This window comes from Paenibacillus sp. J22R56 (genome assembly GCF_056269375.1).
In genome coordinates, this window is the sequence record NZ_JBWDNV010000001.1 from 230,687 (window position 1) to 346,029 (window position 115,343).

A 115,343-nucleotide genomic window follows, 5' to 3' on the forward strand; every position below is an offset into this window, starting at 1 on the left:
TATCCAAGCAAAGGAGGTGACCGCTGCCGTGAACAGAACGCTGCTCATCAATATAAGCGGCCATTCTTGCTGCATTCTCAAGACGGCTATGAATATCGTTGCTGTGAAGAATGACAATTGGTCTGTTAGAGAATGTCATGCTGACCTCCTTTTTCTCCCTGAAATAATCTTTCCATTACCCGCCAATTTGAGACATCCGCCGGTCAGTTGGCGTATGGGTTAACGCCTCATCCGCCAGCTTAGCCGCCATTTCATGATTCTCAGGCTTAAGATCCATCGCTCTATAGAAAATGTTCCGCATAGCTTCCGGATCACCAAGTGCATCCTTCACATTCAGTTCATCCACCCAGTAGAGGCATGGCTTCATGGAACCGTCTGCCGTCAAGCGAAGCCGGTTACAGCTTTTGCAGAAATGATCACTGACAGGATGAATAAGTCCAAACGACCCTCGGCCACCTTCCATGTGCCAGTCATCTGATGGGCCATTACCTTTTATATTCAATCGTCTTGTAATCGTATATCCTTCACGCTCTGCCGTCTCCAGGACATGCGATAGAGGCAGATAGTGGTTACGCCAATTATCGTCAGCGTGGCCAATCGGCATATATTCAATAAACCTGACATGCATCGGCTGCTCGTATGCAAGCTTCAGGAATGCTGCAATTTCGTCCTCATTAATCCCCTTAAGAAGCACGCAGTTCAGCTTAATAGGCGAAAGTCCTGCCTTGCCGGCTGCTTCTATTCCCTCAATAACCCGTTTCAGATCACCTCTACGGGCAATAAACTTAAATCGTGTTGGATCTAAAGTATCCAGACTAATATTTACCCGGTTCAAACCTGCATCCTTCAAAGCCTCGGCATATTTGCCTAGCAGCATGCCATTGGTCGTCAAAGCAATATCATCGATACCCGGAATCGCCTTCAACCTGCGGATCAAGCCGTCCAGGCCCGGGCGTACAAGTGGTTCTCCGCCTGTAATACGAAGCTTGGAGATGCCTAGTTCCGCCGCTGTCTGCACAACCTCAACAATATGGTCATAACTCAGCAGATTACTGGCGTCCTCGAACTCCATTCCTTCCTCTGGCATGCAATACAAACAACGCAAATTGCATCTATCCGTAACCGAAATACGCAAGTAATCGTGTTCTCTCCCGAAACGGTCCATCAATGGGGGCATGCCTCTCACTCCTTTTCTCTTCTATTAGAATAACATTTTTCACATGATTATGGTATGCTAATACGGTGTTTACCCTTAACTAATGAGAGGTTATCTGCCATGACATATACTTGGACTATTCAACTATTCGCCGGACTCTCGGACCGTTTCGGAAGTCCCATTATCCATATCGAGACGGACACACCCTCGGTGACGGTTAGCGAGCTAAAGCAGCTGCTTGCAGCGAAGTTCCCGGAACAAGCCGATCTCGTACGTATTTCCTTTGTCGCATGTAACCAAACTTATGCTTCTGATGATACGATCATTCAAGCATCGGACGAGCTTGCAGTCCTGCCACCAGTATCTGGAGGCGAGCCTGAAGAGAATGAAGATACACCAGACTGTACATCCGCTGACGGCCGCTACGTCATTACGAAGCATCGCCTGACTTCAGATGAAGTGCTGGCTAAAGTAATCGTACCTGAGCATGGTGCGGCAATTGCTTTCGTCGGAACGACGCGGGAGTGGACGCAGGGACAACGTACGATTCGACTGGAGTATGAAGCCTATGCTCCAATGGCCGTACGTACGATGGAGCAAATTGGCGAAGAGCTGGCTCAGCGCTGGCCAGGCACGTTAACCGCGATTTCACACCGGATTGGTGTAGTTGATATCGCAGAGACAAGTGTTGTCATCGCGGTTTCCTCCCCACATCGGGATGCCTGTTATGATGCTAGTCGTTACGCTATTGAGAGACTAAAGCAAATCGTCCCGATTTGGAAAAAAGAAATTTGGGAAGATGGCTCCGAATGGAAAGGGCATCAGCAAGGAAGCCCTTGGAATCCGATTCAGTCATTATCCAATTAATGGATTATATTACATCATTCGCAGCCAAATGGTGCTGAGAGTATAGGACAATAGTCATGAATTCACTTCCCTCTTATTGCCATACTAATCATTCATTGTTACTATTACTTCATACATACCGTTCATAAATAACTATAGAGGTGCAACGATGAGGGTGCATATATCGGATTTAAAAAAGGGAGATATTTTGCTCAAGGACACCTTTAACGGATACGGCCTGCATGTTTTATCCAAAGGCACAATCCTGGAGCAAAAAGATATTGCCAAGCTGTTTCAACATCAAGTTGACTATGTTGACGTTGAGAACCGGACAACTACAGAGCAAGCTGTTCATCGCACATTAGAAACCTCAGTTCATCCCAAATGGCTGCCCAATGTGCGGCCTGATTATGAGAATGCAGTCAAAGGCTTCGAGGAATTATTCCTAAAAGCAAACACCGGTGGAATCCTCAAGCAAGACGAGGTTGCAGCTGCCTTCCAGCCTCTCCTGAAAAATTTCCAAATGGAACGCGATGTCGTTTCCATGCTTCTGCTCTTAAATACAGCAGATGATTATACCTATCAACACTCCGTTCAAGTGGGCATGTTGTCCTACTACTTGGCTTCATGGCTTGGCTACAGCGAATTGGAAGCGCTTGAAATCTCGAAAGCCGGGTATCTCCACGATATTGGCAAAAGTAAAATTCCAGACAGCATACTGAATAAGCCTGCTTCCTTAACCGATGAAGAATTTGAAGAGGTAAAGAAACATACGCTTTATGGCCATGACATTATACTTAACTCTTTCGAAAATCAATCGCCTTACCTTGCGATTAGCGCTCTTCAGCATCATGAACGTAATGACGGAAGCGGTTATCCACATGGCCTTACTGGTGAGCAGATTCATCCTGTCGCCAAAATTACAGCCGTCGTAGATATTTACAGTGCCATGATCTCGGAGCGTGTCTACAAGAAGAAACGTGACTTGTTCTACGTTCTGAAAGAACTGCACAAGATGAGCTTTAATGAGCTTGATGCCCATACAACACATACCTTTATTAAACATATGATTCCAAACTTTATAGGTAAAAAAGCAGTACTTGAATCTGGCGAAGTTGGTACAATCGTGATGACACATCCAACCGAGTTTTTCCGTCCGCTTATCCAGATCGGCGACCGCTTTATTGATCTTACAGTTGATCGTCAGTATGAGATCAAAGAAATTATCTTCTAATCTTCCGGCTAATAAAACAACAAAAATCCCGTCCTGTTGGACGGGATTTTTTGTTTGCCACCAAATATCGATTAACCGATCGAGCCTTCCATCTCAAACTTGATGAGACGGTTCATCTCAACCGCATATTCCATCGGAAGCTCTTTCGTGAATGGCTCGATGAAGCCCATTACGATCATTTGTGTTGCTTCAGCTTCGGAAAGGCCGCGGCTCATCAGGTAGAACAGTTGATCCTCGGATACTTTCGATACTGTTGCTTCATGCTCAAGTGTAATATTGTCGTTCATGATCTCGTTGTAAGGAATCGTATCGGATGTCGACTCGTTATCGAGGATGAGCGTATCACATTTGATGTTTGATTTCGCGCCTTCGGAGTTACGTCCAAACGATGCGAGACCACGGTACGTTACTTTACCGCCGTGTTTACTGATCGATTTCGATACGATTGTCGAAGTCGTGTCAGGAGCCAGGTGAAGCATTTTCGCGCCTGCATCCTGGTGTTGGCCTTTGCCTGCAACAGCGATGGACAATACCATACCTTTTGCGCCACGGCCTTTCAGGATTACTGCAGGGTATTTCATTGTCAGCTTGGAACCGATGTTACCGTCAACCCATTCCATTGTTGCGTTTTCTTCTGCAACCGCACGTTTTGTAACGAGGTTGTAGATGTTTGGCGCCCAGTTCTGGATTGTTGTATAACGGCAGCGAGCGTTCTTCTTAACGAGAATCTCTACTACTGCGCTATGCAGCGAGTTCGTGCTGTAGATCGGAGCTGTACAGCCTTCTACGTAGTGTACGAAGCTGTCTTCGTCAGCGATGATCAACGTACGTTCGAATTGACCCATGTTCTCGGAGTTGATACGGAAGTAAGCTTGCAGCGGAACTTCACATTTCACACCTTTTGGAACATAGATAAAGCTGCCGCCGGACCATACCGCACTGTTCAAAGCTGCGAATTTATTGTCCGTACGTGGAATGATTGTGCTGAAGTATTCTTTTACAAGGTCTGGATATTCACGAAGCGCTGTATCCATATCGGTGAAGATAACACCTTGCTTCTCCAGATCTTCTTGCATGCTGTGATAAACAACTTCGGACTCATATTGAGCCGATACGCCTGCAAGGAACTTTTGCTCCGCTTCAGGAATACCTAGTTTATCGAAAGTTTCTTTGATTTCCTGCGGTACTTCTTCCCATGTTTTACCTTGTTTCTCAGATGGCTTAACATAGTATTGGATGTCGTTGAAATCCAGATCATCCATGTCGCCGCCCCAGTTAGGCATTGGCATTTTGTTGAACTGCTCAAGCGATTTCAGACGGAATTCGAGCATCCATTGCGGTTCGCCCTTCATCTCGGAAATCGTACGTACGATTTCTTCAGTCAGACCTTTACCGGATTGGAAAACGGCTTTATGCTCATCACGGAAACCATATTTATAATCTTCCATTTCAGGCATTGTTCCTGCCATGGTGTTCACACTCCTTATTTACTCGTATTATACGTGCTGCTGTTCGATCCCTTTGCGCAAAGCGTTCCACGCCAGCGTCGCGCATTTGATCCGTGCAGGAAACTTGTTAACGCCAGACAAAGCTTCGATATCTTCGTTCTCATCAAACTCAACAGATTCACCCTTCATAAGTCCGGAGAATCGTTCAGCCAGATTAAGCGCCTCATCGTAAGTCTTGCCTTTAACAGCTTCTGTCATCATAGATGCAGAGCTAAGGCTGATGGAGCAGCCTTCTCCGCTGAATTTCGCATCGATTACTTTGCCATCCTCAACTTGAAGCTGAAGCGAAATGCGGTCGCCGCAAGTCGGATTATTCAAGTTGATTGTTACAGATTCAGCGTCCAAGGTTCCGCGGTTGCGTGGATTTTTATAATGATCCATGATGACTCGACGATATAAATCATCCAATTGCATGACCGAAGAACTCCTTTGTCCGGATGAGGCCTTCCACTAAGCGGTCGACTTCTTCCTCGTTATTGTATAGATAAAAGCTTGCTCTAGCTGTGGACGAAACATTCAGCCAGCGCATAAGCGGCTGGCAGCAATGATGACCTGCGCGTATTGCAATGCCATAAGAATCAAGTACGGTTGAAACATCATGTGGATGAATGTCGCCTAGATTAAAGGTAACAAGTCCAACACGATTGGCTTTAGGCCCGTAAATCGTAATATCATCAAGCTGCGACAGCTTCTCGTAAGCATATGCTGCCATGTGCTTCTCATGCTTGTCGATTTCGTCCATACCAATCTGTTCCAGGAAGTCAATCGCTGCCCCTAAACCTACAGCACCTGCAATAATCGGTGTGCCGCCTTCAAAACGGTAAGGAGCGTCCTTCCAAGTTGATTCATATAAATCAACGAAATCGATCATTTCGCCGCCAAATTCGATCGGCTCCATGTTCGCAAGAAGTGATTTTTTGCCGTACAAAGCACCGATACCTGTTGGACCGCACATTTTATGACCGGATAAACCGTAGAAATCGCAATCCAGATCCTGTACGTCAATTTTCATATGCGGAGTACTTTGTGCGCCGTCAACAACCATAACTGCACCGTTACGATGAGCGATAGCTGTAACTTCCTTGATCGGATTTACAACGCCAAGCACGTTCGATACATAAGTCATTGAGACGACTTTTGTATTAGACGTGATGGTTTGCTCGACATCAGCAAGTGAAATCGTGCCGTCTTGCTGCAGTGGAATGTACTTCAGCGTCGCACCGGTCGCTTTGGCTGCTTGCTGCCAAGGAATAAGGTTGGCATGATGCTCCATCGGCGTAATGACGATTTCATCGCCTTCCTTACATACACTGCGAGCATAGCTCGATGCGACTAGGTTAAGCGCCGTCGTTGTACCTCGTGTGAACACGATCTCTTCCGCCGACTTCGCATTTATAAACTTGGCTACCTTCTCCCGTGCACCCTCATAAGCGTCTGTCGCTCGCGATCCAAGCGTATGAACGCCGCGGTGCACATTCGAGTGATCCAGTTCGTAATAACGACTAACCGCATCAATGACGGAACGCGGCTTCTGGGAAGACGCCGCGCTGTCGAGGTACACGAGCGGATGCCCGTTTACCTTCTGATGCAGTATCGGGAATTGCTCCCGTACCGCTTCTATATTCATCCTTCAAGCTTCCTTTCGAGCAAACGCTGAAGCTGCTCGCGTACCGCATCAATCGGAATCTCCGATACGACAGGCGCCAAGAATCCATAAATAATTAAACGTTCAGCGTCTTGCTTGCTGATACCACGGGACATCAGGTAGTATACCTGCTCCGGGTTTACTTGGCCTACGCTTGCTGCGTGGCCTGCTTTAACATCATCTTCGTCGATCAATAGAATCGGGTTAGCGTCACCACGAGCTTTCGGGCTAAGCATCAGAACTTTTTCTGTTTGCACGCCGTTTGCTTTCGTTGCGCCCTTCTCGATTTTCGTGATGCCGTTAATGATAGCTGTAGCACTTTCTCTCATTACAGCGCGAGTAACCATGTTGCTTTCCGAGCTGCGGCCAAAGTGTACCGCTTGCGTCGTAAGGCTCATCTTTTGCTCTTTGCTGCCGATGCTGATTACTTTCGCGTCCGAATTCGAGCCGTTGCCTTTAAGGACAGACACCGTATCAGATACTGTAAAGCCATCGTTCAGATCACCGATTACCCATTCCATTTGACCGTCATTCTCAATAACTGCACGACGTAGCGTCATATCTACGCCATTGTCAGCCATATGATGAATAGAGCCAAAACGAACATGTGCACCAGACTTCACGAACACTTCAACAGCCGAATGATGAACAAATGGAGCATCAATCGTGCCTGGCTCGGATACTACATAGTCCACGTAAGTAACGGAGCTGTTGCTTTCCGCGACAATTAGAATATGTGGAGCAAACGCTGCGTCCGCTTTGTTGTTGAACAGCACAGCTTGCAGCGGAAGCTCAACTTCAACATTCTTCGGTACGTATACGAATACGCCGCCATTCCAAAGTGCTGCATGCATCGCAGTCAGCTTGTTATCGCCCTTCGATACAGCTTGGAACAAATATGGTTTAACGAGATCGGCATGCTCTTTGCATGCTGTCTCCAAATCTGTGAAAATAACGCCCTTCGCTGCAAGTTCTGCCGACAATTGCTTCAGAACTGCGCTTGAGTTGTGCTGAACGATAACGTTCTCCGTACCTTCAGCAACCAGCTCACGTACTACTTCCGGCAGTTCAGCAACTGAACCTACTGCTTTGCCTTGCTCATAAGCGCCAACTGCTGTCAAATTCCAGCGGTCAATACGCATTTTCTCCGGTTTTGGCCATTCAAGTGTGCCAGCCAGCTCAGCCGCTTCACCGCGAAGATCGACGAGCCATTGCGGTTCGCCTTTGCTCTTAGCAAGCGCTTCGGCCGATTGGCGGTCCGTCGGAGTCGTTAATTGTGTACTCATCCCGTTATGCTCCCTTCTCCGCCGATTAAGCTTGACCTACTGTTTCGTCAACAATACCAAGTTCTTCTTTAACCCAATCATAACCTTCGTTCTCAAGGCGCTCAGCAAGCTCAGGACCGCCCGATTTAACAATGCGGCCTTGCATCATAACGTGTACGAAGTCTGGCGTGATGTAGTTCAGCAAACGTTGGTAGTGAGTGATAATCAAGAATCCACGGTCTTCCGAACGCATAGCGTTAACGCCGTTAGATACGATTTTCAGTGCGTCGATGTCAAGACCGGAGTCAATTTCGTCAAGAACAACGATTTTCGGCTCGATCATAGCCATTTGCAAAATTTCGTTACGTTTTTTCTCGCCGCCGGAGAAGCCTTCATTCAGGTAACGGTGAGCGAACTCAGGGTTCATCTCAAGTTCCTTCATTTTCTTTTCCATTTGACGGATGAATTTGATCAGCGAGATTTCGCTGCCTTCTTCACGACGAGCGTTAATCGCGCTGCGAAGGAAGTCGGAGTTTGTTACACCAGGAATTTCGCTAGGATATTGCATAGCAAGGAACAGGCCAGCGCGTGCTCTCTCGTCAACGCTCATCTCCAGCAGGTCTTCGCCGTCAATTGTAGCGGAGCCTTCAGTTACTTCATATTTCGGGTGACCCATCAATGCGGATGCAAGAGTACTTTTACCAGTACCGTTAGGACCCATGATTGCGTGGATTTCTCCGCCTTTGATTTCAAGGTTAATACCTTTCAAAATTTCTTTTCCTTCGATCTCTGCTTTCAGGCCATCGATGACAAAATGTGTTGCCATAATATAGTTATCCCTCCAAGGTTGGTAATCGGTTTTTAGGCTCATCCCTATAAATAAATTTCCAAATGGGAATATTATAGAGTGATTCTCAATGATTCTCAATAATTATTTTATTATAAGTTTTGTTATAAATCAATGCGGGAACGCCTCGAGACTGGAATTCTATTCACTTTGACGTATTTCTTCCTATTAATGCTTGTTTGATTAGCGCTGCCTGATGATTAAATTGTTCATCGGTCAAAACCGGCTTCATAACTGGCTTAGGCATTCCCTCTTCCAGTTCTACCCAAGACTTGCAGCCGTTATAAGTAGACTTCATCGGTAATTCGATAGGTTCTTCCAAACGGTATACCCGAAGCAGCAGCAGATGCAACGGCTTCGTACGCTTCCATTTGAGCCGCTCCTCTGCAAATGTATCCGTCCAAATGTGATACTCTCGAATCCGGTCCAGCGTCTCCTGATCCGTAATCTCGATATCCTCTACCGCCTCTGCATAAGAGCTCAGCTTGATCGACGCCATGTCAGGTGTCCACCCCTCCATCGTTCCTGGGATCTGGCCCTGATAATCTGCTTTAAGCAAATGCTCCTTCTGGTGCTCGTAAGCCGGCATGAGGTAGAAGCCCGGGCTTACCAATTGAAAGTCCCGTGTCTCCTCAATAATTCCACCTTTACGCATAACAAGCATAAGATGCCCTTCCTGCAGCGCTTTTACCGTTACGGCCCATTCCTTTAATGCGACCGGGTAGTTAGCCTCCATGATAATAATCAACCCCCTACAAAGAATTGTGAAACAATTCTTTCTTCGTAAACAACTGCTTAACGATACTTGTCCTTTGTCACGTTACATTATATCATTTGAAGGTATTCCAAGGCGAAATAATATCCGCTATACTATGTTGAGGAGTTTACTTGGCATTGTTATGCCATTTTATAATATGAAATCGGAGGTGGACGAACCATGTCTGCTTATCATCCATTAACTGAACAAGAAGCGATTGCGATCGCTGGCAGCATTGAAGGATTTTTCCCTGCAGGGGCTGCTTTAAACTGCCGTGAAATCGGCGACGGTAACTTGAATCTTGTCTTCCATATTACTGATGCTGCGAGCGGGAAGAGCCTTATTATGAAGCAAGCTCTCCCTTATGCAAAGGTTGTTGGCGAATCATGGCCTCTATCCCTTGACCGCGCACGAATCGAAAGCGAATCGCTGATCCTTCAGAACAAGCTCGCTCCTGGACTTGTACCTGCTGTATACAAATACGATCCAGAGCTTGCCCTTACAATTATGGAAGATCTAAGCGATCACCTGATTATGCGCCAAGGCCTGATTAATGGCATTCGTTATCCGAAATTCGCTGAAGATATTTCGACCTTTATGGCGAATACACTGTTCTTTACTTCGGATCTTGGCTTGAACCAGCAGGAGAAAAAGCTGCGCGTCAAAGAGTTCATTAATCCGGATTTGTGCAAAATAACGGAAGACCTTATTTTCGACGATCCTTATACGGTCTCCGCTAACAATAATATTGAACCGGCGATTGAAGATGCTGCAGCTGCATTGCGTGAGGACAAAGCGCTTCATCTCGAAGTAGCCCTGCTCCGCGAGAAGTTCCTGACAAGTGCACAAGCGTTACTTCATGGTGACCTTCATACAGGAAGCGTGTTTGCCACACCGGAATCGACAAAAGTCATTGACCCGGAGTTTGCTTATTACGGCCCTATCGGCTTTGATATCGGCGCGGTTATTGCTAACCTGCTGCTGAATTACGCTGGACAAGGCCATTGGACTAAAAACGAGAATGAGCTTGCTGATTTCCGCGGTTATCTGGTTGAGTCCGTTCGCGACACCTGGACCAAGTTCGACCAGAAATTCCGTGCATTATGGAATGAGCATGGTGTTGACCGCATCGCTAACACGACGCCTGGTTATCAGGATCTGTACATGAGCCGCCTGCTTCAAGATGCAATCGGTTATGCCGGTTGTAAAATTGTTCGCCGTGTCGTAGGACTGGCACATGTCGCTGACATTGCTACCATTCCAGATTCGGCTGCACGCGAACGCGCACAGCGTTTGGCGCTTGAGATTGGTACATCCCTTATTCATTTGAACCGCCGTGCGACTTCCATTGAACAAGCAATCGACGTTATTCTGACTGCTGAAGCGAAGCATTAATAATAAGCAATACTGAGCGAAGAGAGGATTTACAAGATGACTACAACAAGCTACACAGGCCTGCAATCCGTCATTTGGCATGACGATAAGCTTGATCTGCTCGACCAACGGCTGCTGCCGGAAGAAATCGTTTATTTGCCGCTCGAGACGTCGGAGGATGTCTGGGAAGCTATTCGCCACCTGAAAGTAAGAGGTGCTCCGGCGATTGGTATTGCAGCAGCGTACGGCGTAGTGCTCGGAAGCCGCTCGGCTGAATCTGCTGAGGAATGGCTGACAGCTGTTCATAAAGCTGCAGAATATCTTGCGACCTCCCGCCCTACAGCAGTTAATCTGTTCTGGGCACTTGACCGGATGAAAGCTCGCGCTGAGGCCATTGCTGCTGAAGGCTTGACGCTGGAAGGCACGAAGCAAGCACTTATTACAGAAGCCATTGCCATTCAAAGTGAAGATGAAGAGACCAATCGTATGATTGGCGAGCATGCCCTTTCTCTGTTCCAGGATGACATCGGAGTCCTCACTCATTGCAACGCTGGCGGCCTTGCTACAGCCAAATACGGTACAGCACTTGCCCCATTCTATCTTGCTAAAGAACGTGGCATGAACATTCGTGTATTTGCAGACGAGACTCGTCCTGTTCTGCAAGGCGCAAGACTTACTGCTTTTGAGCTCCATCAAGCTGGTATAGATGTCACACTAATTTGTGATAACATGGCCGGTCATGTCATGTCCAAAGGCTGGGTTAATGCCGTTATCGTCGGCACGGACCGCGTTGCGGCGAACGGTGATGTTGCTAATAAGATCGGCACTTACAGCGTTGCTGTATTGGCAAAAGCTCATGGCATTCCGTTTTATGTAGCCTGCCCGCTCTCTACCATCGATCTTAATACGCCTACAGGCTCTGAAATTCCGATCGAGGAACGTAATGCGGAAGAAATTACTGAAGGCTTCGGTAAACGTACTGCTCCGCAAGGCGTGAAGGTATACAATCCGGCATTTGATATTACGCCAAATGAGTACGTTACGGCTATTATTACGGAAAAGGGCATTATTGAGGCGCCTTTTGATGTGAATTTGAAGAAACTGTTTGAATAACATTACAAACAATATATAAATCAATTAGAGGCAGTCTCCTGCTTAAACGCCGGAGGCTGCCTCTTTGTTATGCACTCGAGTGCTATATCATCAAGCGGAGCGCATCTGCGCCATTCATACCAACAACGATGCCTAGCGTTTCCGCGGTAGTTGTTACGGATTCTAGAGGCGCCGCAAGCAGTTCCTCTAATGTTTTCACCCCAACTGCTCTACCAGCAATAATCTCTCTATCCTTCAGTCGGTCATTAAGAAGCCCTACATCCAAGGCACCGCACATAATATACCCTCTATCCGTGGATATAGAAAGCAGCGTCGTTTTCGGCAGCTTAACTTCAACGCCAAGCGCAATAACCCCGTCCCCAAGAGGCACAGGAACCATTCTCATCATTTTAGGACACCTCCTTCACTTCAAGGCCATGACAGGTCAGTTCGAACCGCAACAACATTATATGCAAAACCTTCTCAGCAGTGTTGGTCAGACGCTGATTTTAGGACTACATAGACGCCTGATTTGATGTTATATTTATTAAGGTATTATTAACTATTTAGTCCGGAGGAACTATGAACCCAACACAATCGGCCCGCACAAACTCATATGTATTCCAGGTTGAATTACTCATTGAAAGCGGTAACAATGGTGAGGCTTTGGAGAAGCTTATTAATGCGCTAAACCAAGGGGCAATTACTGACTATCGCATATTAAACGGCATCCAACTGGGGCAGCTCATTGATCAGCGTAAATCGGAATTGCCAGACAGACAGACAGTCCCTATAGCTCCACCTGCGAAGCCGAATACCTCAGCCTCTAACAGCGGATTCGATTCTATCCGGGCTTTTATGAAAAGTAATAAATTAATACGGTTGATCGTCAATAAAGGGCTTGGTATAAAGCTCAGCATCCCCTGCCGAATTCTTAATGTTGATGAGGATGGGAATCTAATAACGGTCTACCATGTAGATGAGAAGCAAGTGTATACGTTTAGAATGAATGAAATTGAAGACTTTCAGGACTAATGGAAACAGAAAACAACCCCCTTACGGATTTCCGTACGGGGGTTGTTCTGTATAATCTTATCATTATTGAATAAAGGCCGCTCCAAGCATTTGTTCGATAGCCGCGCTAGACACAGGAGGACTCCAGAAATAGCCTTGCATTTCGTCACAGCGGTGTTTTCTCAGAAACTCCATCTGTTCTTCATTCTCAACACCTTCGGCGATAACTTGAATGTTCAAGTTATGCGCCATAGCGATTATGGCCGCTACAATCTCCGCATCGCTTGGGTCCTGCTGAATATCTCTTACGAACGAGCGGTCGATCTTCAGGCGATCGATCGGGAAGTTCTTTAAATAATGGAATGAGCTGTACCCCGTACCGAAATCATCAACACTAATGCCAACGCCCATATCTGTAAGCTCAAGCAGGCAGCGAGATACATGTCCCGTATCCATTGTCATTGATTCGGTAATTTCCAAATCGAGATACTCCGGTTTTAATCCTGTTTTCTCCAGCACCGAGGCTACCTTACTTGATAGATCCTGCTGAACAAACTGACGTATCGACAGATTAACCGATACCGGCATCGGCGGAAGCCCTGCATCCTGCCAAGCTTTATTCTGGCGGCAAGCTTCCTCAAGCACCCAATCACCAATCTGTATGATCATGCCGCTTTCCTCAGCGATCGGAATAAACTCACCTGGTGCAATCATTCCTTTAACAGGATGTCTCCACCTTACAAGTGCCTCTACTCCAACCATCATTCCGGATACCAGATCATATTGCGGCTGATAATGGAGAATAAACTCACTGCGTTGAATAGCCCGATACATCTCATGCTGAAGTGTCAAACGTTCGAACGATGAGTTGCTCCAGCTTTCGGAGTACATCATACAGTCATTCTTGCCGCTTTCCTTCACCTTCACCAGTGCAATATCGGCTTTCTTCAAGAGCATGTATCCATCATCCTCTTGGATCATGCTTGTTACCGCTCCAAGGCTCGCTGTTATATGTAAAGGGAAGCCCTTTAATTCAAATGGTTCATCAATCGCATGCAACAGACTACGTGCCAATTCGTGAAGCTCGGATTCCGACTCAACATTTTGGAACAGTAAGGCGAACTCATCACCTTCCATACGCGCCATAATACCTTGGTCTCCCAGTGCAGAGGTCAGCCGCTCCGCAACCTGCATAAGCAGCATATCACCAAATTCACGTCCAAAAGAGGCATTTACCAGCTTAAAGCGATCTAAATCCAAATAACATAAACCTATCATTAGATCCTGCTCTCTGGCGAGTGCAAGACTTTCATTTAATCGAATATGGAATAATGTCCGGTTCGGAAGTCCTGTCATATCGTCATAATAAGCCATATACCGAATCCGCTCTATATTACGCTTCCGGTCGCTTAAATCTTGACTGACAATGATCGTTCCAATGACTTCGTCTTCCTTCAACATCGGTGCACTAATCATCTGCAGCTCGAGCGGAAAACCGGAGCGATGTGTAATATTAATGTTGCGCTGCTCAGACTTCCCTTGAAGGGCTTGTTCCATCATCTCCTGCAAGCTGTTCCGGCTTCCCGGCTCAACTAAAGGAGCAAGAGCTGTCCCAAGCAGTTCTGATCGTGAATACCCTAGCGTATTGCTTGAGGCAATATTCATTTCCATAATGACGCCATCCCGATCAAGTATTGCAAGCGGAACAGCTTCTGATTGCAGCAATGTCTCTACAATTGGCGTATGGAAGTTCCGAAACCCAATCATTCGACGGTCCTTAACATAAAAGAAGATCGTTATTGCCAATGCCAAAACGGCAATTATTGAAGCCGTCCATTCCAACACGGGGTCGGCATTCCTATATAAGGCAGCTGTAAGGAACAGCGCCGCGGCAATTGATATCGTAAGAGCGGCTGTCCGCAGCATGGCAAATGACTGCGAAATTCGAAGCCGTCTATTAGGCGAGCCGTCCATCCGTTTCGTCACGCACCAACTTCCTTCCTCTTGTCAGGTCAAGCGAGTGTTAGCACCATTATAAACGAAATGATCTTTGCGGTATAGAAATATTTACTAAAACGATAAGAACTGTTTGTAGAAATTAGGCGAGTTATGTCGAAAAGTAAGGTAATTCGCCAGTTTCATTCTGATTCCTATAGCATTTCAGACCTATAATTATCAATAATCTGACACTAGACATCTCATTCTAAAGCAGGACCAAACAGCCAGATCATTATCACACCACTTCAATTTAACCCCCTCCAAGCTAGGTTGGATTTGCTCCAATATAACAGTCCCAGAGGACAAGCCGACAAATATTTCGTTGGATTTACTACAGTCTTTTTGAATCAAAGTGATTTATTCTCGCCTATTCAAGCGCGATTATGCTGTATGAAATCCAATATAGAGGATGGCATTTGATTAATGACCCGAAATCCCTGTATGAAATCCAATCTGGCGAGTTGAGTTGATAGTTAGCGTTGAAGGTTGTACTACTGTTAGACAAAGAAAAGCCTCCTTCACAGCTTGTTAAGTGGTGAAGGAGGCTCTTTATTACCTTATAGTGAGCTATTTGTTTTATGCATTCTTCCGTGCACGCAGTGCTGCCGCTGCAATATAACCCCAGCCAACTAGGAAGGCTACGCCGCCAAGTGGTGTGATTGCTCCAAGGACTGAAATGTCGCTGAGTGCCAGCGCGTATAAGCTGCCGCTGAATAATACGATACCAATGAGAAGAAGACGGGCTCCAACTCTTACAAGCTTCGTATCGCCAATCCGGTCAGCAAGCAGAGCGACAAGCATTAAGGCTAATGCGTGATACATATGATAACGAACACCGGTCTCGTACACTTCCAGCATATCCTCTGACAAAGTATCCTTCAGACCGTGGGCACCAAAGGCACCTAGAGCAACCGCCAAAGCAGCGCCAATAGCACCGTATGCAAAATATTTATGAGACATCTTATTTTCATCCCTTTCATGTTTGTGTATAATCTTACAAGTAAATCCACTTATTCCAAAGGAGTCGATCTTTCTTGGAGGAACCACGTAATCCTATACAGCCGGACCAGGATACGAATGCAGCCGAAAATCCTGAACAGACTTATGATAACCCTTACGCATCCAGGCCTTCGTTCAAGTCACCACCACCAAGAGAGAACCAACCTCTGAAACAATCAGGCTTAGGTATAGCATCTTTCATCTTGGCGCTTGTGACGGTACTCCTAGTTGTTGGTGCTTTCATCAGCGCGGCTGTCTTCGCCAGCAACGTCTCGGATGATCCACAAACCTTCCTGAATGAACTAGAAAACATCAATGGCGAGGCTCTTCCATCTAACATTGTGCCTATTCTTATTGCAGGCTTCTGTATGCTCGCGTCTGTCGGTGTTGCTATTATTGGTCTTATCCTTGGGATCATTGGCGCAGCTTCGAAGACTCGGCGTAAAACATTCGCGATTATCGGAATTGTGTTAAACGGTCTAGTCGTGCTCGTAACTGTCGGCCTAGTTATTATAGGTCTTGTCTCCGCTGCTGCGCAATCGACAATTTAGCAACAAATACAAAGAAGAGGCCGTCTCACAGGGACGGCCTCTTCTTTGTATTTGTTGCTCCTATACGAGCTGGTTCGAAACGCTTTTATTAATGGCTGCTATCTTGTTTTCATAACCTTCAATTTTGATCTGCTGAGCAGAAATTTGTTGGACGACACTAACGAGTGTTGTGAGTGAACGGATAGCTGTCTTCCCATCATAGCTGCGAAGCGCATACAGCAAGTCACTCCACTCGGCAGATTTCTGCTTGTTCAGTTGGCTGATCGCCGACTTTGCCGTTGACACTTGCTGCTCCTGTGTATTAATCGCATCAAGCTGAGTGCGCAGCCGTTTCATTTTGTCGCTTGCGGATGATTTCGCTGAGCTAAGTGTACTTTGAGCCGTTCGTATTTCCTCTTTGGCACCTTTCACCGATATTTCAAGCAGATCAACTTTCAGCTGTACAGCCGCTGTCAGCTCCTTAATCCCATATTTCCTTGCTGCCTTTAATTCAGCTTGAGCAACTGCATACTTATCAAACAAGGGCTGGTAATACTGCTTCAGCTGCGTGACCTTCCGGTCCAGTGCTTCCAGCTTCGACTTGTCAATTAACTTGATCTTCTGCCGGACCTCAGACTCCTTGTCGTCATTTGTCTTGCTCGTAGCCTTGAGCCTCGTATCGCGATCCCCTATTGCGTTTTGCTGCTGGATAAAGCTTTGGTAAAGCGACTGCAGCTTGGCCGAGTCACTAGACGATAATGCCGCCTTTGTCTTGTCGAACTGCTTCTGCGCTGTTGCGGACAACGTGTTCACTGCTGCTTCTGTAACAGCAGCCGGCAGCAGAGCAGACAACAATAAGGTAAGAAACATAACTGCCGTCAACATTCGAGATTTCATACGAATAAATCCTCCTTGTTTATTGGTCACAGCGGATGCAGATAAACGCAAAAAAGCACCCTTCAAACCAAGCCAATAGGCTGGTTCGAAGGGTGCTTCCCTTACGATCATTGCGCGTTGCCGCATATGTTCTTTCACTATACGGTCAGCTCTAGGATGGTGTCAAGTGCTGACATTATTTTACCGAAATAGACGTTCGGCTATAACCTTCCTTCGTCTTGTATACTTCAAGACTTGCAGGGAAAGCCTGCTTTAATTCCTGCACGTGAGAGATAACGCCAATCATACGGCCTGAACGCTGCAGATCTACTAGTGCCTCGATCGCTTTGTTCAGAGAGTCTTCATCAAGGGAACCAAAGCCTTCATCAATGAACATCATTTCAATGGAGACACCGCCTTGATACGATTGAATAACATCCGTCATCCCTAGCGCCAGGCAAAGCGAAGCATTAAATTTCTCGCCGCCAGACATTGTCTTCACATCACGATTCTGCCCCGTATAAGCATCGTAAACATCAAGACCAAGACCACTCTGCTTTCCGCGTGTCTCCAGCCGGTCGCTTCGTTGCAGAACGAACTGTCCGCCAGACAGATGACGGAGCCGAGCATTCGCCGCATGCAAAATCTGCTCCAAATATTCAATAAGGATATAACGTTCGAATGAGATTTTGAGTGCATTGTCACCTTTAAGCATTTGGTACAAATCAAGCACCTGCGCAAGCTTCGCCTCGAGCTCCTTCACTCTTACAGACGCTTGATCAATGGATGTCTTCAGTCTTTCGGCATCATCGGCGAAACGTGCCGCGATCTGCAAAGCATTACCTGCTGCTTCAATACGTCGTTTCATGTCCGTTATCTCGGCGTTCAGGAGCTCGATATCTGCCTGCTCTTTGCCGGCAAGCTCCAGTTCGAGCTCGTCAATCCGCTTCCTCACAGCTGCGACAGCCGTTTTGTAAGCTTCGATCTGAGCTTTAAGCGTCCGGCTCTCCGGCTCCGGCATATGCGCCTCCTGGAAGCTTGTCATAGAATCAAACTCCGCTTTGACTAGTTCTTCTTCCAGACGTTTCACCGCAAGCGCCATGTTGTTTTTTGCATCAATCAGCTGCAGCTCAGTTTGCTCCGCATGTGCCTGCTCCTCTGCGAACTTGGCGCGCATTCGAAGCAATTGGTCCTGCGCATCCTTCCAAGCTGCGGCAAGAGATTCCGCTAAGAAACGCTGCTCCTTCAGCCGGAGTTCCATTAGCTTTGGTGAACGAAGGGACTCTGGAATACGCTCAAGCTCTTTCGACAGTGCCGACTGCTTAGCACCTTTCTCTACCGCAATCTGTTGCTGCTCCGCCTGCAGCTGATCCTTCGCCTGGTGCAGCCGATCAAGCTGCTGCTCCAGCTCTTCTGCCTTCAGCTTCAGCTGCTTGGATTGCTCTGCTTGCTTCTGCAGACGTTCCGCTTCCTCATTCAGCTGCTTCCAGCGCTGCCTCAAGGAAGTCTGCTGCTCTGCTAGTCCAGATGCTTCGGCGCCATACTCCGCCAGCTCTGCCGCACTGCCTTCCCAGCTCGAACGTGCAGAAGCAGCCTGAAGCTTGGCTTCGTTCAACTCACGTTCAACCTGCGTGAGCTGCTCTTTCGCCAGTTGAAGCTGCTCCCGTGAAGGCACAGCTTCCGCTGTAACAACTTTACCTGGATGCTCCTCACTTCCGCATACCGGACATGGCTGACCGTCATGAAGATGGGCGGCCAACAGGCTTGCCTGCCCTTCAATCCAGATCCGCTCTAACTGATCATGCTCATCACGTTTATGAGTAAGAGATTGGGTCCTCTCTTCAATAAGGGTAGAGTAAACAGCAAGTTCCTTCTCCAATTCAATCAGCTTGGAAATATACTTGCCTGTCTGCAGCACCTGACTCCGCTGCTCGATAATAGCGGGCAGCAGCTCGGCATCGCTCTCGAAGGCTTTGACCTGCGCCGCAAGCGCCTGCTTTGCTTCCTTCGCTTCGGCGATTTGTGCCTCTGCAGCTGCAAGCTTCGTGGCTCCGCTCTTCTCCGCAGCAGCGAGCTGCTCCACCGCTACGCGCTGCGCCTCCAGCGTCTGCACGGCTGGCGCCAGCTCCGCCAGCCTGTGCAGCTCGCGCTCTGCTGCCTGCCGATCCTCACCGCGTTCCTCCTCGCGGCGATACCGCTCCTCAGCTGCCGCAAGCGCCTCCTTCGCGGCATCCGCCGCCTTGCGCCGCATATCGCGTGCCTGCTGCTTCGCTGCAGCATCCCGCTCCGCTCGGCTTGCCTGCTCCGCATACGGCACAAGCAGCGCCGCGCGTTCCGCGAGCAAAAGCCGCCGCTCGCGCTCCGCATACTCGCTGCGCTGCGCCGCTAGCTGCTCCTGCTTCGCCTTCTCGCCAGCCAGCTCGGCGAACCGCGCCTGAAGCGCCAGCTCCCCGCGCAGCGCCAGCTCCTGCTCATCAAGCATCCGCTGCAGCTCTTTTTTCCCCGCTTCACCTTCCGTCATAAGCTGGCTATAGTAGTTGATCTCCTGCTCCAAAGCTTCCGACAGCTGCGCAGCACTATACAGCTCTTGAGCAAGAGTCTGCGCAAGCGTACTGCCTTCTCTTCTTGGAATATTGTCCGCTGCCTGCTTCATGAAATGATCAACGCTGATCTTTGCTTCCTTCAGAGAATCGCCAAGCTCCCGGTTCTGCTGCTGAAATCGCGTCTCGAGCCGTTGATACAGCTCCGTCCGGAAGATACGTCGCAAAATCTCTTCTTTGTTATCCGTATCCGATGTAAGCAGCTTACGGAATTCGCCTTGCGGCAGCATGACGATCTGATTAAACTGCTCCTTCGAGAGGCCAATAATCGTCTCAAGCTTGGAGTTCACATCCCCAACCGTAAACCGGTCAACGACTGGAACCACCTCGCCGTCTGTCAATTCATATAGCTCCGCTTTACCGCCTGTTTCGCTCTTATTCGTGCCTTTCCGGTGAGGAAGCTGACGGAAAATCCGATAGGTCCGGCGTCCAACCGCAAAATCCAATTCTACCGCTGTATGCTTCTCATCGTCAGCGAAATGACTACGCAGCATACGCGGCTCCGAGCGGTCTTCACCACTTGCCGTGCCGTAAAGCGCAAAACAAATCGCATCAAAAATCGTCGTTTTACCCGCTCCGGTGCTGCCGGAAATAACAAACAGCCGATGCTGGCCAAGTTCGCCAAAATCAACGATCTCTGCGTCCCGGTATGGACCAAAGGCCGTCATCGTAATTTTGAGAGGTCTCATCGTACTTCACCCTCCTCTCGAAGCAATCCACCAAACGCATCTGCAAACAGCTTTTTCTTTGGCTCATCCAGCGGTACACCTTTCACTTCCAGATAAAATGATTCAAATAAGCTGACCGGATCCGCTTCACTTCTGCGTGCAGCCTCCTCCGGTGTATCCCCTGCATCGCTTGTTCCGCGGAGAGCCGTTACTCTACGCTCCACATGCAGCGCATTTGGATAAACCGCCCGAACCTTTTCCATCGGGAAAAGCACGGGGTTATCATTCAGCAGCGTAACGAATACGTAATCATCACATACCGGATGAGCTTCAATCTCTTCAATTGGGCCCGTAATCCGCCGCATATCACGCAAAGGCTTCAGCTCACGCTTTTCAACAGCGACATTCCCGTCTCCATCTATGTTCACGACCAAATAACCTTTGTTGTGATGCTCCTCGGATATGGAGTATTTCAGAGGCGAACCGGCGTATCTGATTTTTTCACTGCCGACAAAATGCGCCTGATGTAAATGCCCCAGCGCGGTATAATGGAAGGGCTCGAAATACGCAGCCCGAACATGCTCGGCACCACCAATCGCTAGAGGGCGTTCCGAATCACTAGTATTAGGCTCAGCAGCACCAGTCGCCGTCACGAAAGCATGTCCGACTAAAATATGTCTTGCCGCCGGATCCATTTGCCCGGTAATGCGGCTCGTAATCGCTAGCATCGCCTCATCATGTGTCCGGATGCTCTCGTCATTAAAAGCATGACGCACCTGTGCAGGATCGGCATAAGGCACAAGATGCACATGCACCTCGCCGTCCGCATCCTTCAGCACAACAGGCTTATGCTCCTCCCGCAGCCTTCCGGCAATATGAAGCCCACGGCTCTCCATCATCGCGGTCCCGAAGTCGATCCGATCCGGGCTGTCATGATTACCGGAGATAGCAAGCACTGGCGTATCCAGCTCAACTACGATTTGTTCCAGCAATTCATCCAGCAGATCAACCGCTTCCGTTGGCGGAACAGCCCTGTCGTACAGGTCGCCAGCAATAATGACCGCATCCGGCCGTTCTTCCTCAATTGCACGTACAAATTGCTCCAGCACATAACGCTGGTCTTCAGTCATATATACACCCTGCACAAGCTTGCCTAAATGCCAGTCTGCAGTATGAAAAAATTTCACTCTATGAACATCCCTTTCCATCCTACTGTACCTAGATACCGTAACCGTACATATATTCGCGTTTCGACGGCATTTTCCTTCCTGCAAATATTTCCCCTATGCCCGAACAATGGTACATTAGTAGACGGACTTCATAGATTACGATGCAGGAGGAACATATGCAAACAGAGCCAGAAGCAAGACATAAGCGGTCTTTATTCAGCAACCATACGCTGCTGCTGGCCGTCGTATTTGGCGGATTTCTTATATTTGGATTTTCGGAAAATATTAAAGGCCCCGCTATACCACGTATGCAGGCTGATTTCTCACTAAATGAAGCGCAGATCGGTATGCTGCTCGCCTTAAATTCACTAGGTTATTTGATTGCCTGCAGCTTCACCGGTTCGTTAGTCAAAAAAATCGGCATTAAGCTGACGACTCTTCTCGCTTTTGGCTCCATGGTCATATCGGGCTTCTGCCTGTATTTCTCTGCTACCTATTCAACAATGGTGTTGTCTTATTTCTTCATGTATATCGGCAACGGTCTGCTGGAGATTGCACTAGCCATTCTGGCAGCCCAAATCTTCACCCGCAATACTGGAACAATGATGAACCTTGCTCATTTCTTCTATGGATTAAGCTCAATGGTAGCGCCAATTATGGCCGCTAATCTGATGGGGGTCCAATTCCTTGGCTCGGAGCTTGGCTGGCGCGGGATGTATTGCCTGATGCTGTCACTGACCTTACTGCCGATGATTCCAACGATCTTCGCCAAATCACCAAAGCAAGAAGAAAAACACGGGGAACGTCTATCGCTGAAGCAATATATACGGGACAAAGCAGCATGGCTGCTCGTTGGTGTCCTCTCTCTTGGCGTTATATCTGAGCTGTCAATTGGAAGCTGGCTCGTTAACTTTTTGGAGAAGACCTATGGTTGGAGCAGTGATGCATCAGCTGGGATGCTATCCGCCTTCTTCTTCTGCTTCATGCTGGCGAGGCTTATGCTAGGTCCCGTTACAGATAAAATCGGGTATACGATGTCTCTTATCCTATTGTCAGCTTTCTCTGGACTATGCTCTATAGCAGCCGTTATCGCGGGAGAACCAGGCGCCTTCCTATTTGCCGCAGCTGGCATAGGTATCGCGCCAATCTATCCGACGGTTATGGCGCTAATCGCCAGACGGTATTCGAAAGAAACGGATACCGCCATTACGTTTACGGTAACGCTAATGGGAGTTGCTACAGTTGCGGGGAACTACTTAATTGGTCTTATTACTGAGCTGTTCAAGGATGGGTTCGCCGATTCGGAACAACCGAAAGCCGGCTTAATTGCTGGTCTTCAAGCGGGATATTACTTTATCGGGGTATGTGCCCTGCTCTGCTCAATCATGTCTATTGTGCTGTACCGTCATTTGAAAAAAAACGGTGCATTGTTGTAACGCTCCGGTTGTTTCGGATGATTGCTGCTACGGTTGTTTCATGCTGATGGTTCCTTGTAGTTTATTCCTCCGCTGACACGGAAAAGCTAAAAACCTCGATAATAACAAACAGAACAACAGCCCCTCGTAACCAACGTAGTTACAACTCAAACATAAGTCAACAACCGCTCTTTTAGGCTTCTTGAACCCAGAATTAATATATTGACAAATAATTATTTATATGTTATAATATAATATTTTACTATTTACATATGCTTGTGATGTCTATAAAATGGTCACATGACCTCGGCCGGGTCCCTTCATTTTGTACGAGGAGTGTGACCATTATGCTTATTCAGCAAGGAATTGCTATGCTTTCGATAAGTACCCCTGTAATGGGAAAAATGGATACTGTTCATCCCGTCCTTTTATGGGACGATCAGTCCGTTGTCCTGCTGGACACCGGTTACCCCGCTCAGCTTGAGCAGCTTCAAGCTGCTATAGATACCGCGGGAGCGGATCGGAGCAAGCTTTCTCATATGATTATTACCCATCAGGACATCGATCATATCGGAAATTTACCGGAATTAGTTGAACAGACCTCATCTAAGCCCGAAGTTATGGCGCACCCACTTGAGAAACCATATATACAAGGAGATAAAAGACTCATCAAGTTTTCCGATGAAGCGATCGCGAGTATTGACCTTATGCCGGATTCGGTGCCTGAATCATTCCGTAACGGACTAAAGAGACTAATGCTACACCCGCCAAAAGCGAACGTCGACCGTGATCTCGCTCACGGCCAGTATCTTTCGTTATGCGGGGGCATCACGGTTATTGAAACGCCGGGTCATACACCTGGACATATCAGCCTTTACCATGAGCCATCCCGGACCTTAATTGCCGGGGATGCTCTGATCAACAAGGATGGCGAGCTGTTTGGAGCTGATCCTGCAACAACACTGGATCCAGAAACGGCACAAGCATCTATCACAAAGCTGCTCGACTTCGATATTGAGGCCATTATTTGTTATCATGGCGGGTTATTTAATACGAGGGTTATGGAACGGCTTGCTGAGCTTGCCTCCTATAAATAACAACACAAAAAGGCGGAGCAGAAATTCCTGCTCCGCCTTTTTCCTTTTTTCGAAAGGAAACCATCTCGGGGATGGAGAATATTTCCCAATCTATTTTCAGAAAGAATATTCTCTTTCTACCTTACAGATACGCACTTTGTAGCTCTCATACCAAGCTTGCTTACCTTTTTCCTGGGCAACCAGATGATCTTCGTTTTGCTTCCAGCTGCGAATCGCTTCAAGACTCTCCCAATACGAAACAGTTATACCAGAGCCTGCAGCATCACGAACACTTTCCGCATCAATAAATCCAGGCTGCTTCCGGGCCAGTTCATCCATTCGATCAGCCATTTCGGAATATCCGTGATCACCTTCATTCCGTTGGCTTGTAAAGATGACAGCATAGTAAGTTGTTGGTTTCATAACGAATCTCTCCTCATCTTGTAAAGGGGTTAAACATTCATGAATCGCTTCCTAATTGGGCAATACGGACATTTTGATTACAACAAATTCTATAGAGATTATAAAACAGACTTCTACGGGATAGAAGCTTGTTTATTTCAAGAAGAGCAGGATATTACCAATCTAGTCCAAGAATCCCACAAGACTGATTACCGGATCGGCATTCATTTTCCACTTCGGGCTGGTCTATTAAATCTAAGGGATGCTCTATTTCTTGCACAGGATGAAACCGTCCGATCTCATGCTTATTCGATTGTTGAACAAGAATTGGATTATATCACTTCACGTATGAAGCCGGAGTATATTCTTTTTCACTACCCGAAGCCGGTTCTTCTTGATGATCGAGTTGATTGGACAAGCTGGCGGTATGATGACCGGATGGAATATGAGTATGAAAGTGAGTATTCCTTCGAGGCGTTTAAGCAGCGCAGTGATGTTTTGTTCGAATGGCTTTCTTGTAAGAGTGCGGAGTATGGTTTTACACCTGTTCTGGAGTTTGATGCTTTGAACAAATATGTCTATGAACAAGACTATTTGCTGCAGAAGTTGGAGCAATACAGCGAGATTAAGCTATGTCTAGATACGGCGAGGCTTTATCTCCAGAATCAGATTGATCCTTATTTCAATGCACTGACAGTACTTGAGCAATATGCCAAGTATGCCGCAACAATTCATCTCTCCAATGTGCAGATGGTTGATGGAAGCATTACGCAGAGCCGGATGCCTGTCCTGCCCGACCAGCAGCCAAGTGAAGGCTGGGCACCAATTGAACAATACCTGCGAACTGTCTGCAAACAAAACCAGAACATTAGAATCATGTTCGAACATCGTTCGGAACAGGTCAGCGATGAACAGCTTGAGCAATGCTACCTCTGGGTGGCGCAGATTATAGAAGATGCTGATTCTATTCTAATGAAGGACATTAACAAAGGGAAAGATTCCTGATCGGAACCTTTCCCTTTGTTTGCTTATTTTTTCGTAAAAGTAAGTTCAATTTCATCTTGGCTGCTAATGCCTAAATACGTTAGTCTAGTCGGGATATCAGTGCCATGCTGCAAAGTAAGATTTGCTTTACGCATTCGCTCAACAAAGGAAGACAAGCTGTTGATGTCATGCTTCGCCGCCTCTTCCTGCCCTAATACTTCTACAGCAACGGCCGCTGGCTCCCCTTGTAGACGAACCTGGTTATAAGCATCTAACTCCTCGACCGAATAGCGGCCTTTCACCAAGATGGAAACATAGCAATTTTGCACCTGACCAAACAAGCCTGCTTCTTCCATAATCCATGTTCCTTTTGGAAGGACACCAATGATTTCTTGATGCGGATGATCTGCCGGAACAGGGAATACCGTTAAAATCCGATTCTTATCGTACAAAACCTCGGCATATTCGCTTTGATGCCTTGGATCGCCATCTCTGTAACCATCCCCTGGATGGAAAAAGGTCAGCTGGTTGACGCTATCACCCGCCGTTACCGGGAAAGATACCAGCCAACGAATTTGCTCATTATCAAACTCCTTAACCCGCTCCCATATTCCACCGGATGCAAAATCCTTCGTCACGTAAACATAGGAATGAAGAGCGATTTCTTCACCGGTATCAATCTTCACCATTTGTTTATGGACTTCAGAAGGCTCTTGGCGCTGCAATGCCCGCTGGCGGGCCGCTTCCGGCGCCGGATAACAGAAGAAGCCTGCATATTCCGTACGAGGCATATCCTCACCTAGTGGAAAATCACCAAATTGCACATAATCATGCAGCACGTTACGGTCAGCCGGCGCATCATGCGGCCATACGCGGGAATGTGCTCCTACCCATGCGCCTTTCAAATAGAACAATGATCTTTCATTCCACAGATAGTCGAGAAGTTCCGCAAGCTGCTGCTTTAAACCGCTATCGCTAGTTAGCTCCCACGCACAAGTGAACGCCTGAACCCAATGCCAGAACCATGGCAAAGCACCGTACTCCGGCATGCCTTGTGTGGTTACCCTCTCTATCGTTTTCCGTAGGGAATTGATGCCATCCTCAAGCAGCTCCCGATCTTCGTAAAGCTGCCCGAATATGATTTTGGCCGCCGTGTATTTCGCCTCATGATGATTAAACATTTGCAGCGGTTTCCTGAAAAAGCCTCCCAGATAAATATGCCGCAGCGCTGTCTCGAACGCTTCTCTTAATTCCGCACTTAATTCACTCTCGTAACGGTTGTAGAGATAAGCCATTAGGCTCCCCATCAGCTCAACAGGAAGCTCATGCGGACGCGCCTGCTCAGGCGAAGGATTCAAATTCAGCGGAAAATGGCCGTACAAAGGCTGGTCCGGATCATTTTGCTGAAGCTGAAGCACTTTGGTGAGTACGCTTTCTGCTTTCTTTTTCGCATCATTAGGGTCATGAAGGATTGCTGGTGATTCTACTGCCGCAGCAAATAAATAAGACGCATAATAATAGTTATCCCGGATATCGTTATGAAACCATAACCCGCTGCCCAGCAAAGGCTGGTCCTGCGCTTTCAGAGCGACCGCCTGCACAATCTCCGTTTGGCGCTGCTGTTGTCCATTCATAAGAATGCTCCTCTCTATCGATCCCACTAAGTTCATTTGAGTTTATTTTAGTTCATATAATAGAAATAATCATTATGTATTTTGTATATGAACCTATTTAAACCTATTGAATAGGGTATACCTAATAGAAGGGCGATCTGTATGGACGTGACAAAAGGACAAGCGTTAAAATAATAGCAATACCTATAGAACGGATGAACGATAAATGAACCATTTACGCCGATATGAGAGTATTATGGAGGTTCTGCTCACGCAGAAGGAAGTGACTGTTGCCGAGCTTAGCGAGCGACTTAACGTAACCGGTAAAACAATCCGCGAGGATTTGACGAAGCTGGAGGAGCAAGGTTTGGTGAAACGAGTTCATGGCGGTGCGGTGCTGGCCAACAGTGATCAGTTCGGCATCCTTCCAGTGAAGGAACCTCTCGTGAAGCATTCCGATGAGAAGACCGACATAGCCGAGACGGCTATGAAGTTCATTAAGAGTAACGACATTATCGCTCTGGACGGCGGCAGTACAACACTTGAGATCGCGAAGCGGTTGGATTCCATTCCAGTGACGGTCATTACAAACGATGTGTACATTATCAGTGAACTGGCTGCAAAAGAAAACGTTCGGCTCGTCGTCCCCGGCGGCTATCGCGTACGTAATGTGCTTGCTGGTCCAGAAGCAGTCGCTTACGTCCGCAGCCTGAACATCAACAAAGCGTTTATTTCCGCCACCGGCGTTCATCTCGAATATGGCTTGTCCGTCTACACCGGTGACCTGATCGACTTCAAGCAAGCACTAATGGCTACCGCCCGCGAATGCTACGGCGTCGCCGACCATCACAAGTTCGGCCACAGCGCGCTGCGTACATTCGCCCAGCTGTCCGAGCTGACTGCGCTGATCACTGACAAAGGGCTAACAGAAGAAACCACTGCTGCCTTTCGTGCGGCGGGAGTTCGAGTGGAGAATTGATTTACGTATGCGATTAAGAGGAAAAATCGACTTATCTCCCCCTTAATTTCCCTCAAAATAGAGCAGCCCGTCATCAGATAGATGACGGGCTGACCCTTTTGTTGCTACTTGGAAGCTGCTACTTAGCAGCTGGCTGCAACGGCAGCCCTTTACTCTCGCGCATCAGTTGGAAGTACACATCAGGCCGGACGAACACAACGTCCTTATTGTCTTTATAGTAATTCATGGCATTGACGAAATTCTGATAGTTGACCTGCCAAGGGTTGGCTTGGATCGAGACGAATGACGGAGACTTGCCGTCCCAGCGCTTCAAGCCGTCTGCAACTCCGTCCGTAAGATCGCTCTCCGCACTGCCGTATGCAATATTAAGTTCTTGGCCGGGCAGCGAATTGCCATACACCCCGATCGCACCGGTTCCGAACTGGGAAGTGAAACCAAGCAAGTCAGGAGCATCCTTAGCCAATCGTTCAGCCACCTCAGGCTTAATCTCCCCTTTCACATAGTTCCATATCGTCAGAACGTTTAGACCCGTCTGCTTCATATACTCGTTTGTTCGTTTGAAGAACTTATCTAAGCCCTCTTCCTTCTCCCAGAAGTTCGGATACGTATACCCAACACCCGAAGGGCCCGACACAAAGGCATCGTTAGGTGTAGCTGATTTGTACAGATAGTCCAAGATCCCCGGCATCGTATCCAGCATCAGAGGCGAGACTGTCCAGCCGAGCGGAACTTCACCCCGGTTCGGAGAATCCCATACCGTCTTGAAGAAATGCTCCATGTACTGCAGATTGTCACCATCACTCAGAATAAAGGAAACATAGATTTTATTCTCCAGTGCAGGCTTTTCCGGTACTTGCGGCTTCTCGATTGTACGTGATGTACCGCTGAATACACTTAAGTTTGAGGAAAAGTCACTCGCTACTGTTGCCAGTCCGTAATCCGAGGTTTTCTTGACACCTGCTCCTTCATCCGGCCACCAGCCCAAATACAGCCCAGTACCATAAGGCATATCCTTCATGAATTTACTAAGCATCGCATCTTCATCCGCATCGGCAGGATTCAGCCAAACGACCGCAGCATCAATCCCGATCGCATAATCCCGCAAATACGACTGGATTCCAGGATCAAGGCCAATGATGGCTTTATGAGTTGCGTCTTTCCAGTAGTGGTCGTACAGATAGCCATACACTTCAAGCTTGGATTTGAATTTGCCGCGTAAATCTTCCAGAACAGGAAGATTGTAAGGCTCGCTTGTTAATTTGTCCGCAAGGCTCGGCGGGGCAACAAGCGCATTCTTCAAGCCTGCCATAGTAGTGGCAAGGTTGATGGTATCCGGCTGCTGATCATCGTACACGATAATCCCTTTCAACTCTGAACGGTATTTGTCCAGCAGCTTCCAGCTGTCATCCACTTCGGTATACTTCTGATTTAAAGCATCCAGCCAAGAAGTATCTGTTGAGCCCCGCACATTATCGGTATACGAATAAATGCGCGGCTGCTTCTGATTCACTACCCCTTTCAAGGATGTGAACAGCAAGTTCTCCTCTTTCCGCAGCGGCCAAAACACCCCAACATCAAACAGCTTCACTGTCGATTTGCCGGTCCACTCTACTCGGAACTCCAGCTCATGCCCTTCACCCGGAGCCGTAAAAGCCAGCTCGAAGCTTTGCGATGCATTTGGCAATTTGAAATCCCAGTTGCGAACATCCTGAGAGGCAAGCACCTTATCTGCTGTCTGATCTCGTACTTCAAGGGATGCTACAACCCCATCCTCATCGGCGAAATTATCGACCTGTAAGTTAAATACAGCCTTTATGTCACCAGCCGGCACTTCCTTACGTCCCGTTACATCCAACATAGCCTTATCTGCAGTATCGGCACCTGCTGTCGCCAGCCAGCCGTTTCCATCCGCTTTACCGGTGTCATGTCCGAAGTTTGTATTCTCTGCTTGATAGTAGTAGTAATCGGTTGTGTAGATCATATCAAGTGTTTCAGCTGGTGCCTGGAAGGAAGGCAGCGCCTGCTTCTCCGGCCAGCGAACGCCTGCCTCTTGCTTATCCGGCCAAGCGAAATAAGCCGATACGGCTGCCGCAATAATGACAACAAGCGATATCCCTATGATTTTAACTTTCAACCAGACTTCCCCCCATGTTTATATAGGATTGGATTACCAATGAACTTTTACCGCCACACCTGACGGATCATTCGCGTAGCGCAGCAGAAGCGTCGCGCTGCCTTCATCCCATTTGAATTCTACCTGACTACGGATTGTAGCCCCTTCTTGCCCGAATGTTACTGTTCTAGGTCTGCGAGGACATTGGAAACGGGCAGCCGCCTGTGTACCTGCTGGTCCAAAGGCTACAAACCCAAAGCCGTCCGCACTCTCTTCTATTTTATCAATACGAGAAGCCGCCCCAATTAACTGCACGCCATCTCCTGCTTTGCTCAAATCATAGAGCAGCGCTTGCTCGCCGGGCTTCACGGTCACCTGATCAAGGACAGGTAAATTCGCATCCAGCAAATCAATCAGCTTCCCGCTGATTGTATACGGCTCATCACTCACCGATTCATCAAGGACAGCAGCTATGATATAAGGGCCTCTCTGCAGAGCCATACCGTTCTGCTTCTCCCAGCGGAGCTTCGTACCATTGGTACGGTTTGCTGCTGCAACAGCAGATGCAACCGTTTGTCTAAGCTGCTCGCCTGCCTCCGGTAAGATTGCACATTGCGACGGATGCAGCGGCAAGTAAGCAAGACAACCTTTGCCAACGGCATACTCGCCTGCTGCAAGCTCTGTGTCCAGCCCAAGACTTGCAAATAGATGCTCCATCGGAGATGCATATTTCTTGCTTCCCTGATTCCACCATTCGCGGACGCCGTTGAAGTCATCACTGCCGTCTCCCACATAGATTAGAGTGCCGCCTTCCTTCACCCATTCCGCAAGTACATTGTGTAATCCGGATGATTCCGGCTTCATATATTCATAGCTCAGCACCAGTACCCGGTAATCATCCAGGTAACCAGGGAATCTTCCCGCGTTGTCCAATTGCACGGGGCGAACGGCTGCGCCATGCTTGAGAAGCGGCAGCGCAAGGCCATAGAAAGGCGACCAGTCCAGCAGTTCCATAAATTCATTTCCTAGCGCTGAAGCCACTTCGGTTCCGTCATACTTGAAGGAGGTCGCTTCTTCACTCCAGTCCGGATGGTTCCGTTGGTACATCGCGGAATCAGCCAGCAAAAGTCCTACCTGCAGGCTGTCTGTCAACCACTTGGCATCCTGGCCTTCCATTGTGCCAAGAACATTCAGCACAATTTGCAGCTCCGTTGCGTACGAAGCCGGAATTCTTTCTTTGCCGTCGCCGCCTTCTCTTGGATATTCACCTTTATAGATCCGCCTTGGCCAAGGACATACCTCGTAACGGCTAACATGCGGATGTAGAAGTGAAGCAACTAATGTACGAATATAGTTGGTACGGTAGTCCTTCCAAGTAAACTTCGGATCATCTGCAATGGGATCATGCAAGAACCACATTCTGCGATCCGTACCGCGGACAAGCTCCTGCATAATGCCGTATTCCAAATAAGCGGTCTCGAACGTACGCTCCTTGCGGACACCATTATAGACATTTGGCGTTTGTGCCGTTCCCGTCCATACCTGTGCGATGTAACCATCCACACCAGGCAATTCAAGCAGCTTCGATTCCGGGCTGACAATACGCCATTGCGTGTAGTTAATCAAGCTATGCGTTGGCACATAGAAGCGAATACGGCGATCGTATTTTTGCATCGCATATTCCTTCAACGTGCTGCAGATTCGGTCCAGCGTCCGCGTGTACAAATAAGCTTTCAGCTTCGAAGCCCGGTATTGAGCATCTACCGAAGCATGCGGCGCCTGCCACGGCTCACGGTAATAGATCTCCCATTCCCGCTTGAACGCATCTGAATAGCCGCCCTCTACCCAGAACTCCGGCTCTTCCAAATGGATCGCTTCTACTCCAGCATCAACCGCGATCCTAATCCGTTCGGTCAAAAAATCAGCGTAAGCAATTGTTGGTACCATATAGGGGATATCCACGGAGGTTCCGTGAATGATATTCTCATATTTACGGTTTTTCTGGGCTTCATCCCAATGTGATCTGCCATCAACTTTTCCATTCAAGTAATCCTGATAGCCGCCCCATGATACGCCAGTCATCAGATGTACAACATAGCCCTTTTCCTTCCAAGCTCGAATACGCTCTTGAAAATCCCCATGAATGCCGTACACCATTACAAAGTCTGTCTGCAGATCGTAAGACGGATCGTAAGATCCGCCTTCCTGAAAGCCTGTCAGTTCTTCACGGCGATCTCTTCTGATCATGAGTGATTGTCCTCCCCATAGCTGATTAAATGACAAAAGGGGGAAGCATTCCCGCTAACCCCCTTGCTTAATTATCCTAGTTTTACGCGAAGAGACTTAATCTCGAATGGCTGGAATGTTAATCTATCTACCGCTTTACCGAGCGGATTTTCCATCAGATCCACTTCTTCAATCTCTACACCTGTTAACCCAAAGGCTACGGATGTGTCGGCGAACGTTCCGGAAGTTTCATACAGACGAATAATCAGATCATCTGTATCCTCTGCTTTCTTCACCGCTTCTACCATGACATGTGGATTATCCACTTGAATAAGGGAAGCAAACGAAGCTGTATGACCTGCAGCGCCTTGATCAGACTCCGCTACCGTCAATGGCGTATTAAGCTCATATCCTTTGCGGTACACCTCAGCCTGAATGAAATCGCCGCGATGCGGATACATCGCATACACGAATTGATGCTCTGCGCGGTCTGCAACCGGGTCCGGATAGCTTGGGCTGCGAAGTAAGTTAATGTCCAGCACATTTCGTTCTGCACTGTAGCCATATTTACTGTCACTGAGCAATGCAACGCCGTAATCCGGCTGAGAAAGATCAATATATTGATGAGCACAAATCTCGTCTCTTACGAATTCAATCATATTATTCCGGGTCGTAGGGCGCTTCAAGTAACCAAATTGAATCTCACAGTTCACATGGTCGGTCATTACTTGTACCGGGAATGAAACACGAAGCATTTTCTCTGCTTCCTTCCAGTCAGCCTTCGTCTCGAAGCGTACGGTTGTACCCTCTTCATCCAGCACAACACGCTGCACGAGTGTCGATTCCCCGAACCTGTACTGCTGCTCCATCACCGCTTGATGACCATCAATAGAATAAGAACTCTCTTCAAGCTTCATGCAGCCAGCCACTGTATCCCGGTAATCTCTTGGGAAATCCCAAGCATCGCCTTTATCGTGATATATCGTAAACACATTGGCTGCTGCATCCGGTGCGATAGACTCTCTGCCAGCTGCTTTATCATAGAGCGACTCGATACTACCATCCTGTCCAAACGTGACGCGCAAATAGCGGTTCTCCAGTTGACGTTCGCTCGCCCCGAGTCCGGATTGTTCTCCTGCTCCCGTACTAAGCTCCGCTTCTGCAAGGGAGGCAAATCCCATCGGCGGAACCTTCACCGCATAACGTTTGCCTTGATGAGCAACGATTTCGTTACGTTCCCACGGCAAAGAGTTAAAGACAACCGCCTGACCTTCCCCTGCCCCGGTCAATCTAGCAGCCTTGGCATAGGTTTGTGCAAGTAATTGCTGCGTTCTGCTATGCATGGCCGCATAACGTTCCAGCGATTCCTCGAACACACGAGTAATCGATGAGCCAGGTAAAATATCATGGAACTGGTAGAGTAGTGTCTCTTTCCATATTTCCTCAAGATCTTCCGACGGATAGGCATTTTCGCCCATCGCCAGCAATAGAGAAGCAGCAAATTCGAGCTCTCTGAGCGACTTTTCCATCTTGCGGTTATACCATTTGTTGCGCGCCTGCGTCGTCAATGTTCCCTGATGCTTCTCCAGATACAATTCCCCGCGATAGGTTTGGAAACGGGATTTCTCCTGCTCCAGCTTGCGGAAGAAGGACAAGGAATCTTCCTGCACGACAGGAGGTAGTCCAAGCAGATTATGCTCACGCGCTAATCGCTCCAGATGCTCCTCGCCAGGTCCTCCGCCGCCATCGCCAATACCAAACAACATCAGGGCATGCTCGGAAACATTACGATCCAGATAGCTGTTCTCAATCTTCGCAAGTGATCTTGGCGCACTTGGGCTGTTATACGTATCTTCCGGCGGAAGGTGTGTCAGCACTTTGCTGCCATCAATACCTTCCCATTCAAAGCTGTGATGAGGATGCGTATTGTACACGTTCCACGACAGCTTTTGCGTCATCATATAATCAACACCGGATTTTCTAAGCAGCTGCGGCAAACTTGCCGAATAACCAAATACATCCGGGAGCCAAAGAATCTTAACCTCTTGGCCAAACTCCTGCTGGTAGAAGCGCTTGCCGTACAAAATCTGCCGTACCAAGGCTTCCCCGCCGGAGATGTTCGTGTCAGGCTCTACCCACATAGCTCCCTGCACTTCCCAGCGTCCTTCTGTAATTCGTTCCTTGATCCGGTCATACAGCTTTGGATAATGCTCTTTCATCCATTGATATAATTGCGGCTGACTTGCACCAAACACATAATCCGGGTATTTCTCCATGTTCGTTAGCACAGTGGAAAAAGTACGGGCGCCCTTACGGATCGTCTCGCGGATCGGCCACAGCCAGGCGAGGTCGATATGAGCATGACCGATGGCACTAACCGTCAGGACAGGATCTCCGCCTTGCTTGGAGAGCTCTTTTGCAAGAACTTCTCTGGCACGCTTCGCAGTCTCTTCATTTATAACTTCAAGCATAAGTGCTGCATCATACAAGCTTTGAATGACACGCTCTTGTCTTGCACTTTTCTCCGCCACATGCTCCGCCAGCTCGAGAAGCACCTCGAAATCGTAATAAAGCTGACGAATCTCCTCGTAACAAATCGCAATATCCGCTTCCTTTAAAGTGCCGCTGCGGTATTTGCCAAAGAGGTCGTTACAGCCGGCATCTGCCCACAGATCAATGTGTTCTCCAGCAGCCGACATTCCTAGATCAACAACACGTTTTCCAGGCAGGCCTAGGCTGAAATCAAATTCGGAATTAATATTGGTGAGGCCTTGATTTGGCGAGCCCTCCTGATCAACCAGACAAAGCTCTCCATTAATATCAATCAGCAGAACAGCCTTGTGTCCTGCCACGGCATCAGGAACAATCCCTTCAAACCGAAACCATGCGCAATCCCATAAGTTCCCCCATTTATCTCCAGGTGTAAGTTCAAGACGCGTACCGCTGTTCCGCTCGGAATATGGCACCGGTTCCTTCGTCACCCATGCCGTAACCTTCATTGCCGATACGGGTTCATAGATGGAATCGCGTATTCTCGGCAATAAATCCTTTGCTTTGTGCAGTTTTAATCGATTTATTTCGTATGGCATGTTAGTCACTCCCGGTTTGAAAAAAAGAGGACTGATTAACAGTCCTGTTGTTGGAAGGTGATTGGGTACTTGCTATGAGCACTAGGGGAGAAGGGTATGCTCTTCCGGTCGCTGTTACCTTAGGGAACTTTGAATAAATTCCTAGCGGAATATTCCCTAAGGTAAAGGCGAACGCTTCGCTCCTCCAGAGCATACTCCTTATCCTCCTAGTACTCTGCTCGTAAACAATACTTCCAAGTCATACAGGACGTGTTAAGAAAGTCCTCTTTTTTTGTTTTGTTTTATTATTTGGTTACTTGTTCTGCTTTCTTTTGAGCGTCATCGAGGATGGCTTTTACATCGCCTTTGGTCATCAGGGATTTCACGACCGCGTCACCCCAGATTTGCCATACCTTCGAGTTATCTTTCGCAAAAGTTGGCAAGCCTGAAACGTTACCGGACATTGCTTGATAATGCAAGTACATTTCTGGGTGCTTCTCTTTGTATTCCGGCGATTCAGAGATTTCTTTCAGAATCGGGGAGCGTACGTTGGAGTCCGCAACCAGCTGTTGTACTTCTTTGCTGTACATCGCTTTGATATATTCAAATGCTGCTTCCTTGTTCTTCGCATCTTTTGGCACCGAGTTAAATGCAGCACCAATCGTTACGTTTGCAGCTTGGCCGCTTGGGGACAATGGAATCGGCGACATACCGCAATCAAGTCCACTATCTTTACACTGCTGTACTTGCCAAGGACCATCAATCAGATAGGCAGTTTGCCCTTTTTTCCAAGCATCGAAGTACGTGCCTTCGTTATTGTTAACCATCAAGCCTGCTGGATGATCTGCATTCAGCTCACGAAGCAGGTTGACCGTCTCTACATTCGCATCCGAGTTAAAGGTTGGCAGACCATTCTCATCGGCAAAGCTGCCGCCATTAATACCAATTAGAGCGCCATAGCGCAAGTATCCGCCGAAGTTCGGAGCGCCATAAACGCCACCGCCGTAAAACTTGCCTTTACCTGCTTCTGTTACTTTTTTGGAGTTGTCAGCCAGCTCTTGCCAAGTAGTAATTGGCTTCTCAGGATCAATACCTGCTTCCTTCACAAGCTTCTTATTCCAATACAAGCTGCTTACACCAGGCTGCAGGGCAAGACCGTAAATTTTACCGTCATACTCCATCGGCTTCCACGCAGCTGGCGAGACGTTAGCACGGAGCTCAGCAGCTATATCATCTGGAAACGGTTCGAGCAGACCTTGCTGGGCAAAGCCCGGCATTTGCGTTTCGCCTACGATAATATCTGGAACATTTTTGGCTAGGAATCCTGCTGTTTCCTTCTGGATCAGCGGCTCGCCCCAACCCCAGTCTTCTGCTTTAATACTAATGTTTTTCTCTTTCAGCTTGCCGGACATGATTTTTTGATAATAAAGCGGGAAAGCCTCTACAAGAGTACCCGGTGTGTAATTGATATCAACACCTTGTCCCTTTAATTCCTTCTCTTTTGGTGCAAACAAATCATCCATCTTACCAACACCGATGCCTACAGCACCTTCGTTAAGTACAGTGATCGTTACCGGATCCCCTGAAGCTGCAGCCCCGGTTGATTCAGCCGGCTCTGCCGAAGCAGACTCCGTCGGCTCTGCCGAGTTCTGAGGCTGATTGTTTCCGTTAGAATTGTTGTTACCGCCGCATGCTGTTAAAGAGAACGTTAAGAGTGCAGTTACAAGCAAGGATGTGATCTTTGTTTTATTCACATAAACCCCTCCAATTTAGGATGATAACTGACCTGTCGCAATTAATATATCATGACTATTTGTTATATTCAATATGTTATAACAAATATTTTTAACCTTTGATTCCTGTGTTAGCTAAACCTTGAACGATATATTTCTGGAAGAAGAAGAAGATTAAGAGTGCTGGTATCGTCATGCCAAGACCAAGTGTGATGATTAACGGCCAGTTCGGAATAGCTCCCGGGCTGGCAGCAGCTGACGACAATCGGGTAATGGCAGCAGGCAATGTCTGCAGCTTATCCGATGAGGTGTAGAAGAACGGCGTAGCAAAATCATTCCATGTAGCAAGCGCCGTCGTAATAGCGATAAACGCCATAATCGGCATCTGCAGCGGCAGCAGAATCTGGAAAATAATCCGCAGCGTACCCGCTCCGTCTACCTTCGCCGCTTCATCAAGCTCATACGGGATTTTCTCGATGGACTGCTTCACAAGGAATGCGCCCATAATGTTGAGACTCGGTCCACCGATGAAGTAAACCCACCAAGTATCGAGAATCCCTTTACCGCCCGTGAAGATATCGTTGCCGCCTGCAAACGGCCATCTTGCAAACTCCAGGTAAGTCGGAATAAGTGCAATCGTACCAGGAATCATCTGCGTACCAAGCAAGATCAGGAACAGCTGGTCTTTCCATTTGAAACGAAGCCTTGCGAATACATAACCAGCCAGCAAGGAGGTCAGCAGCGCCCAGAAGGTGTTATATATGGTGCGATAACCAGAGTTGATGAAATACTTCTGTATCGAATTGTCCGCCGACACATTAAACAACACGGTAAAGTTATGGAGCGTTGGCGCTTTGGCGATTGGAAATAATCCAATGATGCTTGTTGTAAATTCATTTTTCGTGAAGAAGCCAGCCAGAACCATAAAGATCAAAGGATATAGCAAGACAAGCCCTATACCAAGCAGAACAATATGGGCAAACAAATTACCCGGCTTCAGCTGTACAGCTATTTTTCTAGACAATGTATCTTTCATGTTCTAGGACCTCCTTTTGATCGGAATGGTGCTGCTTCTATCCGAGTTCGTTGACCAGCGGTAGTAGAACACCGTACCTACAAAGACAACTACTGCCATGATAAGCGAAGACGCACCGGCCATACCGAGATTGAAGTCCCAGAATGCATCGCGGTAAATACGGAACACGAGTACTTCCGTCTTCCCGTAAGGGCCGCCGCCTGTCATGAACAATACCTGCTCGTAGATTTGAATAGCACCGATCAAACTTGTAATTACAATATAGGTTGCAATTGGTTTCAAGCCTGGAAGAGTGACGTACCTCATTTTCCCCCAACGTCCTGCGCCGTCGATTTCCGCTGCTTCGTACAAGGACACATCCACGGACTGCAGTCCCGCTAGCCAGATGAGAGCTGCACCGCCTACCCCTTTCCATACCGAATAGACAACGATCCAGAACACGCCCCAGAAGACGGAATATTGCCAAACAATTGGCTCTTTGCCAATGGATTTCAGAAAGTTATTAATAACACCATTGTTCGTATCAAGAAGCAAATTAAAAATTTGGGTAGTAGCAACCGTTGAGGTTACCGCTGGAATGTACCAGATTGACCGATATATGCCCTTACCGAACAATGGCATATTCATCAGAATAGCTGCGCCAAATCCGGCGATCAGGGTAATTCCGGTAACCAATCCCCCTAACCAGACCGATCTCCACAAGGCCTCATAATAAAGAGGATCCTGGAAAAAGCGCACATAGTTGTCGAACCAGATAAATTTCGGACTGTCAGCTATACCTACCCACTCGAAGAATCCGAGGAAAAAGCCAAACAGCGTTGGGAATCCCGATAACACCAGCCACCAAAGAATCATGGGACTCAGGATGGCTGCTGCAATTAATGCATCTTTGTGTCTGACCGCAAACTTCTTAAGAGAGGACCTTGTTGATACGTTAGTGACTGGCAGATGCAATGGTGCTGTTTCTACTGCTTTCCTGTCATTCATGTTCATTTTCCTCCTTGCTCGTTTTAGCCTTACTCAAATGCTATAAAACCCTATATATAGATTATATTTGTTATATCAAATTAGTCAATTGATAAATGCAAACAAAAATAACCCGACAGCCAAAATTGGCTATCGGGTTATTGAACAAATGTTATGGTTGTTTAAGCCTTTGCTTGAACATTGGCCTCAGCCGTTGTCTTGCGGACGATTAGGCTAGGCTTCAGAATCATTTTATGGAACCTGATCGGAAGTTTGCCTTGATTGTCGATCACCTGTAGCAGCAGACGCACTGCTTCGGTACCAATCTCATACTCCGACTGATCGATGTAAGTAAGCTGGCTGAACTCCTCGAGGAGTGGCGTCGGGTTATCAAAGGATATAATGGAAATATCCTCGGGTACACGAAGTCCTACCTTCTTCGCAATCGATAAAATCTGAACGCCAAGCGAACAGTTCAAAGCGATATAGGCGGTTGCCATTTGGTTTTTGACAAAGCGGTATAACGGATGATTCGGATCCGTCGCAGGCAGCGGAGGACTAGCAGGATCATCTAGGATACCGTTAGCGTGAATATCGTTTAAGATCAGCGAAGGATTAATTAAGGCGCCCTTCTGCTTCAATGCTTCGTTATAGCCTTGAATCCGCTCATCTACAGAGACTGTCATTAAGGCTGAGTCCGAGCAGATTGCGATATTCCGATGACCAAGATTCCATAGGTGGTCAACAGCAAGCATCGACGCGTGTGCACCGTCTGAAGACACGACATTGGTCTCCACCCCAGGCAGATGCCTGTCGATCAGAACAAACGGATAGTTCTGCATCTTGAGTGCAATAATTTCTTCGTTGTAGACCTCAGCATCAACCGGGAAAATGATAAGTCCATCCACGTTGTTCTTCATTTCCCGGATGACTTCCTTCTCGGTTTCCTTGGAATTATTTGTCAACATCACAACCAGCTGATAACCTTTTGCCTTCAGCCCATCTGTAATACCTGCAATTAATCGAATGGCGAAGTAATCCCCGAGCACCGGGAATACGAGTCCAATCTTTACTCTCGGCCTAGTCTGCCCTCCACGAGGCTCATTCAAAAGACTTGGAGCCATCTGGGTTTCGGGAATCCCCTTAACAAAGCTGCCTCTGCCTGGAATTCGGTAGATCCAGCCATCCTTCGCCAGCTCGGCAAGGGCGTTCACTACCGTAATACGGCTGACATCAAATTCTTCCATCAAATCTTTCTCTGTCGGAATTTTATCGTCTTCGACCAGCTTACGGGACGTTATTAATTCTTTAAAGTGATTTTGAATCTTAATATACAGGGGTTCTCTATCTTGACTCATTCCTAAATCCTCCTATCCGGACCAAATTAATCGTTATAACAAATATACCATATGGAAGGAGCTTAACAAAGTAGTAGTTGAACAAATGTCCATTTATTAAAGCCATTATTCTTTAAAAAAGAAGAGCGCATGCAACATGCGCCCCCCCTTTATCCCATTATTACATATGTCGTGATTTCGCAGTCTTATTAAACCTGCAAACTGCCAGAAGCACTTCTAAGCTCCGTTTGCATAATTCCTTTATCCTTCAGAACCTTCATAAAGATACCACCTACGACAGTCCGATGCTGGAATCCAATCTGACGCGCTGTAACCGTATCTGTCCAGTCAGAGAACTGAACACGGTCCTGCGTTTCATTCAGCATATCCCAGATTGGAGCAGTCAGCTCGATGAAGTCATTCTGATCTTCCGCCAGAGCGGCCGACCATACGAGCCAATCGTTCTTCGTGTAATTAGCACGGTTGTCGAGCGGCGTACCGTAATCATTTTTCATCTTCTTGTACCAGCTGATCTCCTTGCGGATCATCTCTTTGGAGAATAGATCTGTTCCAAACAATACATCCCAGATCAGATTATATTTGAGGCTCCAGGAACCTTCCTGTCCAAAAGCAAGTTTTGTATGATCGCCGTCAGACGCAAGTACTTCCCACTGCTCAGCCATTTCTTTGGCTTTGGCCATATAACGGGCAGCTGTTTCCTCTTCTCCTTGAAGCTTCTTCAGGATGGAGTAGCTTGCTACGCCCATAACCGCCTTCACAGACAGGTTTGCGTTACGTGCCAAATGGCCAGCGAAGTCGTCGGTGCACAGCTGGTTCTCTGGATCAAGACCAAACTCCGTCAAATAATCTGCCCATTCGCCGAGAGTATCCATATGGCTGAACAGGTAATCACGGTTGCCGCCTGCAAGAGCTACGGAAGCAGCCATAACGAGCATATTGCCACATTCTTCAACCGGCATTTGCCCTTCACGTTGATTCTCACTGTAAACTTGACCATTACCGATCGGATATTGTCCGATATCATGCGGTGCAAATTCGAATGTCCAAGCATCCATTTCCGCATATTTCAGAATCGGACGGATCATGGCTTCTACAAGCTCAGGTCCATAGAGCAGGAACATTGGAACAGATGGGTAGCTCACATCAACGGTAGCCATACAGCCGTTGCTATAGCATTCTTTGGACAGGAAGAGCAGCTGGCCTTCTGTATCCGCTACAAGCTTATGCGCAGCAATCGCTTGACGATAGGACAAGGAAAGTAGATCTGCATATTGACTGCCGCCGGCTTTCTCGCCTTCCGCGATAATCTGCTGGTCAAATGCAGCACAACGCTCAAGCAGGCTCTCGTATTCCGAGAACGCAGCAGCGATCATATCTGGTGTAGATTGTCCATTTCTTTTCCAATAAGCCTCAAGCTTATCGCTGAAATATTCAATTGCAATGATATCGTCATAGGCGAGTACAGCTAGGCTCTTGATAGGAGTTGCTCCAACACGGCCCAAATCGTAGATAAGCGCCATAACTGGCTGAACATCTGCCACCACTTGAGCTGCTGTTGGTGAAGTCGACTCGGTAAGCTTGTCATTACGCACAAATTGCTTACGGATATCAGCAGAAGCTATGTATCCGCTCACTTGATCGGATTTCTCCGCATTCAGATAGAAGTAACCCCAGTCAATTCGGTGGTCGTCGCCCGAACGGTTCACTACATCTTGTTTCTCATGACCGATCTGCAGCGAGATCAGTCCGTCGTTCTCCAGCTTCTGGCTAATAACCGCTTGGTTCGATTGATCAACACACCATTCGCCAGTCACATCGAAGTAAATTTGTACATCATGCTCTTGGCCATCCAGGGAGTTTACTTCAAACGCCACATAAGAAGCAGGTCTCGACAATACATCCAGATCATCCAGTAATAAAGGAGAAGTGAAACGAACTGTCAATTCGATTCCTGCAGATTGGAACGTGTACACCGTGCTTAAAGCAGACACAGTCACACTCTTCTGCTCCATCGCTACCGGTTCTGTATAATAACGTTCAGCTCTTGGCTCAACCAGACCAGCAAACCGTTGTACTTTACCGTCGATGCGGATCAAGCCTGTCATTCCATGGCGCTGTCCCGTCCAGTGACGGGTATGATCATCGGTCAACCGGTCAGCCTGCGACCAAACACTGAAATAAGGGTCAACCGTTACTAATGGAACTGCAGAAGGACGAATTGCGCTCATTAGGAAAACAACTCCTTTAATATATTCATTTGTTATAATGGATATATTATAATGCTATATTAAATTTTATGTCAATAAGCAAAAAGGCTGACGAGTTTGAACTAAACTCGTCAGCCTTTTTGTGTTTCGTCGTGTCGTTCGTGTCGTTCGTGTCGTTCGTGTCGTTCGTGTCGTTCATGGCGTTCGTGTCGTTCGGTCGCTCACTCTCACTCAGCTGTCAGTACTCACTACAAGCACTCAAACTCCAAGCACTCTACCCCAAGCACCTTATTCCGAGCACTTAACTCCAAGCACTCTACTCCAAGCACCCTACTCCAACCACTCTACTCAAACACTCAAAATCCAAGCACTCTACTCAAGCACTCAACTCAAGTACTCAAACTCCAATCACTCTACTCCAAGCACTCTACTCCAAGCACTCTACTCATGCACTCAACTCAAGCACTCTACTTCATGCACTCAAACTCTGAACTCTCATATCGCCCAGCATCTAACTCGCTATACTGTATTTTGTACAGCATATGGATGCCTTATTGTCCAACATCCTAGTCTATCCTGTATTCTGTACAGTAGAATTGATGCTTAATGGACTGGGATACTCCTAACTGGCCTTTTCTACTGTACAGAATCCAACATAGTAATCTGCCTCAGTAGCATGCATCTCCCTACGTTGGATCGAATACAGTCTAACTAATGTCGGTGTTTGATTAAGAAGCCGTCCCTCGTAAAGTAACCAGCCTGTCACCAATCTCAACTAACTCTTGCCGCAACAAAATGCTCTCCGCGTATCTTGCTGGGATACCATCGTATCCCCAATAGATGCCGGCTAATCCGCCAGCGATTGCTCCAATTGTATCCGAGTCTCCGCCTTTGTTCGCGGCACGCTGGACAACCTCCTCAAAGGAATCTGCCTCCAGCAAATGATGGACAACCCATTGCATGGTGTGAACCACATAGCCATCCGGAGGAGCCATTGGTGCTTGGCCGTTCAGCAGTTGTTCATAACGGGTTCCCGTTATTTCAGCGCGGACGGCAGCCTTTAAAGCTTCACCCTGAAGCAGCCTTCTGGCGATGCGGTTGTAGATCAGGCATGCTTCCGTTGCTGATTCATCATCATGAGTCATCTCGGAATGCCGCTTCGTGATCTTTTCCATGACCTCAAAGTCAGAATATGCTAGAGCAATAGGCAGGCAGCGCATCAGTGTGCCGTTCCCGGCAGTCATACTGTTCAACCGCGCTTTGGCCCGGCGTGCAGCCTCGAACCAATCCCCTTCATATTGATCAAATACCGTCCGGATGATGTTTCCGATATCCTTCGGATTCGTAGCCTTCCACTTGAGAAAATAATCCCCAATGGCCTCGATAGGATCCGTTGGATTGTGCAGAATACCTCTCGCTACCGCAATCGTCATCGCCGTATCATCGGTGATTTCACCCGCTTCGAGCCTCCATACGCCTCCGCCAATGATTTGGTCGAGCCAGCCGTACTCGCGCTTAATGCCCGCTTCGCTCATAAATTCGGTTGTACCGCCCAGCGCATCACCAACCGCAACACCAAATAGTCCTCCGAGAATTCGATTCCTCATCATCTGGTCATCCCCATCCATTCATATGGATTGCTGTACTTCTTATAGCGCCCAAGCACCGCCTTAACCAGCTGCACCCGCTCCTCCAAGCTGCCGCGAAGCGGAATGAATGGGATTTTACGAGTAATAAGGTCAGCTATAATTTGCTTCTGGAAAATATGTCTGCCGACATCCCCTGAGCGGTCCGGCGTATCGTCGTAGGAAATATCGTCTTCGCATAGGAAGACGATATCATAGCGAGAAGCGCAGCGAGCTGCCATCTCCTCCAGCTTGGGATGAGCTGCACCGTGGTAATAATGGGAGAACATAAACGTTGTAATGGCATTCGTATCAACGAACAGCACATCCTGTGCCTCCAGCAGCAAACGTTCCTCCCGCTCAAGATGACCCTCTGCAATTTCCACCAGCTGATCCAGCGTCAATCGGCGTTCAATCTGATGCTGCTCCCAATATTCCCGGCCGTACTCGGGCATCCAGACCGTCTGCAGCTCCTCCGCCATTCGGGCGGCAAGAGTTGTTTTCCCTGTGGAGGGAGCCCCGAGGAACACCACATTCGTAATGAGATCCCGGTAAACGATCGGATGCACGAGGTCTTTGTTCTCGTGTAACGCTTCCCTTACTTTCGTACCGGATACAGAGAACGTCTCCCGGAGTGGATCCACCTGACAATTGACTGCCCCTAGAGCCTCACTCATATGCTCACCATAAAATTCACTCGAGTAGAAATGCGTAACCTTCCTATCACCAAGCAGACCTAAAATATAATTCTCTTGCTTGCGCTTGATCTCAGGCGTATCACCGCTGTCCGACGGTCCATCCCAAGCCTCCAGCACTTCCACATTCGGATAAAGCTCTCGAATCCAGCGAGCCCTGACCGATAACGGTACCCGAGTCACTTCCGGACTGTCATAGATGACTACGATCAGGTGATCAACCTCACCAAGCGTCGTCTCGACGACATGCTGGTGGCCGCGATGGAATGGTGCGAATTTGCCAAGCGTGAGCCCAATTTTTTTAACCGACATAATGGTTCACCTCATCCTGTGGCACAGTAGCTGCAGCCGTCCGAGCATATTCACGCTTCCAATCCACTAAGCCCATAATCGCTATCCCAAGGAAAATCACGTACAAGAATGAAGTCGTGTACAGCTCTTTGTAGAAGTACATTCCGATCGATAACACATCTACGAGAATCCAGAAGTACCAGTTCTGAAGGATTTTATAGGAGAGCAGGAATTGAGCCGCCAAGCTTAACGTTGCAATAAAAGCATCCAAATATGGGATCGAAGCGTCGGTGTAGACATCAAGAACAAGCCCCCATACTGTTGTAAAAATAACAATAAATCCGCCCAGCAGCGCCGCCAGCTTCTCATTCCAGAGTCTTGTTGGCCGAACAGCCGCTTCGCCGCGTTTGGTCATCCAGATGATCCAGCCGTAAATACTGAGGATGAAAAAGAACACCTGCAGCGTCATATCCGCATACAGCTTGACGTCCAGGAACATATAGAAGAAACAGGCCACATTAATAAGGCTGATCGGCCAGGTCCAAATCTTCTCCTTCGCTGTCAGCCAGACAGCGGCGAGGCCCGTTGTTGTAGCCGCAATCTCGATGGGGCTGGACGAGGTGTAATAGGCAACGGCTAGTATGGCGATAAGCAGACCTGCTATTGTTAAGTTTTGCTTCATGTTGATCACTCCTAACTATAAATAGACAACTCCGGCACAAACCCGGTAAACCGGTACAGCTGCGCTGCACGCTGTGAGTACTGATTAGACAACTTCAGACTTCCGTCTGGAAGGCGGACCTCTTCAATAAGCCCTTTTCGGCTCTGGGTGGAAGTCACTTTGCGGATAAAGTTCTTCTCTTCGAACGTAGGGACAACCGTCTGAATGATCTGATACAGCTCCCCAATCGTAAATTCCTCTGGCAGAAACGCACTCGCAATGGCTTGCGTCAGCATTTGCTGCTGAATGCGCAGGTAAGCATCTTGAATAATCTCATGATGGTCAAAAGCCAGGTTCATCTCAAGCGCTTCAGAGAGCGGGAACAGCCGAACATCTGAAGCATCATCCGATGCTTTTCGGTCAGCCAAGTACTGCTCATTCACCAGGGCACAGAACGCGTGACTAATCATCCAACCCCTTGGATCCCGCCCCGGCTTGCTGTACGCCTTCAGATATTCCATGTGTACATGCTCGACACCCGCTTCTTCCTTCAGCTCCCGAATCGCGCATTCCTCCACCGTCTCGGTCTCACGCGTAAATCCGCCTGGCAATGCCCATTGCCCCTCGAAAGGCCAGACTTTACGGCGAATCAGCAGCACTTGCAGCTCCCTCATCGGGAGAGTTTTCTTGGACGTTTCTTTCTCTTGTGAGGTTATCGTGAATATCACAATATCCGATGGCGCACCATCCGGGGTGCGGTAATTGCTGGCGGAATAGTTATGTTCGTTCTCGTGCAGGTTCAAGAGAGGGCTGCCTCCTTCATAACTTATATTATCGTTTTGATAATATCAATATGACATAATCAAAGAAAATGTTCAAGTCCATTTTGGTAAAAAAAGAAAATGACCGCCATACGAGACGTATGCGGCCATTTCCTTATTCGCTATTTTAAATAGTTATTTTAAAACAATTCGTTCCTGCTCATCTGGTTGTACGTAATCCAACTCTATCGCCTTCTGAATACCGATTCGAATCACCCGCTCAAGCGTATTGCCTGATCTTGCATAGCCAAGCAGCTTCACAACTTGCTTCACCAGGTCATCCTGTGGGAGGCTGATTTGTGCGTTCAAGATGAATTTCACGGCAGCAGCAATCTCTTCAGCAGGCAAATCTTCTGCCGCCCGGCGTTCCGCTTCCTCTGTCGCAATGCGGAATTTACCATAGAGAGATGGCTCCGTTCCTTCCGGCCAATAAAATAAAGCTACATCAGACTCCGATGTCGGAGGTTTCAAGCGACTAAGGAGATCCGTAAACCGCTGATCCAGCTTCGCTCCAAGGCGGGTAATTCCCCAAGCCTGTAGTACCCTCTTCGCAAGCAAGAGGCGGCTAATTGGCCCTTCTTCTGCGATTACCCGCTTGATCTGTCCCAGTATTAACTCGGTTGATCCCGGAGAATAGAACATCTCCGTCCCCAATGTTACCGGTTCAAGCTGACAAAGCGTATACACAGGTGTATCAGACTCTGACTTGCTAGGTACGCTTAACTGTTCCAGCGGCTCTGCTGCAGCAACTTTAACGACCTGCTCAGCTTCAGCTGCAACAATCTGCTCAGCAGCAATAGAGGGCTCCTCAGGCGGAGCCGCCTGTTTCCTATCCTTCGCACTCTGAATCGCTGCAACCACTTGGCGTATCACTTGATTCTTGTTCTCCCACCATTCCGGACTCCATACCCGAATCAGATTCCAGCCAAGCTGACTAAGCACTTGTTCCCGCAAAAGATCACGGTCACGCGCTGCCCCTGCATCCCTGTACATCGGTCCGTCTAGCACAATCCCAAGCACATATTGTCCTTTGTTCGCAGGATCCAGGACACCAAGATCTACGCGGTAACCGGATGCTCCAACATGAAGATCCGTCTCATAGCCAAGCGCCTTCAGCTCAGACGCCAAGCTACGATGCAGATTGGACACCAGCGAGATTTGCTCGGACGAAGCGCTGGCTGGCAGCACCCGCTGCCCTTTTTCTGCGTAATCGAGGAAAGCCTTCAGTCCAAGAACACCCTGCGCATTAATTCGGCTGGCGTTCAAGTGATGAGACAGCAGCGTCGAGTAGACCAGCATCTCATACCTTGCCCTGGACACAGCAACGTTCAGACGGCGCCAGCCTCCCTGACGATTCAGCGGGCCAAAGTTCAGACTAACCTTGCCAGTTGCATCTGGTCCATATCCAACCGAGAACAAGATCACATCTCTCTCATCCCCTTGCACATTCTCCAGATTTTTCACGAAGATCGGCTCAGGCAGCTGTCCAATTAACAGTTCCAAATCCTGATCCTTCTTGAGCGCCTCCTCCAGCAAATCCTCGATTAAGGTCTGCTGAACGGAGCTGAAGGTAACAACCCCAATGCTGCGTTTCCGCAATACCGGATCCTTGACGCGGCGAATGATCTCCCCAATTACCGCTTCGCCTTCCACCCGGTTCTGCTTCGAACGACCACGGTCATAAAACCCTTCCAACGGGACAAGGGTCACGCTGGACACCGGCTCATCCGGTGATGGGAAGGTCATCAGCTTGTTATCGTAATAATGGGCGTTACTGAACGCGATCAAGCTCTCATGCCTGCTTCGGTAATGCCACGTCAAATGCCGCTGCGGCATGCCAAGCGCTAAGCAGTCGTCCAGAATACTTTCCATATCCTGCAGCGCTTCTTCCTCTTCCATATCTTCACTAGTGCTCTTCGAGAAAAAGCTCGTTGGCGGAAGCTGCTTCGGATCCCCTACAATGACCGCTTGATGTCCCCTTGCTAAAGCCCCAACCGCTTGAGCGGTAGGAACTTGGGAAGCTTCATCAAAAATAACGAGATCAAACTTCGCGCCATTCGTATCCAAATACTGTGCAGCCGAGATTGGACTCATCAGCATACAAGGCGTCAGCCTAGGCAGCAAATGAGGAATAGATTCGAACAGCTTGCGGATCGAAAGATTTCTTCCCCCGCTTCGAATCGCCCTTTGCAAAATACCAGCCTCGGAGCTTTGAGCTGCTTCAACCGTCATCTGCGGGATTTTGGCAGATAACCGGGCTGCAATCTCTTGTTGGGTTAAGGTTAAATACAGCTCATCCGCTTGTCTAAACCGCTCGATCGTATCCTCGAACAACTTGCCAGAGAAGGCAAGCAGGCTTTTATCCCGAGCAATGATGTAATTAGCAACCGATTTGTACAGCCCTCTCTCATAAGCCGCAATAAGCTCCGGATTGGATAGCCGCCCTTCCTCATATGGCGTAATAAGTGGCAGAAGTCCCGCCCCCGCCGCTTCAGAATGGACTCTCCGCCATGTACTCCAGTCACGCAGCCGATCCAGATTATGCGACCACTGCTTCGCTTTGTCCGCCATACCTGCAAGCCATTCTCCATCTGACAAGGAGGCTTGAAGCTGAGCGAAAGATACGTTCAACAAGCGGGTTATCTCACTCTCTTCGGCTTTGATCTTATGATCATGAGTTCCAATACGCTGGAAGAGCTGCAGCTGCCCTTGATCATGGCGCCCATTCAGGAGCACATCCGACATCTGCACTCTCGCCTGAGTAGCCGAATTCGGATTGTTGAACCATTGAACAAGCAAGGCTTGAAAATGCTCTACCCAATCACAGATTGTGGTAAGCTCATCCCATTTGCCATCGTCTCCGTCGGCCCAAGCCTGACCGAAATACGGTGAGACTTTGCTTTTCTTATCCTTCAGCTTCTGCTCTTCTTCCTGCCAAGTCACAATCTCGGCCAAAGCCGATTTCACTTGATCCTTGGATAATGCGGCAGAAGGCTGCGATAAACCTTTTAGCATTTTGAAGATGCGTTTCTGACCGGACCACTTAGGCAGGAACCATTGCAGCTCTGTTTTATCCCATTCCGATAAAATCGTTCCAGCATCAAGACGTGTTATGTCCGATGTGAATCTAGCGAATATTTTCGCCCGTAATTGCTCTCTCTGCTTGCCCTGCTCGGCCGTTGCTCTGATCAGTACTAGAGCTTCAGCAAGATCTGCTTCCTGCAGCAAAGCTGGCTTCATGTCGGGAACACGGCTGGCCAGCTCGCTGAGCTCAACCAAGATCTCAGCATGACGGTAATCCAGATGGCTCGCCTCAAGCTTCAGACGTTCTGCCGCCTGGTTCAAAGCGATACGTTGTTCCTCCAACAGAGGTATATACCGTTTCAATACCTGATCGACTTCCGTCTTCACTCCCTGCGAGTAGGAAGTCAGCTCAACATCACGCCATGGGTGAAGATGTGGATCTCCGCTCTCCGTCCCGGCAATTTGAAGCCGTGCCACGAGGTCCTTCCAGACCGTCAGCTTATCCGGGGACAAGCTCTCTATTGCAGCATCATTGAAACAGACAACATCCGGCCCTTCTCCAGCCTGTTCATATCCGGCAATCGCTTCGAATAGAGTCAGCCCAGATGGATGCTTGCGGTGAAGAGCTTCCACGTATCCGTTCAGCTCGTTCCGCAATTGGAACAAACGGTCAGCCTGGCTGCTCCAGGATGCCGATGAAGGAATCTTCCTGGCTTCAATAGCGGCAGACAATTGATCCAGGACGGATTTTTTGGTGCTTTTATTGGAATGCAGCTCGAGGCAAAACGGACCTAGTCCAATCTGCTCCAGCCTGCGCTGCACGACGGATAAGGCTGCCATTTTCTCCGCCACAAATAATACCCGCTTGCCTTGTGCCAGCGCATTCGCAATCATATTCGTAATCGTCTGGGACTTCCCTGTCCCCGGCGGACCATGCAGGACAAAGCTTTGACCATCCGCTGCTGCACGAATCGCGGCTAACTGAGAAGAATCCGCGCTAATCGGAACAGATAAGCTTGTTGGATGATCCAGATCAAGCGGCCGCGGCGTTTCCTCCGAAGGATCCTCCCATTTCAACTGGCCTTCCATCAGACTTGCGACGATTTTGTTCTGCGCCAGCTTATCTGCATGGGTGCGGATATCATTCCACATGACAAATTGGCCGAAGGAAAACAAGCCAAGATTAGCCGTCTCCTCCACATCCCATCTGGGAACTTGAATAAGCGCATGCCGGAATACATGGAACACCTGCTTGAGGGCAATGCCCTTCTCATCTCTAGGCAGAGGATCAAGTCCGTCAATGCCGATGCCATAATCCTGCTTCAACATTTCCAGCAGCGTAATGTTCATCTGAGGATCTTCGTCTCTCGCCCGGATCACATATCCCTGACGGGATGACTTCCGAATAATATCAACCGGGATCAAGGCAATTGGAGCATAACGCGGCAGCTCGCTGACCGGCGTCTCGTACCATTTTAATAAGCCTAGCGCCAGATATAGGGTGTTGGCTCCATTTTCCTCAAGCGAGACTTTGGCCGAGCGATAGAGATGCACCATTCTTCGCTCCAGCTCAACCCCATCAAGCTCCACACGCAGCCGCTTCCGGTTAAATTCTTCACGAAGAAGCTGGGACAACGGATGATCATTGTTAATGCTCTGGTACAGATTCGCATCACGGCCGTTATTCTGCCAGTCGCCAGGCTTCGCTAACAATTGGAACTCCTCGCCATCAGCAAGCGCGTCCTCCAAATCTCCCAATTGCGTCGTAATAATAGGAATACTGGACTTCGACAGCCGGAAGTTAAGCAGCGAATTCCGGAGCGTCAGATCCAGCAGCCTGCGTTCCCATTGCTTTTGTCTAGCAGACTTCGGCAAGGCAGTCACTTCAAGCGGCTTCTCCAAAATATCCACGAGCTCAGGTGCTGCCGCGTCATGATCAGCTAGTGCTGCTTCTGGCTGCTCAATAATCCAGCCCTCAGGTGTAGCGGTTCGAATAGGCAGAGGTCTTACCGCAGCAGAGCGCGCCCTACGGATATCCAGCACACAATCGAAGTTATCCGGGTCCTGCAGATGGGCTTCGGCAAGAGAAACAGCTTTGTCAAAGCTGACCGGATCTCCCTCAACAAAAGCTGTCGCTTCAATCACGCAGATTTGATTCATGCCTGTTGCGATTCTTTTCGTCAACACCGAAATATCATCCTGCAGACTTTCTGCGAATGTCTCTTCTTCCAGCCATAACCCTGCGAAAGCATGCCCCTTCGTAAACACAAGCAGAGGATGCAGACCAACGGCCTCCATACATGCTGCGTATAAAAGGGATAGATCGAAGCAGTTCCCCATCCGATGCGCAAAGATCGTCTCCGGCAGGCGAACACGTTGACCAATCACCTCAAAGCTTGGAGGGGCTACGCAGTACGCTATTTTTTTATTTTGTAAGGCAGCATAAATAGCAGCGGCTTGCAGCCGCACTTTATTCGGATCCTTACTCTGATAAGCCGTGAACGAAGAGCTCCCGCTCCATTTGGCGAGAATATCAGCCGCTTCACGAACAACCTGAGCAATATGATGATGATTTGGCATGACAAAAGCAGCCGTCAATTCCGGCAGCACGGCCAGGCCGCTCCACTCGTCGAAGGCTAGTACGGAGATGGTTCCGCGCTGCTGATAGATTTCAGATCCGCCTTGCAAGACGGATAAAGTAAGGGTCCCTGACAGTCGTTCCGACTGATTAGCCAGAAACGACGCTGACATTTGCAGAATAATTGTCCCTAGGTTCATCGACTGGCCAGCGGCCAGCAGTCCGTAGGTCTTGCTCCACTCATAGGCAAAGTCCGGCTCGGACGTGATTTTCACCGTAAAATCTTGCAGATCCGTATCGGATGAATTATGTATTTCTATCGATCTGACAACCGGCACATGATTCTGCTGAATGCCGTAATTGACGATCTCACTATATGACCAATCGCAGTATATGTTCAAACGAATATGACCTCCTAACTCCGTTACAGTCGAATGCTGTCAATAGATTTATCATAGCACTAAAGTATCCATATTTCTGTTAGTTTCGACACAAAAATAGACTCTGATAACATAAAAAAGAGAGAGAACGAATTCTCCCTCTATAACAGAGTGCTCCAACACTATACTGGCTCATAGCCATATTTATGTCTAGAGATTAAAACTTGGAAATTAGAGCGTCATCGCCTGCCCATACCGGGCCAGATACTCTTCCTTCGCTTTGTAGTCCGGCATAATACTTCCAAGCAGACGCCAGAAGGAGCGGTCATGATTCATATGCGTGAGATGACACAGCTCATGAATAATAACGTAATCGATCACTTCCAGCGGAGCCATGGCCAGCCGGTAGTTGAAGGTTAGCTTTTTACTCGAGCTGCAGCTTCCCCACTTTGTGGCTGACTCTACAATATCGATAGTTTTGGGCTTCACCTTCAACATGTCCTGATACGGTTTAATTCGTTCGCCAATAACCTTCTTACAGCTGGAGAAGTAGAACTTCCTGAGATTGAGTTTGAGCTCCTCTTCACTCAGTCCATCCGTGTCGATTAGATTGTGAAGGGAATAAAACTTGCCGAGATGAAGGAACTTGCCTTCCTCTTCATACTCTCTAACCTTAGGGGCCGCCTCGGCAGCAGCAACTAACGCCTGCAGTCTGCGTAAGATCTCTTTTTCATGCTGCTTCACAGCCTGTAGGACCAACTCGTCACTTGCTCCATTAGGAGCTTTGATCGTGATATGACCCATCGAATCCATTTGGAGCGAGAGTTTTTTCCTGACTCCGTAGAGGACGTTAAGTTCTATGGTATGGTTGTCTAGTTGAAGTTTCATTATTAATATCACAGTCCTTGTGGTTATAGGTGATGATCATGCCTGACTTAGGCTAGTTAAATGGAAACGGCCGACAAAGTCTCCCCTGTCTCCAGTAAGCTTTTCAAGTTACTCAGTATAGCTGGCCAGCCATTATTTATTCCTTCAAAAGTATCCTCTCGATCTACAAGATCTGACGGAATAAGGTCTTCATGTTTCAGTTTTAATTTTACTGTCGAGCCCATAGCTGTTAATTCAAAAGTCACCTTCGACGGTTGCTCACGAACAGCTTGATCAGCGACATAGGTCCATGTAAAAGAAAGCAGACGCTGCGGTTCGCACTTTAAGATGACGCCGTAATCGGTTACTTCTCCATTTCTTGAATAAGTAATGTTAGAACCTTCCTGCCAGTCGGATTGAACTTGGCTGCCGAAAAAATACTGTTCAGTATATTTGCTGCTCGTCAATGCTTCCCATAGCTTTTCCGGTGTCGTTGCCATATAAGTCACATAAACAAAGGTTGTATTCGTCATTGTTCATACTCCTTCGCTGACATCGATTAGGTATACCCGATCCTGAAATCCGCCGCGTGCTTCTACTTTCTTTACCCGCAATGCTTCAAGTCGCTCCCATGAGGCACCATGTACAACGGCTAATGCACGAATAACCTCAAGCATATCCGCAAGCTCTTCCAGTGACTCTTGTGGGTTCTGCGCGGAGAAATATTCTTCCGATTCTTCCTTAAGCTTGATCACTAACTCTCTAGCATACTCTTCCTCTTCCAAAACATGAGTACGGCTTTCTTTGCCAGTAGCAGCAATAATTTGAGGGATAAGATCTCGAACGAGTTTATTGTAGACCGGCATGGATGGGTCATCCTTTGCATGGTTAGTTTACTAACATTATTGTAGCACAAGAAAAGCACACAGTGGTCGTACACACAAGCCACTCTCAAGCTAGATTCATATTCATAGTTATCCATAAAAATGGAAGGGACTGTGAATATGCGCAATAATACGGCAACAGAGATGTATCTGGAATTATTGAAAAAAAACAATATTATTTGAGATTTGGTTGGAGCATGAACCAGGTGCTACGAAGGAGAACCGCTTTCAAGGCCTCGATTGGCCTATCATTGCCCATAGTATGATCGGGCGTATCCGTATGAATAACCTTCATCAACTTATGAATGACGTCATCCTCAATAATGTCCAAGGAGATTTTATTGAAACAGGCGTATGGCGCGGGGGTGCATGTATCTTCATGCGTGGCTTTCTGAAAGCACACGGTGTAAGACACCGCAAAGTACTTGTCGCTGACTCCTTTGAAGGACTGCCTAAACCGGATCCTCAATATCCGATTGATGCAACGTCGAAATTCCACGAACAGGACTTTTTGCGCGTGTCCTTGCCTGAGGTGCAGGACAACTTCCGCAAATATGATTTGTTAGACGATAGCGTCGTCTTCCTGAAAGGCTGGTTCAAGGATACGCTACCCACAGCGCCAACGGAGAAAATAGCTATTGCCCGTCTGGATGGCGATATGTACTCCTCGACGATGGATGCACTGAATAATCTATATCCAAAAGTATCTGTCGGCGGATATGTCATCATTGACGACTATTCAATCGGCTATTGCGCTGCAGCTGTACATGATTTCCGCGCTGCTCATGGCATTACCGATCCGCTTGTTGTAATAGATATAACGGGTGTTTATTGGAAGAAGACGAAATAATCAAAAAAGAATGGCTGCCGCGTCCAAATTGGAGGCGGCAGCCGTTATAGCTTATTCATACAATTCCAAAAGGGTTAACTCTTGGATATGTATCATATGCGGAAACATATATGAGTTGGTTGGGTTCTGTGATAGATGGATAAAACCTTGATTAATAAGAGTTTTAACCATAGTATATTATTCTGTCTGTTTACGTTTGATTGCTTGTTGACGATTTTGGTCAACAAGCTGTCAACAAATTAGACAGCGAGAGATCAAATTAACGTTCATTGCATCAAAGTTATCTGTAAATCTGTTCCTCACGAGCAGTTAGCCTGGGGCAGCACTTGTTAATCCCAGAAGCACAGCAGCGTTTTCAGCCTCTTTAAGAAATACCGTTCTTGATGGTGAATCAAATATGTTATCACCGAGTAAATCATGTGCAACCTCTTCTTTAGTCTTAATAATCTGATATTGAGATAATTCAATAGTCTGATCGGCTAATAAAGCTATATACTCAACCTCTTTTTCTTGTCCCCTACGATGTATTCGATCAAGACTTTGTAAATAATGAGCTGCTTGATCAGAAAATGACTCATAAATAGCATATCTTGCACGATGTAGGGTCAATCCGGCACCTGCTGCTGCTGGATTACCTATAAATATTTTTGTATTGGAATCTTCTTGAAATAATCGAACATAATTCCTTCTTTCTTCAACTGAAGAAACTGTCCCATCATAACGTACAGGATTATACTTTTGGTATCGAGCAACTATCGTATCAATGGACTTTCTATAACAAGACCATAATACTACTTTTTCTCCTCGGCGCATTATTAACTCATCGAGGATATCATCCAACACTAAAAGTTTTGCCGGTATTTCAGTATACCCCTGAACTACCGAAGATGGATTTGAACAAATTTGTAAAAGAGCACTACGTTTAGCAAGAAATGAGCTTAGTTGCTTTCTAAAAGTAGCATCATCCGCAGTTCGAAGATCGCTTAAGTAACCTTGTAATGCCTCGGTATATACTAGTCTTTGTTGCGGGGACAATTGAACTAAAACCGTATTGAACAATTTGTGCGGTAAATCAGGTAGAACATCTTGCTTTAAATGCCGTACAAAGAGCCCTCGAGTCTCAACAATTTGCTTCACGATTGGAACCGCAGCAGAACGGTCTTCTGGCAGCTCTATACCATCGAAAGCATAACCCATATCAACTAAATTAATTTGCTCCACTAGATCCAATGGGGAATTAGGAGCGGGAGTACCACAAAGAATGAAAGCACGTCCACACCATTCTCTAAGTCGTTTAAGAGATTGAGTTCGTTTAGCGTCCTTGTTTTTAATAAAAAACGATTCATCAATTATTAATACACAACGTCCCTTATACTGCCGAAAAAGTGCTATCAACTCAGTCTCCATCGAAACTACAGTTTCATAATTTGTTACAATTACATCAGCCCTAGATGAGAGTACTTTTCGTTTTTCAGCCATTGAACCTGCCATTACCATAACTTTATAGAGATCCTTTTTAAAGCGATGAATGTCTTGTGGCCATTCTGCAATCATACTCTTAGGAGCTACAATTAGAGCAAAATCTATCTCATCGCGTTCCACAAGTACATCGTAGGCATATATTGCTGTTACTGTTTTTCCAGCTCCCTGCTCATCAAATATACACATTCCAAACCCATCAGGAATTGTCATTGTAGCAACATTAACCGTCTGATGATCATCAAGGGCATCTATATCCATTCCTATTAGCAATGACTCTGCAGCTTCTCTACCATTCAGCTTTATCTTCTCGACTTCCAATCTTATTCGTTCATAATTCCCCCTGATCTGTAAACGATTAAGAACAAACTGCTTTGCTTCCACTGACCATTGTAAATTGAGGCAAGTAGGACTAGTAAACAAGTGAATTGCATCAAGAGGATTTATTACATAACCTCCACCTATCATGCTGAGCTGGGTATTGGGCAGTACATTTTTTATTTTGGTTCTAACCACCTGCTTTTCTTTAATGTTTCTAGGTACAATCAAAACTTTATCTAGATCATTACTTACATGTACTTCCGCAATGTATGAGTTAGTCTGATATACATGATCATTCATGATCTTCTTCCTCTTGACTATCTTTATATTTATCATTCTCATTAATAAGTTTATTCACATGTTCAAGCGCAATCTGTAGATCATTTAGAGCATTTTTCCCAATAGTTCCATCAGCGAACGCACCAACTGGAATCTGCATTAAAAAGTTTGTGAAATTAACTATTCTTTCGTTAGCCCCAAGCATCCGATTCTCTCTATCAGTAACCTGTACATGTGCACAAGCTGCGACAACCTTATCCTGGGCTTCTTCCAAATCTTTTTCTGCACGTGCTTCTCGAAGATATTTTCGTGCCTCCTCATTTTTGCTTATCTTTGGTAGATCACGTATCTGTTTCCAGCTGACAAATTTATCTTCAAAAAGAAGATCGTAAACTAAATTAGAAAGAAGTTGGTCTTCATCTAATGTATTTGCAACACGGCCTTTAGTTAGTTCATCAAAATACTGGAAATATTGAGATGACTTATGTTTAACTTCATATTTTTCATTACCACGATCATCAATTAGATACGCCTCAAACTCTTCTGCTTCTTCCATCATGCGAATATACCTCTTAACATATGAAGGGTCAGGCCCAAGTGCATATTGTTGTGAAAGTTGTCGTATGAGATCACGCAGTCTCGTAGCGCTTGCATAAGGCTCTAGTGCTAACATTGCTTGATAGTCTTCATATATCTTAGCTGCCTTAACATATTCAGGCCAGTCCTGCTTACAATCTTTCTCAAAGTTCATTGAAACAACTACTCTTCGACGATCCTCATTAGTAGAAAATTGTGTTAGCTGCCAAACGTAAATATACTCAACCCGAGCTTTTTGCTCAGACGTAAACTCGTTACTTCTTAGAATATAATAACACGCTGTAACTCGCCGATTTCCATCTAAAAGTGTGCCGTCTATATCAATTATAGGTGGCCTACGTAGACCATTATTTGCAATACTTCGAGCCAATTCCATGATTTTAAACTGATCTTTTTCAGTAACACCGGGAAGTGGCATCTTACTTAGCATAATCTCAAGCAATTCAATATCCTCTGGATCGCGGCCTTTTAGCAGTTTAAATTGGTGGACATGGATATCTAACCTATCATTATTTTCCCAGAGATTAATATCATTCGTTTTAATAAAGCCACCATTCATGGGAATCTCTTTCTCATGAAAGAATGGAATGGGAAACACAGGAGTAACCTTAATTCCATTTCTTTCTTGAAGGATAACTTCTTGCTTTGTCGTTGTATTATTCATCTCTTTTTTATCTCCTTTTAAATATGAATCCTCGCGTCCTTCAATAATTTCATGCACAAGCTCCTTGATGTCTCCCTCCAATGAATTTACCCCTTCAATATCACCCCGAGCTCTGGAATTATTACAAAGCAATTCAACGATTGTTGTTAGCAAATTTACAGCCTCATTACGCTCCAATGGCTGGTCATTTCCAAGTTCAAGGATACGATCAATTTCTTCATCCACGTCTGTCGTTACTCCGCGCGCTAATTCAATCAATCGAACAACATGAAACCATGTATTAGGGTTAACCCTCATCGTCATCCACCTCATTAACCTCATCAAAATCAATAATTAATTCAACTTCCTCTAAAATTCGGTCACCTAGTACCTCTTCGAGAGCAATCCGTTCCAGTCGTTCGAAGCCTCTTTTCAACTGAACACTAACTGTTCTGGCTGATACTCCTAAATTTTCAGCAATAATAGCTGGTGTTACATCGTATACACGAGCTTCAATACAATCAAATACATAACTCATCACCTTCTGAACATTTTCTTTACCGAGCCTTGGGAGTAACCTACGCGCTTCTTGCAAACTCCTCAGTAAACGTTGATCATAATCCAAGCTTTCAGGGTTTTCCTGATATGGGTCTTCAAAATCTTGAACACCTTTAGCATTGTGCTTTAACTTTTCCAGCATTTGTTTCTGTTGCTTAATAAACATTAATACACGATTATTTGCCGCTTTGAATATATACCCCCCTGGGCTATGTACCTGCTTACCCGTGGTTATTGCTCTGTAAAGGTCATCCACTGCCGCCGCAATAATCATGTTATCTAGATCCTCAGGAGCAATGTTTGGCCACTTATAGCGCATTCGTTTTTCTAGACCATCAAGAAACTTACTATTGTATAGAATTCTGATCATTTCCCTCGGATTTCTACCCTCGGCCGCAGCATGCACAGCACTCCATAATAGATGCTCATTCATTGTTTTCACCCCCAACAATGGAAAGTTATTAGTTCTTACCGATTCTGCATACTCTAATTAATCTACACTTGGACTGCCCTTCATTCTTTAAGTAATCAGCGTTACACTTGGGACTGCCTACATACTTTAAGTAATCCGCATTACACTTGGACTGCCTTTATTCTTTAAGTAATCGACGTTACACTTGGACTCCCTACATACTTTAAGTAATCTGCATTGCATTTGGACTGCCCTTCATTCTTTAAGTAATAGGCTTTATACTTTGTGTGCATACATACTTGAAGTAGTCCGCATTACACTTGGACTGCCTTCATGTTTAAGTAATCGACATTACACTTGAAACTGCCCCCGATAATGAAAGCACAGTGGTTGGAAATTTCTTATTAATTCTTTTGATACCAGAACTAGATAAAAGCCATGCTTCGATTAATAAAAAAGGTATTTTTTGCTTGGCAACAAGAGTTAGCTACCCATTAGAAACAAGTGAAGGAGGTCATGGAACAACTACATATACGGAACAAGATATAAGTGGAAACGTGAATACGTTGGTACCGTAATGGTGAAATGAACCGGCTGGAGCAACCTGTCTGTAATCAATACACGTATGGTAAAGTTTCGGAGTATACTTCAGAGCTAGAACAACTGAGGGTTGAAAATCGTTTTTTGAGGCAACAATTAGTAATGCTAAAAAAGTACAAGGAGATGGAAAGGAATTATCGCCAAAGATCATACTGGAAATAATTAAGTACTTTCGGGATGTAGTTAGTGTTTCACAATAGTGTATCTGGCTAGGAGTTCCACCTGCTACTTACTATCGTTGGAATGCTGCGTTTAAGTTCGAACAACCAGAAGATGTGATTACGGAGAAGATTCGTGAGATCTGTATCCGTCATATAGGTTCCGTTAAGGATACAGAAAAGATTACTGCATTGCTTCGAAAAGAACTTGCAATCAATCACAAGCGCGTCCAACGGATAATGCAGCAGGAGCAATTGCAATGCCGAGTCAAGATCAAAACAGAAACCAACATGGCAGCCTGCCTTCATAGCGAGGTATCTCTTACAACATCAGTTTCAAGCGGATGCACCTCTAAAAAAACTTGTCACAAATATTGCGTACTTACCGTATGGAGGAAAAATGCTGTACCTATCGAGCATTTTATATTTTTATAAATGAGAAGTTGTAGCCAGTAGCATTTAAGATAGGCAAGACACGGAATTTGTGTTAGACACGCTTAACCAGCTGCCTGATCTTCCAGGGACGATCCTTCACAGCGATCAACACAGTGGTTACACGTCTGTAGCGTCTCAATAAGCTGCAAAAGGAAAAGGCATTACCATGAGCATGTCCCGCAAAGGAACGCCCGCTGATAATGCCCCATCAAATCGTTTCAATCCACTCTAAAGTCTGAAACGTTCTACCCCGAAGGCTAACCCAAACAACGAAGGCAATCGTTGTACAGACCGTTCGAGACTACATCACTTACTATAACTCAATTCGAATTCAATCGAAACTAAACAGCCAGTCGCCGGCTGATTTCCGACGACTGGCTGTTTAATCTTGAAAGATGTTTTGATCCCTGTCTCAACAACGGGGGTCAGTCTAAAGACACCTATGCTTTCATCTTAACCTTAACCGTTCACGGCGATCGGGACAATTCTATTCTTGGAAGATGCTGCGTTATTTAGAAATTCAGCTATCGATTTTCCGATCACTTCACCCAACCTCGTCGGCACTGCGTTCCCAATTTGAACATATTGCTTATCTAATTTTCCGGCTATTTTGTAATCGAGCGGAAACTCCTGGATGGCAAGATATTCCTCAATGCTCAGAGGACGGTCTTCAATCGGATGTCCAAGGTTCGTACTTTTTTGGTTCGGACTAGTTAAAACCGTCGGGGACGGCCTGTCAAGCCACACCCTTCGAAAGAATCCAACTTTTCCACCACCGCTTGCGTATGCCCCCCCCATTGCCTCACGCACGACATCATCGCCATAAGGGATTAAGTCACGCCAATTCCCTCCGCCTTGCGGAATCATTTGCATATAGCGCAGGCGCTCAGGAGTGTATTTAGCATGGTGGTGCTTGTCCACTTTGATTTTTGTCAGCAATTCGCCGACTGTAATCCACTGCTTTTTTCCTTCTTTCCCATCTTTGCTGTGTGTCGCTTCCGGAAACTTGTACTTCAAACCAAGGTTTTTACGTACACCAACGAGAAGCACCCGTTCGCGCGTCTGGGGCACGCCATAATCCGCCGAGTTAATTAGCTTTGGTTCAACGTGATATTCGTTGAAGTACGTCAGCAGATGCGCAAGCGCGCTTCCTGCACGCTCTTCTTCGGTGTACGGCTCCGATTCTTTGCCACGTTGATTAATAGGGCGGTGCTTTAACGCTGCTGACAAAAGGCCCTTCACATTTTCGAGCAAAAATGCTTTAGGGCGCACTTCGGCGATGAGTTCCGCAAATTTAAGCATTGCTTGACCGCGCGGGTCTCCGAACGCTTGGCGGTTGCCCGCCGTCGAGAACGATTGGCAAGGGCTACCACCGAACATAATATCAATTTCCTCACCATGCCCAAGTTTTGCTTCTTTATATATTCTATTTTTGTCGTAGTCCATAATGTTACCTTGCTTGACGTTTAGCTTCGGAAAGTTGGAGCTTAGCGTCTCACAGTATAATTCCTCAAGTTCGACAGCCAACTTGATGTCAAAGCCAGCTCTTTTCATGCCAATGTCGAGACCGCCGGCTCCAGCGAAAAATGAAACTGCTATCATACTTATCACCATTTCTATCGTTCTGATAAGGTATTATAACATGATTTCATATGCGGGGTCCAGCAAAATTTATTGAAACGAAAAAGAATGTTCGCTTGTCAATGCGAACAAACCTTAAATTTCCTCAAAGCTGCTTGTTGGTGATAACGTGATGAGCCGTTAACTAATTTGGATTTGTTTTGATACTATCCTTAATTTGAATTAATATTATAGCTTAGCAATTCTTTAAGGAGGGGACTTAGAGGTTACTTGCCGTTCTAAACGAGAAAACGTTCGACGGGTTAAGAAACATTCCAATAAGTGGATATTCAGGATATGTAGATAGACATCATAACTCAAAAAACGTTTCAAAAAGACTACGAAGAGGATCTCTGTCACTCTATCTCGCCCTATTTCAGAATAATTATCATGTTAAATTTTTTCTGTTATTTATCTTAAAACCCTTTTATTTCATTATATCTTGAATACACTGCAATATATTTTTCTTTATGTGTATATCTCTCTGACGGATACCAATAAAAAGTAAAGCTTATCCTAAATATGGATAAGCCTTTGAATACTGTTTTGTGTAAAACTTTTTTCTGTTTAACCCATGAAACACTTTACAAGAAAAAAAGTTATTTTTTTATATTTTATTGTCAATGAAAACTTTTGAATAATGCCATTTTAAAAATTCTATATGCGATTCATGTAAAATAATTGATAAATCTGGGGAGATTTTTAATAGTTCCGCATTCTTAGAAGTCATTTTATTGGAAATTTTAATTTTACCATCATCGTTAAAAGTAATATACCCTTGATCAAAAGCTGCATTATGAGCTGGACAAAGTAAAAATCCATTATAATAATTCAAGCGCTCCTGTTCATTACAATCTTTCCATGGCTTTATATGACTCGCTATCAATAATTGTTGATTATCCATATTACATAATTTGCAGGAAGCTGAAACTTTTAATAAGCTTTCCCGAAACTTTCCTTGAGTAACTCTTACCATTCTTAGATATTGTTTTTCACTAGGGAGAATTGATGTGTTACTTTCAGAAACGTAAATAGATTGATCGGAGAAATCATATAGGTTAACTAACTCTATACCGTTTTTTACAAAGCTAACCCATTCCTTTGGTGCATTGTTAAATACATCTCCTTCAATTGATTTTAACTCCTTTAACCATTCTTTACTTATTCCGTGCGGTTCAATTTGAATCATGGTAAAGTATGCTTTGTAGTTTTGATATGTCAACATTTTTTGATCGAAAGAAAGCAATTCTAGAGTTTTCTCAAGAGATTGATTTTTCACACCAGGTACAGCAAGACCTAAAAATTGGACGTTTAATCCTACCCCTGTGGATCCAAACACAAATAATGGAGGTATACTCTTTCTTTGCTCTTCACTGCCGCTATAAGCCTTATCAAAGATTTCTTTTAACAGTAAATTACCTTTATGTTTTGTATTCAAATAATGGTTACCTGGTTCCCTATTGTCTCCATAATATATAAACGAGCCCTTTAACCTGTCGTATTCATCCGGCCACTCTTTTATTTTTCCGGTTGTATAAATTACAGCATAGGCAATTTCACGAGTAGGCTTCCCTTTCTTTTCTTTGTTAGATTTTCGAAAGCCACCTCTGTTCCCTACACTTTTACTGAATTCCTTCAATCTAAAAATTTTATTTAATGGATCATCTGCTGCAGGATTCCCTTTTGAACCACTCTCATAAATCGCATCTATAATTATAGGTGCATCAATTAATTCCTCATATTTATAGCGCAATCTATTCTCTCCATTTCACACACATTTTAATATAAGTCACTTATTTTGCTAACGTATCTACGCTTTTAAAAACCCACACCAAAGCTTCTAGTTGAACAATTGACAATTATACAAGTTTTTTAAAATAATTATGCTTTAAATCTATTTTATAACTTTCTTTAGCGTTTCCTTTATTATCAGTTTTTCTTTGATTATAAGCATGGGGTGGATTCTGCTTACATAGTTGCAATAAATCATCTAATTGTATTTTCCATACTCCAGTCATAGGATTTACTTCAAAAAATTTATTTTTTTCTTTATCCTCGTACTTAACTGCTATCCAGTCTACCCAAAAGTAAATATCTACTTGGGATAGGTTATTTTTATAGCTTTCACTGTATTCATTCGCATCTGAAACATTAAACGTAACAGTGTATTGTCTGTTATCTACGCTAAAAAAAGGGTTATTTTGTGTCTTTAGGTCTCCCAGTTTACCATTTGTTTTGTTACGCAAATCTAAAACTTTAGGATCTTGTTCCTTATCGGGATTAATCTCAATTTCCAATCTATCCCCATATAACATAACAAATAGCTCTTCTTTTTTAACACCATGCCCATACCAGTGCTCTCTTTCTTGTAAATCATGATTTTTCACTTCATTTCCGGATATATCATAAAGTTTATATGTAATTACCGGTTTACTTATTTCCTCTTTTTGAACCTTGATATTAAGTGCTACTGGGTTGCCGTTAGTTTGATACTTAATATTAAATTCTACTTTATCCCCTTTTCTTAAATCTTGTATTTTACCATTAATAAAGCTTTCTACTTTTATTGTGACATCAACTTCCATGTTTTGAACCTCAATATATCCATAACCCATCTTTTTATTCCAAAATTTAACAACACCGATCATCAAATTACTACTCATAATAGTCAACTCCCCATTAATACTCTCTATATTTTACATGTTTCCCTCAAGGAAATTGTTCCACATTCCTTCATCTGAGTCTCCATATTTCATCTCAAATTCCATAGTTAATTGAGCGCGCTTTTCATCTATCAAGCTTTTTAAATTTTTACCACTTTTATCGACATAATTGTCTACAACTTCAATTGTAATCTGCCACAATTTCTTATAACATTCCGCATCACCAGATATAAAATCCCAGAATTGACGACCTGCTTTAAAATCGAAAGCAAGATATTTATGGGTAATATTGCTTACTTTTTCTGTTTTCCCATAGGTTATGCCAAGTAATCCTGCGGACCCTGGTGCCCTACGGACAGCTGATTGCAGTTCAGATGATGTTTGCAAGCAAATATCTTTATTTACCGTACTCGGCCCTGACTTAAGCTGTATGTGCCATTTAATAGCTGTCCCGCCATCTTCTGCTGGTCTTAACAATTCTAAATCGGCACCTTCAACACCAGAAGTATCGGTAAAGGCAATCGCTATTTTTTGTATCGTATTACCAAAACTAGTACTGGTAGATCTCTCTAACCTAGCACTAATTAAATACTCAATAATATCTCGCGGAGTCTCAAGCTCTGCTACACCACCTACTAACCTCATTAACAGTGGGTTTGGTGTTAAATCGTCTAATGTAAGCTTATTCAAATTCTGAAAAACTCTTTTTAAAAAATCATTAAGTATTTTATTAATCTCAGATGTTATATCAGTTCCATCAATCCGCTTAATAATGGTAGTCATTATTTTATTTTCTCCATTTCTCAAAACAAAAATAAGAGTATAGGCTCAAAGTCCCATCCTCCTAAGTTTAGCCATTTTGTGAAGTAGCTGCAACTTCATTTTGGTAACTTATAATATTACTTCTAGCGTTGACCTCATCTTACAAATCACTATAGATTCTCCAAGGATGCGTGCCAATCTTACAGGAACAGCATTTCCTTTGATTAGGGGATATTTTTTTACTAGCTATTCTATCTCCGGATATCCCTATCGACAATGGCAGAAAATTAATTCATCAGGGAAAGTTTTTTTATCAATTAACTATAAACTCAGCCATGTTTATGTAATAATTGGATAAGAATACCCACTAAACTAAGGAAATACATATAACTCTTTTAGACACTTAATCTATCTTTGGTTCCTGCTAGATGATTCTGAGTTTCTCTATAGACGGTATAGATATAGGAGGTTCTTTGTGCTTACTTCACTTCGAAATATTATTATCTTGCTTATTATTGTTCTAAGTATTTTTATATACCTCTATTTCCACCCAGCAAATAATCCACAAACAGATATCTTAAAAACATTAATCAGCACAGTTCTTGGGGGACTACTAACAGTATTTGTAACCTTCCGAGTAAACACTTACAATGCACAACAAAAGTCAGCTTTAGAGAAGAAAAAAGAGATTTACATTCCTATAGAGGAAGAACTAAAATCAATACTTAAACAAAACGAGAAGGTGAGTTACTGGGGAAGTTTAAATAAATCTTTCGAATTTCCTGAAATCGACAAGCAGTTGGAGAGCTCTTTTGTGTTTCTGCCTAAGAAGTTAAAAAATAACTTGATGGAAATTAAAAGTTTAGTTGCAGAACTAACGTCAATAAATCACTATAGTATCGCGGAAGATATTATTCTGAGCAACTTCGCCAAGGCCTTAAAGGACTGCTTTGGAGAAAAGGGATTTTTTAAGTACGAAAATCCTGATGATGGAATTTTTGTTTATGAATTCCCTGAACCGTATGAAATTCTGAGACATGAACTCAGAACTCATAAAACTATTGATAACATGGTAGAACGTCATTATGAAAACTCTAGATTTTACGAAAGCATCTTAAGTAGCTACAATGAGCCCCTTATAATTGATTTACCTGACTTATATGAGAACAGAAACATCGGGAAAAGTGAATTCATTGCCGAGTGCTACAACTTCTCAGATCAACTTTATGAACATGAGCAAATTATATTCAAACGTGAAATATATGAAGAGGTTATACAGGGAATAAAAAATGCCATAGACGAGCTAAAGGTCATCTTTAATTACATAAATAATAAATATGAACGGGACAAATATTGAGCCATGAATCATCTAGTATCAGGTATTTGATGTAAAGTATCAAAACAGAAACGACATTTCTGCCGTTTCTGTTTAACGTGTTAGTCGAGATTATCTAATCGAAATTCTGACCTCTTGGGTACAATCAAATGCGCTCTAATTATGTATTATCTACCCATTCCCCCTATTACTCATTACTTATTTATGATTATAGCCAGAAATTAGTACATAAAAAAGGTTCGTGAATTCTGGATATTCTGTATCAAGATTATTAACAATTAAACTAAATATCCTTTTAACATCTAACATATTCTTAGAAATATCAAATTGAGGCAAGTAATTCTCCATCATATTTATTTTGGAAACAAACTCATTATACTTATCTCCTAAATCTACTTTTAATGAATCCAGGAAAGCTAAACTTTGCTGGATATCCCCACTTTTGAGATAAGCCATTGAAAGTTTATCAACAACCCATAAATTCCCCTTATCATTATTCCAAACCTGCTCCAAAATATAAACTCGTTTAATTGGAGGTAGAGAACTAAGTAACGTTAAGACTGGTAGTTGCGAACCAAATTTATTTTTAGAAAAATAATTCACAATTAGGTCTTCAAAAATATTCAAAGCAAGATTTATACCTAGCTTAATCTCTTCGGCCGTAACAACCATACCGTAATGAGACCCCTTGTTCCCTATATTTTTAATTCGACGCAACTTTTTAGCAATATTCTTATCAATAAATTTCCCTATTAAAATAATTTTTTCATTCAATTGTTGTTTATTCCATTGTTCCTCTGTTACATTAGCCAATCTAAGCAACTTTCCTTTAAGTAATAAATCGATAGCTCCTTCTAAATAACGACGCAAACAATTGGCATGTACTACTTCTCTTAATTGTGGGTTAATAAAATCATCATATTCAGCTAATAAGCTATAAGGAATTAATGGTGGTATAGTAGCGGTTAAGATCGCATTATGTCGATTCAAACTGTACCAACTTTCTATATTAAAAGTAACAACCTTTACTCAACCAGATGTTAGACGGGGATAATAATTTTTTATGCAGTCAAATAAAGAAAGTCCATGTGGGTTCTTCCCAACAATGGACTTTTGCCGATGCTTTCGGACTTTCTTTATCATACAATAATTTACAATATAGAACAATAAAATTGTTAACGTATACCTGAAAAGAATCTAATTCTTTTGTTTCATCAACCTGTAACTCCAACAAGTTTCTGTCCTTCAGAAACTCTCTCTAAAACAATATTACCTAAAGACCGTAATCTTCTTATCTTTGTAGAATTGTGAAATCTTTTCCGAATAGTAGTGTTGTTCTTAATTGCGTTAATAAACGCCTCAGCAGCCTTGTCATCAAATTTCTCAAACATGCCTGGTATCCTAGCCGCACCAACAGAATAAAAATCTGTTCTTGCATGGTACGAACAATAGCCTATACTTCCGATGTAGGTTTGGATAAGAGCATTACATTAATTATTGTTCAACTTTATACTTTCTAGCTAGTGTTGAGAGATACATCGCCCCTCCTACTAACTCAACAAAAGAAAAAGCATACGATACACTTGTTGTATTCCCTCTAGGTATCTCCTGATCTGCTCTTCTAACAATCTGAATCTTCACAGATTTCGGTAATACCTTCCATAGCCACTCTGTTGCGGTCATACTACAGATCATTCAAAAATAAGGGTTTTGGCGCTCCCTATTAATTGTCAACACGGTGTATTGACACTACCGCCTCAAAATGCAAGGTATACGGGAACATATGTAACTAGGTTAAGATTTGAAAAATCTTTGAAAACAACTCGTTCAATACTGAGCGAGTTGTTTTCAAATACTAGATTAATGCGCTGCCGCCGGCCGTTCCTTCGCCTTATCCGACTCAATCGCATTGCGAGTCGCAGCCTCTTTATCTTGACTGAGCTCCTCGACCGTCTTGGTCTTAAGCCTTGCCGCGCCTTGATAATTCTCACGCGTCGGCAACAGATTACCGCTTGCCAACCGCTCTTCCGCCGCTGCAATAGCTTCCTCGTACTGCGGCAGCCATTTCGCCTGGGCAACCAGCATCTCGTCAGCCATCTGCCAGATCTCTTTCGGGTTACATACCGCACCGGTAAGCGGGTCCATCATCATCGCTTGGCGGAGAAGCTTGTCGTCGCCATGAACGGCAGCTTCAACTGCCATGCGTTGAACGGAAATGCTGACGTTGCAGACGGCTGCAGGACCTAGCGGCAGGTCACCAACAACTGGCATGTTGATGCCATTGCGGTCGACATAGCCCGGTGCTTCGATGATCGCATCGTCCGGTAAGTTCGTGATAATGCCATTGTTCACGACGTTGAAGTGACCACGGTATACTCGGCCTGTCTCGAGGCCTTCAATAATGTAAGAACCATGCTCTTCACCACGGTTCTCGGCTGCGTACACGAATGGATCAGCCTGCATCCAATTCGGGAAGTCTGTTTCGAACCAGTTACGTCCTTCCGTACATACGCGAAGATAACCGCCTGTTTCACCATTGATCCACACGCCAAGATCGATCCAATCCTTAATCTCATCCGCACGTTTGCGGTACCATGGCACGTATTCGCTTAAGTGACCGTTGGATTCAGTTGAGTAGTAACCGAAGCGGCGCAGCATGTCGATACGGACCTTTTCGGTCTGAGCGAAATCCTCAACAGCTTCGAAAGCTTCGAGTAAATCTCCCGTTCTGTCTATGCCATCAGTCTTAACAGAAACATACCAAGTCTGATGGTTAATACCCGCACAGATGATGTCGACTTCTTTCTTTTCACGACCAAGCGCGCGAGCGATCTGATGATGTCCGCCTTGAACACCATGGCAAAGGCCAATCGTGCGGACGCCGCCGTACTTGTTGCAAGCCCAAGTCAGCATCGCCATCGGGTTCGCGTAGTTGAGGAGCAGCGCATTGGGCTCAGCTACCTCGCGGATGTCCTTGCAAATGTTCAGCATTTCGGCAATGCCGCGTTGGCCGTACATGATACCGCCTGCACAGAGGGTATCGCCGACACATTGGTCGATGCCGTATTTTAACGGAATGTCGATATCGTATTGGAACGCCTCAAGGCCGCCGATCCGCACTACGCAGAATACATAACGGGCATCCTTCAACGCCTCTCTGCGATCGGTTGTCGCTTGAATTTCAATACCCAATCCGTTCTCACGAATATCTCTTTGCACCAGCTGAGTCACCATGTCGAGGTTATGTTCATTAATGTCTGTAAAAGCAACCTGAATATCCTTAAACTCCGGCACCGCGAGCAAATCCCGCATTAAACCGCGTGTAAAACCGATACTGCCTGCGCCTACAAAAGCCACCTTAAAACTCATAAATAAAGCCTCCTCTTCGCCTATCAGGGTATGGTCGTTCGTTACCCTTATTCTAGCAGGCGGAAAAAGAAGGCGTTTGCACATTCGCAACGGAATGCATTATATCTTGTCAACTATTTCAACTTCATAGTCGGTCCAGCTTGTGATTGATTTCTTGGAATTACGGTATTCTGCCGGTGATACTCCCGTCATTTTCTTAAATAGCATACTGAAATATTGGCGGCTGTTGAGCCCGATATGATCCGCTATCTCAATGATCGGTACGTCCGTACGGGCGAGCAGCATCTTTGCCTTCTCTATGCGCAGATCGACCAAATACTCATTGATCGTCTTGTCCATATTCGATTTGAAAATGCGCTGAAGATAGACAGGATGCAGATTAACAGCTGCCGCAATATCTTTGGCTAGAATAGCGGTATCGTAATACTGATGAATATATTCTGTCGCGTGGCGCACATAATGATGGATTTGGCGCTCCGCGCTATTTTTCGACTCAACGGCAACTAACCGAGCAACACGGACCAGCAGCTGGGACATGAGCAGATTCGTCATCATCTCACGGCCTCGTTCAGCGCCTTCACCGCCTAGATCCAGTTCAAAGACCAGATTCCTCAGATTCACCTGAATATCTTCATAGTCCCTAAGTACAATCGTATCCAAACGTTGCCCCAGCAGCTTCGCAAACATCGGATTATGACTAGCGAGCTGATTCATCGATGGATAAATCCCCTCGCAGGGCTGGAATCCAAACTCCACGTTCAGCATTCGGCAGGGACTCCCGCTCTCAACGATCAGCCTATGCGGCACACCAGCATCCAGCATAATAAGGTCGCCTTTGCGCATGGCAATGACATCTTTATTCGTCTCCACCGTGCAGTTGCCGGAAATGACATACATGAACTCCGCCCAGTCATGCTGATGGAATCCCATATGGAAGTCTTCCCACTGCTTATAGTAATACGCGACGATCTTCGGACGGAACTCTCCCGACTCTCTCCACTTTGCATCATAAAAGCTGTTCGTACTCATGGTTTCCCCACCTCCGCAACCAGTATAGCCTCTATGGTCAGCATATACCCGCAGGAAAGGAAGGTCAACGCTTCTCGAGCTCATCTACCTTTGTGCCGGATAAACAACAAAATACCTTGTCCCAAATTTCACGGTATAGTGCTCGGTTGTAATGCCATAAAGCTTCAAGCGTTCTTTTAATCTCCTGTAGTAGCTGTTTAATCTGCCTCTATCTTTCTTGCTTCCCGGCTCAAGCTCCTGATTATATCTAGCTTTAAAGATCATCCGAGATGTACAGGACAGCCCTTCTGTAAGCATAACGAACAATACACGAATATCATCGGCAGACAGCTCCATGGCCTCGCCTCTGGCAAGCCACTCTCCTGTGCTCAAATCCAAATAGATATCATAGTTCAATGGTCGATGCAGATTATAGACTTGCGTGATTTGTTCATTCGTACTGGCTTCTTCTGAGCCGCTAATTTCAGAATGGATGTAGGTGAGGACATTTTCCCTTGCTACCTCTGTATCCCCGTCAACCCTTTCACATTCCATTACCATCATGTTCATGCTATCGTTTCCCCCACTCTGTCTAAATCCCTTATTTCACAAAAAACTCCTCTGCCTTGTCACGATGTTCATCCGTAATATGCGAGCTAATCGCCTTGTAAGCTAGGAATATGGCAGTAGCATCATCCCCGTAACCGACTATAGGGAAAATATCCGGAACAAGATCGATTGGCAGAATCCAGTAGGCAAGCGCACCAATGGCCGTTACTTTTACTTTGGCCGGCGTATTCGGGTCCATTGCACAGAAGTACATGGCAACCGCTTCTTTGGAAAAAGGCACCTTTGACGCAACTTTTCTAACTTTTGACCAGAACCCGTTGTTTACGTACTTCACTTGCTCCTCATGATCCCCGATCTTAGAGATCCAGGAGTCTGTATCCACTTCTTCTTCTACTACTTCTGCTGGAGCCGACTCTACGACAGTGGCGATTTCTTCATCTGAAAAGCTTGCCGGAATCACATCGTCCTGAGCAAGACTCTCATTACATGCTCCGCATTTTGCCAGTCTCAGCTTCTGAGACTCAACCTCGTTCTTTTGCCCGCAGTTTGGACATTCAACAATGATGACAGACATCGTTATCCCTCCAAAAGTTTCAATTTATCCTCTATTCGTTAACGTTAGAATATGATTAGATAACCATTATTACCCTCTAAATGTAATAAAACAACAAAGCTTAGACAATTAACTTTAGTTAATTCATTTGCATAAAAACCCCAGCCCTTGGGTCACAATAGCTCTTGGGTGCTAAACCGGTGCCCGACTACCAACACGAATAAGGGGGAATATCCGTATGGCAAAGCCGGACAATCGGTCGGATAACGCGGAACATTTGCAGGAGCATATTGCAAATACGCAGCAGAACATTAATGAAACTGAGCAATACTTGAATGAGTTCAGCACCGAGATCAGCAGCTCACAGCAAAACGAGTTGCAAGAGAAGAACGAGCGCCGCAGAGAAAGCGTATCGGAGTTCGAAGAAGAACTCAATGACGAAGAAGCTTAACTGCAAATAGCCAAGCTTCAGCAGCACCAGGATGGCTTCTGTCTATGGCAGGAGTCATCCTTTTTCATGTTCACAACCTATGCTATACTGTCGCTAACTAGCTAAGATAATCGAGAGCGACAAAGGGGTAGATTGGATGAATTTTGATCAATGGGTAGCTCCAGAACAGTACAATATCAGTTCTGAGATTGAGCGTCACCAGTCCGATAAAATCGCGCTTCAGCTGCTGGACGATCAAGGCCACACGACTAGAATTACATATAATGAACTGCTGAAGCAAGTGAACCAGCTTGCTGGCGGTTTGAACGAACTAGGGCTTATGAAGGGCGACCGCGTCCTTGTTATGGTGCCAAGAACCATCGAGGCGTATATCATCTATGTCGCATGCCTCAAGCTTGGACTTGTTATTATTCCATCCTCCGAAATGCTTCGTGCCAAAGATCTGTCGTACCGTCTTCAGCATTCGGAAGCACGTGCTGTTATTGCATGGGCGGAAGGTGCCGCAGAGGTGGACAACATTACGGAAGATTTGCCTGCCCTGCAGTACCGAATTGACGCCAGTGGCAGACAAGCTGATAACTGGGTGTCCCTCCGGTCCTTAATGGAAGGACAACCGGAGGAGCGCGCAACTGAGCTAACAAGCCGTGATGATATGGCGATTCTAGCTTATACATCGGGCACAACCAGTAATCCCAAGGGCGTTGTTCACAGCCATGGCTGGGGCTATGCACATCTGCGTATTACTTCGGCATGGCTTGGCATTCAGGATACCGATCTGGTCTGGGCAACAGCCGCACCTGGCTGGCAAAAATGGATCTGGACTCCTTTCTTATCCGTTCTCGGTAACGGAGCTACAGGCTTCATCTATAATGGATCTTTTAGCGCGGAACGGTATCTCGAGCTTATTAAGGAGAACCAAATTAATGTGCTCTGCTGTACTCCGACCGAATACCGTATTATGGCGAAGACGGATAACTTAGCCCGGTTTGACCTGTCCTCACTTCGAAGTGCGGTATCGGCAGGTGAGCCTTTAAACCAAGCGGTCATCCGGCAGTTCGAGGATACTTTCTCCTTAACGATCCGAGACGGCTATGGCCAGACGGAAAATACATTATTGATCGGCAATCTGAAGGATTCACCGATTAAGATTGGTGCCATGGGCAAGTCGATTGTTCCTGGTCTCGTGGAGATCATTGATGAAGAAGGCCATCCTCAGCCAATGGGTGAAGTCGGCAGCATCGCCGTACATACCGACATGCCGGCTTTGTTCAAATCGTATTACCGTGATCCCGAGCGAAAAGGTGCCAGCATCGTTGGTTCTTATTTCATCACTGGTGACCGGGCGAGCAAAGACGAGGAAGGTTATCTTTGGTTCGAAGGCCGCGGCGACGATATTATTATCAGCTCTGGCTATACGATTGGACCATTTGAGGTGGAAGAAGCGCTGCTTCGTCATCCGTCTGTGAAGGAATGTGCCGCTGTCGCAAGTCCCGATGAGATCCGTGGTCATGTCGTCAAAGCCTTTATCGTGCTGAAAGACGGAGTGACAGGCTCCCCCGAGCTGATCAAAGAGCTGCAGGATCATGTCAAATCGGTAACGGCTCCCTACAAATATCCACGCAAAATCGAATTCATCAGCGATCTGCCGAAAACAAACTCCGGCAAAATCCGCCGGATCGAGCTCCGCCAGCGTGAGGCGCATATGAATTCCTAAGCTAAATCAAGCCGCTGTTCCTACCTGTCTTCAACATGCTTGGTGCGAGCAGCGGCCTTTGCTTTACTAACCTCAACCACCTGTTAGACGCCCTTTGGAACTTACAACGTAACTGGTTGCTTCATGCCGCACGCTCGCCTATGTTGGATTTCATACAGCGTAATGGTGCGCTTGGCCAAAGTAACAACAGCTACATTGGATATTCTCCAGCAGAATGAGCTCATATAGGCGAGAGCAGCTCAATTTGGTGAAAGTTACTGGATAGAATCCAACGCAGCTCGCTGCCACCTGTGAGGAGCGGACTTACGTTGGACGAAATCCAACTTAAGGGACGCGCCTAGTAGGAGTAACTGGTTGCTTCACGCCGCACGCTCGCCTATGTTGGATTTCATACAGCGTAATGGTGCGCTAGGCCAAAGTAACAACAGCTGCATTGGATATCCTCCAGCGGAATGAGCTTATATAAAAGAAAAAGCCGCAGTTCACACTAAGCTTCTATCAGCTCTAGTGTAAACAGCGGCTTTACATTTTTAACTTAAGCATGAATGCCAAGCTTACGGTCGATCACGCTTTTAATATCTTTGACAAGCTGTACGGAAGCTTCAATCTCTACCTTACGTGTCGAGACGCTTTCGATACTGCAGCCAATCGGAATGCCTTTTTCGATGCCAAACTCGAACAGCTCTTCGAAGATTTTCAGTGCAAGAGATACGGACTTGTCCAAAATATCGGTCGACTTCAGCAGGTCATTCTCCAGCCATTTCGGAATACTGATGCCAAGCCATTTCATGAACTCCAGCGTTTTTTGCGAGCCGCATGGCGCCAGGTTGAACAGGATTGGCACGGTATCAATACCTTGCTCCTTGCAGTAATAATAGTAATCCGAGAGCATGTTCTTCGATGCTTCTACGTTAAACGTTGCCTGCGAAATGAAGAACTTACAGCCTCCGTCCACCTTATCCTTGATCCGGAGATGCTCATCGTTCTTCTTCATATGCCGCTCTGGAATAACAACGCCGCCCAGCATTAACCGATCGTTCAGCTTGCTGCTAAGCTCATACGCTTCCGGCAGCTTCATCGTCGTCTGTTGATTGCTGGAGGAAGTACCAACAAAGACCGAGAACCGATCCTCTTCCAAATCCTGCTTCAGCCAATTCGTAAAGTTATCTTCGGTGTTGTTACCGACAACCCGGTAAATAATCTTAGGGACCTTCCAATAGTTCAAATAGTTCTTGCTATAGACGGTAGGGTCCATCGCTTGCAAGTAGGGGAATGGTCTTTCCTCATCCGTCCGGTCCGCTTCATCCTGCACGTCATACAAGATTAATCCGTCAATATCCAGATCCTTTAAACGATCATATTGCTTTTCCGATATTTCTGCCAGCTTCTCAGGGGTATGACTCGACTTAGGCGGGGTCATGCCATAAGTAATGATTCCAGCCTGTCTATTTAAAATTTTATCTTTGAGCATCTCGTTTTTCATCCTTGCGTCTATAGTAGTAGTGGAATGATTTCTTGTATACTTCTACATGCTGCGCCGAATTCCTTCTTATCTGGTCGGATTTATTGTTTCCAGCTCTTGATTCGGAATTCTCGCCATCAGCCGTTCTATTGTCCCGTCAAAAGGAAACTGCCGTTCTGTCACACGTGCCTGAAGCCCGGCCAGTTCATCCCTTACCTGCTTCATCAGCGGCTCCGGGTACCCGAACTTTTCCGCATTTTCGATAAATTCATCTTCATCTATAACCATCCATTCGCCGCCGCGCTGAACGAGATCCAAATCCAGATCTACAAAAGAAACCTCGTTCCCGCTCATCACCGCAGGCTGATTGATGTTGCAATAATACTCGTTAATCTGGCCGTCAACAATGGCTGCACTAACCGTAAACCAATGCTTGCACGAGAAAAATTCAATCGACCAGTTGTTCACTGTAAACACAGCTTTTTTCGTATGATGCTGAAGCTTCCTGCCGTACTGGCCAAGGACAAACACATAGCCGTCCCCTTCTTCCAGCAGCTCCGTATTCCATTCATAATGTAAGATATTGCCGTACTTTAATGCCTTAATTTGAATTGAATTATTCACGAAAATGGCCTTCTTTCCGAAATCGTTAGGTTAGGAAAGTATATCATATTTTTCGCCCAATAAAACAAAAATGCCTCTTCACCGAAGCGAAGAGACATTTCCTAATGACGTTAGATAAAATTTACAAATTCCAGTAATCGTTTCAGCATTACGGCTGCTTCCGCACGAGTAGCTTTGCTGTCTGGAGCAAAGTTTCCTCCCGTTGTGCCTTCGATGATTTTTGCATCAACGGCCTGGGCTACCGCTTGCTTCGCCCAATCTTCGATAGATGCCTTATCTTTGAAAGCATTCAATAGTTCTGTACCGTTGGCTGACGGCTGTTTACCCGTAAAGACAAGGGCACGTGAGATCATAACTGCCATTTCTTCGCGAGTGATTGAAGCGTTTGGCTTGAAGCTGTTGCCTTCATAACCTTTTACAATGCCTGCCTTCACAGCAGCGCCAACAGCACCTGCGAACCAGTCTTTGCTGTTTACATCCTTGAAGGATGCTGCAGCCTGATCTTCGGAGATACCAAGTGCACGCACAACCATAGCAGCAAATTCTGCACGAGTTACAACAGCGTTAGGAGCAAACTTATCATTGCTTATGCCTTTGACAATCAGCTTAGATGCCATCAGCTCAACGTCTGTTTTCGCCCAATGGTTATTCAGATCGCTGAATGTCTTGCTCAATTGAGCTACTGCATAGACACTATTGCCAGTACGTTTGATGGTCACAATCGTATGTCCGTTTTCCGTCTTGAAGGTTGCCGGTACGAATGTAAATTCGCCAGTCGCCTCGTTGTACATCACAGCTGTGGACTGCGAAGCATCCACGGACTGATTGATGTCGATTGTACGGGATACATACGTTGTACCGAAATCATGAATCTCTTGCTTATTGCCGTTAGATTGAAGGAATACACCGAACTCAACTGGAGTACCAACCAGCTTGACGCCAGCTTTAGTCGCTTTATCCTTCATCGTTGTCGACAAAGTGCTGTCTACAGGATTAATGGTGATAATGAGCGACGCATCGGTTCCTATGGTCGATGGCAGGTTAAGCGCACTGATCGGCAGATCATAACTTGCGTCACCGATTTTAACCGAAATCGTCAGATTCGGAGCTTTCTTCAATGCATCAAGCAGCACACGTGCTGGCAGTTCTGCACTTACAGCTTGCGTGGAATCTGTCGTAATCTCAATCGTTTGACCGCTTTGTCCCGCAATCATATCGATTGCTTGGTTAAGCGTCTTGACCGGTACGGTTAATGCTGAACCGGATGTTGTACCTTCAAGGCTGACTCCATTTGAAGTTTTAACTGGTGTTTGTCCACCATTGCCGGAGCCGCCGCTAGGAACTTCAACTGGCGGGTTCGTACTGGAATCGGCTGTTGTTTTACCGGTCGCCGATGGTCCATCCGTACTCCAATTTTCGAAGATGTCTCCTGCTTCCACTTTGAACGTGTATGCTGTTCCAGGTGTCAATCCCGTAACTTCATAGGTCGTAGCCTTGCCTGTAACCGTCGCAAGTTCTACATTATCTTTATAAACTTTGTAGGTCTTTACAAGTACTTCATCAGATGCTTCAGACCAGGTCAGCTTCAGCGATGTTTTGCTGATATCCGATATGGACAAGCTGCCACTCGTCCATATTGGAGCCTGTTCGTCATTCGTCAATATTTTGAAAGTAACCGATGGCCCGTTAGTGCTCCAATTGCCACTAGCGTCTCCTGCTTCTACTTTGAAAGTATAAAACTTATTAGATTCTAGATCTCCCACGACGTAACTCGTGTCCGTTACTGCGGCAAGTTCTACATCGTCCTTGTAAACTTTGTACTGAGTTACACCAACATCATCAGAAGCTCCTGTCCAGGTTAACTTCCGACTATTATCCGTGCCTGCAACAGGAAAGACCATTATGTCGCCATTGGTCCATGTAGGAACCGTTTGATCGGCATGATCAGCAGCGGTTTTACCAGTCGACGATGGTCCATCCGTACTCCATTTGCCTGATGCATCTCCTGCTTCCACTTTGAATGTGTAGGAAGTATCAGCTGTAAGTCCAGTCACTTCGTAAGTTGTATCGGATACAGTCGCAAGCTCCACATTATCCTTGAACACTTTATACTGCGTTACACCAACATCATCAACTGCTCCTGTCCAGGTCAGTTTCAGCGATGTTTTGCTGACATCCGATACAGACAAACTTCCGTTTGTCCATGTTGGAGCTGTTTGATCAGTTACTGCGGTGCCCGTCGTAAAGCTCCAAATATCCGACAGAGCTTTACCTGTATAGGCATCTTCTGCTGCTGCATACCATTGGTACTTGGTATTGGCGTTAAGACCACTCCACGAAGTGGAAGCCTGTTCACCGCTTGCTACTTTCTCCACCTTGCCTATCGGCTGATCGGAGTAGACATTTACGCCCATATAGTCGGTCGCAACGCGCTTCACTTGTGGTGAAAGGTCAATATCAATTGCGAATTCTTCTTGTTTTGTCGTATCGCTTGGATCGTAGAAATTATAGTCGTCCATATAAGGCGAGTATGTTTTTACATACATCTTGTCATTGGCAATATCAAACTGAAGAAGCTTGATATAACCTTGTCCGCCTTCTGGGCCGCCTTGATAGTCGGACAGCATTTGATAGACTTTACGGTCATTTACACCGTCACCGTTATCATCAATTTCACTGACAAGCAGCTTCGAATCATGATAATGGCCGGATAAGACCGCAAATACGTTTTTGTTTTTTTGCACAACTTCTTCAAAAATCTTATCCGCAATCGGAGCCCGGTTGCCGGATACAAGCAGGAATTCATGGAAGTTCAGAATTGCCTTGCGGTTCGGATATTTCGCCAGCACTTCATTCATCCAGTCGATATCTGAGTCGCGGATACCCCAGCCCATGTAGACCATGATAAAGTCATTGCCGTTCGAGGAAATAAGATCATAGTGACCACGGTTGTTATCGAGGGAACCGCCGTAAGTCGGCTGATCCTCGAAACGGTCTGCACCGAAGTAATTCCAATAGTAATCGTAAGCGCCAAGCTGATGGTCAACATCATGGTTACCGGCAAGTACACCGTACGGAATGTCCGCATCTTCCAGCACCTTCATGTCTTTATCGGCGCGCTGCCATTGAATTTCTTTATCCGCTTCGTCGACGATATCGCCGGTATGGATAACATATTTAATCTTATCTTTCTCTTTGTTAGCGGCAATCCAGTCTACGATATTTTCATAGATATTAGGATAGCTTTCCGAATAATATTGCGTATCGGACATCCAAGCAAATGAGAAGTCATAGTTCTCTTGACCCTCTTGGTCCTCTTGGTCCGCTTGTGCAGCAGGCAGTTCATCCTGCACCATCACTTGCAGCGTTTGATTGTCCGCATATTCTCCCGCCATTACCCAAGCACCAAGTGTAAAATCTTCCGTGCCTGCAACGGTGCTGTCCACGCTAATCCATTTCTTCTCGGAAGGACTCCATACGTACATGCTTACTTTACGGCCTTCAAGCGAGTTGCCTTTCCAGCTTAGCTCGATCTGGTCCGTAGCCTTCACCGAAGGATCTAGCTGTACCTGGAATCGCTGATAAGGAAATTGCTCGGTGGAATCATCAGTCAGATATTCACCGTCAACTGCGCTGATCTTGCTATAGTCGTCTGCCGTCATTGCTTTCTCCCCGGCAGGAGCTACTTCCTTCGGAGGCTCAACATCCGCAGCGTTGCGGAAGCCCAGAAGACCTTCCTTATTCGCCCCGTCATACTTGAAACCACGGAAGAAGGAAACATCCATTTTGTCATTCGTAGGATCTTTTACTTTTACAGACAATACCGGGTTCCGGTCTACTCCAGTTCCTACGTCAGTAGGAGATACGAGCTCCGGCTTGAGCGGATTCTCGTCCGGTACGGAGAATTTCACTTCTTTCTCTACTGTATTGCCGACTTTATCGGTTGCCTGGATTTTGAATACATGCTCTCCGCCAGTCAAATCCTTGGAGGATGTTGCATAAGGGAGCTTAATTGGCGTTTCATCCAACCAGCCCTGTACCTTGTCCAAGCCGGATAAAGCATCTTGTACAGTCGCATCAATTGTGAATGGACCGCGGTATTCTTTACCTTCCTCAAGGGAAGATGTAATTACCGGTGCCGTATTATCTACTTTGACAACGACCGCTTTCTCGCCAAACTCCGAATGGCTGACTTTAACGGTATGTTCACCGTCGGAAAGCTTAGTCGTATCAAGAGCATAAGCCTTGGACGCAAGCAGCTCATCCGAAATATTGAAGTTGAAGTCTACAACCGGATTTTTACCGGCACTGTCACCCATAGGGATAACGGTATCTCGATTTTTATACCGATCGTCGAAGATTTCTGTACCGTCTGCAAATACCAGTCTTACATTACGGACAGTGAAATCATCTTTATTCTCTTCCTTACGGTCATCAAACGGCGAGGCCTTTGTACCCGCTCGGATAGAGATAATATTGCTTCCGCCCTTCAGACGTTCCGCCGCAATAGGTACCGTCAGAGTTGTATAGGTATTAATGGGATCTAGGAAGATCGACAAGATTTCGTCGCCCATCGTAACACCGTTCTTAAAGTAATAGTTGACGCCATTCGCTTCATAAGCGAAATACGCATCTTGTTCAACAGCCGTGTACGTTCCTTCTGTCGCTTCCGTTTGGTCAACCGACAGATGAAGCTCGGAGGCTGGTGCATCTTCAGCAGTCGCTTTCAGTACCTTAATACCTGCCAGGAAATCCCCATCCTTCAGATTAAGACGCAGCGGAGAATGATCCGTATTGCCCTTTATCTGAGTACGGTATTTGTCCGATGTCACTTCGTTCTGGCCGTCGGAGACAACATAATAGTATTCGATGTAATCGCGTCCGATCAGTTCAGGCGAATAGATCGTGTAGTGATATAGCGTATCATCAAAGCTTTCTGCCAGGTAGCGTTTCGTATATTGAGCATCAAGATTGCTCTTATAATACAAAGCTACCGATTTCACGTTATTCTCGTCATGCGCTTCCGCTTTGATCGAGAGATTTTGTGCTTTATCGATTTCCGGTGTATTCGTCAGATCCTTATAAGTAGGACTCGTTGTATCTAGTGGAGTCTTAACGGTAATCTGAGGTACTTGAACCGGCGCTACGGAGCCTGGTGTTGCTGCTTCCTTGCCGGCGCTATATTTAATCATCTGCGAGCTGCCAGTTGGTGAATATTTGTAGAAAATGCCTTTGTTCGCAACGGTTTCAGCGTCCGTATCGTAATATGTAGACGAAATTTCTGTCTTTGTATTGGTGGCAATAACAATCCCGCGACCACCGCCGTTTGCCATGCCGTCGCTGTAGATCTTGACGATATCGGTGCCTTCTACCAGATTGGTACCGTAGAGAGCATTGAAGTCAGCAACGGTTTGTTGCTTATTCTGGCTGTTAATAATCCAGAACACTAACGTTTTTTTCGAAGGGATCAGTACTTCCTCCGGAGTTGATGGCCAAATGACATCAGCATCCGGTCCCGAGGCCGTGTATCTGTATTGAATTTTGTAGTCTTTGAAGTTAATCGTTTTATCTGTATTATTGTAGATCTCTACAAACTCATAACCATCTGCTGAGCCTACGTTTGTGGAATCCGGAACAACTTCCGTTACCATCAGCGGTGGAAGTTTATTAAAGTCAACATTTCCAAGCTCTATCGTTACCGTGAAAATACTCGATTTCATCGTATCGGTTCCATCATTTGCTTGAATGTAGTATTGCAGCTGCGAATCGGTAAAAGCTTCCTTCGGAACGTTAGCTGAGAACACATTGTTCTCTCCGGCTGTCATTGGAACGGAAGTGTAGTCCGCTGCATCGCCTACTTTGTAGAACAACGATGCTGTAACGATGTCGCTGTCAGGATCAGCAATGGTTGCCTGCACAGTCAGGTCATTGTCGATGCTGCCTGATGCAGGAGGAGTATGCGTGATGACAGGCAGTTCATTAAAGGCTGGAGCCGGCTGCTGCGGAAGCAGAGCTGCTTCGACAGTACCCGGAGTTGCTGCATTGACACCTGCGTTAAACAGCTTCATCTTATTGGTGCCATCTACCGGATATTGATAGAAAACCCCCTTGTTCACAACAGTCTGAGCGTCGGTCTCGTAGAACGCTTCGGCAATTTCCTTGCCCGTCTTTGATGCGATGACGATCTTGCGCTGGCCGCCATTCGCCATGCCATCGCCGCCATCAATGCGGAACAGGTTTGTATTTTCTACAAGGGACGTTTGATAGTTGGCGTTAAAATCTTCTGCTTTCAGATCTTTATTAGCACCATTCATTACCCAGAATACAACATTGCTTAGAGGAGGAATAACCGTCGTACTCGGCAGCTCCCATACTCCGTCTGGTTTTGTTGAATCCGTATATCGATAGAGAAGCTTGTAATCACTGAGTGAAACTGGACGAGTCGTATTGTTATACAGCTCTACAAACTCATAAGCATCCCAGTCTTTTCCACTCACGTTTATGTTTGTTGAATCCGGTACAATCTCCGTAACGAGAAGACCAGGCACTTTTGTAAAATCAAAATTATGTTGTTCAATAGCCACTGTATAGGTGGACGACTTCACATGATTTACGGCATCCGCTGCTTCAATATAATACTGCAGCTCGGTTGTGGTAAGAGAAGCTTTTGGAATAACCGCAATGAAGGTCGAGCCCTCCGTATTGGTCATCGGTACTGAGGTAAATGCAGCATCCGACGGATTTTTGTAATAAACAGACGCCGTTGCCGTATCATCCGCATCGGTGATTTCCGCGGAAATGGCCAGATCTTGTTCACTATCGCCCTCTGTTACCGGTGTATGGTTGATGACTGGAGCCTGATTAACCGGACCTTCCGGGAATTGATAATGAACAGACGGGATTTGTCCTTCTGCCAATGTTCCTGGAGTTGGAGCGGACTTTACTGCAAATTTATCGGTTTGCACACCACCTGCTGTTGGCAGCATGTAGTGGTCGCCAAGGCCCTCTGCAATTTCCGTTGAAGCCTTATAACCTGATTTAGAGATTTCCACGCCTTGGCTGTTCTTAATAACAACCGTTCGGTCGTTGGTGTTATGGAAGCCTGAGAATCCAGCGACGTTAACGAGTTGACTGTCGGTCAGACTTACTCCATATTTTGAGTTAAATTGTTCTACGCTCAGGTTTTTGGGATTGTACCAAAACACCATCACCTGCTCTGGATCAAGCGATTTCTCGCCAAATGTAAAGGTCAAGTCTGGTGTTGTAGTTGGATAATCATAAATAAATGTATAATCGTTCAAACGAATGGTTTTATTCGAGTTGTTATATACCTCGAAAAACTCATAGTCATCATCGCCATCCACGTCAGGATGTATTTCCGAGACGAACAACTCCGGTACAGTATTCTCCTCTGCCGCAGCAGCGACACCAATCGATGACAGCATGCTCATAAGCAAGCTGGCTAATAGAACGCTAGAGATCCATTTCTTGTATCTCTTGCTTAACATAATAGGAAACACTTCCTTCTGATTGAATATAAAGCCGGATTACATTTTAAAATTTGAAATAAGGCGCTCGATGAGCCAATATAATCCCATCAGGCCGACAATGGAGGAAGCACCGTACGCCCACCATGCTTGGCGGTTGCCGGTCATCACCTTTCGGATCAGCCAGAGAAGTGGTATGACGATTGCCAGAACAGCAAGCTGGCCGATCTCTACACCAAGATTGAAAGAGAAGAGCGGCAGAGCAATATTGCCCGACATCGTCCCATGCAGGATTTCGGCAAAACCGAATCCATGCACCATGCCGAACAGAACAGTGACAGCTAGTCGTTTTTTCTCGGTACTCGCGCCATCTTTTTTGCGGAAAATATTCTCAAAGGCTACGAATACGATACTTAATGCAATAAGAGGCTCTACAATAAGAGGTGATAACGACGCCAGGTCCAGCGCAGATAATACGAGTGTAATGCTGTGTCCGATCGTAAAAGCTGAGATCAGCTTCAGCATCGTCCAGCCGCTTGCACCTGCTGCAAGGATAAGACCACATAAGAACAGCAGATGGTCAGCACCTGACCAGATATGCTCCATGCCCATTGTGATGTACTCTTTCAGTACGCTTGTCCAAGAGGATGAAGTTGTAATAGGCTTCTGTTCCGAATCGCCAGCTGCTGCTGTATCCGTTGTACCGGCGTCCGCACCATGATAGCCCTCCATCTGAAGGATGTTGTTGGAGCTGTTAATGACTTGCACGATGGACTGCTGTCCCATTCGGATCGTTGCATAACTGCGATGATCCGGGTTGGTGCCGTCATAAAAATTATATTGAACCATATACCGGTCGACTGGTTCTCCGAAATCATAGTTGATGTCGATCTCGATCATCGGCATTTTTGCTTTTTCCGTCTTCTTCGCTGCGAGTACTGTTCCGGCGCCAACCTTACTGTTGCCCGTGACGATCAGTCGGTCATGAACCAGCGCGGTCAGAATCTCATGACTGCCTGCAAACTCGCTTTCCGAAATTTTACCGTCCCCGTCCTGATCAATCGCAGGTAGCGCTTCGATAAGCTCCTTCTCCAACAGGAACAGGTTATATTCCAGACTTTTGTCTTTAACGGTAATATCCGAGAACCCCGTTGAACTAAAATGTGCTTCAGCCGTCCCACCAAGTATGGTGAAAAACACCCAAAAGGCAGCCAGCATTGCCCCTGCTTGTACGCGAATTTTCACTTATGTCTCCCTTCTCCCTATTCTCTGGTTTCGTTCTCTCTATCTAGCGAATGACAAGTCATACCTAGTGATTATAGAGTTCTATTGTTTATAGAACGTAAATCATAGATTAAGAGATTGTTGAGATTAGTGAAAGGAGATGAAAAAGAGCCCCCTTCGCAGGGAGCTCAGTCCTTCACAGTTGCTAAATTACTCGGCAACCAGCCTTGCGGGGCTTACCTTAGGCAATCGAAGAGTTCAACAGTTCGCGCACGTTAGTGTAATCCATCTGATGCGCGGCGGCGACGGCTTCATGGGTGATGAAGCCGTCCATGGCGTTAACGCCACGGCGGATCGACTCGCTGGCAGCGAGCGTCTCGCGGACGCCGCGGTCGGCGAGCGCAAGTGCATAAGGCAGCGTCGCGTTGGTTAATGCCGCTGTGGCTGTATACGGCACAGCACCTGGCATGTTGGCTACAGCATAATGCAGGACACCAAACTTCTCGAATACCGGCTCAGCATGCGTCGTGATTCGATCAATCGTCTCCACGCTGCCGCCCTGATCAATTGCGACATCTACAATAACCGAACCCGCTGGCATCGAGCGGACCATCTCTTCCGTCACGAGCTTTGGTGCTCTAGCGCCTGGAATAAGCACGGCTCCAATGACCAAATCCGACTCTCTTACAGCTTCCGCGATCTGCCTCGAATTCGATGCTAGAGTCTGCACCCGTCCGCCGAACCGATCTTCAAGCGCCCGCAGCCTGTCAGCATCACGATCAATAATAGACACTTCGGCGCCAAGTCCAAGCGCAATCTGGGCTGCCCCCGTCCCAACTACGCCGCCTCCAATAATGGACACGCGTCCTTTTTTCACACCAGGAACACCACCAAGCAGAATTCCCCGTCCTCCATGTGCTTTCTCCAGAAACTGTGCGCCAACTTGCGCCGCCATCCGGCCGGCAATATCGCTCATCGGGGTAAGCAGCGGGAGCTGACCATTTGCCAATTGTACCGTTTCGTAGGCTATGGCCGTTACCTTTTGCCGTGCCAGTGCTTCTGTCAGCTCCCGCTCCGCAGCAAGATGCAGATAAGTGAAGAGCACCAGCCCTTCACGGAAATACATGTACTCTTCCTTGAGTGGCTCCTTCACTTTTACAACGAGATCCCTTGACCAAGCCCCTTCCGCATCTGGAACAAGAACCGCACCTGCTGCCCGGTACTCTTCATCCAGTAATCCGGAAGCAGCCCCAGCCCCGGTCTCCACAAAAACGCTATGCCCATGCCTGACAAGCTCTTGTACACCACCGGGTGTTAAGGCTACTCGATGCTCCGATCCTTTTCTCTCTTTTGGAACGCCTATCTCCATATACGCTCCCTCCCTTTCTCCTATCCCTCTCTACGCCGCACGAACATTGCCTATGAAATCTATCCTCTTGTATAATGAAGGAAAACTAGATTCCCCCACTACTCCAAGCTAGGGCGGTGAATGTCCATGGTTGAAACGTTGATGCAGCTAACCGTTAGAGACATCTTGCAGCGCCCTCTGTTTCAGAAGGCTGAAACAATCGCCAGCGAAGAAGCGCTGAATCGCACCGTTCGCTGGGTCCACATTATGGAAGTTACCCAGGTTGGCAAGCTTCTAAGCGGTAATGAGCTGATTTTATCCACCGGCATAGGCTGGCATGATGACGAAGAGCTTAGTCTATCCTTCCTGCAGCAGCTCATCGACTCCGGTGCATCCGGCCTCTGCATCGAGCTTGGCACCTACACCAAAAAGCCATCCGACACCATGATCGAGCTGGCTAAACGCGAGAACTTTCCTCTCCTTTTTTTCCACGAGGAGGTTCGTTATATCGATATTACCCAAGACCTGCACGCCTACTTCATTCATCAGCATCACCGTATGGTTTATGAACTAGAGGCACTCTCAACCAAGCTGAACCAGCTCCTTCTCTCAGGAAAAGGCATTATGCCGCTGCTCAAGCTTCTCCACCACACGACCGGCGCCCAAGTCGCCTTCTTCCCTCTTAACGCTGAAGCTGAGTTTATGCCTCATATGCCACGTGCCAAAGCAGATGCTTTCTACGAGCAGTGGATTTACGGCGAAATGTTCGCTACACCTGTTCTAAAACGTGGTCTCGCCCATCGTCCCATTCTTGCTCTTGATCACCTGTTCGCCGATCTGCTGCTGCAGTCTGATCAGGAACTGAGTGAATTTCAGATTCTAGCTCTCGACCGCTGTGCTACTGCCATCGCCCAAGAGATGATGCGCACCAAGTATATGGAGGAGAGACGGCGCTACAAGGACGAAATGTGGGTGACAGATTGGCTGAGCGGCAAACATGCGGACAAAGAGGTGCGGGAGTATATCAGCTCTATTAAGCCGGCTGCCAAGCTGTATGGCCTAACCGTCTGCGTGTTCCGATTAAACGTCAAGCTGGCGGAATGGAAAGAAGGCGAAGAGCTTCTTATGCAGAAAAATATGGTCGCCCGCGCCATCTTCGAAGGCGAAGGCTATCTCCTGCTTCCCGCCGCCCTGCATGACCATATCGTCTTTGTTCTGATTGACCAGATGAAGCAGTTCAAGTGGAAAGAGCGGCTGCTCCGGGCTGTCGAACGCTTGCGAAGAACGGAGCATAATCCGGATACCGCCCTTTTCTCCGGCACACTTGGCATCGGCAAATATTTGACCGACCTTTCCCGCGCACAGGAGGGCTATGAATCTGCACAAGAAACAGTCGCCATTCAGACGGATATTGGCCCCTTAAGCTCTCCTTTTTTCAACGATTTGCATACGTACCGGGTCATCTCAAGCCTTAAGAAGACCGGCATGCTGCCTGCTCTTATTGAGGAATACATAGGACCATTAACACGATACGATCAGGAGAAAAACGGTCAGCTCCTCAAGACGCTCAAAGTATTTCTAGCCCTATCCGGCTCCAAACAAGATGCTGCCCGGGAGCTGTTTATTGTCAGGCAGACCCTTTACCACCGGTTGGAGAAAATAGCTGCGCTGCTTGGCGAAGACTTCCTTGTCGCAGACAAAAGGCTGGCTATTGAGCTTGCGCTGAGTGCATACGAATATACCCATGGAGCCATTCAGTAGCTCCGTTATCCAGCGTCATTCCAGCCTGCTAAAGTGAGCTGCTTGACCACAAGATTGGACATATATTTCCGAGCATCTGCGGAGAGCAGCTGCAAGACAGCACTCTCCCCGCCGGGATGTACAAGCTCAATGGTAGCTCCGCTTAAGTTCTCAACCACGCTATGAATCCTGAACTGCCTGCTGATATAAGCATCCAGCCGTTCTTTCTCTTCCATAAACTCTTGGTAAGCGGACATAAGCGTGCACCTCCATGGGATGGTTTCTACAGCTGCTCTACCGTTTCTTTCGTACCAGTACCGATTGAATTGGTCTGCTTATACGTCAAGCGCTTCAGAAATTGCCCTGTCCCCGCATTCCCAACATAAGTCTGATCCTTAATGACAAATTCGCCGCGTGACAGCACGTTTTGCGGAACTCCACTAATTTGAATACCTTCAAACGGGTTGTAATCTACGTTCATATGATGCGTCTCCGCGGAGATCGTTCTTTCCACATTTGGGTCAAAAATAACAAGATCCGCGTCACTGCCAACCGCAATTGTTCCTTTACGCGGGAATAATCCAAACAGCTTCGCATTACGCGTCGCGACAATATCCACGAACTGATTAAGGGTAAGGCGCCCCTTGGCTACGCCTTCCGAATAAAGAATCGAGAATCGATCCTCTATGACAGGTCCGCCATTTGGAATTTTACTGAAATCGCCGAGACCAAGATCCTTTTGCCCCTTGAAGTTGAAGGAGCATTGGTCGGAGCCAAGCGTCTGCAGCTGGCCGGTAATGAGTGCATTCCAGAGCACCTCCTGATGCTTCTTCTCGCGCAGCGGAGGCGACCATACATACTTGGCCCCTTCGAAATCCGGCAGTGCCAAGTACGACTGATCCAGCATCAAATATTGCGGGCAGGTCTCGCCCCATACATCCACGCCTCGGGTTCTCGCCTCGCTGATCGCCTTCACCGCTTCTGCGCAGGTGACGTGTACGACATACAGCCGCGCTCCAGTCAATTCTGCAAGAGCGGCAGCACGTGCCGTTGCTTCGCCCTCAATGGCTGAAGGTCTGGTCAACGCATGGTAGATCGGATCGGTGTTCCCCTCTGCTAAAGCCTTCTCCACCAGGAACTCAATGACATCACCATTCTCGGCATGTACCATGACCATCGCGCCTAGCTCCTTGGCTGACAGCATCGTCCGGTACAACGTACCGTCATCCGCTTGGAACACATTTTTATAGGCCATAAACACCTTAAACGAAGTAATTCCCTCATCCTTCACGATAGAGGGAAGCTCCGCCAGCACCGCATCATTAATCTCACTGATCATCAGATGAAAGCCGTAGTCGATAACTGCTTTGCCGTCCGCCTTGGCATGCCACTTCTGAAGCGATTCGCTCAGCGGCTTCCCCTTGTCCGTTAAGCAAAAATCAATGACGGTTGTTGTCCCGCCAAACGCCGCAGCTCGAGTCCCCGTCTCGAAATCGTCCGCTGTCACCGTGCCGCCGAACGGCATATCCAGATGGGTATGCGGATCTACGCCGCCTGGAAAAACATATTTCCCTGCTGCATCAACAATCTCTGCTCCGTCAGCTGTTAGTCCGATGCCAATCTGCTGAATGATGCCGTTATCGATCAACACATCCGCCTGATAGGTGTCCGCCGCTGTAACTATTGTGCCGTTACGTATAATTTTTGCAGCCATCGCTTATACCGCCTCCTTGGCGCCGCCCGGCGCTTGATCTGTACCATCAACCGATGCAATCGCCTTCTGACGCTGATTCCAGGACATCGGCAGCTCGCCGGATGGAATCTCTACCATCGAGATCGCCCCTTCTACCGGACATACAATGGAGCACAGGTTGCAGCCAACGCAGTCTTCCTCTCTTACCTTCAGGTAAGCCCGGCCATCGTCGTCCGTGAGACGTTCAATACATTGATGCGACGTATCTTCGCAGGCAATATGGCATTTGTTGCAGACGATACAGTTCTCCTCATGAATCCGGGCGACCACCTGATAGTTCAGATCAAGGTCTCCCCAATCCGAATAACGGGTTACAGACTTGCCAATCAGCTCGGTTACGGACAACAAGCCCTTATCATCCAAATAATTGTTCAGCCCATCGATCATATCCTCAACAATACTGAAGCCGTGATGCATCGCTGCCGTACATACCTGCACGCCTGTCGCACCCATCAGCATAAACTCCACGGCATCCCGCCAATTGGAGACGCCTCCAATTCCGGAGATCGGTACATTCACCTGCGAGTTACGCGCGCATTCGGCTACCATGTTGAGCGCGATCGGCTTCACCGCAGGACCACAATAGCCGCCATGTGCACCTTTTCCACCAACATGCGGGATCGTGTTCCAGGTATCGATGTCGACACCAGCCAGCGAATTGATCGTGTTAATAAGCGAGATCGCATCTGCACCGCCTCGGACGGCGGCCTTTGCTGTTGCTGTAATATCCGTGATGTTCGGCGTCAGCTTTACAATAACCGGCGTCTTCGCTGCTTCCTTCGCCCACATTGTCTGTGCTTCGACAAGATCCGGCTGCTGACCGGAAGCCGAGCCCATGCCGCGTTCCGCCATACCATGCGGACAGCCGAAGTTCAGCTCAAGCCCGTCGACACCAACGGCCTCTACTTTTTTCACAATCTCATGCCACTTCTCGCGTTTTGGCTCAACCATCAAGGACACGACAACCGCATGATTCGGAAAACGTTTTTTCGTCTCGTAGATTTCTTTCAAGTTCACTTCCAGCGGCCGGTCCGTTATAAGCTCGATATTGTTAAAGCCCGCCACACGCTGCCCGTTGAAATGAACGGCCGCGAACCTCGACGAGGTATTGATAATGGGATCCCCCAGCGTTTTCCACACCGCTCCGCCCCAGCCCGCTTCGAAAGCTCGCTGCACCTGGTAGCCTGTATTCGTCGGCGGCGCTGATGCAAGCCAGAATGGATTCGGCGACGAGATACCCGCCAGATTAATGCGTAAATCAGCCATCCTCTTTCCCCCTAAAAAGAATTAGCACCTAAATGGCTGACGTTAGCCATTTGTGGTGATTCTTACTTCGTAAGCATGTGTTTTATTATTAATTAAGCCGTCTCCTCCTGCTGCTTCACAAGCTGCTGATAGATCGCATACGCGGCTTTTTTCCCCTGCTGCGCCGCCGATACGACCATCGCCTCTCCTTGCCCGTCGCCGAAGATCACATCACCTGCCGCGAATACTCTAGGATCCGAGGTTTGGAACGTAACCGGATCAATCGCCACAATCCCGCGCTTGTGCGTCAAGCCAAACTGCTCAACCAGATTGATATGCCGGGTTTGGCCAATAGCAAGAACGACCGCATCAATATCCATAAAAAATTCTGAGCCAGCAACCGGTACTGGCCGAATCCGTCCTTCGCTCTCTTCAAGCCGCACCAAGATACATTCCATCGCCGTCACGTTGCCTGCAGCATCTCCAATAATCCGCTTGGGAGCCGTCAGCCATTTGAATACGACACCGTCCTGCTTTGCAAAGTCATACTCGAAATCATAAGCAGTCATTTCTGCAGAGGTACGACGATAGACGATCGTTACTTCCTCTGCGCCAAGCCGAACGGAGCAAGTCGCCGCATCAATCGCGGTATTGCCTGCGCCGATAACAGCAACCTTTTTCCCGGCAATGTCTGTCCGAATGGACGTCTTGGTTGACTCTACAAAATCAATCGCGTCATACACTCCGGAGAGCCCTTCACCTTCAATACCAAGCTTCGGCACCTTCGACATGCCAATGGCCAGCACTACCGCATCATATTGCTGCCAAATGTCCTCGACGCTGATATCAACGCCAACCTTAGTCCCCGTTCGGATCTCTACGCCAAGCTGCTGTACCTGCTCAACTTCCCATAGTGAAATTTCCTGCGGCAGCCGGAAGGAGACGATACCATACGTGTCCAGCCCTCCCGCCTGCTCCTTCGCCTCGAATACCGTAACGGCAAACCCAAACCGCGCGAGCTCCCTAGCTGCTGACAGGCCTGCTGGACCACCGCCAATAATGGCAACCTTTTTCCCGTTGCTGCGGCCTGCCGTGAACAGCACCTGTTCGTTCTTGATTGCCCAGTCTGTCGCATACCGCTGCAGATCGCCAATCATAATTGGCTTGGATGAATGATTGAGTACACAAGCTCCTTCGCACAGCTCCTCCGTTGGACACACACGCGAGCAGCTTGCACCAACCGGATTCGCCTCCATAATGGTGCGAGCGGAGCCTTTCATGTTGCCGGAGGCGATCTTTTTAATAAAGGAGGGAATATTGATACCTGTTGGACAAGCTTTAATACACGGAGCATCATAGCAATACAAGCAGCGGTTCGATTCCTCAATCGCTTCCTTTGGTCTCATCCCAGCCTTCACTTCGGCAAAATTACGCCTTAATGATTCTGCAGATATAAACGTTGCCGCCATCCGTTCATCCCCCTTTCCAATAGCGCTTATTATAGGTTTATGATGCTGTCGTACGTTTCCGGCCTGCGATCTCGATAAAACTGCCAAATATTCCGCACCTCGCGGATCAACTCTTTGTCCATCACGCCAATAACGACTTCATCTTGATCTCTGCTGCCCATGGCTGCAATAGCACCTCGCGGATCAACCAGATACGACTGCCCGTAAAACTCTCCCATATTCCATGGCGCCTCATATCCAACCCGATTGATTGCCGCTACATAATACCCGTTCGCCACGGCGTGAGCCGGCTGCTCCAGCTTCCACAAATATTCCGAGGTTCCCGCAACCGTGGCCGACGGATTAAAGACAATCTCCGCCCCGTTCAGCCCAAGCGCACGAGCCCCTTCCGGGAAATGCCGGTCATAGCAGATGTAGACGCCAACCTTCGCGAAGGCCGTATCAAACACTGGATAACCCAGATTGCCCGGTTTAAAATAATACTTTTCCCAGAAGCCGCATCCGCCGTCGCCCGCCGCCACATGAGGGATATGATGCTTGCGGTATTTGCCGAGATACGAACCGTCTGCATCAATAACCGCCGCCGTATTATAGTAGCTTGCGATCCCTTCCCGCTCATAGAGCGGAAGAATAATGACGACACCAAGCTCACGGGCAAGCTCCTGGAACAGCTTTGTTGTAGGCCCATTCGGAACCTCCTCCGAAGCGTCATACCATTTGGTCGTCTGTTCTGCGCAGAAATACGGTCCGTAGAAAATCTCCTGCAGCGAGATAATCTGTGCCCCCTTGCCCGCTGCCTCGCGGATAAGCCGGATATGTTTCTCGATCGCCGCCTTCTTATGCACCTCCACCGGCTCATCGCCATGAATATCGTTTGATGCCTGAATTAACCCGATCGTAACTTTACTCATCGATTCCCCTCCGCTTTCCGCTTGCTATATGAAGTGCTGCCCTATATAACAGCTCCGTTCCAATTGCAATATCCTCCGGCGACGAATACTCTTTGGGGTTATGGCTGACCCCTTCCTTGCAACGGACAAAAATCATACTGTAATCGCAGACATACGACATGGTAAGCGAATCATGGAAAGGACCACTCATCAGCTCGGGCAGCGACATTCCCATGCCGGTCGCCTCTTTCCGCAAAATTTCCTTCAGCCATTCCGCGCAATATCGCGGCTCACTGTTTGTATCCTCACGAATCAAATACTGCAGGCTATGCTCATCGCAAATATCCTGAATCGTCTCTAGTAATTGTTGCTCCCTCTCGTTCCGGCGGGAGAGGACGATATCCCGAAGGTCGACGGTAAACGTTACCTTCTCTGGAATGATGTTGCGAGAGTCAGGAAAAACAGATAACGAGCCGACAGTTCCAACCGTTGACGCGCCGTCTTCCAGCCTGACCAGATCATTTAATGCCACGATAACCTTGGCTGCGCCAACAAGTGCATCCCTTCTCATCGGCATCGGTACCGAGCCCGCATGTCCGGCAAATCCGTTAAGCTCAACCGTCCACCAGAGTGGTCCTGAAATACCAGTCACGATGCCAATTGGTGACTCAAGCGATTCCAGCACAGGTCCCTGCTCAATATGAAGCTCTAAAAAAGCGTCAACTCGCCCTTCCTGGAATGTATATCCTTCAAACTCTGCCGGGTCGCAGCCAAATTCAAGCAAGGCTTCCCGGCGAGTTACGCCATTCTTATCCGTCCGATCAAGCTCCCCTTCCTCGAGCTTTCCGGTCATACCACGAACGCCAAATAATCCTTTGTTGAAGCGGCAGCCTTCCTCATCGCAGAAAGCTACTACTTCAATATCCATCTCCGGCGTAAAACCTCTCTCTACCATCGTTTGCACCGTTTCAATAGCACCAAGAACACCAATGGCTCCGTCATAACGGCCGCCGTATGGCTGCGAGTCGACATGAGAGCCAATCATTAACACGGGCAGGGCCGAATTCCGGCCTTTCAGCACACCAATTAAATTGCCAAAAGGATCAATTTTTGCCTTCATCCCCGCTTCTTCCATCCAGCTTTTAACCCGCTCCACACCTGCCCGGTCTTCTTTCGATAAAGCCAGCCTGCACACGCCAGTTTCCCCAATTCGTCCAATCTGTGCAAGCTCCTCAATATGCCGATTTAATCGCTCTACATTAATACTTGCCTGCTGCTCCACACTCATGTCCCGTTCCCTCCCGTCCAGTCTCCGATGACATATAAGTATGTACAATATTAGAATTTATACGGCTAGTCACGCCAAATGAGGACAACCTCCTAGCTGTGATGAACATAGATCCCATTTCGGGAACCGTTAAGGCCCTTTAGGGACCTTAACTCGCTAGCTTCCACCATCCGCAGGCAACTTAAGGTCCTCTAGGGACCTTAAGTTCTTCCGTCTACCACACTTTCAGCACGGAATCGCTACTTTACAGTCATTTAAGGCCCCTTGGGGACCTTAACTCATTAGATTCCATCATCTGCAGGCAACTTAAGGTCCTCCAGGGACCTTAAGCTCTTCTAGTTCCCCATTTTCAGCTCGGAATCGCCGTTTTCTAGACAGTTAAGGCCCTTTAGGGGCCTTAAGCTTCGCCAACTCACTACTGTTGCTGCTAGCTTTTTTCCGCGTCCGCTAGAATCGTCTTATCGATTGCCTTTCCAAGATCTGGTGCAGCCTTGATTAATCCGTATTTGAGGGAGATATCAACGGTCCGCTGTACCGCATCGTCTACAAACGAGCCCACTTGCGTGTCCGTGAATCCTTCCGGCTTCACAAGCTTAGCCATCTCCATCAGCATCGTCGTCTGATGTTCCTTCGTTGTGCTGCCTTCCGTTACGGCCTTCATGACAATATCAACGGATTCTTCTTGATTGGCAATGGCGTAGTTCCAGCCTTTCATCGTTGCACGGATCGCCTTAACCGCCGTATCGCGGTTATCTTTCAGCCAATCCTCCTTCACTACGAGCGTATCCTCCAGCATCCCAACTCCAGCATCTTCGAAGTCGTACACGAACAGATCCTCTGGCTTCACACCACTTTCGAGCACAACATGATACTCGTTGTAGATTGTCGAGATCGCCACATCCAGCTGCTTATTAAAGAACTGATCCATCGTAAACCCTTGCTTCACCAGCTCAACATCCTTTTGCGGATCGAGGCCATTCTTCTCCATAAACGCGAGCACCTGGAACTGCTGGCTTCCCGTCCACATGCCCACCTTCTTGCCCTTCATCTTCTCCGGAGTGTCAATGCCAGACGACTTATCTGCGACGAACCGGTACGAGCTCTTTTGCAAAATTTGTGCGACCGATACGAGCGGCAGCCCATTATCCCGATTCACCAATAAGCTGTCAAAGCTTGTAACGCCAATGTCGGCTGCTCCATTTACGACCTGCTGCTCGATAACGACATCCGGCCCTCCTGGAATGATCTCGACATCCAGCCCTTCCTGCTCGTAGAAGCCCTTCTCCTTGGCGACGAAAATCCCAGCGAACTGCGCCTGCGGCACCCATTTCAGCTGGATCTTGACCTTCGTCAGCGGTTCATTGGACTTTCCCTCATTTACCGACTCAGATGAACTGTTATTGCCGCAGGCGGCGACAATTAGCAGCGCCATGGCGACCGTCAGCGTGGATACTGTCTTTAGGACCCGGTTTCTCTTTCTCATTAGACCAATCCTCTCCCTATCGCTATCTATTTGAAAGATGATGCTGCCATCCCCTGATGCTTCAGGTTACTTTTTAGCGCGCTGCGCGACATGCCATGGAATAGCCATTCTCTCAATCAGTTGGATGCAATAGTAGAGGGCGATGCCAAGCACTGCGGCGATGATGATACAGGACCAAGCAATCGGCATATTGCCCAGCTTGATTTGATCGGACAACAGAAACCCAAGTCCCCTTGAAGAGATAAAAAACTCGCCGACGATAGCTCCAATCATGCCGGTTGCCATGTTAATTTTGAGTGCGATGAAAATATGAGGAAGAGCAAGCCGGAAACGAAGCTTGGCGAAGATGGCCAACCTTCCCGCTGCATAAGAATGCATTAGCTCCAGATAAGCAGGCTCGACGGAACGCAGCCCCTTAAAGGCGCTGACGACCATTGTGGCCATCGTCATGATAGAGACGATCGCGATTTTGGAGGCGACTCCATCACCAAACCAGTTGTTCATAATAGGGGCGAGTGCGACAATCGGAACAGCGTTTAGGGCTGCCAGCAAGGTTATCGCACCTTTGCCTGCCCTCGGAATGAAGGAGGCTGCAATTGCAGCAAGTAGTCCGATCGCAGATCCGATCATACTGCCTCCTATCATTTCGAATCCGGTATAGAGCGAGTAGTTCCATAGTACATCGCTATTATTTTGAATCGCCTTCGCAATAGCAGATGGGATTGGCAGCTGGTAGAGCTCCAGGTGAAACAATTTATGAAAACCTTTAAGCTGCCAAATAAAAATAAATAAAACACCAAAGCCGATAGGGGGCCAAAAGGTGGCACTGCGAGAGGCCTTATTTGCTGATCTCTTTGGTTTTTTCACACCCTCTGATTTCGCCACCGAGGTTGAAAGTGGTTCCGTCTTCACAGCTGTTAACTCCTTCACCCTTCACTCCTCCCTTGCGGGCGGAACTCCGGCTGCCAAGGCGTAATCAGCCGTTCGGCTATAGTGACCAGCAGAAACCAGATCAATCCGATTACAACACTAATGAGAATCGTTGACCAGAACATATACACCTGCGAGCTTCCGTAGTAGAGGGAACTAAGCATCAATACGCCAATCCCATCCGGCGCTCCCATCAGCTCCACAATTATTGAAGCGGTGATTGCAAGCGGCGCAGATAATTTTAATCCTGCAAATAATCCCGGAAGAGAGGCTTTGAGCCTTAGCTTCGTGTAAGTCGTCCATACGGATGCAGCGTACAAACGCATGAGCTCTTCCTGTTCAGGCTTAATACTCTGGAGTCCACGCAGCATATTGATTGCTACCGGGAAAAAGGTTACATAACCGGCCATAAGCACCCTCGAAAGGGAAGGATCATGAATAATGCCGTATAGGATTGGGGCAAGCCCGATAATCGGAACCATTTGTGAAGCAATCATGTAAGGAGATAAAGTCAGCTCAACCGCTCTAGACAGACTCATTACAATGGCCAGTATGATTCCTACGGCTGCACCAATTAGGAAGCCAACAATTGAATTGCCAAATGTAATTGATCCTTGTTCAACAAGAGTCGACCAGTGATCCAGCATCGTCTGCAGCACGAGATGAAGATAAGGAAGCTTGGAGGCTGGGGCCAGAACATGTGCAACATCGGCTATGTACCAGGCGGCTGCTTCCCATACCAGAAGAACACCTATCGCCCAAATGACGATGACCCCGCCTTGGCTTCCTTTTCTAAGCCATCCGCTCATTAAGAGAATCCTCCTCAAAAGACTTCGTAAGCATGATCTACAAAACAATTCCTCACTCTTGCCGTCATCTCATGGAAAGGATCGGAATTGCGGATATGCTCGTAACTCCCCTCTTCCCTCTCCATGTTCAGAATGGAGTGGACCCGCCCGGGATGAGCGGACATGACAATTACTCGATCAGAGAGGAATACAGCTTCAGGTATACTGTGTGTAACAAACACGATCGTCTTGTTCGTCTGCTTCTGGATGTCGAGCAGATCAAGCTGAAGCTTCTCCTTTGTAAACTCATCGAGTGCGGAGAACGGTTCATCCATAAGCAGAATTGGAGGATCCAGTGACAAGGCTCTCGCAATCGCTACTCTTTGCTGCATACCACCGCTGAGCTGCCATGGATAGTGGTGCTTGAATTTCGATAAACCAACCATATCAATCAAACGTTCCGATGTGGCTGAATATTCTGACTTTTTAATGCCAAGCACTTCCATCGGCAATTCAATATTATCTTTCACCGTACGCCATTCGAATAAGGTAGGGCTTTGGAATACGATGCCGAACTTTCTTTTTAACCGAACTTCGCGAGGCTCTTCTTCCCCAATGGTGATTCTCCCGCTTGTTGGTTCAAGCAGATCTGCCATCAGCCGGAGCAATGTCGATTTCCCGCAGCCCGATGGCCCTAAGAGAGATATGAACTCGCTGCGATACACCTCAAAACTAACATTCGTGAGTGCTGTAACTTCCCTTCCTTTGCTGCCGAACACCATGGATACATCGTCTATTCGAATTTCGGTCTCCTTCTGCCTGCCAAGCGACACTATACCATCCCCCCTCGTGCTGAAGAGTGCTTCATCCTTACCTTTCATGAGCCGCAACCACTTGTTATGTAATATTATATAACACGTAATTTGGATTACATTATACAAACTGTTTTATAAAATCACAGAAACGTTAGACGTTATGTATAGAGGCAGAGTAAAAGCCATCCATTTTGGTCAGGCCTCGATTACTATACTTGTATGAAAGCTGACATATAGAGGATCGGAGCTGTGAATTCTAACATATAAAAAAGCCGCAATTATGCGGCTTTTCAACTATTATTGGTAGATCGAGCTTCCGGTATTTCTAAATTCCTGGGACTTCTCCTCCAGGCCTTTCTCCAACACTTCAGCTTCCTTCAGTCCTTGCTGCATGGCATACGCTCGTATGTCCTGCGTAATACGCATTGAGCAGAATTTCGGTCCACACATCGAGCAGAAATGAGCGGTCTTGGCTCCTTCAGCCGGGAGTGTCTCATCGTGATATTCCAACGCCCGCTCAGGATCAAGCGACAAATTGAACTGATCACGCCAGCGAAACTCGAAGCGTGCTTTGGAAAGAGCGTTATCTCGCTGCTGAGCACCGGGATGACCTTTAGCCAGATCTGCGGCATGGGCGGCTATTTTGTATGCAATAACGCCTTCACGCACATCGTTTTTGTTCGGCAGTCCGAGATGCTCCTTAGGCGTAACATAGCACAGCATTGCCGTGCCAAACCATCCGATCATCGCTGCACCAATCGCCGAGGTAATGTGGTCATAACCAGGAGCTATATCCGTAGTCAGGGGGCCAAGTGTATAAAATGGTGCTTCCTGGCACACCTCAAGCTGACGATCCATATTTTCTTTGATAAGATGCATCGGCACATGCCCTGGACCTTCGATCATGACTTGTACATCATGTTTCCATGCAATTTTTGTCAGCTCACCAAGTGTCTCAAGCTCCGCGAATTGCGCTTCGTCATTTGCATCAGCGATCGAACCCGGCCGCAGCCCATCACCAAGCGAGAAAGCAACGTCATAGGCTTTCATAATCTCGCAAATATCTTCAAAGTGCGTATATAAGAAGTTTTCCTGATGGTGGGCGAGACACCAAGCCGCCATTATTGAGCCGCCGCGTGAGACGATTCCAGTGACGCGTTGTGCCGTAAGTGGGATATAACGCAGCAGTACACCTGCATGAATCGTAAAGTAATCCACTCCCTGTTCAGCTTGCTCGATCAGCGTGTCACGGTAAACTTCCCAGGTCAGCTCCTCGGCTTTACCGCCGACCTTTTCCAGTGCTTGGTATAACGGTACAGTCCCTATCGGTACAGGGGAGTTTCGGATGATCCATTCACGTGTCGTATGAATGTTCTTGCCCGTTGAAAGGTCCATTACCGTGTCGGCTCCCCAACGTGTTGCCCAGCTCATCTTCTCCACTTCCTCCTCAATGGACGAGGCGACGGCTGAATTACCGATGTTGGCATTGATCTTCACCAAGAAATTGCGCCCGATAATCATTGGCTCGCTTTCCGGGTGGTTAATGTTTGATGGTATGATTGCTCTCCCCCGGGCCACTTCACTGCGCACAAACTCTGGTTCGACATTTTCGCGGATTGCGATGTATTCCATCTCAGTGGTAATGATTCCGCGGCGGGCGTAGTGCAGCTGCGTAACGTTAGAACCTTGCTTGGCTCGAAGAGGACAGCAACCTGAACTCGGGAATATTTCGGTTAAGTTTGATAGATCTGTGTGCTTGAACCCATTATCCTCTGGCTTAATCGCTCGGCCTTGATAATCCTCCACGTCACCGCGTTCCAGAATCCACTGGCGGCGGATCTGCGGCAGCCCTCGATGAATATCTGCTTTATAATCTTTATCCGTGTACAGGCCGCTGCTGTCGTATACTCTTACAGGCTCATTAGGCTGATCTCCTGCAGGGCTTGACGTCGTGCTAAGCGCGATCTCGCGCATCGGGACGTGCACATCAGAGCGGGAGCCTTGCACGTACACCTTCTTGCTGCCTGGAAAGGCATGGATGTTCGGGACTAGTTCATTTGCGATTTGGTTCGTTTCATTAGCGGACAATTGTATTCCTCCTCAGCATGGCTGTGATTATGCGGAGTTCAGTCCAACTAAAAATAAAAAAAGACCGCTCCGAATTGGATGCGGTCTTTGATAAGTTCAAAGATTGGCTCCCTCCGCTGAACTTCCATCTACACCTTACGGTAAGACGGATTGCACCGGGGGATAGAAAAACAAGGACATATGATAAAATTGTTAGAAACAATAATAGCATATCCCTGTTTAACGGCATATTTATTCTCTACGCTGGCATTACCCAGATCAGATACGGTCAGTGACATACGGTCACAATCTCAGCCTGACTTCATCAAGCCCCCAGTGCGTATTCAATTAGCTAGATTGTAAAGGGAACTTCTCCCATTGTCAAATTTAGATTAGCTATGTAACCCGCAACTTACAAAAAAAAGAGGCTGTCCCGGTGGGACAACCTCAATTTCAACCATTCTTATTTCGACGAGCGATCGATCGGCGAAATCGTGAACGTAAAGCTCAGATCCTGATCAGCCGGGATCTGGTATTCCGGATGAACCGGAGCGCCCCAGCTGTCATCGCCGCCAACGCCCATTTGGCGTCCAGCTACCGTTACTACGGTATAGTGAACTGGTGGCAGCTCATAGTGATGAGCCGCATTCTCCAGTTCAAACGCTGAGTAAGGCGAGACATTACATTCCACTGGTGCCGAAGCCGATGCGGACAGTTGCAAACCTAAGCCACGGCTGTCCGTGATTCGAACGCGGCGTACTCCCGTACGGTTACCCGTCTCCTGTGGTACAAGATAAGGAGTTGGCAGATCCTTCACCGCACGGCTGAACGTACCAAGACGTGCGCCAAATGCACGGTCGATGTAGTTCTCCTCCGGCCCCATTGCATACCATTCCGTCTGATCATAATCAGCGGACAGTTTAAACGTTAGTCCAACAACAGGAACATTCGGAAGACCTGCTGCACCTTTGTAATCCGTCTGCACTTGAATGCTTCCATCCGCAAACACGGTATATGTTGTACGAACACGCAATTCAGCGCTGATGCTGAAGCCGTATTCGAACGCAACAGTTGCGCGGTCACCTGACTCTGCCACATTCAGCTCTACTTTCAGACATTTACGCGCCAGACTTGCCGCGAACCATACGCCTGCATCATAGCCCTGCGCATAACCTTTGTCGTTGTCGGTCATTGCACGCCAGAATTGTGGTACTGGAGGTGCTGCGATAAATTCACGTTTGCCGTATCGAATCGATGCCAGCGAGCCGACACCTTTCGAGAACTGAATCGTAAAGCCATCACCCATAACGCCGATATTCACGTCGCCTTCGACTACGCTGATCGAGCCAGCTGGCACTTCAGCCTTCTCTGCTGCAACTTCAAACAAATGCTCGCCAAAGGCCACTTCATGACCGGCCTCCGCCCACAATTCATCTTGCTTCAGAACTAGCGCTGTATGGATGGCATATTCGCCTGGCAGCTTCATTGCCTCTTCAGGAAGCGACAATGGTACAACGGTTTCGCTTCCTGCTTCAACCGCTACTTCACCAGTCGAGCTATAGACTTCAACACCATTCAGATATAAACGTACGGACAATGCCCATTCATTTGTATTCACGAACAAATTCTCATTGACTACTTTTAAGCCATCCCGCGAAGGAGCAAGCTTCACATTCTGATACAGGAACTTCACTTCCTGCATCTTAGGCGTTTCACGACGGTCAGCGAACACAATGCCGTTGCCGCAGAAGCTGTAATCGGTAGGACGATCGTTAAAGTCGCCGCCGTAAGCGAAGAACTCATTACCGTAGCGGTCTTTGGTCATAATGGACTGATCCATGTAATCCCAAATAAAGCCGCCTTGATACATTGGGTACTTTTGCTCAAGCTCAGTATATTTGTGCATACCCCCAACCGAGTTGCCCATCGCATGCATATACTCGCAGCTGATGTATGGCTTGGACGGGTTGCTTTCCAAGTACGCAATAATATCGGCCGGTTTCGCGTACATCCGGCTTTCCATATCACTTGTCGCTTCATAATTGCGATCGTAGAACACACCTTCATAATGAACAAGGCGGCTTGGATCTTTCGCATGGAAGTATCTCGTTGCGTTCTGAATGACTTCACCTGCATACGATTCATTACCACAAGACCAGATCAGAATCGAAGGATGGTTTTTATCCCGCTCCAGCATAGACTCTGCACGATCCAGTACGGAACCTTGCCATTCTGGCAGGTTGCCCGGCACGTTCCAAGACGGCTCAACTGCGCCCATCTTCTGCCACGAGCCATGCGATTCCAGGTTCATCTCATCGATCAGGTAAATGCCGTATTCGTCACACAGCTCATACCAGAGTGTCTGGTTTGGATAGTGTGAAGTACGGACAGCGTTCATATTGTTCGCTTTGATCGTCTTGATGTCCCACAGCATATCTTCAGCTGTAATCGTACGACCACTGCGAACGTTGAATTCATGGCGGTTAACACCCTTGAACACAATACGTTTGCCATTCAGATGCATGATTTTGTTGATCATTTCAAAGCGGCGGAAGCCCGCCTTTTGTACGATTGCTTCCACAAGCTCGCCTTGAGCATTCAATACAGACAAGTATATGCTGTACAAATATGGTGATTCCGCACTCCAAAGCTTCACTTCGCCTGCATTAACAGCAAGCGACAGTTTGCCGTTCACAAACGCACCTTCACCTGCAGCAACAACTGTACCGTCAGCATCTTTAAGTTCAAGCTTGACCGAAGCCGCAGCATCAGCCTGCAGCAAATCCAGATCAACCTTCAGATTACCGTTTGAATAGCTGTCATCCAGCTCAGTATGAACAAATAAATCTCTCACATGGATTTCCGGCACGGTGTACAAGTACACATCACGGAAAATCCCTGAGAAACGCCAGAAATCCTGATCCTCTAGCCAAGCGCCCGAGCTGCGCTGAAATACTTCGACAGCCAGCTTGTTGTCGCCATCTTTGATAAATGGTGTCAGATCAAACTCCGAAGGCGTAAAGCTGTCTTCCGCATAGCCGACAAATTCGCCGTTCAGCCATACATAGAAGGCAGATTCTACACCTTGGAATGAAATATACACTGGCCCTGTCATCGACTCCGGCTTGCGGAAATGCTTCACATAGCTTCCAACCGGGTTACTCGATACAGGAATAGATGGAGGTCTAACACCGTCCAGACCGTCCCATGGGTACATTGTATTTACATATTGTAATTGGCCGTAGCCTTGCATTTGAATATGACCCGGCACCTCAATATCATCCCAGCCCTTGCAATCATAATCCGTCGTATAGAAGCTTTCGATCCGGCTAGCCACATTAACCGCGTAGCTGAACTTCCAATTGCCGTTCAAATCATGGCGCATCGCCATTGGCGCTTTGCGCTCCGCTTCCTCCATCGTGTGATAATATCGATGATCGGAGTGCGCGTCCAGTCGATTTACCCGGTAAACCGTCGGATCGCTCAGCCAATTGATGTCTGCCCTTGTTGCCTTCATCCTGTTTATTTCCTCCCCTAAAATGAATTATCACCACAAAGACCCTATTAAGGGTCTTCGTGATGATTCATCGCTTCGTAAGCATTTGCTTTGAATTATCACCACAATAGCCGTACCAAGGCCATCGTGATGATACATTACTGCGTAAGCATGAAATTAATATACGATTTTACTTGACCGATCCTGTCATTCCCGCTACAAAATGCTTTTGCATCAGGAAGAAGACAATAGCCGTCGGAAGCGTCGCGATCAAAATAACAAGCATGTTAACACCGTAGTCCGGTGCATAACTGGAGCCCAAGTTCGAAATAAGAAGCGGAATCGTCCGTTTCTCAGGCGATTGCAACACGACAAGCGGCCACAAGTAGTTATTCCAGCTGGACATAAACGTAATAATGGCTGCTGCCGCATACGATGTTTTCATCGTTGGCACGTAAATACGGAAGAACACACCAATTTCGTTTAATCCATCTATTCGACCTGCTTCGAGCATTTCCTTCGGAAACATCTTCGTACTTTGTCGGAAAAAGAAAATTAAGAACGCAGTTGTGACAGATGGCAGCACGACAGCCATCATCGTATTGATCCCGATAGCGGGAATAGTTTGCGTAATGGTGCCAAACATCCGGTACAAAGGTACCATCAGAGCGGCGAATGGAATCATCATCGACAGCAGCAAAATGTTAAAGACAATGTCTTTCGCCTTGCTGCGGAAAATTTCAAAGCCATAACCTGCAAGCGATGCGATTAGCAAAGCAAGAAGGGTTGTCGAGATCGAAATTTTCGCCGAGTTCAACATGGCCGGTCCAAGATCGACCTGGTCCATAATTTTTTGCCAGTTATCCCACAAGTGAGAGCCTGGCATTAACGAGCCTTTCGTAACGTCAACCGATTTGTTGGTTGCGCTGATGATCATCCAAATGAATGGGAAGATCGACACAATGGCTGCAATGCACAGGAATACATAGGTGAATATCCGTTTAGCCATTTTTATCACCTGCCAGTTTGAACTGAAGAATCGAGAAGATAACGATAAGAATTACGACTCCATAAGATACTGTCGCCGCATAACCGAAGTCAGGCGTATATTTGAACGACAGATTATAAATATATTGGGACAGCGTTGTAGTCGAGTTACCAGGCCCGCCCTTCGTTATGTTCATAACCTCATCGAACAGCTGCAGCGTACCGATTGTAGAAGTGATCGATGTAAACAAAATAATCGGCTTAAGTAGCGGAATTGTAATTTGGCTGAACTGACGGAATGCCGAAGCGCCGTCAATCCGTGCTGCTTCATAAATGGAGTTATCAATATTTTGCAGGGCAGACAGATAGAAAATCATATTATATCCGGTCCAACGCCATGTGATGGCGATAATAATCGTAATTTTAGCCCAGAACGGGTCGGTAATCCATTGAATTGGTGCATCAACCAGATGCATTTTGGTAAGCACTGCATTAATCAAGCCGTCAGTACCGAACAAATACTTGAAAATAACCGAGTAAGCAACAAGCGATGTTACAGCCGGCAGGAAGATCGCCGTACGGAAAAATCCTTTAAATTTCAGTTTGCTGTCATTTAGCAATACCGAGATAAACATGGCAAGCACAATCATGATCGGCACTTGAATAATCAAGAAAATAAATGTATTTTTTAGTGCAGCAATAAATGTCTGGTCTTTAAACAGTCTTGCATAGTTGTCTCCGCCAACATAATGCAAGTTCGTGCCTGTCCCGGATTGGAACGACAGCATCAGTGCCTTAATCATTGGGTAGAAATAAAATGCGCAGATCATAATGACAGCTATCGCAATAAACGACCAGCCGATCGCGCTGGATCTCGCATTAATATTCATGTTATTTGTTTTTACTTTACTCACAGCGTCAGCCAGCTCCTTCCTATCCTGAGCGATCTTATATAACGACATTGGAGCACAACCCCACAGGGCAAGCCCCTACAACTTAGCGGCTTGAACGCGGAGACGTGCTCCAAGGTCATTTTTTCTCTATTTTACTTGTGCATCAGCTTGAGATTGAGCGTCTTTCAATACATCGTCAATCGATTTGCCGTTCAGGTAATCCTGCATTTTAACAACCAGAATGTCTTCGATTGCGTAAGTGTTCATACCGTAGTTCACGCTAGGAATTTCATTGGTCCATTTCGCAAAGTCTTGTACGATTTTTTGGCCGCCGAAGAATTCGTTAGTAGCCGTATATGCTTCACCAGATGTAGCTGGTTTGTACGTACCGATAGCACCTACGTCTGTAACCAGTTTTTGATATAGATCAGAATCGGAAGCCAAAGTTGATTTCAGGAACTCAGCTGCTGCTTCTTTACCTGGAACGTTCAGAACGTACCACGAGCTGCCGCCAAGGTTTGTTGCATGTACGGAATTAGGTGTTTTTGCAAGCTTAGGAATTGGAGCAATTGCCCATTTGCCGGATTGCGAAGCCTCGGCTGTGATGGAAGGCGTGAACCAGTTACCTGTTGGAACCGATGCAACATCGCCTGTGTTGAAGTAGGATACATATTGACTCCAGTCAGAATTAGGCTTAACGATGTTCGCATCCATCATGTTTTTGTATACTTCGAATGCTTCTTTCATAGCTGCGTTGTTTGCAATGTTAGGCGTTTTGCCGTCTTCATTCATGTACCACGAGCCAGCGGATTGAATCATCATACGGATAATGCCAAGGTCGTTAGGATCAAGGGAGATCCAATCTTTACCTGTAGCTTCTTTTACTTTCTTGCCAATCTCGATGTATTGATCCCAAGTGATATCTTGAAGATCATCCATTGTGTAACCAGCTTTCTCCAGGTAGTCCGTTCTTACATACAGACCTGTAACACCGGAGTCGAACGGAACGCCGTAGTATTTGCCGTCAACGCTTGTAGGTCCAAGCTTGTAATCAGCAAAGTCAGTTGGAGTAATAACGCTGCTCAGATCATAGAACATGTCTGGGTAAGCTTGCAGGAAGCTTTGCGCACGGTAGTCTTCGATAAGTACGATGTTCGGCAGACCTTTAGTCGTACCGGAACTCATGCCTGTATTCAGCTTTTGAACGATATCGTTCTGAGCGTTCTCTACAACATCAACCGTTAAGTCCGGGTTAGTAGTCGCATAAGCGTCTTTCGCAAGGTTCATTGCTTTAATGTTAAAGTTAGGATCCCATGCCCAAACGGTAATTTTGCTTGCTTTGTCTCCACCGTTGTTTGCAGTGTCGTTCGTATTGTTGTCCGAGTTGGAACCACAAGCCGACAAAGATGCTGCGGTTACAGCGCCAAGAGCAAGAACTGTGATAAGTTTTTTCACTTCAAGACCTCCGTATCTGTATGTTTGTTGTAAGCGTTTTCTGTCTTACGGGTTTAATGATAGCACTACCCTTATTCCCCTCGTTAGAACGATCTTTACAACGAATTGTCATATTATTATGAGTTGGCCTGAAGTGGTCTATTCGTACTAAGACAATCTTTAGAAATTAGGACCATTATTAGGTTTTAACAACGGAATCCTGATTTTCACACGAGTACCTTCCCGAATTTCACTTGTAATCGTTACGCCGTATTCTTCCCCAAACAACAATTTAATCCGGTCATTTACATTACGGACACCAATTCCGCTGAATAATTGACGTTTGCTCACCTGCTTAGGAATTCCACCATTAATATTCATACCGTCACCATTATCGACAACCTCACAGACAAGCGACGAGCCCTCTTGAGCAACCATAATATAAATATAACCTTCTGATTTCTCATTAAAGGCATGGAAGAACGCATTCTCGATAAAAGGCTGAATCATCAGCTTCGGAATTCGATAGTCCAGGCAATCCGGCGCAATGAAATAACTCACCCTGATCCGCTCTCCATAACGAACTTGATTAATGAATACGTAGTTCTTCATATTATCCAGCTCCTGCTGGACGGTAATCATTTCGCTCACGTTGCCGATTGCATTCTGAAGCAGAGAGATGAGGGCGTTAATCGTTTCCGCAGCTTTCTCTTTATTCCCTTGCTGCACCATGAATTTGACTGAAGCAAGCGTATTGTATAGAAAATGGGGATTAATCTGCTGCTGCAGCGCTTCCAGCTCCGCATTACGCTGCTGCTTCTGCGTCTCAACGAGCCTGCCAACATAATCATTCAGCTCATCCATCATCGCGTTGAAAGCAAGGCCAAGCTGCCTCGTCTCATAACTGCCATCCACCTTTACATGGCGGTCAAATTCGTATTTCGAGATCGTTGAAATCTGCTTCACAAGCCTTGTGAGCGATTTGGTCATTCTTCTGGAGATAAGGAAAACAATAATGACCGCAACTATAACAATTGCCATTACAACAAGGGCAATCTGTTTCGTGTCGGTCAATTGGCCAAGCACTTCTTTTTTATCAATCACGTTCACCATGTACAAATCTAATCCAACAATCTGTTCCGACAAGAGAAGATGATCTTTGCCCATAATATTGGCGTTCTTGTAATCCAGATTGTTGTCCTCAATTTCCTCCGCGTCATGGAGAAGTTCCGGCGAACGTTGGCCAAGCCAATCATTCCGATTAGAAGACACAATTGTTCCCCGCTTATCAAGAATAGCGACGTCATTCCCCAGACTCGTATTGCTGTCATAGAATCGAGCAAAATAAGGTTCACGCACGGCAAAATACATCATCCCATAAACAGCTCCGCTTCGGTCCACGAGTGCCTTGGAGGCTATTATGGTAGGATCAATGCCTGGAATACCTGATGTCTCCGCATCATCGTAGAAATACATCAGCTTACGCGGCTCAGCTAGAGCACGCTTCGTAATAGGATGGTTACCCAGCGCATCGTCAGGAACCGGCCAATAAGAACGGTCCGTCGAATATCTCCGGCCATTCACCCCGGTTACCGTAATCCCAATATCGTAGGCATCGACACTCGAGCGGATCCGATTCATTTGCTGCCCCATTTGAAAATAACTAGACGCCATCGAATTGGAATCGCCGCTCCCCTCGGTAAGAAACTGTTTGATCACACCGCTTTGCGCGATTTTGTTCGAGGTAAGGACGATGGAATAATTAAACGAATCCATGCCGCTTCTAATTTGTGTCGTTATCTTCGAATTCGTAATACTGAACGTCTCCATAAAGACGCGCCCGGAAATATTAATCGTCATCCACGTCGTTGTAATGGAAACCGCCACAATGCTCACGACCATAATAATGAACATTTTGACAAATAGTCCGTTATATTTGAACCGATCTAGTACATTCCTCACAGCTCTCACTCACTCATCTCATGTTTTGTTGCCGATAGCGGCTTGGCGATAAGCCGGTATGCTTCTTGAACACTTTACAGAAATAACTATGATCCGAATAACCTACCATCCCGCTAATCTCCGAAATCAAGGCTTCTCCTCCGCGCAGCAGTTCAGACGCCTTCTCTAATCTCACCCGATGCAAGTAATCAACAAAGCCTTCATTATGATGAGTAGAGAAGTAGCTTGACAAGTAGGAAGGGTTAAAATGAAAATGTTTTGCCATCTCTGTTAAATTAAGCGATTCCGCGTAATGTTCATGAATATAATCGAGCAGACGCTTCATATTGGCATTGCCGGATTGTTCAGTCTTCTCGGCGATACACAGCTTAGCCTCTTCGATAAATTCATTAAGAAGCTCCGCTGCAGCACCTGCATTGCGGGACTCTTCGATCGCTTTGAAATAGTAGTATTTCTTCGTCTCGAGCTGTTGTGTGCTGTAGTTCATATTGCCCAGCAGCACGGTGATATTAAAGATGACATTACTTAAGAACGACTTATATTCGAATACATCCGTCGTGTAGTTGGTTTTAAACACGTCCAGATGATCACGCAAATAGTCAAAGGCGGTGTCAAAGCGTTCCCGCTTAAACGATTCCGTAAAATTATTCAAGTTAAAGGGCTCAGCTGCTTGCGTGGATTCAGGAAACTCATTAAACAATAGCAGATGCTTGTCCGGAAAATAAAAAGCGTAGTCCATCATTTTCAGCAGATTAGTCTTGTACGCTTGCTCTAGTCCAGTAATAGCTGAGAAAGGCTCGCTGACTACGACTGCCGTATCCAGCTTCAATTGATCAATCGAGCTTGCCATCGTTCTCGCCCAGTAGGGCAGCAGGCTCAGCATCGTATAGTCCAAATTGAGGAGCAGCAGAATCATCGGCGCTTCTGCCTTCAGAACATGGTACACCAGCTGTTCGGCATATTGAGCCTGCTTGTCCAGTTCTTCCTGCATCGTGAGCCGGATCGCATTCACCTGCTCCTTCGTCATCGTCCTTCCTCGAAGGTCAATGCCTAGCAAGCAAAAGGCACTATGAGGAAACTCGTCAGCAAGCTCATCTACAGCCTGCTGATCATCAATCTCGTAGCCGGATAACAGCTTATCTAAAATGGAGTCGATGGATGGCCCCTGATCAACGACCTGCACATCCCCTTGTAAGGATGGAATCTTCTCGGCTGCCGACTTTAACACACTCAGCAAATGACCGGTGTCGAGCTTTGGTTTTAATATATAGTCTCGTACGCCGCTTTGAAAGGTAGAACGTACGTAATCGAAATCTCCAAAGCTGCTAAGGACAATAACCTCAATGTCCGGGTATTGCAGCTTAATTTGCCGGGTCAGCTCTTCGCCGTCCATGATGGGCATAACAAGATCCGTCAGCACAATATGTGGCTGCAGCTCTGCGATGAGCTCAAGCGCTTCTTTACCATTCGAAGCTTCGCCAACGATATGAAAGCCTTCCTGCTCCCAATTCATGTAGTGCTTGATGCCTTGCCGGATTAAGGCTTCGTCATCGACAATCAGCAGCTTGCAGTAATTTGACATGATGTTCCCCTCCTAAAAAGAATTGCTGCATGCTAAAAGAATTGCCACATGCTTTTTGTGGTAATTCTTACTTCGTAAGCAGATGCTTTTTTGCAGCAATTCTTACTTCGTAAGCATTTGCTTTGGGACAATTCTTACTTCGTAAGCATAGCACTTACATATGTAAAGTACATTATAACCGATAAAGCGAGCCGATTTCTCTCCATTATAAAGAGGATGTCCATGTTAGATTTTGGCGGATTATTTGGAAGTTTGCTAGAATCGGGCAACTTTTGCTTCACATATCCGGGGAGGACTTGAATATATTGAATAACAAACCCAAAAAAACTGTGCAAGGAGGTGCTCCGAAATGGGTTCAGCAGAAGATAAAAGACTGTTTGTTGTATCTCAGGAGGATTGGTCGCTGCATCGCAAAGGCTACCAGGATCAAGCCAGGCACCAACAAAAGGTCCGGGAAGCCATTAAGCAAAACTTACCTGACCTCGTGTCCGAAGAAAGCATTGTCATGTCTGACGGCAAGCAAGTAATCAAAGTGCCGATTCGGAGCCTTGACGAATTCCGATTTGTGTATAACTACAATAAAAATAAACATGTAGGTCAAGGAGACGGCGACAGCCAAGTTGGTGACGTATTAGGCGTTGATCCGCAGGCGGCCAAAGGTCCGGGAAAAGGTGAGGGTGCAGGCGATCAGCCCGGCGAGGATGTTATTGAAGCAGAGATTAGTTTGGCGGAGCTCGAAACGATGCTGTTCGAAGAGCTGGAGCTGCCCTTCCTTCGCCAAAAGGATAAGGACCAGCTTGAGACCAAGGAAATCCGGTTCAACGATATCCGAAAAAAAGGCATCATGTCGAACATCGACAAGAAGCGGACGATCATGGAAAACCTGCGGCGTAATGCCACATCCGGTACGCCAGGTATCCACGGTATCTCTCCGGATGATCTGCGCTACAAAACTTGGGAAGAAATCGTACGTCCTCAGTCGAATGCCGTTATCCTTGCGATGATGGATACGTCGGGATCGATGGGCTCCTTCGAGAAATATGTAGCCCGCTCCTTCTTCTTCTGGATGACCCGCTTCCTCCGGCATCAATACGAAAAGGTCGAAATCGTATTCATCGCCCATCATACCGAAGCGAAGGAAGTCACCGAGGAAGAATTCTTCACCCGCGGCGAAAGCGGCGGCACGATCTGCTCATCCGCCTACATCAAAGCGCTCGAGATTATCGACAGTCGTTTCTCGCCAAGTATGTACAACATCTATCCATTCCATTTCTCCGACGGCGACAATCTGACCAGCGACAACGAACGCTGCGTCAAGCTGATCGGCGAGCTGCTCAAGCGCTCCAACCTGTTCGGCTACGGCGAAGTAAACCAGTACAACCGCTCCAGTACTCTCATGTCCGCGTATAAGCATATTAATATGAACCATTTCATGTACTACGTCATTCGCGAGAAAGGCGAAGTATATAACGCTCTGAAATCGTTCTTCCGCAAGCGGGAGGGTGTTGTGGGGTGAAAAGAAGCGCGTAGCTGCAACAGACAAAAGGTGATTCCTGTATGGAACAGGGGTCATCTTTTTTTATTTCTATATTCTTGGTCTAATATTTCGAATCTCTTAAATTGTTCCAGGTAGTGATCTAAGGAAGAGGCACTAGTGACTTGCTCTAAAAGATCATTAATCTACTTCTCTATTAGTACCACTCTATCTTCTCTTACATTAAAAAAGGATTCCAGGTATATTAATCCACCTGGAATCCTATTCTATTTCATCGATCTTGGGCCGGGTGCGCTGATGGTTTATACTTCTTCTTGGTATAGGACGATGTTGTCAAAGTACCCTTTGCCTCCAGTTGCAGTCGCGCCGAGCTTTAACATCAGCTGTACACTTCCTGCAACATTCGCGTCGCAAGGTCCTGTTGCCACAGAGACGTTGTCCAGATAGAGCGTAAAGTTCCATCTCGTGCCGTTGTGAGTAAACTCCACTTTGAAATGATGCCACGCATCTTTGGTATAATACGCATTGCCCCAAGTGTTCCAAGAACGCAAATTCAAATCACTGCCCTGCGCCGGGCCGTCGCTGTCATAGAATCTCGCACTCCACCCGAGATAGAGAGCGTTTCCGGTCGTTACGCCGCTGCCCATAAAGTCATACTCCAGGATGTAGCTGACGTTCGACTCAAGCGTAATCGCGGGGAGCTGATACATACTATTGGCGTCAGTCTGAGTGATCTCAAGCGCCTTCCCTCCTACTTCGCCCGGAGCGGAGACAATCGCGCTGCCGGTGCCAGCCCAACCGATAACCTCGTTCAAATCACTGCGCGAGTCGAAATTTTCCTCAAGCAGGACATTGTACTGGGTCTCCGGCTTTTCGCCTTGGTAGAGCTCAACGTTGTCAAAGTAGTTATTACCGCCGGCTCCGCCGACCTTTAACATCAGTTGCTGGCCCAGAGAAACCGCGCCGTTTACATCGTTTTCATCTACGAGCACGCCATCCAGGTAGAGTCTTACGCTCCACTTCACGCCGTTGTGCTTGAGCTCCGCTTTGAAATGATGCCACTCGTCTCTCGTATACGACTTAACGACCCAGCTCTGCCACATGCGCAGATTCAGCTTGCTCGCATCGCTGCCGCCGTCGCTGTCATAAAACCTCTCGCCCCACCCGAGATAAAGAGCGTTTCCGGTACTCGTGCCACTGCCCATATAGTCATATTCCAAGGTGTAGTCGATCCCAGGCTCAAACGCGATCGCGGGGAATTGATATAAGCTATTGCCGTCAGTTTGAGTAATCCCAAGCGCCTTGCCGCCCACTCCGCCTGGAGCGGTGACAATCGCGCTGCCGGTGCCTGCCCATCCAACAACCTCACTCGGAGTGCTTCGCGAGTCGTAGTTTTCTCTATATAGGACCGCGTATTGAACCTCAAGATCCTCGAACTCTGCCGTTACGACGACGTTCTCGCTCGGCATGAGGTATACGTGGCTGCCGCTGGCTAGCGTCTGCTCCACGCCGTTGATCTTGAGCCAGGACAACGAATAGCCGTCGTCCGGGGTGATGGTCAGGGTGACCGTTTCGCCTTCGGCAGCAGTTGCCTTGTCCGCGGTGACCGATCCTCCGGTGATCTCGCCGGGCACCGTGAAGCTGTGCGGCGGCGTCACGCCCTCCTGCTGACCCTTATAAAGGAAGAAGTTGTCATAGTACGCTTTGCCGCCATCATCGCTAAGGTAGCCGTTTTTCAGCTTTACCGTTTGGTTCCCGGTAACAATAGCGTTAGCGACGGGTCCGTTAGCCATAAGGACGTTGTCGATGTAGAGCGTAAACGACCATTTCACGCCATCATGCCTGAACTGCAATTTGAAATGGTGCCACTGGTTTTGGCTATAAGTCTTCGCGCTCCAAGTGCTGGCCGAACGCACATTCATC

General features: G+C 46.9%; 84 protein-coding genes and 1 pseudogene (2 of these 85 running past the window's edge). 18 read left to right on the forward strand and 67 right to left on the reverse strand.

The features are described from left to right. On the reverse strand, positions 1–139 hold the 5' portion of the coding sequence (locus AC0YNT_RS01050; protein WP_475802944.1) for a bifunctional metallophosphatase/5'-nucleotidase. 1,292 nt of this gene lie to the left of the window's left edge; the window shows 139 of its 1,431 coding nt (coding positions 1–139); it begins with the start codon at positions 137–139; the stop codon falls past the left edge of the window. A gap of 36 nt (positions 140–175) precedes the next feature. After that, positions 176–1,177 (reverse strand): GTP 3',8-cyclase MoaA, encoded by a 1,002-nt coding sequence (gene moaA / locus AC0YNT_RS01055; protein WP_475802945.1) that lies wholly within the window; start codon positions 1,175–1,177, stop codon positions 176–178. Between the two features lie 99 nt (positions 1,178–1,276). Between moaA and AC0YNT_RS01060 the strand changes: the two genes are divergently transcribed. Together AC0YNT_RS01060 and AC0YNT_RS01065 are read left to right on the forward strand one after the other, a co-directional pair. Then, the gene (locus tag AC0YNT_RS01060; RefSeq protein WP_475802946.1) at positions 1,277–2,023 is read left to right on the forward strand and encodes a molybdenum cofactor biosynthesis protein; all 747 of its coding nucleotides are present in this window, start codon (positions 1,277–1,279) and stop codon (positions 2,021–2,023) included. A 148-nt stretch (positions 2,024–2,171) separates the two neighbouring features. After that, complete coding sequence (locus AC0YNT_RS01065; protein ID WP_475802947.1) at positions 2,172–3,236, forward strand: HD-GYP domain-containing protein; 1,065 nt, start codon at positions 2,172–2,174, stop codon at positions 3,234–3,236. Between the two features lie 71 nt (positions 3,237–3,307). Here the strand turns inward: AC0YNT_RS01065 and sufB are convergent, their stop codons facing one another. The 6 genes from sufB to AC0YNT_RS01095 form a co-directional block, all read right to left on the reverse strand. Beyond that, the gene (gene sufB / locus AC0YNT_RS01070) at positions 3,308–4,705 is read right to left on the reverse strand and encodes a Fe-S cluster assembly protein SufB (protein ID WP_167280271.1); all 1,398 of its coding nucleotides are present in this window, start codon (positions 4,703–4,705) and stop codon (positions 3,308–3,310) included. A 27-nt stretch (positions 4,706–4,732) separates the two neighbouring features. Next, positions 4,733–5,158, reverse strand: a complete 426-nt coding sequence (gene sufU, locus AC0YNT_RS01075; RefSeq protein WP_167280272.1) for a Fe-S cluster assembly sulfur transfer protein SufU — start codon at positions 5,156–5,158, stop codon at positions 4,733–4,735. Next, positions 5,145–6,371 carry a cysteine desulfurase gene (locus tag AC0YNT_RS01080; RefSeq protein ID WP_475802948.1) on the reverse strand — a complete coding sequence of 409 codons (1,227 nt, stop codon included), beginning with the start codon at positions 6,369–6,371 and terminating at the stop codon, positions 5,145–5,147. Before AC0YNT_RS01080 ends, sufU begins: the two co-directional genes overlap by 14 nt. Continuing rightward, positions 6,368–7,675, reverse strand: coding sequence for a Fe-S cluster assembly protein SufD (gene sufD, locus AC0YNT_RS01085; RefSeq protein ID WP_475802949.1), 1,308 nt, complete (start codon positions 7,673–7,675; stop codon positions 6,368–6,370). Before sufD ends, AC0YNT_RS01080 begins: the two co-directional genes overlap by 4 nt. Before the next feature lie 25 nt (positions 7,676–7,700). After that, on the reverse strand, positions 7,701–8,480 hold the full coding sequence (gene sufC, locus AC0YNT_RS01090) for a Fe-S cluster assembly ATPase SufC (protein WP_475802950.1): 780 nt from the start codon (positions 8,478–8,480) through the stop codon (positions 7,701–7,703). 166 nt (positions 8,481–8,646) lie between these two features. After that, positions 8,647–9,237: a DUF1802 family protein gene (locus AC0YNT_RS01095; protein ID WP_475802951.1), complete on the reverse strand. Its 591-nt coding sequence runs from the start codon at positions 9,235–9,237 to the stop codon at positions 8,647–8,649. 201 nt (positions 9,238–9,438) lie between these two features. On the opposite strand from AC0YNT_RS01095, the gene mtnK reads away from it, so the two are divergent. Both mtnK and mtnA read left to right on the forward strand, forming a co-directional pair. Beyond that, positions 9,439–10,653 carry an S-methyl-5-thioribose kinase gene (mtnK, locus tag AC0YNT_RS01100; RefSeq protein WP_475802952.1) on the forward strand — a complete coding sequence of 405 codons (1,215 nt, stop codon included), beginning with the start codon at positions 9,439–9,441 and terminating at the stop codon, positions 10,651–10,653. 36 nt (positions 10,654–10,689) lie between these two features. Continuing rightward, complete coding sequence (gene mtnA, locus AC0YNT_RS01105; protein ID WP_475802953.1) at positions 10,690–11,745, forward strand: S-methyl-5-thioribose-1-phosphate isomerase; 1,056 nt, start codon at positions 10,690–10,692, stop codon at positions 11,743–11,745. An 82-nt stretch (positions 11,746–11,827) separates the two neighbouring features. Here the strand turns inward: mtnA and AC0YNT_RS01110 are convergent, their stop codons facing one another. Beyond that, entirely contained in the window at positions 11,828–12,133 is a 306-nt protein-coding gene (locus AC0YNT_RS01110; protein ID WP_167280279.1) for a YunC family protein, read from the reverse strand. A gap of 173 nt (positions 12,134–12,306) precedes the next feature. Here AC0YNT_RS01110 and AC0YNT_RS01115 point away from each other — a divergent pair, with 173 nt between their 5' ends. Continuing rightward, positions 12,307–12,759 carry a hypothetical protein gene (locus AC0YNT_RS01115; RefSeq protein WP_475802954.1) on the forward strand — a complete coding sequence of 151 codons (453 nt, stop codon included), beginning with the start codon at positions 12,307–12,309 and terminating at the stop codon, positions 12,757–12,759. Positions 12,760–12,822: 63 nt separating this feature from the next. Here the strand turns inward: AC0YNT_RS01115 and AC0YNT_RS01120 are convergent, their stop codons facing one another. Next, positions 12,823–14,724, reverse strand: coding sequence for a putative bifunctional diguanylate cyclase/phosphodiesterase (locus AC0YNT_RS01120; protein ID WP_475802955.1), 1,902 nt, complete (start codon positions 14,722–14,724; stop codon positions 12,823–12,825). Positions 14,725–15,312: 588 nt separating this feature from the next. Continuing rightward, positions 15,313–15,696, reverse strand: a complete 384-nt coding sequence (locus tag AC0YNT_RS01125; RefSeq protein WP_475802956.1) for a DUF423 domain-containing protein — start codon at positions 15,694–15,696, stop codon at positions 15,313–15,315. Positions 15,697–15,770: 74 nt separating this feature from the next. Here AC0YNT_RS01125 and AC0YNT_RS01130 point away from each other — a divergent pair, with 74 nt between their 5' ends. Then, a complete protein-coding gene (locus tag AC0YNT_RS01130; RefSeq protein ID WP_475802957.1) occupies positions 15,771–16,286 on the forward strand; it encodes a hypothetical protein in 516 nt (171 codons plus the stop codon). Between the two features lie 60 nt (positions 16,287–16,346). On the opposite strand, the gene AC0YNT_RS01135 is transcribed toward AC0YNT_RS01130, so the two are convergent. The 3 genes from AC0YNT_RS01135 to AC0YNT_RS01145 all read right to left on the reverse strand — a co-directional run bounded on the left by AC0YNT_RS01135 (position 16,347) and on the right by AC0YNT_RS01145 (position 21,596). Continuing rightward, entirely contained in the window at positions 16,347–17,162 is an 816-nt protein-coding gene (locus AC0YNT_RS01135; RefSeq protein ID WP_475802958.1) for a hypothetical protein, read from the reverse strand. 175 nt (positions 17,163–17,337) lie between these two features. Continuing rightward, a complete protein-coding gene (locus AC0YNT_RS01140) occupies positions 17,338–20,430 on the reverse strand; it encodes an AAA family ATPase (protein ID WP_475802959.1) in 3,093 nt (1,030 codons plus the stop codon). Then, complete coding sequence (locus AC0YNT_RS01145; RefSeq protein ID WP_475802960.1) at positions 20,427–21,596, reverse strand: exonuclease SbcCD subunit D; 1,170 nt, start codon at positions 21,594–21,596, stop codon at positions 20,427–20,429. Before AC0YNT_RS01145 ends, AC0YNT_RS01140 begins: the two co-directional genes overlap by 4 nt. Positions 21,597–21,754: 158 nt before the next feature. On the opposite strand from AC0YNT_RS01145, the gene AC0YNT_RS01150 reads away from it, so the two are divergent. Both AC0YNT_RS01150 and AC0YNT_RS01155 read left to right on the forward strand, forming a co-directional pair. Beyond that, a complete protein-coding gene (locus AC0YNT_RS01150) occupies positions 21,755–23,014 on the forward strand; it encodes an MFS transporter (RefSeq protein WP_475802961.1) in 1,260 nt (419 codons plus the stop codon). A 326-nt stretch (positions 23,015–23,340) separates the two neighbouring features. Further along, the gene (locus tag AC0YNT_RS01155; RefSeq protein ID WP_475802962.1) at positions 23,341–24,090 is read left to right on the forward strand and encodes an MBL fold metallo-hydrolase; all 750 of its coding nucleotides are present in this window, start codon (positions 23,341–23,343) and stop codon (positions 24,088–24,090) included. Between the two features lie 96 nt (positions 24,091–24,186). Here the strand turns inward: AC0YNT_RS01155 and AC0YNT_RS01160 are convergent, their stop codons facing one another. Beyond that, positions 24,187–24,492: an antibiotic biosynthesis monooxygenase family protein gene (locus tag AC0YNT_RS01160; protein ID WP_475802963.1), complete on the reverse strand. Its 306-nt coding sequence runs from the start codon at positions 24,490–24,492 to the stop codon at positions 24,187–24,189. A 39-nt stretch (positions 24,493–24,531) separates the two neighbouring features. Between AC0YNT_RS01160 and AC0YNT_RS01165 the strand changes: the two genes are divergently transcribed. Further along, positions 24,532–25,476, forward strand: a complete 945-nt coding sequence (locus AC0YNT_RS01165) for a sugar phosphate isomerase/epimerase (protein WP_475802964.1) — start codon at positions 24,532–24,534, stop codon at positions 25,474–25,476. Between the two features lie 23 nt (positions 25,477–25,499). Here the strand turns inward: AC0YNT_RS01165 and AC0YNT_RS01170 are convergent, their stop codons facing one another. Continuing rightward, positions 25,500–27,089: a hypothetical protein gene (locus AC0YNT_RS01170; protein WP_475802965.1), complete on the reverse strand. Its 1,590-nt coding sequence runs from the start codon at positions 27,087–27,089 to the stop codon at positions 25,500–25,502. A gap of 205 nt (positions 27,090–27,294) precedes the next feature. On the opposite strand from AC0YNT_RS01170, the gene AC0YNT_RS01175 reads away from it, so the two are divergent. Beyond that, entirely contained in the window at positions 27,295–28,047 is a 753-nt protein-coding gene (locus AC0YNT_RS01175; protein WP_475802966.1) for a DeoR/GlpR family DNA-binding transcription regulator, read from the forward strand. 118 nt (positions 28,048–28,165) lie between these two features. Here AC0YNT_RS01175 and AC0YNT_RS01180 read toward each other — a convergent pair whose 3' ends face one another. From AC0YNT_RS01180 to AC0YNT_RS01255, 16 genes are all read right to left on the reverse strand, one after another. Then, the gene (locus AC0YNT_RS01180; protein ID WP_475802967.1) at positions 28,166–30,181 is read right to left on the reverse strand and encodes a GxGYxYP domain-containing protein; all 2,016 of its coding nucleotides are present in this window, start codon (positions 30,179–30,181) and stop codon (positions 28,166–28,168) included. A 33-nt stretch (positions 30,182–30,214) separates the two neighbouring features. Continuing rightward, positions 30,215–32,407, reverse strand: coding sequence for a hypothetical protein (locus AC0YNT_RS01185; protein WP_475802968.1), 2,193 nt, complete (start codon positions 32,405–32,407; stop codon positions 30,215–30,217). 71 nt (positions 32,408–32,478) lie between these two features. Then, positions 32,479–35,475 carry an alpha-mannosidase gene (locus AC0YNT_RS01190; RefSeq protein WP_475802969.1) on the reverse strand — a complete coding sequence of 999 codons (2,997 nt, stop codon included), beginning with the start codon at positions 35,473–35,475 and terminating at the stop codon, positions 32,479–32,481. Between the two features lie 284 nt (positions 35,476–35,759). Further along, entirely contained in the window at positions 35,760–37,208 is a 1,449-nt protein-coding gene (locus AC0YNT_RS01195; RefSeq protein WP_475802970.1) for an extracellular solute-binding protein, read from the reverse strand. A gap of 91 nt (positions 37,209–37,299) precedes the next feature. Next, positions 37,300–38,223 carry a carbohydrate ABC transporter permease gene (locus tag AC0YNT_RS01200; RefSeq protein ID WP_475802971.1) on the reverse strand — a complete coding sequence of 308 codons (924 nt, stop codon included), beginning with the start codon at positions 38,221–38,223 and terminating at the stop codon, positions 37,300–37,302. Between the two features lie 3 nt (positions 38,224–38,226). Beyond that, entirely contained in the window at positions 38,227–39,210 is a 984-nt protein-coding gene (locus AC0YNT_RS01205; RefSeq protein ID WP_167280298.1) for a carbohydrate ABC transporter permease, read from the reverse strand. A 161-nt stretch (positions 39,211–39,371) separates the two neighbouring features. Further along, positions 39,372–40,547, reverse strand: coding sequence for a GntR family transcriptional regulator (locus tag AC0YNT_RS01210; protein WP_475802972.1), 1,176 nt, complete (start codon positions 40,545–40,547; stop codon positions 39,372–39,374). A gap of 188 nt (positions 40,548–40,735) precedes the next feature. Further along, on the reverse strand, positions 40,736–42,775 hold the full coding sequence (locus AC0YNT_RS01215; RefSeq protein ID WP_475802973.1) for a glutaminase family protein: 2,040 nt from the start codon (positions 42,773–42,775) through the stop codon (positions 40,736–40,738). A gap of 707 nt (positions 42,776–43,482) precedes the next feature. Beyond that, positions 43,483–44,364 carry an ADP-ribosylglycohydrolase family protein gene (locus AC0YNT_RS01220; protein WP_475802974.1) on the reverse strand — a complete coding sequence of 294 codons (882 nt, stop codon included), beginning with the start codon at positions 44,362–44,364 and terminating at the stop codon, positions 43,483–43,485. Beyond that, positions 44,361–45,386, reverse strand: a complete 1,026-nt coding sequence (locus AC0YNT_RS01225; RefSeq protein ID WP_475802975.1) for an AAA family ATPase — start codon at positions 45,384–45,386, stop codon at positions 44,361–44,363. Before AC0YNT_RS01225 ends, AC0YNT_RS01220 begins: the two co-directional genes overlap by 4 nt. Continuing rightward, on the reverse strand, positions 45,376–46,047 hold the full coding sequence (gene pnuC, locus AC0YNT_RS01230) for a nicotinamide riboside transporter PnuC (RefSeq protein ID WP_475802976.1): 672 nt from the start codon (positions 46,045–46,047) through the stop codon (positions 45,376–45,378). The genes AC0YNT_RS01225 and pnuC overlap by 11 nt, the downstream gene beginning before the upstream one ends. A gap of 11 nt (positions 46,048–46,058) precedes the next feature. Continuing rightward, positions 46,059–46,829, reverse strand: coding sequence for an NUDIX domain-containing protein (locus AC0YNT_RS01235; RefSeq protein ID WP_475802977.1), 771 nt, complete (start codon positions 46,827–46,829; stop codon positions 46,059–46,061). 153 nt (positions 46,830–46,982) lie between these two features. Continuing rightward, positions 46,983–52,850, reverse strand: a complete 5,868-nt coding sequence (locus tag AC0YNT_RS01240; protein WP_475802978.1) for a DUF3320 domain-containing protein — start codon at positions 52,848–52,850, stop codon at positions 46,983–46,985. Between the two features lie 210 nt (positions 52,851–53,060). Beyond that, positions 53,061–53,717, reverse strand: a complete 657-nt coding sequence (locus AC0YNT_RS01245; RefSeq protein WP_475802979.1) for a M48 family metallopeptidase — start codon at positions 53,715–53,717, stop codon at positions 53,061–53,063. Positions 53,718–53,773: 56 nt separating this feature from the next. Further along, positions 53,774–54,229 carry an SRPBCC family protein gene (locus tag AC0YNT_RS01250; RefSeq protein ID WP_475802980.1) on the reverse strand — a complete coding sequence of 152 codons (456 nt, stop codon included), beginning with the start codon at positions 54,227–54,229 and terminating at the stop codon, positions 53,774–53,776. Positions 54,230–54,232: 3 nt separating this feature from the next. Next, positions 54,233–54,562, reverse strand: coding sequence for a nucleoside triphosphate pyrophosphohydrolase (locus AC0YNT_RS01255; RefSeq protein WP_475802981.1), 330 nt, complete (start codon positions 54,560–54,562; stop codon positions 54,233–54,235). 138 nt (positions 54,563–54,700) lie between these two features. Here AC0YNT_RS01255 and AC0YNT_RS01260 point away from each other — a divergent pair. Then, positions 54,701–55,430 (forward strand): annotated as a pseudogene (locus AC0YNT_RS01260) (TylF/MycF family methyltransferase). 309 nt (positions 55,431–55,739) lie between these two features. Here the strand turns inward: AC0YNT_RS01260 and AC0YNT_RS01265 are convergent. The 3 genes from AC0YNT_RS01265 to AC0YNT_RS01275 all read right to left on the reverse strand — a co-directional run bounded on the left by AC0YNT_RS01265 (position 55,740) and on the right by AC0YNT_RS01275 (position 59,740). Next, entirely contained in the window at positions 55,740–57,530 is a 1,791-nt protein-coding gene (locus tag AC0YNT_RS01265; RefSeq protein WP_475802982.1) for a DEAD/DEAH box helicase, read from the reverse strand. Further along, positions 57,523–58,995, reverse strand: coding sequence for a ParB N-terminal domain-containing protein (locus AC0YNT_RS01270; protein ID WP_475802983.1), 1,473 nt, complete (start codon positions 58,993–58,995; stop codon positions 57,523–57,525). The genes AC0YNT_RS01265 and AC0YNT_RS01270 overlap by 8 nt, the downstream gene beginning before the upstream one ends. 61 nt (positions 58,996–59,056) lie before the next feature. Next, complete coding sequence (locus AC0YNT_RS01275) at positions 59,057–59,740, reverse strand: RNA polymerase sigma factor (protein WP_475802984.1); 684 nt, start codon at positions 59,738–59,740, stop codon at positions 59,057–59,059. A gap of 854 nt (positions 59,741–60,594) precedes the next feature. Between AC0YNT_RS01275 and AC0YNT_RS01280 the strand changes: the two genes are divergently transcribed. Beyond that, entirely contained in the window at positions 60,595–60,912 is a 318-nt protein-coding gene (locus AC0YNT_RS01280; protein WP_475802985.1) for an IS3 family transposase, read from the forward strand. 278 nt (positions 60,913–61,190) lie between these two features. Further along, positions 61,191–61,298: an IS3 family transposase gene (locus AC0YNT_RS01285; protein ID WP_475803402.1), complete on the forward strand. Its 108-nt coding sequence runs from the start codon at positions 61,191–61,193 to the stop codon at positions 61,296–61,298. 73 nt (positions 61,299–61,371) lie between these two features. On the opposite strand, the gene AC0YNT_RS01290 is transcribed toward AC0YNT_RS01285, so the two are convergent. From AC0YNT_RS01290 to AC0YNT_RS01305, 4 genes are all read right to left on the reverse strand, one after another. Then, positions 61,372–62,514, reverse strand: coding sequence for a DNA cytosine methyltransferase (locus tag AC0YNT_RS01290; protein ID WP_475802986.1), 1,143 nt, complete (start codon positions 62,512–62,514; stop codon positions 61,372–61,374). 625 nt (positions 62,515–63,139) lie between these two features. Then, positions 63,140–64,285: an HNH endonuclease gene (locus tag AC0YNT_RS01295; protein ID WP_475802987.1), complete on the reverse strand. Its 1,146-nt coding sequence runs from the start codon at positions 64,283–64,285 to the stop codon at positions 63,140–63,142. Between the two features lie 106 nt (positions 64,286–64,391). After that, a complete protein-coding gene (locus AC0YNT_RS01300; protein ID WP_475802988.1) occupies positions 64,392–65,195 on the reverse strand; it encodes a cold-shock protein in 804 nt (267 codons plus the stop codon). A 33-nt stretch (positions 65,196–65,228) separates the two neighbouring features. After that, positions 65,229–65,978: a PmeII family type II restriction endonuclease gene (locus AC0YNT_RS01305; RefSeq protein WP_475802989.1), complete on the reverse strand. Its 750-nt coding sequence runs from the start codon at positions 65,976–65,978 to the stop codon at positions 65,229–65,231. A gap of 454 nt (positions 65,979–66,432) precedes the next feature. Here AC0YNT_RS01305 and AC0YNT_RS01310 point away from each other — a divergent pair, with 454 nt between their 5' ends. Next, on the forward strand, positions 66,433–67,314 hold the full coding sequence (locus AC0YNT_RS01310; protein WP_475802990.1) for a hypothetical protein: 882 nt from the start codon (positions 66,433–66,435) through the stop codon (positions 67,312–67,314). A gap of 177 nt (positions 67,315–67,491) precedes the next feature. Here the strand turns inward: AC0YNT_RS01310 and AC0YNT_RS01315 are convergent, their stop codons facing one another. The 5 genes from AC0YNT_RS01315 to AC0YNT_RS01335 form a co-directional block, all read right to left on the reverse strand. After that, entirely contained in the window at positions 67,492–68,283 is a 792-nt protein-coding gene (locus AC0YNT_RS01315) for a DUF4145 domain-containing protein (RefSeq protein WP_475802991.1), read from the reverse strand. Positions 68,284–69,153: 870 nt separating this feature from the next. After that, on the reverse strand, positions 69,154–70,662 hold the full coding sequence (melA, locus tag AC0YNT_RS01320; RefSeq protein WP_475802992.1) for an alpha-galactosidase: 1,509 nt from the start codon (positions 70,660–70,662) through the stop codon (positions 69,154–69,156). Positions 70,663–70,761: 99 nt separating this feature from the next. Next, positions 70,762–71,691 carry a helix-turn-helix domain-containing protein gene (locus tag AC0YNT_RS01325; protein ID WP_475802993.1) on the reverse strand — a complete coding sequence of 310 codons (930 nt, stop codon included), beginning with the start codon at positions 71,689–71,691 and terminating at the stop codon, positions 70,762–70,764. Positions 71,692–71,775: 84 nt separating this feature from the next. Next, positions 71,776–72,240 (reverse strand): hypothetical protein, encoded by a 465-nt coding sequence (locus AC0YNT_RS01330; protein WP_475802994.1) that lies wholly within the window; start codon positions 72,238–72,240, stop codon positions 71,776–71,778. A gap of 31 nt (positions 72,241–72,271) precedes the next feature. After that, on the reverse strand, positions 72,272–72,814 hold the full coding sequence (locus tag AC0YNT_RS01335) for a YkvA family protein (RefSeq protein WP_475802995.1): 543 nt from the start codon (positions 72,812–72,814) through the stop codon (positions 72,272–72,274). Positions 72,815–73,031: 217 nt separating this feature from the next. On the opposite strand from AC0YNT_RS01335, the gene tlp reads away from it, so the two are divergent. Further along, entirely contained in the window at positions 73,032–73,244 is a 213-nt protein-coding gene (gene tlp, locus AC0YNT_RS01340; protein ID WP_475802996.1) for a small acid-soluble spore protein Tlp, read from the forward strand. Between the two features lie 136 nt (positions 73,245–73,380). Beyond that, the gene (locus tag AC0YNT_RS01345) at positions 73,381–74,958 is read left to right on the forward strand and encodes an acetate--CoA ligase (protein WP_475802997.1); all 1,578 of its coding nucleotides are present in this window, start codon (positions 73,381–73,383) and stop codon (positions 74,956–74,958) included. Between the two features lie 535 nt (positions 74,959–75,493). Here AC0YNT_RS01345 and AC0YNT_RS01350 read toward each other — a convergent pair. The 5 genes from AC0YNT_RS01350 to ald all read right to left on the reverse strand — a co-directional run bounded on the left by AC0YNT_RS01350 (position 75,494) and on the right by ald (position 87,124). Beyond that, positions 75,494–76,429 carry a methylenetetrahydrofolate reductase gene (locus AC0YNT_RS01350; protein WP_167280327.1) on the reverse strand — a complete coding sequence of 312 codons (936 nt, stop codon included), beginning with the start codon at positions 76,427–76,429 and terminating at the stop codon, positions 75,494–75,496. Between the two features lie 78 nt (positions 76,430–76,507). Then, positions 76,508–77,044, reverse strand: coding sequence for a DUF402 domain-containing protein (locus AC0YNT_RS01355; protein WP_475802998.1), 537 nt, complete (start codon positions 77,042–77,044; stop codon positions 76,508–76,510). Positions 77,045–77,154: 110 nt separating this feature from the next. Beyond that, on the reverse strand, positions 77,155–84,552 hold the full coding sequence (locus AC0YNT_RS01360) for an S-layer homology domain-containing protein (RefSeq protein WP_475802999.1): 7,398 nt from the start codon (positions 84,550–84,552) through the stop codon (positions 77,155–77,157). A 39-nt stretch (positions 84,553–84,591) separates the two neighbouring features. Then, positions 84,592–85,776 (reverse strand): HupE/UreJ family protein, encoded by a 1,185-nt coding sequence (locus AC0YNT_RS01365; protein ID WP_475803000.1) that lies wholly within the window; start codon positions 85,774–85,776, stop codon positions 84,592–84,594. Positions 85,777–85,996: 220 nt separating this feature from the next. Continuing rightward, the gene (ald, locus tag AC0YNT_RS01370; RefSeq protein WP_475803001.1) at positions 85,997–87,124 is read right to left on the reverse strand and encodes an alanine dehydrogenase; all 1,128 of its coding nucleotides are present in this window, start codon (positions 87,122–87,124) and stop codon (positions 85,997–85,999) included. Positions 87,125–87,250: 126 nt separating this feature from the next. Here ald and AC0YNT_RS01375 point away from each other — a divergent pair, with 126 nt between their 5' ends. After that, entirely contained in the window at positions 87,251–88,864 is a 1,614-nt protein-coding gene (locus tag AC0YNT_RS01375) for a PucR family transcriptional regulator (RefSeq protein ID WP_475803002.1), read from the forward strand. Between the two features lie 5 nt (positions 88,865–88,869). Here AC0YNT_RS01375 and AC0YNT_RS01380 read toward each other — a convergent pair whose 3' ends face one another. The 17 genes from AC0YNT_RS01380 to AC0YNT_RS01460 form a co-directional block, all read right to left on the reverse strand. Further along, positions 88,870–89,100 carry a hypothetical protein gene (locus AC0YNT_RS01380; RefSeq protein ID WP_475803003.1) on the reverse strand — a complete coding sequence of 77 codons (231 nt, stop codon included), beginning with the start codon at positions 89,098–89,100 and terminating at the stop codon, positions 88,870–88,872. 26 nt (positions 89,101–89,126) lie between these two features. Further along, on the reverse strand, positions 89,127–90,557 hold the full coding sequence (gene hydA / locus AC0YNT_RS01385; protein ID WP_475803004.1) for a dihydropyrimidinase: 1,431 nt from the start codon (positions 90,555–90,557) through the stop codon (positions 89,127–89,129). A 3-nt stretch (positions 90,558–90,560) separates the two neighbouring features. Next, on the reverse strand, positions 90,561–91,862 hold the full coding sequence (gene preA, locus AC0YNT_RS01390) for an NAD-dependent dihydropyrimidine dehydrogenase subunit PreA (RefSeq protein ID WP_475803005.1): 1,302 nt from the start codon (positions 91,860–91,862) through the stop codon (positions 90,561–90,563). A gap of 92 nt (positions 91,863–91,954) precedes the next feature. Further along, a complete protein-coding gene (locus AC0YNT_RS01395; RefSeq protein WP_475803006.1) occupies positions 91,955–93,310 on the reverse strand; it encodes an NAD(P)-dependent oxidoreductase in 1,356 nt (451 codons plus the stop codon). 29 nt (positions 93,311–93,339) lie between these two features. Then, positions 93,340–94,221, reverse strand: a complete 882-nt coding sequence (locus AC0YNT_RS01400; protein WP_475803007.1) for a nitrilase-related carbon-nitrogen hydrolase — start codon at positions 94,219–94,221, stop codon at positions 93,340–93,342. Then, positions 94,214–95,488, reverse strand: coding sequence for a M20 family metallo-hydrolase (locus AC0YNT_RS01405; RefSeq protein WP_475803008.1), 1,275 nt, complete (start codon positions 95,486–95,488; stop codon positions 94,214–94,216). Before AC0YNT_RS01405 ends, AC0YNT_RS01400 begins: the two co-directional genes overlap by 8 nt. A 427-nt stretch (positions 95,489–95,915) precedes the next feature. Continuing rightward, a complete protein-coding gene (locus AC0YNT_RS01410; RefSeq protein WP_475803009.1) occupies positions 95,916–96,971 on the reverse strand; it encodes an ABC transporter substrate-binding protein in 1,056 nt (351 codons plus the stop codon). 66 nt (positions 96,972–97,037) lie between these two features. Next, on the reverse strand, positions 97,038–97,901 hold the full coding sequence (locus AC0YNT_RS01415; RefSeq protein ID WP_475803010.1) for an ABC transporter permease: 864 nt from the start codon (positions 97,899–97,901) through the stop codon (positions 97,038–97,040). After that, positions 97,898–98,710 carry an ABC transporter permease gene (locus AC0YNT_RS01420; protein WP_475803011.1) on the reverse strand — a complete coding sequence of 271 codons (813 nt, stop codon included), beginning with the start codon at positions 98,708–98,710 and terminating at the stop codon, positions 97,898–97,900. Before AC0YNT_RS01420 ends, AC0YNT_RS01415 begins: the two co-directional genes overlap by 4 nt. A 14-nt stretch (positions 98,711–98,724) precedes the next feature. After that, positions 98,725–99,570, reverse strand: coding sequence for an ABC transporter ATP-binding protein (locus AC0YNT_RS01425; protein ID WP_475803012.1), 846 nt, complete (start codon positions 99,568–99,570; stop codon positions 98,725–98,727). 231 nt (positions 99,571–99,801) lie between these two features. After that, positions 99,802–101,592: a phosphomethylpyrimidine synthase ThiC gene (gene thiC, locus AC0YNT_RS01430; RefSeq protein ID WP_475803013.1), complete on the reverse strand. Its 1,791-nt coding sequence runs from the start codon at positions 101,590–101,592 to the stop codon at positions 99,802–99,804. 442 nt (positions 101,593–102,034) lie between these two features. Next, positions 102,035–105,088, reverse strand: a complete 3,054-nt coding sequence (gene lacZ / locus AC0YNT_RS01435; RefSeq protein WP_475803014.1) for a beta-galactosidase, LacZ type — start codon at positions 105,086–105,088, stop codon at positions 102,035–102,037. 169 nt (positions 105,089–105,257) lie between these two features. Next, positions 105,258–106,076, reverse strand: a complete 819-nt coding sequence (locus AC0YNT_RS01440) for a carbohydrate ABC transporter permease (RefSeq protein ID WP_475803015.1) — start codon at positions 106,074–106,076, stop codon at positions 105,258–105,260. Then, positions 106,069–106,944: a carbohydrate ABC transporter permease gene (locus AC0YNT_RS01445; protein ID WP_441891615.1), complete on the reverse strand. Its 876-nt coding sequence runs from the start codon at positions 106,942–106,944 to the stop codon at positions 106,069–106,071. The genes AC0YNT_RS01440 and AC0YNT_RS01445 overlap by 8 nt, the downstream gene beginning before the upstream one ends. 150 nt (positions 106,945–107,094) lie before the next feature. After that, positions 107,095–108,402, reverse strand: coding sequence for an ABC transporter substrate-binding protein (locus AC0YNT_RS01450; protein ID WP_475803016.1), 1,308 nt, complete (start codon positions 108,400–108,402; stop codon positions 107,095–107,097). A 159-nt stretch (positions 108,403–108,561) separates the two neighbouring features. Further along, positions 108,562–110,343: a sensor histidine kinase gene (locus AC0YNT_RS01455; RefSeq protein WP_475803017.1), complete on the reverse strand. Its 1,782-nt coding sequence runs from the start codon at positions 110,341–110,343 to the stop codon at positions 108,562–108,564. Positions 110,344–110,356: 13 nt separating this feature from the next. Then, positions 110,357–111,925, reverse strand: a complete 1,569-nt coding sequence (locus AC0YNT_RS01460) for a response regulator transcription factor (RefSeq protein ID WP_475803018.1) — start codon at positions 111,923–111,925, stop codon at positions 110,357–110,359. Positions 111,926–112,274: 349 nt separating this feature from the next. Here AC0YNT_RS01460 and yhbH point away from each other — a divergent pair, with 349 nt between their 5' ends. After that, positions 112,275–113,441 carry a sporulation protein YhbH gene (gene yhbH / locus AC0YNT_RS01465; protein ID WP_167280362.1) on the forward strand — a complete coding sequence of 389 codons (1,167 nt, stop codon included), beginning with the start codon at positions 112,275–112,277 and terminating at the stop codon, positions 113,439–113,441. Between the two features lie 281 nt (positions 113,442–113,722). On the opposite strand, the gene AC0YNT_RS01470 is transcribed toward yhbH, so the two are convergent. Beyond that, positions 113,723–115,343, reverse strand: the 3' end of a protein-coding gene (locus AC0YNT_RS01470) for an InlB B-repeat-containing protein (protein WP_475803019.1). The gene runs 4,367 nt beyond the window's last position; the window shows 1,621 of its 5,988 coding nt (coding positions 4,368–5,988); the start codon falls outside the window, past its right edge; its stop codon occupies positions 113,723–113,725.

Bases quoted from the DNA above. Each gene is read 5' to 3' on its own strand.
- AC0YNT_RS01210 (WP_475802972.1), bottom strand. From the start codon at position 40,547: ATGAGTCAAGATAGAGAACCCCTGTATATTAAGATTCAAAATCACTTT.
- AC0YNT_RS01150 (WP_475802961.1), top strand. From the start codon at position 21,755: ATGCAAACAGAGCCAGAAGCAAGACATAAGCGGTCTTTATTCAGCAAC.
- AC0YNT_RS01095 (WP_475802951.1), bottom strand. From the start codon at position 9,237: ATGGAGGCTAACTACCCGGTCGCATTAAAGGAATGGGCCGTAACGGTA.
- AC0YNT_RS01200 (WP_475802971.1), bottom strand. From the start codon at position 38,223: ATGAAAGATACATTGTCTAGAAAAATAGCTGTACAGCTGAAGCCGGGT.
- sufB (WP_167280271.1), bottom strand. From the start codon at position 4,705: ATGGCAGGAACAATGCCTGAAATGGAAGATTATAAATATGGTTTCCGT.
- AC0YNT_RS01405 (WP_475803008.1), bottom strand. From the start codon at position 95,488: ATGAGTGTGGAGCAGCAGGCAAGTATTAATGTAGAGCGATTAAATCGG.
- preA (WP_475803005.1), bottom strand. From the start codon at position 91,862: ATGGCTGATTTACGCATTAATCTGGCGGGTATCTCGTCGCCGAATCCA.
- AC0YNT_RS01110 (WP_167280279.1), bottom strand. From the start codon at position 12,133: ATGATGAGAATGGTTCCTGTGCCTCTTGGGGACGGGGTTATTGCGCTT.
- AC0YNT_RS01330 (WP_475802994.1), bottom strand. From the start codon at position 72,240: ATGAACATGATGGTAATGGAATGTGAAAGGGTTGACGGGGATACAGAG.
- AC0YNT_RS01245 (WP_475802979.1), bottom strand. From the start codon at position 53,717: ATGAAACTTCAACTAGACAACCATACCATAGAACTTAACGTCCTCTAC.
- AC0YNT_RS01290 (WP_475802986.1), bottom strand. From the start codon at position 62,514: ATGATAGCAGTTTCATTTTTCGCTGGAGCCGGCGGTCTCGACATTGGC.
- pnuC (WP_475802976.1), bottom strand. From the start codon at position 46,047: ATGAAGCAAAACTTAACAATAGCAGGTCTGCTTATCGCCATACTAGCC.
- mtnA (WP_475802953.1), top strand. From the start codon at position 10,690: ATGACTACAACAAGCTACACAGGCCTGCAATCCGTCATTTGGCATGAC.
- melA (WP_475802992.1), bottom strand. From the start codon at position 70,662: ATGAGTTTTAAGGTGGCTTTTGTAGGCGCAGGCAGTATCGGTTTTACA.
- AC0YNT_RS01215 (WP_475802973.1), bottom strand. From the start codon at position 42,775: ATGAGCGCAATTCGTCCTTCTGCAGTTCCATTAGTAACGGTTGACCCT.
- tlp (WP_475802996.1), top strand. From the start codon at position 73,032: ATGGCAAAGCCGGACAATCGGTCGGATAACGCGGAACATTTGCAGGAG.
- mtnK (WP_475802952.1), top strand. From the start codon at position 9,439: ATGTCTGCTTATCATCCATTAACTGAACAAGAAGCGATTGCGATCGCT.
- AC0YNT_RS01165 (WP_475802964.1), top strand. From the start codon at position 24,532: ATGAATCGCTTCCTAATTGGGCAATACGGACATTTTGATTACAACAAA.
- AC0YNT_RS01220 (WP_475802974.1), bottom strand. From the start codon at position 44,364: ATGATGAGGAATCGAATTCTCGGAGGACTATTTGGTGTTGCGGTTGGT.
- AC0YNT_RS01425 (WP_475803012.1), bottom strand. From the start codon at position 99,570: ATGAAAGGTAAGGATGAAGCACTCTTCAGCACGAGGGGGGATGGTATA.
- AC0YNT_RS01345 (WP_475802997.1), top strand. From the start codon at position 73,381: ATGAATTTTGATCAATGGGTAGCTCCAGAACAGTACAATATCAGTTCT.
- AC0YNT_RS01360 (WP_475802999.1), bottom strand. From the start codon at position 84,552: ATGTTAAGCAAGAGATACAAGAAATGGATCTCTAGCGTTCTATTAGCC.
- AC0YNT_RS01300 (WP_475802988.1), bottom strand. From the start codon at position 65,195: ATGAGTAGTAATTTGATGATCGGTGTTGTTAAATTTTGGAATAAAAAG.
- AC0YNT_RS01275 (WP_475802984.1), bottom strand. From the start codon at position 59,740: ATGAATGAGCATCTATTATGGAGTGCTGTGCATGCTGCGGCCGAGGGT.
- moaA (WP_475802945.1), bottom strand. From the start codon at position 1,177: ATGCCCCCATTGATGGACCGTTTCGGGAGAGAACACGATTACTTGCGT.
- AC0YNT_RS01155 (WP_475802962.1), top strand. From the start codon at position 23,341: ATGCTTATTCAGCAAGGAATTGCTATGCTTTCGATAAGTACCCCTGTA.
- AC0YNT_RS01305 (WP_475802989.1), bottom strand. From the start codon at position 65,978: ATGACTACCATTATTAAGCGGATTGATGGAACTGATATAACATCTGAG.
- AC0YNT_RS01375 (WP_475803002.1), top strand. From the start codon at position 87,251: ATGGTTGAAACGTTGATGCAGCTAACCGTTAGAGACATCTTGCAGCGC.
- AC0YNT_RS01160 (WP_475802963.1), bottom strand. From the start codon at position 24,492: ATGAAACCAACAACTTACTATGCTGTCATCTTTACAAGCCAACGGAAT.
- AC0YNT_RS01065 (WP_475802947.1), top strand. From the start codon at position 2,172: ATGAGGGTGCATATATCGGATTTAAAAAAGGGAGATATTTTGCTCAAG.
- AC0YNT_RS01080 (WP_475802948.1), bottom strand. From the start codon at position 6,371: ATGAATATAGAAGCGGTACGGGAGCAATTCCCGATACTGCATCAGAAG.
- AC0YNT_RS01250 (WP_475802980.1), bottom strand. From the start codon at position 54,229: ATGACGAATACAACCTTTGTTTATGTGACTTATATGGCAACGACACCG.
- AC0YNT_RS01190 (WP_475802969.1), bottom strand. From the start codon at position 35,475: ATGCCATACGAAATAAATCGATTAAAACTGCACAAAGCAAAGGATTTA.
- sufU (WP_167280272.1), bottom strand. From the start codon at position 5,158: ATGCAATTGGATGATTTATATCGTCGAGTCATCATGGATCATTATAAA.
- AC0YNT_RS01395 (WP_475803006.1), bottom strand. From the start codon at position 93,310: ATGGCGGCAACGTTTATATCTGCAGAATCATTAAGGCGTAATTTTGCC.
- ald (WP_475803001.1), bottom strand. From the start codon at position 87,124: ATGGAGATAGGCGTTCCAAAAGAGAGAAAAGGATCGGAGCATCGAGTA.
- sufC (WP_475802950.1), bottom strand. From the start codon at position 8,480: ATGGCAACACATTTTGTCATCGATGGCCTGAAAGCAGAGATCGAAGGA.
- hydA (WP_475803004.1), bottom strand. From the start codon at position 90,557: ATGGCTGCAAAAATTATACGTAACGGCACAATAGTTACAGCGGCGGAC.
- AC0YNT_RS01420 (WP_475803011.1), bottom strand. From the start codon at position 98,710: ATGAGCGGATGGCTTAGAAAAGGAAGCCAAGGCGGGGTCATCGTCATT.
- sufD (WP_475802949.1), bottom strand. From the start codon at position 7,675: ATGAGTACACAATTAACGACTCCGACGGACCGCCAATCGGCCGAAGCG.
- AC0YNT_RS01170 (WP_475802965.1), bottom strand. From the start codon at position 27,089: ATGAATGGACAACAGCAGCGCCAAACGGAGATTGTGCAGGCGGTCGCT.
- AC0YNT_RS01335 (WP_475802995.1), bottom strand. From the start codon at position 72,814: ATGTCTGTCATCATTGTTGAATGTCCAAACTGCGGGCAAAAGAACGAG.
- AC0YNT_RS01460 (WP_475803018.1), bottom strand. From the start codon at position 111,925: ATGTCAAATTACTGCAAGCTGCTGATTGTCGATGACGAAGCCTTAATC.
- AC0YNT_RS01410 (WP_475803009.1), bottom strand. From the start codon at position 96,971: ATGAGAAAGAGAAACCGGGTCCTAAAGACAGTATCCACGCTGACGGTC.
- AC0YNT_RS01060 (WP_475802946.1), top strand. From the start codon at position 1,277: ATGACATATACTTGGACTATTCAACTATTCGCCGGACTCTCGGACCGT.
- AC0YNT_RS01325 (WP_475802993.1), bottom strand. From the start codon at position 71,691: ATGAGTACGAACAGCTTTTATGATGCAAAGTGGAGAGAGTCGGGAGAG.
- AC0YNT_RS01205 (WP_167280298.1), bottom strand. From the start codon at position 39,210: ATGAATGACAGGAAAGCAGTAGAAACAGCACCATTGCATCTGCCAGTC.
- AC0YNT_RS01400 (WP_475803007.1), bottom strand. From the start codon at position 94,221: ATGAGTAAAGTTACGATCGGGTTAATTCAGGCATCAAACGATATTCAT.
- AC0YNT_RS01445 (WP_441891615.1), bottom strand. From the start codon at position 106,944: ATGAATATTAATGCGAGATCCAGCGCGATCGGCTGGTCGTTTATTGCG.
- yhbH (WP_167280362.1), top strand. From the start codon at position 112,275: ATGGGTTCAGCAGAAGATAAAAGACTGTTTGTTGTATCTCAGGAGGAT.
- AC0YNT_RS01140 (WP_475802959.1), bottom strand. From the start codon at position 20,430: ATGAGACCTCTCAAAATTACGATGACGGCCTTTGGTCCATACCGGGAC.
- AC0YNT_RS01175 (WP_475802966.1), top strand. From the start codon at position 27,295: ATGAACCATTTACGCCGATATGAGAGTATTATGGAGGTTCTGCTCACG.
- AC0YNT_RS01135 (WP_475802958.1), bottom strand. From the start codon at position 17,162: ATGAAATCTCGAATGTTGACGGCAGTTATGTTTCTTACCTTATTGTTG.
- AC0YNT_RS01380 (WP_475803003.1), bottom strand. From the start codon at position 89,100: ATGTCCGCTTACCAAGAGTTTATGGAAGAGAAAGAACGGCTGGATGCT.
- AC0YNT_RS01125 (WP_475802956.1), bottom strand. From the start codon at position 15,696: ATGTCTCATAAATATTTTGCATACGGTGCTATTGGCGCTGCTTTGGCG.
- lacZ (WP_475803014.1), bottom strand. From the start codon at position 105,088: ATGAAGGCAACAAGGGCAGACATCAATTGGCTGAGCGATCCGACGGTT.
- AC0YNT_RS01115 (WP_475802954.1), top strand. From the start codon at position 12,307: ATGAACCCAACACAATCGGCCCGCACAAACTCATATGTATTCCAGGTT.
- AC0YNT_RS01265 (WP_475802982.1), bottom strand. From the start codon at position 57,530: ATGAATGATCATGTATATCAGACTAACTCATACATTGCGGAAGTACAT.
- AC0YNT_RS01440 (WP_475803015.1), bottom strand. From the start codon at position 106,076: ATGGCTAAACGGATATTCACCTATGTATTCCTGTGCATTGCAGCCATT.
- AC0YNT_RS01350 (WP_167280327.1), bottom strand. From the start codon at position 76,429: ATGCTCAAAGATAAAATTTTAAATAGACAGGCTGGAATCATTACTTAT.
- AC0YNT_RS01185 (WP_475802968.1), bottom strand. From the start codon at position 32,407: ATGATCAGAAGAGATCGCCGTGAAGAACTGACAGGCTTTCAGGAAGGC.
- AC0YNT_RS01225 (WP_475802975.1), bottom strand. From the start codon at position 45,386: ATGTCGGTTAAAAAAATTGGGCTCACGCTTGGCAAATTCGCACCATTC.
- AC0YNT_RS01255 (WP_475802981.1), bottom strand. From the start codon at position 54,562: ATGCCGGTCTACAATAAACTCGTTCGAGATCTTATCCCTCAAATTATT.